Source organism: Thermoactinomyces sp. CICC 10523 (assembly GCF_016055105.1).
Taxonomy (GTDB): domain Bacteria; phylum Bacillota; class Bacilli; order Thermoactinomycetales; family Thermoactinomycetaceae; genus Thermoactinomyces_A; species Thermoactinomyces_A daqus.
Genome location: NZ_JAECVX010000002.1, coordinates 342,468 through 423,379, shown reverse-complemented (window position 1 = coordinate 423,379; position 80,912 = coordinate 342,468). Strand labels below are relative to the sequence as shown.

At 49.5% G+C, this 80,912-nt stretch carries 85 protein-coding genes, 6 tRNA genes, 1 other RNA gene, 1 pseudogene and 1 riboswitch (1 of these 94 only partly in view); of the genes and pseudogenes, 12 read left to right on the top strand and 81 right to left on the bottom strand.

From position 1 onward, the window contains the following. Positions 1–359: 359 nt before the first annotated feature. From I8U19_RS05090 to I8U19_RS05065, 6 genes are all read right to left on the bottom strand, one after another. Positions 360–434: transfer RNA gene (locus I8U19_RS05090), tRNA-Val, on the bottom strand. Between the two features lie 27 nt (positions 435–461). Continuing rightward, a tRNA-Ile gene (locus I8U19_RS05085) sits at positions 462–537 on the bottom strand. A 10-nt stretch (positions 538–547) separates the two neighbouring features. Beyond that, positions 548–624, bottom strand: a tRNA-Asp gene (locus I8U19_RS05080). Between the two features lie 4 nt (positions 625–628). Next, a tRNA-Met gene (locus I8U19_RS05075) sits at positions 629–704 on the bottom strand. A 71-nt stretch (positions 705–775) separates the two neighbouring features. Then, complete coding sequence (locus I8U19_RS05070; protein WP_198055345.1) at positions 776–955, bottom strand: hypothetical protein; 180 nt, start codon at positions 953–955, stop codon at positions 776–778. Positions 956–1,190: 235 nt separating this feature from the next. After that, positions 1,191–1,730: a phosphatidylglycerophosphatase A family protein gene (locus tag I8U19_RS05065; protein WP_033100194.1), complete on the bottom strand. Its 540-nt coding sequence runs from the start codon at positions 1,728–1,730 to the stop codon at positions 1,191–1,193. Positions 1,731–1,965: 235 nt separating this feature from the next. Between I8U19_RS05065 and I8U19_RS05060 the strand changes: the two genes are divergently transcribed. Together I8U19_RS05060 and I8U19_RS05055 are read left to right on the top strand one after the other, a co-directional pair. Next, a complete protein-coding gene (locus tag I8U19_RS05060) occupies positions 1,966–2,478 on the top strand; it encodes a 2'-5' RNA ligase family protein (protein ID WP_033101798.1) in 513 nt (170 codons plus the stop codon). Positions 2,479–2,499: 21 nt separating this feature from the next. Beyond that, positions 2,500–2,934: a GNAT family N-acetyltransferase gene (locus tag I8U19_RS05055; protein WP_198055344.1), complete on the top strand. Its 435-nt coding sequence runs from the start codon at positions 2,500–2,502 to the stop codon at positions 2,932–2,934. Here I8U19_RS05055 and I8U19_RS05050 read toward each other — a convergent pair. Both I8U19_RS05050 and I8U19_RS05045 read right to left on the bottom strand, forming a co-directional pair. Continuing rightward, positions 2,931–3,776 (bottom strand): PHP domain-containing protein, encoded by an 846-nt coding sequence (locus I8U19_RS05050; RefSeq protein ID WP_033101673.1) that lies wholly within the window; start codon positions 3,774–3,776, stop codon positions 2,931–2,933. The two genes, I8U19_RS05055 and I8U19_RS05050, sit on opposite strands and share 4 nt — an antisense overlap. A 19-nt stretch (positions 3,777–3,795) precedes the next feature. After that, on the bottom strand, positions 3,796–4,443 hold the full coding sequence (locus I8U19_RS05045; RefSeq protein WP_198055343.1) for a hypothetical protein: 648 nt from the start codon (positions 4,441–4,443) through the stop codon (positions 3,796–3,798). 162 nt (positions 4,444–4,605) lie between these two features. On the opposite strand from I8U19_RS05045, the gene I8U19_RS05040 reads away from it, so the two are divergent. Next, positions 4,606–4,938, top strand: coding sequence for a hypothetical protein (locus I8U19_RS05040; protein ID WP_033101675.1), 333 nt, complete (start codon positions 4,606–4,608; stop codon positions 4,936–4,938). A gap of 52 nt (positions 4,939–4,990) precedes the next feature. Here the strand turns inward: I8U19_RS05040 and I8U19_RS05035 are convergent, their stop codons facing one another. The 5 genes and pseudogenes from I8U19_RS05035 to I8U19_RS05020 form a co-directional block, all read right to left on the bottom strand. Next, entirely contained in the window at positions 4,991–5,212 is a 222-nt protein-coding gene (locus I8U19_RS05035) for a hypothetical protein (RefSeq protein WP_033101676.1), read from the bottom strand. 103 nt (positions 5,213–5,315) lie between these two features. Continuing rightward, entirely contained in the window at positions 5,316–6,671 is a 1,356-nt protein-coding gene (locus tag I8U19_RS05030) for a hypothetical protein (protein WP_232337217.1), read from the bottom strand. Positions 6,672–6,674: 3 nt separating this feature from the next. Beyond that, a pseudogene (locus I8U19_RS17590) lies at positions 6,675–6,740 on the bottom strand (SEC-C metal-binding domain-containing protein); the annotation flags it as partial. Between the two features lie 329 nt (positions 6,741–7,069). After that, a complete protein-coding gene (locus tag I8U19_RS05025; RefSeq protein ID WP_198055341.1) occupies positions 7,070–8,062 on the bottom strand; it encodes a 3D domain-containing protein in 993 nt (330 codons plus the stop codon). Positions 8,063–8,209: 147 nt separating this feature from the next. Then, on the bottom strand, positions 8,210–9,199 hold the full coding sequence (locus I8U19_RS05020; RefSeq protein WP_198055340.1) for a VanW family protein: 990 nt from the start codon (positions 9,197–9,199) through the stop codon (positions 8,210–8,212). A 233-nt stretch (positions 9,200–9,432) separates the two neighbouring features. On the opposite strand from I8U19_RS05020, the gene I8U19_RS05015 reads away from it, so the two are divergent. Then, positions 9,433–10,770 (top strand): cytochrome ubiquinol oxidase subunit I, encoded by a 1,338-nt coding sequence (locus I8U19_RS05015; protein WP_198055339.1) that lies wholly within the window; start codon positions 9,433–9,435, stop codon positions 10,768–10,770. After that, positions 10,767–11,780 carry a cytochrome d ubiquinol oxidase subunit II gene (locus I8U19_RS05010; protein WP_033101678.1) on the top strand — a complete coding sequence of 338 codons (1,014 nt, stop codon included), beginning with the start codon at positions 10,767–10,769 and terminating at the stop codon, positions 11,778–11,780. Before I8U19_RS05015 ends, I8U19_RS05010 begins: the two co-directional genes overlap by 4 nt. Before the next feature lie 70 nt (positions 11,781–11,850). Here I8U19_RS05010 and I8U19_RS05005 read toward each other — a convergent pair whose 3' ends face one another. From I8U19_RS05005 to I8U19_RS04940, 14 genes are all read right to left on the bottom strand, one after another. After that, positions 11,851–12,579 carry a gamma-glutamyl-gamma-aminobutyrate hydrolase family protein gene (locus I8U19_RS05005; protein WP_033101679.1) on the bottom strand — a complete coding sequence of 243 codons (729 nt, stop codon included), beginning with the start codon at positions 12,577–12,579 and terminating at the stop codon, positions 11,851–11,853. A 117-nt stretch (positions 12,580–12,696) separates the two neighbouring features. After that, on the bottom strand, positions 12,697–12,912 hold the full coding sequence (locus I8U19_RS05000; protein WP_033101680.1) for a DUF378 domain-containing protein: 216 nt from the start codon (positions 12,910–12,912) through the stop codon (positions 12,697–12,699). Between the two features lie 194 nt (positions 12,913–13,106). Next, positions 13,107–14,219, bottom strand: coding sequence for a flavodoxin-dependent (E)-4-hydroxy-3-methylbut-2-enyl-diphosphate synthase (ispG, locus tag I8U19_RS04995; protein ID WP_033101681.1), 1,113 nt, complete (start codon positions 14,217–14,219; stop codon positions 13,107–13,109). 268 nt (positions 14,220–14,487) lie between these two features. Further along, positions 14,488–14,682 (bottom strand): YqzE family protein, encoded by a 195-nt coding sequence (locus I8U19_RS04990; RefSeq protein ID WP_033101682.1) that lies wholly within the window; start codon positions 14,680–14,682, stop codon positions 14,488–14,490. A 17-nt stretch (positions 14,683–14,699) separates the two neighbouring features. Beyond that, on the bottom strand, positions 14,700–15,245 hold the full coding sequence (locus I8U19_RS04985) for a shikimate kinase (RefSeq protein ID WP_198055338.1): 546 nt from the start codon (positions 15,243–15,245) through the stop codon (positions 14,700–14,702). A 32-nt stretch (positions 15,246–15,277) separates the two neighbouring features. Beyond that, on the bottom strand, positions 15,278–15,652 hold the full coding sequence (locus I8U19_RS04980; protein WP_033101684.1) for a hypothetical protein: 375 nt from the start codon (positions 15,650–15,652) through the stop codon (positions 15,278–15,280). Next, on the bottom strand, positions 15,639–16,172 hold the full coding sequence (locus tag I8U19_RS04975; protein WP_198055337.1) for a hypothetical protein: 534 nt from the start codon (positions 16,170–16,172) through the stop codon (positions 15,639–15,641). The genes I8U19_RS04980 and I8U19_RS04975 overlap by 14 nt, the downstream gene beginning before the upstream one ends. Next, on the bottom strand, positions 16,109–16,483 hold the full coding sequence (locus I8U19_RS04970; protein WP_198055336.1) for a type II secretion system protein: 375 nt from the start codon (positions 16,481–16,483) through the stop codon (positions 16,109–16,111). The genes I8U19_RS04975 and I8U19_RS04970 overlap by 64 nt, the downstream gene beginning before the upstream one ends. Continuing rightward, on the bottom strand, positions 16,480–16,914 hold the full coding sequence (locus I8U19_RS04965) for a GspH/FimT family pseudopilin (protein WP_198055335.1): 435 nt from the start codon (positions 16,912–16,914) through the stop codon (positions 16,480–16,482). Before I8U19_RS04965 ends, I8U19_RS04970 begins: the two co-directional genes overlap by 4 nt. Beyond that, entirely contained in the window at positions 16,911–17,246 is a 336-nt protein-coding gene (locus tag I8U19_RS17545) for a competence type IV pilus major pilin ComGC (RefSeq protein WP_052154334.1), read from the bottom strand. Before I8U19_RS17545 ends, I8U19_RS04965 begins: the two co-directional genes overlap by 4 nt. A 17-nt stretch (positions 17,247–17,263) precedes the next feature. Beyond that, positions 17,264–18,310 (bottom strand): type II secretion system F family protein, encoded by a 1,047-nt coding sequence (locus tag I8U19_RS04955; RefSeq protein WP_198055334.1) that lies wholly within the window; start codon positions 18,308–18,310, stop codon positions 17,264–17,266. Then, positions 18,279–19,367 carry a GspE/PulE family protein gene (locus tag I8U19_RS04950; protein ID WP_198055333.1) on the bottom strand — a complete coding sequence of 363 codons (1,089 nt, stop codon included), beginning with the start codon at positions 19,365–19,367 and terminating at the stop codon, positions 18,279–18,281. Before I8U19_RS04950 ends, I8U19_RS04955 begins: the two co-directional genes overlap by 32 nt. 250 nt (positions 19,368–19,617) lie before the next feature. Beyond that, positions 19,618–20,325 carry a pirin family protein gene (locus tag I8U19_RS04945; protein WP_198055332.1) on the bottom strand — a complete coding sequence of 236 codons (708 nt, stop codon included), beginning with the start codon at positions 20,323–20,325 and terminating at the stop codon, positions 19,618–19,620. A 21-nt stretch (positions 20,326–20,346) separates the two neighbouring features. Further along, positions 20,347–20,748, bottom strand: coding sequence for a DoxX family protein (locus I8U19_RS04940; protein ID WP_198055360.1), 402 nt, complete (start codon positions 20,746–20,748; stop codon positions 20,347–20,349). 147 nt (positions 20,749–20,895) lie between these two features. On the opposite strand from I8U19_RS04940, the gene I8U19_RS04935 reads away from it, so the two are divergent. Beyond that, positions 20,896–20,970: transfer RNA gene (locus tag I8U19_RS04935), tRNA-Gln, on the top strand. Between the two features lie 41 nt (positions 20,971–21,011). Here I8U19_RS04935 and I8U19_RS04930 read toward each other — a convergent pair. From I8U19_RS04930 to I8U19_RS04880, 11 genes are all read right to left on the bottom strand, one after another. Then, positions 21,012–21,701, bottom strand: coding sequence for a TerC family protein (locus I8U19_RS04930; protein ID WP_232330936.1), 690 nt, complete (start codon positions 21,699–21,701; stop codon positions 21,012–21,014). Positions 21,702–21,909: 208 nt separating this feature from the next. Continuing rightward, positions 21,910–23,562, bottom strand: coding sequence for a M20/M25/M40 family metallo-hydrolase (locus tag I8U19_RS04925; RefSeq protein ID WP_232337216.1), 1,653 nt, complete (start codon positions 23,560–23,562; stop codon positions 21,910–21,912). Positions 23,563–23,678: 116 nt separating this feature from the next. Continuing rightward, positions 23,679–24,875 (bottom strand): tRNA uracil 4-sulfurtransferase ThiI, encoded by a 1,197-nt coding sequence (thiI, locus tag I8U19_RS04920; protein WP_198055331.1) that lies wholly within the window; start codon positions 24,873–24,875, stop codon positions 23,679–23,681. Continuing rightward, positions 24,872–26,035 (bottom strand): cysteine desulfurase family protein, encoded by a 1,164-nt coding sequence (locus tag I8U19_RS04915; RefSeq protein ID WP_033101693.1) that lies wholly within the window; start codon positions 26,033–26,035, stop codon positions 24,872–24,874. Before I8U19_RS04915 ends, thiI begins: the two co-directional genes overlap by 4 nt. Positions 26,036–26,105: 70 nt before the next feature. After that, the gene (locus I8U19_RS04910) at positions 26,106–27,143 is read right to left on the bottom strand and encodes a LacI family DNA-binding transcriptional regulator (protein WP_033101694.1); all 1,038 of its coding nucleotides are present in this window, start codon (positions 27,141–27,143) and stop codon (positions 26,106–26,108) included. Between the two features lie 35 nt (positions 27,144–27,178). Further along, entirely contained in the window at positions 27,179–28,927 is a 1,749-nt protein-coding gene (locus I8U19_RS04905) for an alpha-glycosidase (protein WP_198055330.1), read from the bottom strand. Positions 28,928–28,949: 22 nt separating this feature from the next. Beyond that, positions 28,950–29,795, bottom strand: coding sequence for a sugar ABC transporter permease (locus tag I8U19_RS04900; RefSeq protein WP_033101696.1), 846 nt, complete (start codon positions 29,793–29,795; stop codon positions 28,950–28,952). Further along, on the bottom strand, positions 29,792–31,081 hold the full coding sequence (locus I8U19_RS04895) for a sugar ABC transporter permease (RefSeq protein ID WP_198055329.1): 1,290 nt from the start codon (positions 31,079–31,081) through the stop codon (positions 29,792–29,794). Before I8U19_RS04895 ends, I8U19_RS04900 begins: the two co-directional genes overlap by 4 nt. A gap of 105 nt (positions 31,082–31,186) precedes the next feature. Then, complete coding sequence (locus I8U19_RS04890) at positions 31,187–32,440, bottom strand: maltodextrin ABC transporter substrate-binding protein (protein WP_198055328.1); 1,254 nt, start codon at positions 32,438–32,440, stop codon at positions 31,187–31,189. A 173-nt stretch (positions 32,441–32,613) separates the two neighbouring features. Then, entirely contained in the window at positions 32,614–33,084 is a 471-nt protein-coding gene (gene msrA / locus I8U19_RS04885; protein ID WP_033101697.1) for a peptide-methionine (S)-S-oxide reductase MsrA, read from the bottom strand. Between the two features lie 67 nt (positions 33,085–33,151). Then, a complete protein-coding gene (locus I8U19_RS04880) occupies positions 33,152–33,712 on the bottom strand; it encodes a beta-class carbonic anhydrase (protein WP_033101698.1) in 561 nt (186 codons plus the stop codon). Positions 33,713–33,834: 122 nt separating this feature from the next. On the opposite strand from I8U19_RS04880, the gene I8U19_RS04875 reads away from it, so the two are divergent. Next, on the top strand, positions 33,835–34,101 hold the full coding sequence (locus tag I8U19_RS04875) for a PGPGW domain-containing protein (protein ID WP_033101699.1): 267 nt from the start codon (positions 33,835–33,837) through the stop codon (positions 34,099–34,101). A gap of 58 nt (positions 34,102–34,159) precedes the next feature. Here the strand turns inward: I8U19_RS04875 and I8U19_RS04870 are convergent, their stop codons facing one another. The 9 genes from I8U19_RS04870 to rodA form a co-directional block, all read right to left on the bottom strand. Continuing rightward, positions 34,160–34,795 (bottom strand): O-methyltransferase, encoded by a 636-nt coding sequence (locus tag I8U19_RS04870; protein WP_033101700.1) that lies wholly within the window; start codon positions 34,793–34,795, stop codon positions 34,160–34,162. A gap of 94 nt (positions 34,796–34,889) precedes the next feature. Next, positions 34,890–34,963, bottom strand: a tRNA-Gly gene (locus I8U19_RS04865). An 80-nt stretch (positions 34,964–35,043) separates the two neighbouring features. After that, positions 35,044–35,412: a DUF308 domain-containing protein gene (locus I8U19_RS04860; RefSeq protein WP_033101701.1), complete on the bottom strand. Its 369-nt coding sequence runs from the start codon at positions 35,410–35,412 to the stop codon at positions 35,044–35,046. 175 nt (positions 35,413–35,587) lie between these two features. Continuing rightward, the gene (locus tag I8U19_RS04855; RefSeq protein ID WP_198055327.1) at positions 35,588–37,183 is read right to left on the bottom strand and encodes a peptide ABC transporter substrate-binding protein; all 1,596 of its coding nucleotides are present in this window, start codon (positions 37,181–37,183) and stop codon (positions 35,588–35,590) included. A 382-nt stretch (positions 37,184–37,565) separates the two neighbouring features. After that, positions 37,566–37,946: a hypothetical protein gene (locus I8U19_RS04850; RefSeq protein ID WP_198055326.1), complete on the bottom strand. Its 381-nt coding sequence runs from the start codon at positions 37,944–37,946 to the stop codon at positions 37,566–37,568. 11 nt (positions 37,947–37,957) lie between these two features. Beyond that, the gene (locus I8U19_RS04845) at positions 37,958–38,224 is read right to left on the bottom strand and encodes a DivIVA domain-containing protein (RefSeq protein ID WP_198055325.1); all 267 of its coding nucleotides are present in this window, start codon (positions 38,222–38,224) and stop codon (positions 37,958–37,960) included. Positions 38,225–38,373: 149 nt separating this feature from the next. Then, positions 38,374–38,937, bottom strand: a complete 564-nt coding sequence (locus I8U19_RS04840) for a YhcN/YlaJ family sporulation lipoprotein (RefSeq protein WP_033101704.1) — start codon at positions 38,935–38,937, stop codon at positions 38,374–38,376. Between the two features lie 221 nt (positions 38,938–39,158). Then, complete coding sequence (locus I8U19_RS04835; protein WP_220185029.1) at positions 39,159–39,869, bottom strand: zinc metallopeptidase; 711 nt, start codon at positions 39,867–39,869, stop codon at positions 39,159–39,161. Between the two features lie 254 nt (positions 39,870–40,123). Continuing rightward, positions 40,124–41,284, bottom strand: a complete 1,161-nt coding sequence (gene rodA, locus I8U19_RS04830) for a rod shape-determining protein RodA (RefSeq protein WP_052154342.1) — start codon at positions 41,282–41,284, stop codon at positions 40,124–40,126. 85 nt (positions 41,285–41,369) lie between these two features. On the opposite strand from rodA, the gene ftsW reads away from it, so the two are divergent. Then, positions 41,370–42,512: a putative lipid II flippase FtsW gene (ftsW, locus tag I8U19_RS04825; RefSeq protein ID WP_198055324.1), complete on the top strand. Its 1,143-nt coding sequence runs from the start codon at positions 41,370–41,372 to the stop codon at positions 42,510–42,512. A 47-nt stretch (positions 42,513–42,559) separates the two neighbouring features. On the opposite strand, the gene I8U19_RS04820 is transcribed toward ftsW, so the two are convergent. From I8U19_RS04820 to I8U19_RS04785, 8 genes are all read right to left on the bottom strand, one after another. Further along, positions 42,560–43,324 (bottom strand): thiazole synthase, encoded by a 765-nt coding sequence (locus I8U19_RS04820; protein WP_198055323.1) that lies wholly within the window; start codon positions 43,322–43,324, stop codon positions 42,560–42,562. Positions 43,325–43,328: 4 nt separating this feature from the next. Further along, positions 43,329–43,535, bottom strand: a complete 207-nt coding sequence (thiS, locus tag I8U19_RS04815; protein ID WP_033101706.1) for a sulfur carrier protein ThiS — start codon at positions 43,533–43,535, stop codon at positions 43,329–43,331. After that, the gene (gene thiO / locus I8U19_RS04810; protein WP_198055322.1) at positions 43,532–44,659 is read right to left on the bottom strand and encodes a glycine oxidase ThiO; all 1,128 of its coding nucleotides are present in this window, start codon (positions 44,657–44,659) and stop codon (positions 43,532–43,534) included. The genes thiS and thiO overlap by 4 nt, the downstream gene beginning before the upstream one ends. Beyond that, positions 44,649–45,257: a thiamine phosphate synthase gene (locus tag I8U19_RS04805; RefSeq protein WP_052154344.1), complete on the bottom strand. Its 609-nt coding sequence runs from the start codon at positions 45,255–45,257 to the stop codon at positions 44,649–44,651. Before I8U19_RS04805 ends, thiO begins: the two co-directional genes overlap by 11 nt. Positions 45,258–45,331: 74 nt before the next feature. Next, positions 45,332–45,436: riboswitch (TPP riboswitch) on the bottom strand. A 43-nt stretch (positions 45,437–45,479) separates the two neighbouring features. After that, the gene (locus I8U19_RS04800; protein WP_232330937.1) at positions 45,480–45,956 is read right to left on the bottom strand and encodes a GNAT family N-acetyltransferase; all 477 of its coding nucleotides are present in this window, start codon (positions 45,954–45,956) and stop codon (positions 45,480–45,482) included. After that, positions 45,953–46,369, bottom strand: coding sequence for a 2Fe-2S iron-sulfur cluster-binding protein (locus I8U19_RS17215; RefSeq protein ID WP_198055321.1), 417 nt, complete (start codon positions 46,367–46,369; stop codon positions 45,953–45,955). The genes I8U19_RS04800 and I8U19_RS17215 overlap by 4 nt, the downstream gene beginning before the upstream one ends. Next, a complete protein-coding gene (locus tag I8U19_RS04790; protein WP_198055320.1) occupies positions 46,327–46,944 on the bottom strand; it encodes a DedA family protein in 618 nt (205 codons plus the stop codon). Before I8U19_RS04790 ends, I8U19_RS17215 begins: the two co-directional genes overlap by 43 nt. Before the next feature lie 157 nt (positions 46,945–47,101). Next, positions 47,102–48,166, bottom strand: a complete 1,065-nt coding sequence (locus I8U19_RS04785; RefSeq protein ID WP_033101711.1) for a M42 family metallopeptidase — start codon at positions 48,164–48,166, stop codon at positions 47,102–47,104. Between the two features lie 143 nt (positions 48,167–48,309). Between I8U19_RS04785 and I8U19_RS04780 the strand changes: the two genes are divergently transcribed. Next, the gene (locus I8U19_RS04780) at positions 48,310–50,238 is read left to right on the top strand and encodes a hypothetical protein (RefSeq protein ID WP_198055319.1); all 1,929 of its coding nucleotides are present in this window, start codon (positions 48,310–48,312) and stop codon (positions 50,236–50,238) included. Here the strand turns inward: I8U19_RS04780 and I8U19_RS04775 are convergent. From I8U19_RS04775 to I8U19_RS04760, 4 genes are all read right to left on the bottom strand, one after another. Further along, entirely contained in the window at positions 50,156–50,443 is a 288-nt protein-coding gene (locus I8U19_RS04775) for a hypothetical protein (protein ID WP_152568590.1), read from the bottom strand. The genes I8U19_RS04780 and I8U19_RS04775 overlap by 83 nt on opposite strands. Positions 50,444–50,597: 154 nt before the next feature. Next, positions 50,598–51,015: RNase P RNA component class A (gene rnpB / locus I8U19_RS04770), an RNA gene on the bottom strand. 66 nt (positions 51,016–51,081) lie between these two features. Then, positions 51,082–52,194 (bottom strand): Nif3-like dinuclear metal center hexameric protein, encoded by a 1,113-nt coding sequence (locus I8U19_RS04765; RefSeq protein WP_198055318.1) that lies wholly within the window; start codon positions 52,192–52,194, stop codon positions 51,082–51,084. Next, on the bottom strand, positions 52,170–52,922 hold the full coding sequence (locus I8U19_RS04760; RefSeq protein ID WP_052154345.1) for a tRNA (adenine(22)-N(1))-methyltransferase: 753 nt from the start codon (positions 52,920–52,922) through the stop codon (positions 52,170–52,172). The genes I8U19_RS04765 and I8U19_RS04760 overlap by 25 nt, the downstream gene beginning before the upstream one ends. 90 nt (positions 52,923–53,012) lie before the next feature. On the opposite strand from I8U19_RS04760, the gene I8U19_RS04755 reads away from it, so the two are divergent. Then, entirely contained in the window at positions 53,013–53,225 is a 213-nt protein-coding gene (locus tag I8U19_RS04755) for a spore germination protein (protein WP_033101715.1), read from the top strand. A 95-nt stretch (positions 53,226–53,320) separates the two neighbouring features. On the opposite strand, the gene I8U19_RS04750 is transcribed toward I8U19_RS04755, so the two are convergent. The 10 genes from I8U19_RS04750 to ccpN all read right to left on the bottom strand — a co-directional run bounded on the left by I8U19_RS04750 (position 53,321) and on the right by ccpN (position 67,313). Then, positions 53,321–54,745, bottom strand: coding sequence for a M1 family metallopeptidase (locus tag I8U19_RS04750; protein WP_198055317.1), 1,425 nt, complete (start codon positions 54,743–54,745; stop codon positions 53,321–53,323). Between the two features lie 100 nt (positions 54,746–54,845). Beyond that, complete coding sequence (gene hppD, locus I8U19_RS04745) at positions 54,846–55,964, bottom strand: 4-hydroxyphenylpyruvate dioxygenase (RefSeq protein WP_198055316.1); 1,119 nt, start codon at positions 55,962–55,964, stop codon at positions 54,846–54,848. A gap of 74 nt (positions 55,965–56,038) precedes the next feature. Beyond that, positions 56,039–56,644 (bottom strand): GNAT family N-acetyltransferase, encoded by a 606-nt coding sequence (locus I8U19_RS04740; protein WP_198055358.1) that lies wholly within the window; start codon positions 56,642–56,644, stop codon positions 56,039–56,041. Between the two features lie 138 nt (positions 56,645–56,782). Further along, positions 56,783–58,414 carry an AMP-binding protein gene (locus I8U19_RS04735; RefSeq protein ID WP_198055357.1) on the bottom strand — a complete coding sequence of 544 codons (1,632 nt, stop codon included), beginning with the start codon at positions 58,412–58,414 and terminating at the stop codon, positions 56,783–56,785. Between the two features lie 55 nt (positions 58,415–58,469). Next, positions 58,470–59,609, bottom strand: coding sequence for an acyl-CoA dehydrogenase (locus tag I8U19_RS04730; RefSeq protein ID WP_033101717.1), 1,140 nt, complete (start codon positions 59,607–59,609; stop codon positions 58,470–58,472). A 222-nt stretch (positions 59,610–59,831) separates the two neighbouring features. Then, entirely contained in the window at positions 59,832–60,953 is a 1,122-nt protein-coding gene (gene rpoD, locus I8U19_RS04725; protein ID WP_033101718.1) for an RNA polymerase sigma factor RpoD, read from the bottom strand. A gap of 30 nt (positions 60,954–60,983) precedes the next feature. After that, complete coding sequence (gene dnaG, locus I8U19_RS04720; protein WP_198055315.1) at positions 60,984–62,822, bottom strand: DNA primase; 1,839 nt, start codon at positions 62,820–62,822, stop codon at positions 60,984–60,986. Between the two features lie 345 nt (positions 62,823–63,167). Next, positions 63,168–65,831, bottom strand: a complete 2,664-nt coding sequence (gene ppdK / locus I8U19_RS04715; RefSeq protein ID WP_198055314.1) for a pyruvate, phosphate dikinase — start codon at positions 65,829–65,831, stop codon at positions 63,168–63,170. After that, positions 65,824–66,645 carry a pyruvate, water dikinase regulatory protein gene (locus I8U19_RS04710; RefSeq protein WP_033101720.1) on the bottom strand — a complete coding sequence of 274 codons (822 nt, stop codon included), beginning with the start codon at positions 66,643–66,645 and terminating at the stop codon, positions 65,824–65,826. Before I8U19_RS04710 ends, ppdK begins: the two co-directional genes overlap by 8 nt. A gap of 32 nt (positions 66,646–66,677) precedes the next feature. Then, positions 66,678–67,313 carry a transcriptional regulator CcpN gene (ccpN, locus tag I8U19_RS04705; protein ID WP_033101721.1) on the bottom strand — a complete coding sequence of 212 codons (636 nt, stop codon included), beginning with the start codon at positions 67,311–67,313 and terminating at the stop codon, positions 66,678–66,680. Between the two features lie 305 nt (positions 67,314–67,618). On the opposite strand from ccpN, the gene I8U19_RS04700 reads away from it, so the two are divergent. After that, positions 67,619–67,915, top strand: coding sequence for a hypothetical protein (locus I8U19_RS04700; RefSeq protein ID WP_033101722.1), 297 nt, complete (start codon positions 67,619–67,621; stop codon positions 67,913–67,915). After that, positions 67,899–69,332, top strand: a complete 1,434-nt coding sequence (locus I8U19_RS04695) for an FMN-binding glutamate synthase family protein (RefSeq protein ID WP_198055313.1) — start codon at positions 67,899–67,901, stop codon at positions 69,330–69,332. Before I8U19_RS04700 ends, I8U19_RS04695 begins: the two co-directional genes overlap by 17 nt. Positions 69,333–69,407: 75 nt before the next feature. On the opposite strand, the gene I8U19_RS04690 is transcribed toward I8U19_RS04695, so the two are convergent. The 12 genes from I8U19_RS04690 to yqfD form a co-directional block, all read right to left on the bottom strand. Further along, positions 69,408–70,139, bottom strand: a complete 732-nt coding sequence (locus I8U19_RS04690) for an Imm26 family immunity protein (protein WP_198055312.1) — start codon at positions 70,137–70,139, stop codon at positions 69,408–69,410. 192 nt (positions 70,140–70,331) lie between these two features. After that, positions 70,332–72,413, bottom strand: a complete 2,082-nt coding sequence (gene glyS / locus I8U19_RS04685; protein WP_198055311.1) for a glycine--tRNA ligase subunit beta — start codon at positions 72,411–72,413, stop codon at positions 70,332–70,334. Continuing rightward, positions 72,406–73,296 carry a glycine--tRNA ligase subunit alpha gene (gene glyQ / locus I8U19_RS04680; protein ID WP_033101725.1) on the bottom strand — a complete coding sequence of 297 codons (891 nt, stop codon included), beginning with the start codon at positions 73,294–73,296 and terminating at the stop codon, positions 72,406–72,408. The genes glyS and glyQ overlap by 8 nt, the downstream gene beginning before the upstream one ends. Positions 73,297–73,618: 322 nt before the next feature. Continuing rightward, positions 73,619–74,371 carry a DNA repair protein RecO gene (gene recO, locus I8U19_RS04675; protein ID WP_198055310.1) on the bottom strand — a complete coding sequence of 251 codons (753 nt, stop codon included), beginning with the start codon at positions 74,369–74,371 and terminating at the stop codon, positions 73,619–73,621. 18 nt (positions 74,372–74,389) lie between these two features. Next, positions 74,390–74,527: a YqzL family protein gene (locus I8U19_RS04670; protein WP_081943948.1), complete on the bottom strand. Its 138-nt coding sequence runs from the start codon at positions 74,525–74,527 to the stop codon at positions 74,390–74,392. A gap of 219 nt (positions 74,528–74,746) precedes the next feature. Continuing rightward, complete coding sequence (gene era, locus I8U19_RS04665) at positions 74,747–75,652, bottom strand: GTPase Era (protein WP_033101727.1); 906 nt, start codon at positions 75,650–75,652, stop codon at positions 74,747–74,749. Next, on the bottom strand, positions 75,639–76,073 hold the full coding sequence (locus tag I8U19_RS04660; protein WP_268745629.1) for a cytidine deaminase: 435 nt from the start codon (positions 76,071–76,073) through the stop codon (positions 75,639–75,641). Before I8U19_RS04660 ends, era begins: the two co-directional genes overlap by 14 nt. 22 nt (positions 76,074–76,095) lie before the next feature. Continuing rightward, positions 76,096–76,785, bottom strand: a complete 690-nt coding sequence (locus tag I8U19_RS04655) for a diacylglycerol kinase family protein (RefSeq protein WP_198055309.1) — start codon at positions 76,783–76,785, stop codon at positions 76,096–76,098. Between the two features lie 16 nt (positions 76,786–76,801). Continuing rightward, on the bottom strand, positions 76,802–77,266 hold the full coding sequence (ybeY, locus tag I8U19_RS04650; protein ID WP_370589761.1) for an rRNA maturation RNase YbeY: 465 nt from the start codon (positions 77,264–77,266) through the stop codon (positions 76,802–76,804). 2 nt (positions 77,267–77,268) lie between these two features. Then, positions 77,269–79,434: an HD family phosphohydrolase gene (locus I8U19_RS04645; protein ID WP_198055307.1), complete on the bottom strand. Its 2,166-nt coding sequence runs from the start codon at positions 79,432–79,434 to the stop codon at positions 77,269–77,271. 22 nt (positions 79,435–79,456) lie between these two features. Continuing rightward, positions 79,457–80,425: a PhoH family protein gene (locus I8U19_RS04640; protein ID WP_033101731.1), complete on the bottom strand. Its 969-nt coding sequence runs from the start codon at positions 80,423–80,425 to the stop codon at positions 79,457–79,459. 4 nt (positions 80,426–80,429) lie between these two features. Continuing rightward, a protein-coding gene (gene yqfD / locus I8U19_RS04635) for a sporulation protein YqfD (protein WP_232337227.1) crosses the window boundary here: on the bottom strand, positions 80,430–80,912 show its end. It continues 720 nt past the right edge of the window; 483 of the gene's 1,203 nt are visible here — the last part of the coding sequence; the start codon falls outside the window, past its right edge — the gene reads right to left on this strand; the stop codon is at positions 80,430–80,432.

The window sequence follows — 80,912 nt, the reverse complement described above, 5'->3', positions numbered from 1 at the left end:
CCATTGTGAAACCCTCCTTGTTTGGGAATGTTTGCCAACTACTATTCTAACCGAGGAATTTCACCATGGCTCAATTATTTTTCGCAGCTGCCATTTTTACACAATTATACGGACTTAACTGAAAGATATTTAAGCCTCATTTGAAATGAAAACACAAACGGTTTTCTTTTTTAAACTCCGGACCCGTTCCGTACAACATCAGCTTCTGGATCGTTATAAATTGTATGTTCATGTGGAACAGGTTATCAAAACCTAGCTCTAAATGTAGTAGCCTTGCCTTAACAAAAAGGATTTGAGCAAGCACACCTAAAAATATCAAAAAGCCGCTCCCCATACGGGAAACGGCTTTTCTTACAATTTGGTGGGCAGTATAGGAATCGAACCTACGACCTCTTCCGTGTCAAGGAAGCGCTCTCCCTCTGAGCTAACTGCCCATGTTTGATATGTATGGATGGGAAAATTGGTGGGCCCAACAGGACTCGAACCTGTGACCGATCGGTTATGAGCCGACTGCTCTACCAACTGAGCTATAGGCCCAACCAGAAAGTGGCGGAGCTGACGGGATTCGAACCCGCGATCTCCTGCGTGACAGGCAGGCATGTTAGGCCTCTACACCACAGCTCCAAGTTGGTTGCGGGGGCAGGACTTGAACCTGCGACCTTCGGGTTATGAGCCCGACGAGCTACCGACTGCTCCACCCCGCGGCAATTTGTCATTTCATCATCAGCGACATTTAATACTATACAATAATTTTTTTTCAGGCGCAAGGGTTTTTTTAAGATTTTTTTCTCCAGATATAACGAACCCCGTATCGACCTCGTTTGGAACGGAAAACTTCCACAGTCTCCGGACTGTCGTACCCGTAGAGCCACCAATCCTCTTCCATGCGTGCAGCCAGGCAGCGCGCCTGAAAGCGGCTATCATACAATTTAGCCCAATAAACCCATTTTCCCATGATTGCATCCTCCTCTTTTTCTCTATTTTTTCACTCCTCTTTGGATTTCATGCCTTTTTGGGGATGCGCACATTTTGCGTCAGAGCGAAAGCCTCCCGTTCCCGGATGCATATGATGTACGGAAACAAGCGATTCGCTTGTGAAGGCATCCAGCCTGACATGTTCCCTCCTCAAGCCCGGTTTTTTCGGGCTGATGAGAAAGACCCCGGACTCAGCGGGGTCTTTTTTTCTTGCTTTAATTCGCCGCACGTCTGTGTTCTTCCGCTGCTTCCTCTTCATCCCTCAGCCGATGGGCCAGACGGCTCGCAGCAGAAGCGGCAATGCTGGCAACAAGATCATCCATAAAGGTATGCACGGGACCATCCGGACCGTATTTTTTCGTGTCCAACTGGCGAATGATTCCGATTTTATGTTTGTCCAAATGGCCGAAGGTGGTAACCGCGATGCTCCCATACCCGAACACCGATCCCAGAGCCAGGGTCTCATCACAGCCGAACAATCCTTCATCACTGCGGACAAGGCTCAGTAAAGGTTCAGACAGCAGGTTTTCCTCGGCAAGCCTGTCCAGTTCAGCCCCCACGAGAATGGCATGTTGAACTTCTCTTTTTTGCAAAACGGCCAATACGCTTTCCATACAGATCTCCAGGGTGAGATCAGGCTTATAGGGAAGCTGCATTTCCCGAACGATTTCCGCAATCGCTTCAATGGTGATCCCGCGTTGTTGCAGACGGTCGAGTGCGGCCATTTTTACTTCTTTGCTGTGTACTCTCCGCATCGGTTTCCCTCCGTTTTATTCGGCGATCAAAATTTTTATATCCTCTTTTTTCCTTGTTGAAACCTGAAATCGAAATAATAGGGATTTTAGTCAGGCGAAACCTTGCTAAGTCTTTTCAACATCGAGAACCCGGATGATTTACCAGCAAACCAGCAATTAGATGCTTTCTTTGCTGAGAAAAGTTATAATAATAATATGTGGCTATTTTTACCCATCAACTAAAGGAGGTATGTTGATGTACTACGGAATTGCAATATTTCCACAAAAACGTGTCCAAGACCTGGTCAATTCTTACCGCAAACGGTATGATCCCCACTACGCCTTGATTCCTCCGCACATCACGCTGAAAGAAAAGTTTGAGCTGTCCGATGATAAATTGGAGAAAACAGTGGCCGACCTGGAGAAAATAGCCAAACAAATGAAAGCGTTTAAAGTCCGTTTTCACAAGGTCAGCCATTTTCATCCTACAAGCAATACCATTTACCTTGCCATTGATCATGAAGAGCCGATAGTCGAGTTGCACAATCAGATCGAGCAGCTGTTTGAACCAGTCGAAGCCCCTTACGATTATATCCCCCATCTGACGATTGGCCAAAAGATGTCCGAAGACGAATTGCACGACGTTTACGGAAGCTTGCGCATGCGCAAATTTGAGCTGGAAACGCTGATTGATCGCTTCCATCTTCTCTACCAATTGGAAAACGGCTCCTGGAGTATTTATCAAACATTTTTATTAGCCAAACAATAAAAAACAGAAAGGAGTTCCAACTTGTCCATTGAGATAAAAACAGTTGAATCAGAAACAGAATTGCAGCAAGCTTTCTCCATCCGCCGCACCGTCTTCATTCACGAGCAAAAGGTGCCCGAGGATTTGGAAATGGATGAGTGGGAACAGTCGGCCACCCATTTTCTCGCTCTGGAAGACGGGAAACCCATCGGTACCTGCCGTCTGCGCTGGATCAGCAGCCAGGAGGCGAAAGTGGAGAGAGTGGCCGTTCTCGCCCATAAACGGAACACAGGGGCAGGCCGAAAGTTGATGCTGGCCGTGGAAGAAACGGCCCGGCTGAAGGAGGCCCGCGCCATTCGTCTGAACGCCCAAATCCAGGTGGTTCCCTTTTATGAGAAATTAGGGTACCGGACAAATGGCGCTCCCTTCTTCGAAGCCGGGATTGAACATATTCCCATGATCAAAGAGCTGACTTAACGCTGCTTTTGCGCCGCTTGTCTCAGCAGTTCCACCACGGATACATCCGTCGTGCAAGTACCGAGCGGTGCATGATACATGGAACCATTTCTCTCGCCATGAAAATCTGATCCCGCAGTTGCGATCAGCCCGAAAGCTTTCGCCATCTCCCGGTATTTTTCTTTTGCATCCTCAGGATGGTCGGGATGATTTACTTCGATTCCGTCCAATCCTTTTGAAACAAGCAGCGGGATAAGGTCGTCTTGCTCATATAATCCTGGGTGGGCAAGAACGGCCGCACCTCCGCTGGCATGAATCAGCTCGATTGCGGCAAACGGGGAAATCCGTTCCGGTGTCGCGTATGCTTTGCCGTCTTTGCCGAGATATTGGTCAAATGCTTCATCCATGGTATGTACAATCCCTTTGTCGATCAGAACTTCGGCGATATGCGGACGACCCACATTCAGATCCTTGCCCTTTCCTTTTTTCTTTTCCATCACCTCTTCCATCGTGATGGAGATCCCAAGCTGGTTCAAATTGTTGATGATCATGCGATTCCGTTCTTTCCGCTTATTGCGCTGTTCCTCCAATTTATTCAGCAGATGAGGATGATCCGGAATCACAAACAATCCGAGCATATGAATTTCTTTCCCCTGCCACAAAGTGCTGATCTCCACTCCCGGCACAACCGTTATTCCCCGTTTCTCCCCTTCAGCCAACGCTTCTTCCACACCGGCCACCGTATCGTGATCCGTGATCCCGACCGCTGCCAGTCCGGCACTTTCTGCCAATCGCACCACATCCCTGGGTGAGAAAAGTCCGTCAGAAGCAGTACTGTGCGAATGAAAATCTACCTTTGCCATTGATTCTCCCTCCTCGATGTTAAAACAGATCGCGAAACAGCGCCATACCTTCCCTCTGCATAAAAATCCGGCACGAAAACGCACTTTGGGCAAGGCGGGATCTTAACCAGGCAATCTTCTCTTCCGCCTGCCTGATCGACAGCGGAACGACCGGCCCGAGCAACAAAAACTTCACTCCTACCTTGACAGGACGCACGAATGCATAATCGACGTCCCGTGCCTGATGCGGCCAGTCCTCGCGGGAAACGGAAAAACGCGGAATCTCCTCCCTCCACTCTGTCAAATGGCAATACTTCTGATCGCGTTTGATTCTAAAAATGGAAAAGTAAGAAGCAATCAGGGTGGAAACATACTCCCATTCTTCCTCTTCAATTTCCGATTCCCGAACGGCCCTTTCGACCACGCGCTCTCTTTGCACATTTACATAATCAAATAAAAACCAGGATTGAAAAACCCTCTCCGGCAAAGAAACCAGGGATGTCTCCTTCCCCCTGCGGTATCCCGTCAAAGTGCCGAATACGTACAGCGCCCGCATTTTCTCGCGAAACGAAATTGTCTTCTCCGCATAAACTTCGATTTGGCCCAGCAGTTTAAAAAACGATTCTTCCTTTTTCTTCTGCCACTCATCTCTCCAAGATAAAAAAGGAATCGGTTGATCTCCGGCCATGGGCAAAACGATCTCTCCCTTTCCCCTTTTTCTACTTCAATTTATCATAAAATCATATAATCTCGCATAAAATTAACTGCTTCCTTCCACTTTGAAAAATGGGGATTGTTCATCCCGAATAAGGGGTATGCAATTGGTAACCACTTGTAAGGAGGGTTTTTCGTGAAGTTAAGAATGAAAGCGCTTGCGGGAATTTCTTGTCCTGACCACAAAATGGATCGGATTTTAAAAGCCCAAGGTTTTCGTTCGTCACACAATCAGCCGCCCGTCTACAATATGGAAATCAGAGATGCCGCTTCGGGAGGCACTTACCGCCTTACCCTCCCTACTTCATTCAAGAAAAAAGAACACAGGACAAAATATTTGGGATTGGACACCCCGACCATTAAGCTGCAATCCCCGATGAACAGCAAATTTGAATCATTCGTACCTGAGCCGGTCGTAACCGCTGTATGGGGGAAAATAGAAGAAATCGCTTCTTATTTGAAATCTTAACGCGCGAGAAAAGAGCACCCGTTGCAGGCGGGTGCTCTTGTACACTCAACAATCAAGTACGTTCCTTGATCTCCTGTTTGATCTGTTCCGCCAGTTCATTCGGGTTTCCTGCGAACGAACGGGATTGTTTGTCCACACCTAACTCTTTGCTGATCTCGTTCATCATCTCTTCTACTTTTTCACCTTGTCCGCCGGGATTTTGTCCGGCTTTTGCCTGACCAGTCCGTTTCTCTTCATTTCCCTTACCGCGAAACAAGTTCAAAAAGCGGAACATAAGAAGATCCTCCTTTTGTCGAGTGTGAAATTAGTATGTGATCTCCCATTTCGTTCCATACCCAAAACAAAAGGAAGCCAAAGATTACCTGTTTTGGCTCCCTTCATTTATTTCCGGACACTTGAACTTGGTTGGCCTGTGACATTGCCGGATATACACCTTCAACACGGGCAAAACAATAACCGGAAGGCGTTTTTTTCACGACTCCTCTGACCCAGTATCTCCTTTCCACCCCTGTGGAAGGCAAGCCGGAAAGGGGGACGGGTTCCCATCTTCCATCCACCAAAACGACCGGTCCGGAGGAGGATACCGCAAACTGCATCATCACGGATTCTTGCTCCTGTGAGTCGCCGGGATCATTTTCACTCAATTCCATCAGCGATTTTCTCATTTCCACTGCTTCCGGCAGGGCGCGGATCAAGGAAATGTAGATTTGCTTATAAATGCGGTAAACGCTTGAAATCTCCTCCTGCTCCAACCAACGGAACAGGTGTTTGAGCGTATTGAGAAAAATGCGCGCCCCGTTCGGGGAGATCTTGGCATTATCCAGATACCAGACGCTCAGGAAATGAACGAGCGCTTCTTCGTTGAGCAAATTCCAGTCAAATGCTTGTCCATATCGAATCGACAGGTATTTGTACAACCATTCGAGGGTGCGGCTGTAAAATTGCTGCGTCCCTTTTTGCAATGGAGCAACAAAGGAAAGAAAAAATTGCTCCAGCTGAAGCATGGTTCGGGGGGGCAGGTCTTCCTCCTTTTCTTTCGCCATCGGCCAGAAGAAGCCGTTGATCGGTTCAGGCGTTGCTGACGGAATAGCTTTTACCTGCTCCAATTCCTCAGCCCGACTGATCGACCATCCGAACACTTTCCATCCTTTTTCCCAAGTGGTCAACTCTTGGCGTTTTTCATCTACTTGGCTGTATTTTTCTAGTTGCACGAGTATCTCCCCTCTCATCTCCTGCACAAAAGAGGTATAAGGGCCGAAAATCTGATAGCGATTGCCGATCCTGAGCAATCTTGTAAACAAAAGGGATTTCTCCGCAATGGCTCCCGCCGGCAAAACGGTAAACTCTTGTCCGGTTTCCAGTTCTTTCAATATGATGTATTCTTCTTCTTTTTTCGTTACTTCAAAGCAGGTAAACTTCGACTCGGAGAAATATCGGGCCAAGCGCTCTTTTTGCGGTGCCTTGCGCAAGGTGGCACTCCACACTTCGACAGGCCGTTTGCGGTTTAAACAGGGGGCATCAAATAAAATCCACAAGCGAAAGGATGTGGAAAATTCTTTTGGTATCGGCTGATCCATCGGAAACTGAAGCAATTTCTTGAAACGATTCGCCCATTCGAGCTGTTTCCCCTCCGATACCCGCTGATTAAACCAGCGGTTAAGCTCTGACAACAGTTCGTTTTTCAATTGGCTTTCACGCGCTTCACGGGCTTTTTCAGCCGCGTCCAGCGCCACAACCCTTTCACAACATTTTTTGAACTTTTTTCCACTGCCGCATGGGCAAGGTTCATTCCGACCTACCATCATGACACCTCGGATGCAGTATTCCTTGCCTTCAGTATAGCTGAAACAGCATCAAAAACAAATATTTACCAATTCATCCTGATTTTCTGATTGCAGGTTCTCGGTCGCTTTTTCATATATCAATAATATATATACCTTTATATAAAGGGTTGTAAACCATTTAATTAAAAATAAAAAAAGGCCGGATTGAAAAGGAAGGAAAGAAAAAATTTTGCAAAGACGCTTGGCATTGGCATTTCAGGTGGATAAACGGAGTCCCTGTTAAATAATTCCCTATCAAACAAAAAAATACCTGCAACGAATAAACATTGCAGGCAATTTTTTGTTTATTATTTTAAAATCTTGATCGTAACCGTCCGTCGACCCCAGTTGATCGCTTCTTGTTCGGAATCGAAAAATAAATCGATAATCTTTCCATTGATCGCTCCACCGGTATCTTCGGCCACACCGTAACCGTAACCCGGTATGTACAATTTTGTTCCCAGCGGAATGACGTCAGGGTCAACCGCAATCGTTCCGCGATGGGGGTATGTGCCCGTAGCCGTTCGGGAACCGGTAGCAGTATATCCTGTTGCCTCAACCGTCAAAGTTCCCGCCTCTTTGGCTGAAGTCAGATTGACGCTTTCCTTTTGGGCCATTTCTTTGTTGGTTCCGACTTTCACGATTTTCTCGACAGGCTCGACAGAATCGATCAGTTTTTGCGTAACGACGGGTTCTCCATCTTCCACGACCGGTTGACCATTTTTGTACAACATGGTCACCTGATAAACCTTTTTCCCTTCTTTCCCATCCTGTTTCACTTCCGTTTTGCCATCAGCCATCTGGTTGTCTTCAATTTTCTTCGTTTTGTACGGAACCTCTTCGACCTTCTTCTTCACTCGCTGCTCCAATCGATCTACTACGATTTTAGTTCCTTCCTTAATCTTCTGATTAAGCGGAACATTGATTTCATCCCAAGCAGTTAGTTGGACCTTTTTCGACTTTAAAACATCTTCCACGGTCTCTTGCGTGGTTTGGAAAGTTCCCAGATCCTTTCCGGCAACACTTAACGAAACGCGGCATTTACAGGTAAGCTGAACCGTTTTTTGCCCGCCCAACTTCTGATCCCAGGGAATGCTCGGTTCATAGTTCTGTTTAAGCTCTGCGACAGAATAGCCTTGCTTTGTCAAAGAGCTCGCCAATGTATCGTCATTATTTTCCAGATTAATTATTTTCGGTTGGTCGCTAAAGGTTACTTTTACCTGCTGCGGTTCTGAACAACCCGTGAGCAGACTGGGCAGGATGAGGATCATCGCAAGGCTGTTTAGAAGGATCCTTTTCATCAAATACCTCCTTCTGAATAAAAGCCTGAACAATGATTGATTATAGCAGAACTTTACCTACCAATCTATTATTTTGATTGATTGTCATATATTCCTCTATTTTAATACAAATTATGTTTATGCTCACGGGTCGTCAATTGTTCCTTGCTATTCTTCCAAAAAAGTCCCCTGGTGCGGTGCAGGGGGGATGGCTCGCGGATAATAGTGCACATTTTTCGGTCCGTAAATGGAGATGGTCAACCTGCCTCTTTGTATCTCCGCCTCAATTAAAATCGGTTCATTCAACTGATTTTGGAAACGAAAATCCGGCCCGCCCCACGAAACGGTTGCATCGCGATATTTCGGCACATAAGTAACCATTTTACTGTGACTGACCCGTTGGATCACTCTCAGCCCCGCCCGGTCAACTGAGTTGAACAAGGTTGAAGAGGTTTGGCAGATCCCTCCTCCAATCCCCTCGCTGTATTCCCCTTTGACAATGATCCGTGCCGGACGGTATCCTCTTGCCAGCGACCGTTCTCCGACGATGCGATTGAAGGAAAAAATTTGTCCGGGCAGTAAAACCGTATGATCAATCGCTTGGACGGACAGTCGAATATTATGGGTGCGATTCAAATTTCGCGCATTAAAATAAGTTGAATAGGAGGACAGCTTTTTTTGTTTCAGTTGTTGCAATTTTTTTGTGGTAAGCTGCGGCTGAATCCAGATAACCGGGACTTCGAGAGGCCTGCCCAAATATTCATGGATCGAATCGAGCCACTCGTATACTTTCTGCCGGTCCACTTTTCGCCCCAACTGATGAGGAATAATCCGGCGCTGACGGTCAAAACGGGCAGATCGTGCCGGTCGGTTGATCTCATGTTCAACCACAAGTGAAAACCAATTCATAAAGGCTTGGCGGTTTAATGTGGTGGGATCCACTCCGTCAAAACCGATTTCACTGAGCGGAAAGATCCACTCCTTATGCTGGAAGCGAAAAATCATCACAGATGTGTAAAGACGGGGAGATTCTGCCGGATGGAGCGATGCCGGAGGTCGGGTATACGCGTCCGACTTCAAGCTCCCTCCGGGCAAAACAGGACAAATCAGGCACACGGCCAGCAGCAGGGGAAAAAATCGAGTTCTCAACCAGCACATAAACGTCCCCCCTTTTTGTTCCCTAGTCTTTGTCAAAAAAAGGAGAGCTATAATTTCACATCACTTCCATCAATTCTGACTTTCGATACCTATTTGTTCATTATTGAACAAAATTGATTTATTTCCTTTTAAAATTGTTGATTTTTATTGTCAAAGTTCGTGAATAAATGTACAAAGTGATGGCGAATGCGTATGATTAAGATAAAATTAGCTCTGAGCAGGAGGAATTAAACATGGACTCAGTTTTGTGGAGCCGTATTTTGACTGCTGAAACGCTGGCATTCCACATTGTTTGGGCTACCATCGGTGTAGGTGTCCCCATTTTTATCTGCTTGGCCGAAGGATGGGGAATCTGGCGCAAGGATCCCCATTTCATCCTGTTAGCCCGCCGCTGGACGCGCGGTTTTGTCATCACCGTAGCCATTGGCGTGGTAACCGGAACCTGTATCGGCCTGATGCTCTCGCTTCTGTGGCCGAAATTTATGCAACTGGCAGGCAATGTCATCAGTTTGCCCTTGTTTATGGAAACCTTTGCCTTCTTCTTTGAAGCAATTTTTTTGGGCATTTATCTCTACACCTGGGATCGTTTCCAAAAACCGGTCTATCATTGGCTGACGTCAATCCCGATTATCATCGGTTCCTCGATGTCCGCCGTCTTCATCACGACTGTCAACTCTTTTATGAATACCCCGGCAGGTTTCAAGCTTTCTGCTTCCGGACGGGTGAGCCATATCGATCCGATCGCCGCCATGCTTAATCCGTCCACTCCGTCAGAAGTGGGCCATGTGCTCTCTTCCGCATATGCCACGTGCGGTTTTTTGCTGGCCGCCATCGCCGCCTGGCACTTATTAAAGGGAAAGACGCACGTCTATTACAAAAAAGCGCTTCATTTAACGATGGCAATCAGCTTTATCCTGTCCTTGCTCACCTTTGTCGCCGGCGATCTTTCCGGCAAGTTTCTGGCCACTTGGCAACCGGCCAAACTTGCGGCCGGAGAATGGCATTTTGACACACGAACCAATGCGCCTCTGGTGATTGGCGGCATACTCGATGAAAAGAATCTGGAAGTGAAATACGGACTGGAAATCCCTTCGGCGTTGAGCTTTCTCGCCACCGGATCCATCGACGGCAAAGTGACCGGGCTGAAGGAGATTCCGCGCTCGGAATGGCCGCCGCTCTTCATCCACTACCTGTTTGACGCGATGGTGGGAATCGGCTTTTATCTCATTTTCATTTCCGCGGCTTATCTCGCGTATTGGTTGTCGAAAAAGGAGATCATCCAAAGCCGCTGGTTGCTCCGGGGAATTGTTTTGGCCGCTCCGCTCGCGTTTCTGGCCATTGAGTTTGGATGGATTTACGCCGAAGTGGGAAGGCAGCCCTGGATCATCACCGGGTTGATGCGGGTGGATCAGGCTGCAACTACGGCGGATAATGTGGGAATGGTTACCCTGATGTTCAGTCTCCTCTATCTCTTGCTCGCCATTGTTGCCATCAGTGTCCTCTCCCGCTTGTTCAGAGGACGGCCGGCGGAAACGGAACTTCATGCAGTTGAAGGGAGGAGCCGGACATGAACTTGGCAATGGTCGGAATCACGGTTTTGTGGACGTTCTTGTACGGTTATCTCCTGATCGCCTCGATTGATTTCGGGGCTGGATTCTTTTCCTGCTACAGCATGCTGACCGGAAAAGACCATATCATCAACCGGATTATTGACCGCTATCTGTCTCCCGTCTGGGAAGTAACCAACGTTTTTCTGATCTTTTTCATCGTCGGCCTTGTCGGCTTTTTCCCGGAAACCGCTTATTATTACGGGACGGCATTGCTGATTCCCGGGTCAGTGGCATTGATTCTGCTGACGATTCGCGGTTCTTTCTATGCCTTTGCCAATTACGGGGCGCGCAAGAGCAAGTTTTATTTGCTCCTCTACGGGTTGACTGGTCTGTTCATTCCCGCTTCCCTGTCAACGGTTTTGACGATTTCAGAAGGGGGTTTTATTGAAAAAACGGGGGATCGCCTCTTATTTCGGGCAGATCTTCTTTTCACCAGCCACTATTCCTGGAGCGTTGTCTTCCTGGCTTTAGTCAGCATTTTATATATCAGCGCCAGTTTTCTCACCTTTTATGCTGATCGGGCAAATGATCTCCAGGCCAGGGAGCTTTTGCGAAAATATGCCCTGTTTTGGAGCGGGCCTACAATTTTGGCCAGCTTGTGGGTCTTTTGGGAGCTTTCCCGGCACAATCCGGAACATTTCTCCCGTGCCCTCTCTGTCGGCTGGATGTTCGTCACTTCCTTTTTCTGCTTTTGTATTGGCGTCTGCTTAATGTGGAAACGGAAAAATCTGGGCATCGCGTTTATCTTCGTCATGTTCCAGTTCGCCTGCGCTTTTTTTGGTTACGGCATTTCCCATCTTCCTTATCTGTTGTATCCCTTTATCACCATTCATACCGCTTTGACGAATACCACGATGGGTATGGCATTGGTGATCGCTTTTATCGCCGGTCTCTTGCTCCTGATTCCATCCATCGGGCTTTTGCTCTGGCTGTTCCTTTTCAACGCCGGCTATGTTCGCGGAAAAAAATAAAGGAAAACGACGAGGAAAGCATGAAGAGGGCGAAACTCCTTTCCGGAGAACCGCCCTCTCTTATTCGCTTTTACCGGAAAACCGCCGATTTTTCTTTTCTCTTTTCACAAGCCGCTACAAAGGCCCGAAACAATCGTTTCGCATGATCATCTTTTGCCACCATCGACTCAGGATGCCACTGCACCCCCACCACAAACTCATGCGCAATGCTTTCAAATGCTTCAATCACCCCGTCACTGGCGACCGCCGTCACTTTGAGCGGAGACACCACTTTGCGGACAGCCTGATGGTGAAAACTGTTTACTTTAATCAGCGACTTCGCAAAAATCGAGTAAAGAAGGGAATCCTCGGCAATTTGAATCGTATGGGAAGCATGGCTGCGCGGGGCCTTTTGCTGGTGTTGCAATACCGCCTTCTTCTGGCCGGGTAAATCCTGATACATGTCTCCGCCCATCGCAATATTCAAAATTTGGCATCCGCGGCAGATGCCGAGGATCGGCTTGCGTTGCGCATTAAACTGCTCAATGAGGGCAATTTCCATTTCGTCCCGGTCCGGCACGATCTCACCCAACCCGGGATGAGGTTCTTCGTCAAATAAAGTCGGGTCAATATCGCCTCCGCCGGTGAGGAGCAAACCGTCAACCAGTCTGCTCATTTCCGCGATCAGTTCATCATCGACCGTATAGGGAAGCAAAAACGGAATCCCCCCGGCAGCGATGATCACATCGCTGTATTCCTGCGATAAAAATTGTTTTTTGCTTTGCTCAAGGGACATGGTAATCCCGATCACCGGTTTCATCTGAATCTCCCTCTCCTGTTGTTGTTCCTCCTTTTTCGATCTTATCTTATGTTTACAATTGACGAAAGTATCAAAAAACAACGCACACAAAAAACTCCAGACCAAAATGGCTGGAGTTTATTTGGCTGATGCAGGTTCGCGATTACTGAACAGGAAGCTGATCGCATAAAGGCCGGCAATCCCGACAATTGCATAGATCACGCGACTCAGAAATGAGGATGCACGGAGCGATTCACCGCCAAAAATCGCGGAAACCAAATCCCATTGGAACAATCCAACCAACAACCAGTTCAAAGCCCCAATGATAACCAAAATTAAAGCCAATTTTTTCAACGCTGCTCCTCCTTTCCCCACTGTTTACGTTTATTATCCCGCACCGCAGGAAAAACATGCAGGGAAACTAAAGGTCCATCCCGGGCAGCATCTCTGACCGGGGCATGAGAATACAGGATAGGTGCGACCATGCCCCCCGGGCTGTGATGCATATTTACAAAAAAAGCAACCCGATGGTTGCGGGTTGCCGGGAACTAGACTCCCAGTATATCCTTTTCTCGGTTTTCTTCTTTTTGCTTTTGATAATATTCTTCCGCCAGTTTGTCGATTTCTTTTTTCAATTCGGCGACCATATCTTTTTCCGGGATTTTGCGAATGATTTTCCCATGTCGGAACAAGAGGCCTTCCCCGCGGGCACCGGCAATCCCGATATCCGCTTCCTTCGCTTCACCGGGACCGTTAACTGCACATCCCAAAACAGAAACCTTGATCGGAGCGCGAATTTTGGAGATATAATCTTCGATCTCATTGGCAATGCTGATGAGGTCGATTTCGATTCGCCCACAAGTCGGGCAGGAAATCAGCGTCGCCGCGTTTGCAGCCAACCCAAACGCTTTTAAGAGCTCCCTTGCCACTTTTACTTCTTCAACAGGGTCAGCACTCAGGCTGATCCGCACCGTATTTCCGATTCCCATCGCCAAAAGCGCTCCCAGTCCGGCAGAACTTTTCACTGTGCCGGAAAAAAGGGTTCCCGACTCGGTAATCCCGAGATGTAACGGGTAATTGAATGTTTCCGCCGCTTTCTTGTAGGCGTCAATCGCCAAACGGACATCCGAGGCTTTCAGCGAAACGATGATATCATGAAAATCGAGCTCTTCCAAAATGCCGATATGGTAAAGGGCGCTTTCGATCATTCCTTCTGCTGTTGGATACCCGTATTTTTCCAAAATCCGCTTTTCCAACGAACCGGCATTGACTCCGATGCGGATCGGGATCCCCCGTTCTTTGGCCGCTTTCACGACCGCCTCCACTTTTTCTCTTTTACCGATATTCCCCGGATTGATGCGAATTTTATCAATTCCGCCTTCGATCGCTTTTAAGGCCAGTTTGTAATCAAAATGGATATCTGCAACCAAGGGGATGTTTACTTGCTTTTTAATCTCCGGAATCGCTTCGGCTGCGCGCATGTCCGGACAAGCGACCCGGACAATTTGACAGCCGGCTTCTTCCAGCCGTTTAATCTCTGCAACCGTCGCTTTAACATCATGCGTTTTCGTTGTCGTCATGCTTTGGATAACCACTTGGTTATTCCCGCCAATTTGAATGTTTCCAACTTTGACGGGCCTTGTTTCCGTACGATGATACATAAAGGATTCGCTCCTTTTGCCGTAACGTGAAGTCGATGTTCGGCATGTTGACCTTCCTTTATGCCGCCAACAACCGAATGAAGAATCATGAGTCCCTGAACTCCATTTACCAAGTATAACATATCACACCGGCAAAGAGAAAAGGAGCACAAACGCTCCTTGTCAATCTTTTTTTGCTTTCTGTTCAATTTTTATTCCACATTGAAACCACCGGTGCTCAAGCGAAAACCATTTTCCACGTGGCAACGGCCACCTGTCGCCCCTGTTGCTATTCATTTTCCCGTCTCAGCCTGGAACGCTGTTTGTCCATGTACATTCTCATGGAAAAGGGGATCATGCCAAACCATTTGACAGACCAGGGTTCTTTTCTCATCTGTTTCAGTTCTTTCCGCTCAGAGCGAGGCGTCTCCATATACCAAATCATCCGCTGAAGCAGAAACTGAATCCATTCTCTAAACGACATTGATTCCACCTCATCCCTTAGCTTAGCCGGTGAAATCGCCGTTTAAACGCTTTTTCCCAAAAGGAAACAATCTCTTGCACGACCCCGTCTACACTTCGCCCGGTGGTATCGACGGTGAGATCGGCAAAGTCGTACAAACCTTCTCTCTCCTTCATAATGGTGTATACCTTGGTATGTAACTCTCCCTGCAATAACGGACGCTCATCAGCGGCACGACCGAGACGCCGGATAATCTCTTCCGGTTCGGCGAACAGCTGCACGACAACCCCCTTTTCCCGCATCATCTCCCTGTTCTCTTCCTTTAACACAATTCCTCCCCCGGTGGTGAGGAGCAAAGGGGAACCGTTCAGCAGCATCTTCAGCAATCTGGTCTCCTCTTGCCGAAAAGCAGCCTCGCCGGCACGGGCAAAATACTCTGCGATTGTGCAGCCAAACCGCGCTTCCAGTTCCTGGTCGGTATCCTTCCATTCCAGTTTCAGCTTTTTCGACAATTCCCGACCGACAGTAGTTTTACCTGTCCCCATCATGCCAATGAGAATCAAATGGCTCTTTTCCTGGTTCATTTCTACCTCCACCTGGATTTTTATTCTCTATCTTAGCGGATCCAGCGGTGGATGGCTAGCGTGTGCGGGTCAAGCTCCACTTCGCTCGTCTGCATGACGCCATTTTTTCCATAGGCTGTTGCCTGTACGCGGGTCATCTTCTCCCCTTGTTGAAGAATCCATGTCTCCACATAAATTCCATTGATTTGCAAAAGGCCTTTTTTCCCGGCACTTCCCATCTTCAGCTGCTTCCGAAGCACGGCGATTCCACTCTCCGACGCATATTTGCAGCGAATCTGTTCTTCATAGAGAGCCTGTGCCTGCTTCGTGTCAGCTGAACCGATGATCAGAAACGTGAGCAGCGTAAACAAAACCGTCAGGGAGGCGATCACCACCGGGAGGGCGAAGCCCCGTTCATTCCGCCTCATCAGATGTTCTCACCCTTCCTGCGACATATGTGCTCCAATCCAGGCTCGCATTCCAGTTCTGCATGCCGATTTTCATTCCCACACCGACAGGATCCGGGACAAAAGCGATATAATAAACATCCTGCAACAAAATGGTATTGCCCTTGAATGCTGTTTCTCCCTGTGCGCGGACGCTGCGGATCACCCGGCGTTTTTGATGCCGATAGCAAACGGTGTCTCCGTTCGGCAATTGAAAATACAGGGAGCCGTTATCCATTCGAAAATGGCTGCCCTGCTTCAATTCCTGATGAATATAACCGGAAAAAGCCATCGATTCCATTACCAACCGCTCTTTGCCATCCAACCCTTTGATTTCCGACATAAAGGTGCGTGTGATAAAAAACAGGGCCGGAAGCAGTATCAACAAGACGCTCATGGCAATGACCAATTCGAGATAGGTAAAACCGGCTTCACCTTTTAATCCTGAAAGCGATGCGTCATCCACCTGGCGCTTTTCGTTTTTCCATCTTTCCCTTTCCATTGAACCTCCACTTCCATCTGGTACAAGAACGGCTCAACCGCGCGGCATTTGGTCTGCAAAAGATACACTTGCTTCGGGAACTCTTCGCTTTTTACTGTTTTGCTTTCACCGGCGCAACGATCCGGAAAAGCCGACAGCTGCTTTTCCATTTCATTTTCCATCCAATGATCGATTTCCAGCCGGATGATTTCCTCTGTTTCCTTCATTTTTATTTCGTGCAGGACAGGAACGGCAAACACCATAAACACGCCGATCAGCACAAGCGACATCGTCACCTCGGCCAAGGTAAACCCTTCTTCTCCCCGCTTCATGGCATCAACTCCGCTTTGGGCCGGCCGGACGCCACCTGAATCACCAATTTTCCGACCAGTTTTTCCGCAGACAAGATGCGGATCGTTCCTCCCTGAACCTGCCCGGTCTCCCGGAAAATCACCTGATTTCCCTTATAATTGCTGGCAAGACGATATTTGTCGGGAACCGGGATGGTCCGAATCTCCTCCTCTCTCTGATACACTTCGATTTCACGGGGATTCAGAAAAAGAGAAACTTCGCTTTCACGGGAGACAGCCTCCAACTGGGCCAATTGGATCTGTGTGGCCAGAGAATCCAAAAACATCTCCCTTTCCGCCCGCTCACCCAAAACCGACAATGCCGGCAGCGCAATCGCAGCCATCAGTCCGAGCACGAACAAAATCAACAACACTTCGACCAGCGTCCACCCTTGTTCCCCGACATGCTTCATTTTTGGCATTTCACTCTTTTTTCGGAGGAGATTTGCGGATTACGGTCAATCACATAATGCCCCCCGCCCGGACACGCCGGCACCGATCGCAGATAACCCCGTTTCACCAATTCCGCCACGCTGCCCGGGTACTCTCCGTATTCCAGATAGTAGTTATCCGCTTGTGCGCTGATCATCTGTCTGTTCGCGCGATCCGCCCGATCCTTGGCTTTCTCCCCAGCCGCCTTCAAATTAGGAATCGCAATCGCCAAAATGAGACCGATAATAAACAAAACCACCAACATTTCCACCAAAGTAAATCCTTTTTCACCATTCCCCGTCATGGTTGACATCTGCCACTCTCCTTTCATTAAAGCGCCCGCACCAGCTGCAATACCGGCAGGAACATGCCGATGACCGTCAGTGCGACAAACAACCCGATGGCAAATATAAACGCGGGTTCCAAACTCCTCGTCAGCCGTTCGATCTTGTATTTCATCATCTTCTCCGTCCCCTCGGACAGATGGAGGAGAATTTCATCCAATTTTCCTGATTCCTCGGCCAACGTGACCATCTGCACGAATAAAGGCAAAAACAGTGGTTCCGCTTTTTTCTTCACCGCTCCGGCAAAAGAATCACCCTGCATCAAGCACTTTTTCACCTTATGTATTCTGCGGGTTAAAAGAACCCACGGAGTCAGCGTCGTCATTACATCAAGCGCCGTCAGCAATGGAACGCCCGCGGCCAGCAGCGAACCCAACTGAGTCGCAACATAATGAGTGAAACGGTACCGGTAATACTGCCCAATGCCCGGAAGCCACAACAACATCCTGGTAAAAAAAGCTTGTAGCCTGTCAGAGCTCATCCGGATCAATCCACTGCCCACCGACAACAGACATATGGATCCCCCTGCAAACAGCAAAACGGAATGAAAGGAATGAGACAAGAGAAACATCCATTGGGTGATGGCCGGCAACGGAATCCCAAGCGTCTGATACAGTTCGGAAAATCGGGGCAAAACAATCGAAACCAGAAAAAAGACCGCACCGATTGCAATGCAAAAGACCAGCAGCGGATAAAAACATGCTTGCCCGAATTCCCGGCTCCATTTGGCCCTTGCGGCATAGTAGGATGCGCACTGCTTAAACCCGAAGACGTAATCGCCGTGTTCTTCGGCAGCGCGAATAAACGAGATGAACAGATTGGGAAAAGCGCACTTTTGCAAGGCGGAAGACAGATTCCCGCCATTTTCCAATTCTTTTTTTAATTTTTCGTATAAAGAAGATGTAATCAATTGTTGTGTCACCAGCAAATCCAAACAGGTCAGCAGAGAAATTCCGCTTTCCAGCAAATGCCCCATCTGCTGGCTGAACACCATCAACTTTTCAGTTTTCCACCGGCATTTCATCCGCACCATCAATCACCCGCATCCATTCCTCAATCGTGGTTTCATCTTTCCTTACCTTGTCCATCACAGCGTCGCTGATCCGCTTCATGCCGCTGTCGATCAAGAACGCGCGCAACTCGCGCAAAGAGGCCCGCCCCACGATCAGACGTCCCAGATCTTCACCGGACTCCATCACCTCAAAAACACCGGTGCGCCCATAGTATCCCGTATTCCCGCAATCGGCGCATTTGCTTCCGCGGCAATGTGCACACGGCAAACGCACCAGACGCTGTGCAACGACACCGGCCAGGGCAGCTGCAACCCGAAACGGCTCGATCCCCATGTCAATGAGGCGCATCACGGCACTGGCTGTATCATCGGTGTGAAGCGAGGTGAGGACGAGATGGCCGGTCAGGGCAGCGCTGATGGCAATGGCGGCCGTTTCAAGATCCCGGATTTCCCCGATCATGATCACGTTGGGATCCTGCCGCAGCACCGCCCGCAATCCTCTGGCAAATGTCAAACCGGACTTGGGCAGGATCTGCACCTGATTGATCCCCGGCAACTGCAGTTCGATCGGATCTTCCAATGTCACAATATTGGTTTCGGCCCGGTTTAATTGTTCCAGCATCGCATAAAGCGTCGTCGTTTTCCCTGATCCCGTCGGTCCGGTAACAATAATCAGGCCGCTCGCTTTTTTCAGCAGGCGCTCAACCTTGGCCCGTTCCTCCGCTTCCATGCCCAGATTTTCCAGCTTCCGCGGTTGACCGCGGGTTTTGAACAAACGCAGGACAATTTTTTCTCCGTAAAGTGTCGGAAGCGTCGAAACGCGCAGGTCGAGCTGACCCCGGGCGATTTTCCCGTCTTGCGGAATTCTTTTCTCGCTGATATCCAAATGGCTCAGTAATTTGACTCTGGCCGTGATGGCCGCAGCATGCTCCGCCGGAAGCAAATCATGCTCTTGGAGAAAACCATCGACGCGAAGCCGCACCCTGAGTCCGTGCTGCATGGGCTCCAGATGAATATCGCTCGCCCGCAGTTCCTGTGCTTTTAAAAAGAGATCATCAATGTAATCGACAACATTCAAGCCAGCCTCATTCCTCCCTCCCGGAAAAATCCATAAAAATAAATTATTTTACAATTTCTACCTTTCTTTCTGATATCCTTCCCCGATTTCGACAAATTCGGAATTATTTGTACAACTTTCCCTATTTTCTGCACGCACAAAAAAAGGGGAGGATCATCAGATCTCCCGGCTTTTTTCAAAAACATGCAACCAGTTTGCCAACAGACTCAAAACATTATGAGCTCCCCGAAGTTATTCATGATGATCGGACTCAAGGCAAATCAATCAGCATGAATCGCGCATCGGATTCAGCATCCAACTGAAGTACGGGGGTTTGCGTGATGCGGGCAGAATCGCGTCTGTTTAAGATCGCTTCACCTTTATTAACAACCAATCGTCCCTCAATCGCAAACAGGAAAATTCTCCGTCCCGGCTTTTGCGAAAAGACGATTTCTTTTCCTTTTTCCAGATCAGCCAAGTAAATGGTCAAATCCTGATGAATATGGGCAATTTCTTTGGAAGCAGGATTTTTCGCGACAATCGGCAAAAGACGATTTTTCATCTTCTCAACCGGAAATTCCGTTTTTTCATAAGAGGGCGTCAGCCCTTTTTGCTCAGGCAGAAACCATAATTGCAAAAAATTTACTTTTTCTTCACTGGAAGGATTCACTTCCGAATGGACGATCCCCGTGCCTGCGGTCATTCTCTGAACACCGCCGAATGTGGTGGTTTCCGTCGCTCCCGAGCTGTCCTCATGCCTTAATTGCCCTTGCAGAACAATCGAGACAATTTCCATCTCCCGGTGGGGATGGGGGCCAAAGCCGGTGAGCGGGGCAACAATATCATCATTCAACACCCGCAGGGGACCGAATTGAAGATTGTTTGGATCATAGTAGTCGGCAAATGAAAAACTGTGCGCTGTCTTTAACCAACCGTGATCGGAGGTGTATCGTGATTCAGCCGGATATACTTTCAACATTTTTGACTCCTCTTTCTGTCATCATCTGAATAGAACGGCATCAAGCGAATATGTTCCCGAACCGGTGCAGGCGACACCGACGGCAACGGCAATCAAGATCAAATTGTATTCATATCCCCCTTGTGTCACCCAGTAACCATTCTTTCCATGAACTTTAAAAACAGCCACCAGCATTGTCAACACAATCAAAACGGCTCCGACAGGTCCCCCAAGACCGGCGGCAAACAAAAAACCGCCCGCCAGTTCACCCAAGCCGGCCAAAAAAGCCATAAATAAACCCGGCTTGATCCCGATCGATTCAAACCATTGTCCTGTCCCTTTCAGACCAGGCCCGCCAAACCAGCCGAACAGTTTTTGCGATCCATGCCCCATAAACGTCAAACCGACTGCAAGCCGAATCAGCAAAAGACCGATATTCATCAGACTCCCTCCATTTCTGATAATTTCTGTAATGCCATCTTAACCTCATTCACTTACTTTTGTCAAGTAACTATTAATAAATAATTGACTAAAGGTGATTGCATGGAAATGTTTTCGCGTGATCGTGAATAATTTTTTCCGCAGCGGCGATGGGGAATAGCCAAGCGGTAAGGCAACGGACTTTGACTCCGTGATGCGCAGGTTCGAATCCTGCTTCCCCAGCCAAAAAACAGCATGAGCAAAGGAAACATTTCTCCTCCTTATGCTCATGCTGTTTTTTGTTTGCTGTTCACCTTCTTCATCACATGACCCCCGACCATGACAAGAATGGCCAAAACAATCGGAACCGCCGTATCCAAATAATCCTGTCCCCCGGACAGATAACTGCGCACCAAAGGATCTCCGATCATTAATTCACCGGCAGTATACCCGAGGATGGCGGTTCCTGCATAGATAAGCCAGGGGAGCCGTTTTAACAGGGAAGCCACCAGCCCGCTCCCCCACATGATAATGGGAATGCTTAAAGCCAGACCAAACAGGACCAGTACAACACTGCCGTGCGCCGCTCCGGCTACCGCCAGCACATTGTCCAGGCTCATCACCACATCCGCCACAATGATCGTCTTGATCGCGCTTTTCAGGGTACGGCCAAGGGACACCTCCGTGCCTTCTTCTTCATCAGCCAGCAAATTGACGGCAATCCATAACAACAAAATCCCCCCAATTGTCATGAGGAGCGGAATCTTCAACAGATACGCGGCGATCGCAGTGAGAGAAGCGCGCAAAATGACCGCCATTCCAGCACCGATCATGACCGCTTTTTTTCTCTGATGCTCAGGCAGGTTTCGCGCCGCCATCCCGATTACCACCGCATTGTCCCCGCTCAAAAGGAGATCCAGGATAATGATGTTAAAAAAGCCAATCCAAAAAGCCATATCCGTTAGCCAACTTGCCATGTTTTTTTTACTCCTTTAAACAGGCATGCTGATACCGGCTTTGCCTTTTTGGCGGACCAACATGCCTGCCCTCTTAACCTTTCACAACTGGCTGAAGAAGCAGAGAAAGCGAACCCTCAATTTGAGATTCGCATACCGCAAAGTGACGCTCCGCCAGACCGGAAAGAACTTTCATGTCCAGTCAGTTGGACACCCTCGTTAACTAAAATTATGAGGAAAACAAGTGCCTGATTACCGCAACCGTCAAATTCGGAACAATTTTCATCGAGTAAGAGATTTCAACCCGTTCCCATTGTTTATGGGCATCTTTGCCATAAGGACCGATATTGATCACGGGGACATCCAGCTGACGGATCGCTTCCAGATCCATCTGGTGCTTCACTCCCCAGACGGGCATGTTCATTTCAAAGGCCTGAATCTCTTTTTCATCATCACTCAGCGCCACAAAGCTCATGTCCGAAATATACGGAAAAAATTTACGAACTTGTATTTTTTCCGCACAGTAAGGTTCGATTTGCTCCACCGCGCGGTAAACCGCTTCAATCAGGCGGAAGTCGCGCGGATCATCTTCGTTCAGGACAACACGGGGGATATACGGAGATGCGAAAAACAGGATGACCGCCGGTTCCGCATCCCCGCCCCAGCGCCATAATTCCTCTACCATCTGCTTGGCGTACTGGCGTATATCCACTGATTCCTTGTTCAGCATATTGTGGGAAAAAGCCAGGATCTGCTGTTCAAACTCCGCCCCGTGTTTTTCCCGGCAAAGGTGGTAAAATTCCTCATATGTGAAAACGCGCGGTTCAATCTCCGGAGGAACATACGAATTTCCGCTTAATCGGCTGTAAAGGCGACCCCGCTGGTGATACTTTGCAATGGCCGCTTCAAACGCTTCACGGGCAATCCCCTTCAACCGGCACAAAACATCGCGCGGCGACCAACTGTGAACAAAAAAGTTGTAGTAAACAAAGGCGGTTTGTGGAGTTTGCACATCATACTGCTTTTTTAGATCAGTCTGTTTCAACGAAACCGGAGGCATCGTCACCTCGCCGAACATTTCATCGCACAGATCAGGATTGTAATCAATGCGGGAGGTAAGTTCAGCCGCAATCAGGTTTGGGTCGAATCCTTCAAACGCCTGACCGACATGCGTCTCTTTGCCGACAATATAAAAGGCGGGGAGCAGTTTGCCAACCGTACCCAAATAAATATAGCGGTTCGGGTCCCCGTCAAAACGCGGGGCCGTATAATCGGAATTCACCGCGGCAATGAACCGGAGTTCTTCTTCCCGGGCCAGCTGATGGATGTCGGCCAGAGCAGATAAAATTCCCCGCGAATTATTCTCTTCATCACATGTGACCAGAAAGAGAAGGTTCCCTTGAAAACGGTGCCTGTTTTCGGCAAAGTAGCGCAAAATCGCCATATTGCCGGCAACCCCGCTTTTCATGTCCAAAACTCCCCTGCCGCCCATGTAATTCCCGCCGGCCAAGTCCCTGGCAACGGCAGCGGGAATTTTTCCTTTGCTCCATTCCCTGAGCAGCTCATCCGGTGAAAAGGCCAGTCCCATCCATTTGCCGTAATCCTCGACACCCACGGTATCCAAATGCCCCATCAAGATCACCGTTTCGGAACAATTTTCATCCCTTCCTCTGACCAGCGCCAGCACATTGTACCGTTCCCGGTCATCATGCCGGGTCGGCGTAATGCGCAAATGATGCGGATGATCAAGGAAATAAGGGAGCTGACGCAATTTTTCATAAATAAAAGCCGCCATGTCCCGCTCCCCGATCGTGCCGACAATGCTGGGATGCTCGACGAGCTCTTTGGTTAAAGCACAGATTTCATCCTGGAAGTTAATCATCGCTGATCCCCTCCATTTCAAAATATCAAAAAATATATCCAGGGAGGAAGATTCTGATTTCATCAAGTTTGAAAGCGATTTTTGAGGAGGCAAACTCAAAAATCGCTTTCTTCAGCTCAGAAGAAAGAAAACTCTTCTTCCGGTTCACCCGGATTTAATTCGATCACTTCCGTCCCTTCAACCGCTTCACGCACCAGGCGTTCCAGATCCAGTTTGGCTTCTTCCCGGGCCGCCACCTGTTTATCCGGCCGGGTTTTGGGCGCTTTTGGCAAAAAGACCGTACAGCAGTCCTCATAGGGCAAAATCGAAGTTTCATACGTTCCGATCCGTTTGGCAATCGTCATGATTTCCTGTTTGTCCATCCCGATCACCGGCCTTAAGATCGGCATATTTGTCACTTCATTGATGGTATTCATACTTTCGAGCGTTTGGCTGGCAACCTGCCCCAGGCTTTCCCCCGTCACCAGGGCAAGCGCACCATGTTTTTTGGCGACGGCCTCGGAGATGCGCAGCATGAACCGGCGCATGATCGTAATGGAATAAGAGTCATAGCAATGTTTGTTTATTTCCGTTTGAATTTCCGTAAACGGAACGATGTGCAGATGGATTTTCCCGCCATAACGCGTCAGGATCTGTGCCAGGTCGATCACTTTCTGCTTGGCCCTCTCGCTGGTGAACGGGTAGCTGTGGAAATGGATCGCATGCAGTTCCACCCCGCGCTTTAAAGCGAGATAGCCGGCCACAGGACTGTCAATCCCTCCCGACAAGAGCAGCAGGACGCGGCCGCTGGCTCCCACCGGCAATCCGCCCGGTCCCGGAATATCATTTCCGTAGATATAGGCGTATTTGCTGCGCACTTCCACATGAAGCGTCAATTCGGGATTGTGCACATCCACTTTGAGTTCGGGGACATTTCCCAAAATGAATCCGCCGAGGCGGTGATTCATCTCCTGCGACCGTATCGGAAACTTTTTGTCCGCCCGCTTGCTGTTCACTTTGAATGTCCGGACACCTTCCTGCTTTCGCACCAATTCCAGGGCCGCTTCCTTAATCTTTTCCCAATCGTTTTCCACCCGGATCGCCGGGCAAATCCCGACCAGACCAAATACGGTCTTCAGTTCGTCAATGAGCGCTTCCGGTGCTTCATCTTCCAGTTCCACAAAAATGCGGCCCGGTGTTTTCACCACGCTCACACCGGCAAAACGCGCCGTTTTTTCGCGGATATTGTTTACCAGACGGTCTTCAAAATCCGCCTTATTCTTTCCTTTTAATGCCAATTCTCCGTAGCGGAGCAAAACACAGTTTCTTTTCATCTGTTATGCACCTTCATCACCTGTTGTAACATGGGGATCACTTTGCCCAGCGCATCGGCACACCGCATGAGATCCTCTTCGGTGTTCATCCGTCCCAAACTGATGCGAATCGAGCCGAGCGCTTCTTCATCCGACCGTCCAATCGCTTTCAGGACGCGGCTGGGCAACTCTTTTTTGGAGGAACAGGCCGACTTGCTGGAAACATAGACTCCCTCTTTCTCCAACGCATGAACGATCACTTCCGATTTCAGGAAGGGAAATGAAAGATTGATAATATACGGCGCACCGCCTTCCCTGCTCACATCGCCGTTGATGATCACGGAAGACAACCGCTCCTGGATCTGTCTGAGAAAAGCTTCTTTCCAGTTGGCAGAATCGCGTATAAAAGCATCCCCCTTCTGCCGGGCCAACACGACCGCTTTTGCCATTCCGACAATTCCCGGTACGTTCTCGGTTCCGGAACGGATTCCCTGCTCTTGTCCGCCGCCGATCAAAAGAGGCGGGAGGTGAAGATTTTTGCGTATATATAAACAACCGACTCCTTTCGGTCCATGCAGTTTGTGGCCGGACGCGGAGAGGAAGTCGATTTTCGCCTGGCGGGGCAATAAGGGAATCTTGCCGAAAGACTGTACGGCATCCACATGGAACAGCACTTTGGGATAGCGCTCCAGCCGCCGCCCGATTTCCTCAATCGGCTGAATGGTGCCGATTTCATTATTGACATGCATGATGGAGACAAGCACCGTTTCCTCTGTGATCGCCCGTTCCACATCATCAGGATTCACCCGTCCCTGTGAGTCTACAGGGAGATAGGTAACGTTCCACCCTTTGCGTTCCAAGTATTGAAACACCTCATATACCGACGGGTGTTCAATCTCGGTTGTAATCAGGTGTTTTCCGCGGCCGGCATATTCTTCGGTTACCCCGCGAATCGCCAGGTTATTGGCTTCCGTACCGCCCGAGGTGAAAAAAATTTCCTCAGGGGAAACGTTCAAGGCTTGCGCGATCACCTTGCGCGCCCCGGTGACCAACCGCTCGGCTTTTACCCCCAGTCCATGCAAAGATGAAGGGTTGCCGAACACATCGACCATCACATCAGCCATTACTTTGGCCACTTCGGGATCTGTTTGCGTTGTGGCGCTATTATCCAAATAGATCACCGACTTGCCCTCCTTTCCTCTCTTCATAACTTCACCATTCTATCATAAAACAAAACACCTGACATGAGATTCAGGTGCAATCCATTTCCCTGTTCTTTTTCAAACTCGATTGGCGGATGATGAGTTGTGACGGAATCACATGCTCAGCAGGCAAGCTGCAATGTTCCGGATCGCTCAAAGCGTTCAAAAGCAGTTTCACCGCCTCCATGCCGAGTTCGTACGATAAGATTTTGACACTGGTCAAAGGAGGATTCGTAAAGGACAACAACGGCGAATCGTTAAAACCGACAATCCCGAGTTCTTCGGGGACGCGCAGTCGGTTATGTCCGGCAAATTGCAAGGCTCCCAAGGCGAACAAGTCATCGGCCGCCAGCACCGCGTCAAAGTCGACACCGCGGGATTTCAGTTCCTGCAGGGCATTAAATCCGCTTTCGATGGAAAACTCCGCCGTCACTGCTCTTTCCGCCGCGAAGCTTATTCCCTTCTCGCTCAATGCTTGTTTATACCCGCTGATCCGGTCCTGACTTACGATCAGATTGGGATCGCCGCTGATAAAAACCACTTTCTCATATCCTTGCTCCAATAAATGCAATGTTGCTTTTTTGGCCGCTTGTATATTGTCATTATTCACCGATAAAACCGGGTGTTCACAGCTTCTCCCGATCAAGGCGAAGGGAACGTTTTCGGCAATCAGCAGGTCGATCAGCGGATCCTGCTTGCGTGAAGTGGAGACAATCAACCCGTCGACCCTGCGCTCGCGAAAGAGTTGCATGCATTTTTGCCGTTCCTCTTCCGGTGTCCGGCTGATAGACAAAAGGATGTTGTAATCCCTTGCTTGGGCGATAGTCGACATCCCCCGCATCACTTCTGAAAAAAAAGGATTGGAAAAAGCCTGATCCGCCTCCCGGGCGATGGTAAAACCGATGGTTCGCGAGCGGCTCCGCGCCAGACTTCTGGCGATCGCGTTCGGAACGTAGTTCAGTTCTTCCATCGCCCGTTTAACGCGGAGCTTGGTTTCAAGGCTGATCCGGTTGCTTCCGGCAATCACCCTCGACACTGTCGATGGCGACACATCCGCCAGTTTCGCCACATCTTTAATCGTTGCCATAAAAATACCCCTTTAACAAATGATCAGACTGTTTTTCAAACCAGCACCATTCCCTGATAAGGGGAAAGAATCAACTCCATCCGGTTTCCTGATGCCTGGCCTTTTTCCCCCGTCAACAAATCGGTCCAATTCCTTTTTGCCCATGTATCCAGCGGCAAGGAAACATTTTGCCAGCTGTCGCTGTTATTCAGGACAATTCCTGCATTTTCCCCTTGCCATGAGCGCACAAAGGCATAGACAGGGGAACCTGGATCAGCCAACCATGTCCGGAAACTCCCCCTCCGCAACGGAGCACAACTCCGGCGAATCCGGATGAGCCGTTGATAATAGGAGAAAAGCGCCTGATTTTGCTCCTCTTTATCCCACAACATCGGCCGGCGGCAATCAGGATCTGTCTCTCCGGTCATGCCTATTTCATCCCCGTAATAAATCAACGGCGTCCCCACATAGGTCATCTGAAACAAGACGGCCAGGCGGAACCGTTCTTCCTTTTCACCGCAAGAGGTCAAAAAGCGCTCGGTATCATGGGAATCAAGCAGATTCCATGCCACTTGCAGCGCCTGATCCGGATAAGAGATGCGTGCTGTGGTCAATTCGGCATCAAACTCGCTGGCATCTGATGTTTGCTCTGCAAAAAAACGATAAACGCAGTCGCGAAACAAATAATTCATGACCGAATCAAACTGATCCCCTTCCAGCCATTTTACCGCATTATGCCATACTTCGCCGATGATAAGGGCTTCCGGATTCAGCATCTTCACAAAAGATCGGAAATCACGCCAAAAGGCATGATCCACCTCATTGGCCACATCCAGCCGCCACCCGTCGATCCCCATTTCTGTCCAGTAGCGGACGACCTGGAACAAATATTCTTTTACCTCCCTGTTTTCCGTGCGCAGCTTCGGCATGACAGGAACATTGACAGCAAACGTCTCATAGTTGGGCTGTGGCGTTTGCACAACCGGAAACTGCTCGATGAAAAACCAGTCTCTGTATTGCGAGTCCGCTCCCTTTTCCAGTACATCGCGAAAAGCAAAAAACCGGTCACCCGAATGGTTGAACACCGCATCAAGAATGATTCGCATCCCGTGCCGGTGAGCCTCCCTGATCAGGCGCTTAAACGTGTCCAGATTGCCAAACTGGGGATCAATTCTCAGATAATCCGCTGTATCGTACTTGTGATTGGATGGGGAGGCAAAAATGGGAGTGAAATAGAGCGCATTAACCCCCAGTTTGCGCAAATAGGTGAGGGAATGGATCACCCCCTCCAAGTCACCGCCGTAAAAACTGTCCCTTCCGGGCCGTGCATCCTTGCTCCAATCTTCCGTCCGGGGCGGGTCGTTCTCCTTGTCACCATTGGCAAACCTGTCCGGAAAAATCTGATAAACCACCGCATCCCTGGCCCACTCCGGGGTCACAAACAAGGCTGATTCATGGATATAGGCATACTGGAAAACTCCTGCCCGGTTCCGTTCCTTTGACACTCCCGATTCTCCGAAATAAACCCGCTCTCCTTTTTTTCCTTCCAGGAGAAATACATATTGCAGGCGTTTTGCAGTGCACTCCAGCAAAGCTTCAAAATAATCAAACCGCTGGTCCGAGGCCATCCATTCCGCTTCCGTCTGCTGAAAACAGGAATCCAGTAATTCATAGCGATCCGCGTGGAGCACGAGACAGCGGGCGATTTCTCCTTTCCCGGCACGCAGTCGCACCCTGAGGGAATGCAAATTTTCCGGACAGGCATAGGGAACCCTCGTTTCGTGAAAAAGTGCTTCAATAAGCATGAAAGCTCATCTCCTCCCTGAATCAGCCTTTATTCGCTCCTGCAGTCAATCCGGAGATAAAGTAGCGCTGTAAAGACAGGAAAATCACCGTGATCGGAACGGCAATCAACACGGAACCGGCAGCAAACAACGTATATTGCTTGCCCACATCTTTGTTGATAAAGCTGAACAGCCCGACCGCCAGCGTCTGATTATCCGGGCTGGTCAATATGATTTGCGGCAACAGAAAATCAGTCATCGGTGTCATAAAATTAAACAAAAACATCACCGCCAGAATCGGTTTGGCCAGCGGCATGATCACTTTCCAGAAGATGGTGACATGGCCGGCCCCGTCGATCCGCGCTGCTTCATCAAGGCTGTAGGGTATCGTGTCAAAATACCCTTTCACCAACCAGGTGTTGAACGGAATTTGCGTTCCCGCGTAAAAAATCAGCAACCCCAGGTGCGTATCCAACAGACCGATCCAATTCAGCAACAGATAAATGGCAACCATTGTCATCATCGACGGGAACATCTGCAAAGTCAGAAATAAAACTAATCCGTATTTGCGTCCGAAAAAACGGTAACGGGAAAACACATAGGCCGTACCAGTGGTGATGATCACGGACACAAACGCATTGATCAGGGCGATTTTCAGGGTGTTCCAATACCAGGTCGGATACTGGCTGTTAGGATTGAAGAAAAGCCAGCGATAATGAGCCAAGGTCGCATGTTTCGGAACCAGCGAAGTGGAAAAGATGCCGTCCCCCGGGCTGAATGAAGCCCCGATCACCCACAGCAACGGGTAAATACAAATCACAGCCATGATGATCAGAATCAGGTAACTCAGGAGAAGCCGGAGATACGTTTGCCGTTTGCTGCTGTTCATCGGATCATCCCTTCCTCTTTGAACGAACGGGTTCCCCTGAATTGCAAAACGGCCAGCACGGTTACGATCAAGCCGATGATGACGGAAATCGCCGCGGCATAGTTGTATTTGGAGGTTTCAAAGGTTAATTTGTAAACCCAGGAAATAAGAATGTCCGTCCCCCCGGCCGTTTGTCCCGGGATGGCCGGAAGCCCTTTATTAAAGAGATAAATGACATTGAAATTATTAAAATTGCCCACATATTGAACGATCAGCAACGGAGCCGTTGCATAAAGCGCCATCGGCAAAGTGATATGGCGAAATTTCTGCCAGATCGTCGCCCCGTCCACCTCAGCCGCCTCATACAGATCCGCAGAGATCGCTTGTAACACACCGGTATATAAAGCCATGCTGAAGGGAAAGCCAAGCCAAAATTGGATCAGCAAAATGGCGATTTTGGCCCAAAAGGGATCCGTCATCCACGGCAGTGCCCCCAGCCCGATTCCCTGCAAAAAAAGGTTAACCGTTCCGAAGTTGTTATCAAACAGGCCGGAAAAAACAATGATCGAGACAAACGAGGGAACTGCCCACGGCAAGATCAAAATGGTGCGGAAAAACTTTTTAAACTTCAGTTTTTTCTGATTGAGGATCACGGCTAAAAACAGGCCCAAAATCACCTGAACCGTTGTCGAAACCAACGTCCAAACCACCGTCCAGCAGAGAACGCTGAAAAAAGATGTTTTCCAAAAGCTGAGTTGAAACAGGTGCACGAAGTTATCCAGCCCGACATAGTCGACCAATTTGGCCGGAGGTTGATGATAAAGGTCATAGTTCGTGAAAGCGAGCACTATCATGAACAAAATGGGAAAGAGCACCACAAACACAAGCAATATCATGGCCGGTCCGATCACAAGATACGGAAAACCCTGATCGGTAACATGCCGGAAGGTCTGCATCACTCCGGGAGGTTTGACTCCCCGTTCCCGCAATTTTCCCACTTTGTAGGCATCGCGAATATTGAAACCGTAACAGCCCAGGCCAAACAGGATAAGCAAAATGGAAATAATCCCCTCCGCCATCAAATCGAGCGAATTATCCACTTGCGGAATTGTGCCCAAGGTGGCAATGCCCCAGAGTCCGATGTTAAAAAAAGGATAGAAAACAACGATATAGGCGATCTGCAACCCCAATAACAATCCGCCTTTCACCCACTGTCGATTGTACATTTGCCCGAGGCCCATCGACAAAGCGGATAGCACGGCGGCAACCCTGCTTCTTCTTATTAACGGACATTTTGCTGAATTCATCCAACCTCGCATCCTTTACCCTGTATTCCGTCTGAAAAAGCATGTTGCAGGACGGGTCGTCGGGGCCCGGCAGTCGGAGGCCCCTGTCTTCCCTTCTGATTTTGCTTATTGTTTCATCGTTTTGATGTTTTCTTTGATCAATCTGACTGCGTCATCCAGTGCTTGTTTGGGAGTCTGTTTCCCTTCCGCGACAAAGGTGTGGGCATTGTTAACCGGTTCCCAGACAACCCCCATCTCCGGAATGCTCGGCATGGGCACCCCTGTTTTCGCCTGCTCGGCAAAGCCATGAATCAACGGATTGTTTTTAATCATCGGATCATTCAGAAGATCCTTGCGCGGAGGAATTTCACCCGTTTCCAGAAATCGTGATTTCAATGCTTCTCTGCTTGTCAAAAATTTCATCAGATCAGTCGCGTATCGGGGATGCTTGCTGTAAGCGGATAAATACCATCCTTTCACACCGACAAACGTCCGTGCCGGTTTTCCGTCAACCTTGGGAAGCGGTGCGACACCCAGATCAATGCCGGCAGCCTGATAGTCCTTGACTGCCCAGGGACCGTTCAGGACGGCCGACACATTCCCTTCTTTAAAGAGCCCGCTCACGGTATCCCCTTTCAGCCCTTTCGGCAACAACCCCTGACTGAACCATTTTTCCACTTCTTTCATCCCGGCAATCGAGCCCGGGCTGTTTAATTCAATTTTATCCGGATCGGTTTTGCCACCGGTCTCCCCAAAAACGGAACCGCCTTTGGCCGCAAACAGGAAATACGTAAAATAAAGATTATTCGCCTCAAACATGATTCCATATTTATTTTCCGCCGGTTTATTGTTCTCTTTTGCGTACTTCATCAGATCTTCATACGTTGCCGGTACGTTGTTCATTAATTTTTTGTTATATATTAAAGCGATACTCTCCGTCACTTTCGGCAGACCATAAACCTGACCGTTATAAGTCATGGCCCGCATGGCGTTATCATCAAATTGCTCTTTGACGGAATCATCTACCTGAATCGGTTGCAAAAGACCTTTGACAATCGCTTCCCCCAGCCGGTCATGCGGCCAGGTAACCAGGTCAGGCCCTTTTCCGGCCGGGCCATCCAGCGTCAGTTTATCTTCCTGTTTCAAGAGAGGAACGGCAACGACATCGACTTTGATCCCCGTTCGTTTGGTAAACTGGGCGGCCAATTTTTTGGTGTTGTTGATTTGCACCCCGTCATCCGCGTTTTCCCAGACTACCAGCTTGTCCGGCTTCCGCTCGATTCCACCGGCCTGAACATGGGGATCGCGCTTCGGCCCGCATCCGCTCAACAGTGCGGTCACTATCGCGAAAACCGCGACAAGACCGATCCATTTTTTCATCTCCGAAGCCTCCTTTGTGCAAACGGTTGCATAAACAAAAATACGTCGATTCCATCTCTATTTTATCGCCTCATCATTTATCTTACAAGAAATTATATTATTTATTTTCGCAATAATATTTTTGTAAAAAAAGATGCCGCCTCTTCAAGAAGCAGCATCGGTCGATTTCAGGATCAGATATGGCACGAGTCAAGGCCGCGCTTTTGCAGGTAGCGTTGATGATATTCTTCTGCCCGCCAGAATGTTGAAGCCGGTGTGATCTCCGTGACGATCGGATTTTTCCAGCGGCCGCTTTTGTCCATCTTTTCTTTGGATGCTTCGGCTAATTTCTTTTGCTCTTCATTATGGTAGAAGATCACGGAACGGTACTGCGTTCCCACATCGGGACCCTGACGGTTTAACGTCGTCGGATTATGGTTGTTCCAAAAGATATCGAGCAGATCCAGATAGGAGACCTGCTCCGGATTATATTCGATTTGCACCACTTCCGCATGTCCGGTGCGGTCAGTGCATACATCTTCATAGGTTGGGTTCTCCAACGTCCCGCCCATATAGCCCACTGTGGTGTTGATTACACCCGGAACCTGGCGAAACGTTTCTTCTACTCCCCAAAAACAGCCTGCACCAAATGTTGCGAGCGCCATTTTTATTCCCCCTTTTCTTCATCAATTTTATCAGAATAAGATTCCACTTGAAAGCCGGAGACCAAACTTATTTCCGCCCGTCATGAATCAGCTCCAGCTCCCCGGTTTCGGGATCAATGATCAAACCGTGAACCTGAATTTCCTGGGGAAGCAGGGGATGATTTTGGATCAGACGGATGCTGTTCATGACCCCTTCTTCCACGTTTGCGCATCCGGCTAACCATTTATGCAGATCCACCCCTTGCTCACGAACGGCTTCAATTTCGTTCTGCGTGACCCCGTGCTCCTCTAGGTGTTCCAGAACCGATCCGGCTCTCAGCCCTTCCATGCCGCATCCTTTGTGCCCAATCACAAAGATTTCTTTCGCTTTCAGCAGCGACACTCCCACCAAAATGCTTCTCATCACGCTGCCATATGGCTCTGTCACCATGGCACCGGCCGTTTTTACCACTTTGGCATCTCCGTTTTTAAGATTGAGCGCCTTTGGCAAAAGCTCAACCAACCGGGTATCCATACAGGTTACGACCAGCAGCTCTTTTTTCGGATATTTTTCCGCCAGATATGGTTCATATTCCTTATTATTCACAAATTCCCGATTATAGGCCAGAATCTCTTCCAGACGGCTCATCTGATCTACTCCTTTGATGTCGTTTTTTAATTGTCCAAAAAGCTGACCATTTTTTATCCCAGGTTGGTCGGGTATACTAATTACGATGACACCCCAAAGCAAAAGGTGGTTTATTGTTCCCCATGAATGACAGAGTAAAACACGTGATCAAAGTCGTACTTGGCTGGACATTTCTCGTCCTCGGGATTATTGGCTTTTTTGTCCCGATTCTGCAAGGGTTTCTCTTTACGCTGATCGGGTTGATCCTGTTGTCGCAAACCACGCCCTGGGCGAAACGCCTGCTTGATCGCCTGCGCCGGCGGTACCCCGAAATAGCAGTAAAATCGGAGAAATGGATTGAAAAATGGGGAAATAAATTCCGCTTTGGCTCAAAATCAAATCCGGAATGAGAAAAACCCATGTGAATAACTGCCGAAGTGAAACATTTTCCTCCGGCAGTTTTTATATTTATTTGACGCGGCAAATTCCCAGACCGTCACCGATGGTAAGCAGAATGGATTCCAACCGGGGATCGGTGGCAATGCGGCGGTTAAATTCCCGTACGGCCACAGGGGACGGACCTTGATAAGACTCATCCAGGATTTTCCCGCCCATAAAGAGATTGTCCGCGGCAATGATCGCTCCCGGTTCAGCCAGTTCAATCGCTTTTTCCAAGTAATGCAAATAATTCATTTTATCTGCATCAATAAAAATAAATTGAAACCGCTCATTTCTTTGGGTCAATTGGGACAAACTATCTGCCGCATCCCCCACCATAAAGGAAACGCGTGTATCCAGCCCTGCTTTTGTCAAGTTTTCCATGGCAAAGTCGGCATGCTTCTGTTTCAGTTCAAGCGATACCACTTTCCCGTCTTCCGGCAAGGCTCGGGCCAACCAGATCGTACTGTATCCACCCAGTGTCCCGATTTCCAACACCTTTTTGGCTCCGGAAATCTTGGTGAGCAGGTAAAGCGTTTTTCCCACTTCCGGCGGTACGGAAATCTGCGGCATGTCGCGTTCGGCCAATCCGGCGGCAATCCCTTTCAAGACCTCGTCTTCCTGGACAAAGAGAGAACGGACATATTCTTTTTCCTGCACAAGCATCCTCCCCGATATTTTTTTAAAAAACACTCTCTTATTTTATCCCAATTTAATGAAAAAAGAAAAGGTACCACCTGACGGTGGTACCTTTTCATGTTGGAGCGGACGACGGGAATCGAACCCGCACTACTAGCTTGGGAAGCTAGTGTTCTGCCATTAAACTACATCCGCGTATCGACATGGTCATTATACCATAAACCAATACACAAAAACAAGCCCCCTTTTTTGGGGACTTGTTTCCACCCGGAAGGTTAAAATATCAAACGAAACGGAAAGAGTACAAACGCTAAAATCAAAGCAACGATTCCCACAGCAATGGCCCACCAGCCCAACGTGCTTTTCCTTCTGACGGCGAACGCACCGACGACGATGCCGGCAATCGACAAAACGAAAGGCCAGAAGAAAAAGGCGAGGACGGACAGAACCAAAGCGGCGATGCCAAGTCCCATACCACCATTTTCGGTACGCGCGCCTCTCTGGTCGTCACGGTCGTTGTCTTCACTGGCAAAGGTGGGATTGGGTGAAAGTTCCGCCGCTGTTTCCTCATCATCCGGTCTATTTGCGACATTCGGTTCGTTCTGGTTTTCTTCTTCCTTATTCAGCTTCTTGTCCTTAGCCATGCCGATCCCTCCATTTGGTTTCCGGGTTTAGGCTTAGTATGTGTTTCTTCCTGTAAAAAAACGTTTGTTAAATGGAGGAAATAAAAATGGAGCAGAAACCGACTCCGCTCCCAAGCCAACAAAGAGGTTTTGCAACAAGTTGTTCCCATTTTCCGTTTTTCCCCAAGCAAATTCCTTATTTTTTATCTGCTTCCGAATAATCATTCGGCCCGACCGGATGGCGGATAATTCCCGTCACGTCCGGCTGCTGCGCATAAGCGATATTGTAGAAATACAGCGGAGTGATCGGCGCTTCATCAAACAAGATCTGTTCAGCATGATGAAGCAACTGGTCACGTTTGTTGATATCGCTCGTTTCCGAAGATTGTTCCAGCAAAGCGTCATATTCTTTGTTGCTCCAATGCGTATGATTCATTGAATGATCGGTTTGCCAGCTCTCCAGATAATTATAGGTGTCGTTGTAGTCAGCTAGGAAACTTGCCAGCTGCATGACGAAGTTCGAACTGCGTTGATCGGCGAAAAACACCTTCTTCTCCTCGGCCTGCAACTGTATCTCCACATTCAGGTGCTGATGGATCATCTCTTGTACTGCTTCGGCGATCTTTTTATATTTCTCATTGGAATTGCTGTACAGCAGCGTGACTGTCGGCAGTTGGCTCCAGCCTTCTTCTTTCATGCCTTCCTGAAGCAATTTTTTGGCTTCATCATACTGTCCGTCCTTAATCAAGTCGCCGCCTTGTTTGCGAAATTGATTCGGGGCGGAAGGGGCCACATAGCCATACGCCGGTTTTACTCCTCCGCCGACGATCTTCTCTGCGATGGTCCGGCGATCAATGGCCAGTGCAAATGCCTTGCGCACCTTGGCATTGGTAAACGGCGGTTTCTTCGTGTTAAAGCGGAAAAAGGCAAGCCCGTTGCCGTCCATCGTCTTGATCGTCCCGTTTTTCAGCATGGAGGGAAGCAGATCCGCCGGCATTTGCGCTCCGGCTGCGACATCCAACTTTTTCGTTTGATACAGTTGGTAAATCGTTTTGTTATCACTAACAATCGAATAATGTAGTCCATCGAGTTTCACTTTCTCTTTTTTGTAATATTGGTCATTTTTCTCAAGGGTAAGATGATCATTGTGCTTCCACTCCGTCAGGTTAAACGCCCCGTTGCTCACATACGTTTTTGCATCGGCAAATGCATTCGGATTTTTCTCGACTACTTTTCGGTCGACAGGGAAGTAGACGGGATAAGCCGTCAACTGTAAAAAGGAAGGGGTGGGCTTTGCCAGCCGGACTTCCAGCGTGTCATCATCCAAAGCTTTGACCCCGACCTGATCCACGCTCCCTTTCCCCGTGTTATATGCTTCCGCTCCTTCAATAAAATAGAGCAAGAACGCTGGTTCCGCGGCCGTTTTCGGATCGAGCACCCGCTTCCATTCGTATTCAAAATCATGCGCGGTCAAAGGATCCCCATTGGACCATTTGGTCTTTTTCAGGTGAAACCGGTAAGTCAGCCCGTCGGAACTGACATCGACCTTATCGGCGAGCGCCGGTTGCGGCTGATCGTTTTTGTCCAGACGCATCAAACCTTCAAACAGGTTGTTGGTGATTTCCAGCGTATCCTCATCAAATGCCTTGGCCGGATCGAGACTGGTCGGTTCGCCGGTGGTATTCAAATTCAGGATCTTTTGCTCTGGACCATTGGCTTTTGAGGCGCATCCCGATAAACCGGCAGCCAAAACAAGCAATAAAAGCAGAGAAAAAAGGCCGAACTTTTTCAAATCTCTCCCTCCTTCAATACACAAACAAAAAACGGAATGAAAATTACTTCGTCATATCCGTATTAAAAACCTTCCGATAAATGAAATTATACTAATATTAAATAAAAAATATGACTCTCACGATGACAGGCTTGATTTGCAAGGCGGCAACACCAGAAGGACGGATGAGGGGTCTCCAAAGAACAAAATCTCTCCGGGTATCCTGTCTCTTTTTTTTGCACAAAAAAAGCGATGGGTATCCACCGCTTCAGATATACATTTGCCCTGACTGCGAATTCTCTTGTCTCATACGTACCGTTGAATAAATCAATCCTGCCGATGATATAATCAGAAAAATCTGTCAAATAAATCTTCCTTAAACAGCCGGCTTTCGTCCAGAAATTCACCCGTTACTCAAATCTTTGCTCAATCGTCGGTCCAAATATTGATAGATGCTTCGGATAATTTTTCCGTTCCATCCGAAGTCAACAAACTTTGCCCTCAGTGCGGCATGAATATCAACCGCCGTCCGGATCGGGGTGATATCGATCACGGTGACGACCAAATCATGTTTCAACCCTATACCATTGCGACATTCCAACATAACCTCCCCGCGAGATTCATCCACATGAATCAACCGAAAGGAAGGAAACTGCCCGGGCAACCCTTTTAACGCTTCGATTGCCTCCCATTTTTGATTTCGGTAATATCTTGTCCTCAAATTGGGCTCCTGCTGATCCCCAGTTTCTGTCACTCCGCTGAAAAAACGCTGAATCGCTGACAATCGTCTCCTCCTTATCTGAGTACGATTTGTTCCAATCTCTCCAGGCGCATGAGAATCTGATCCATCAGGTCATCATTCTGATTGGGTGCCGCACCCGAACCCCCTTGATTTTTCTTTAATTTTTTGATCTGATCCTTTAAATATTCATTTTCTTGCAGCACTTCTTCATAATTTTTTATAACTAAATCCAAAAATTCGTTAACCTCTTCAATATCATAACCACGGATGGCATGCTTAAAATCCTTATTAAAAATATCCATTGGGGTTAGTCTGCTCATGGATCACACTCCTCGGCCAACATTTCTTTCACAACCATTATATAAAAAAACAAAGACGAATAAATCCCTATAGAGAAACTTAATTAATTACAAATAAGAAAACCCATTCCCCGTAGAAAATGGGTTTCTAAGGAAAATGGGTTTTCTGCTTATTTTGCTTCCGGGAACGTTCTTCTGATCATATCGCCCAAGTTTTTGATAAACCCGCTGATCGGTCTCCCGTTTCGCAAATCATTGGCATAATTATTCATTTGTTTGACAAAGTTCGGATTGGAGGAGACATAGACGTTGCGCAAGCTTGGATCAACTGCTTTGGCCCTCCTGGCAATCTGTTTTTTTATCCTCTCTGTCAATTTCCCGTCGCCGGTGTTATGTTTCAAAGTGACCGCAACATAAGCGTTACGACCCATCACAATGGCGGCAGCAGTATTCACCTGTTTCAAACCCGCTACCCCCCTGGCAACGTCATCCGCCACCCGCACGTTGCGCGACAAATTATTATCATTGGTATCGGTACGATTCAAGTAGGTATTCCCATTGCGTACATCATTGCGCACATTGCGGTTGCGCAGCGACTCATTGGCCACTTTTTGCGTACGATACCCCGGTTCGTTCGGATTGGGCAATCCTTGCTTGCTTGTGGCACAGCCCACGGACATGGTGATCATCGAAAGCACGACCAAGCCGCTGATGAACAGCCGACGAGTCAGCATTCACAGTTCCCTCCTTCAACTTTTTATTTGCCTTTAGTATGTGAATGCCAACCGTTTCTATTACCCCTGAGCCGCTTCCGTTTTTTTACAACAAAAAACTCAAGCCTTTTCAGCGCAATCCGGGTGAGAAGTCCGAAAAATCGGGAGGAAAGTGGTTCCCGACGGTCCGGCCACCGAAATGCCGGCAAAGAAAAAACCCCTGTAAAAGGGGCTTTGGCTTGTTAATCCCGGTCATTCTGGAAAAAGAGAATAAAGACATATTGCAACAATTCAAGCAAGGCGACCAACGCACCGGCAACGTAGGTGAGCGCGGCAGCACCCAAGACGCGGCGAACGCCTCTTTCCTCTTCAGGACCGTGCACAAACCCTTCAATCGCCATGATTTTCTTGGCCCGGCTGCTCGCATTGTATTCCACCGGCAGCGTGACGAGATGGAACAGCACCACAACCGAGAAAAAGATCAAACCGAGCATCAACAGGCCGGTAAACTTAAAAAAGATCCCCGCCATCAACAAGAAAGGCGCCAGACCGGAGGCAATGTTCAGAACGGGAACCATGCGGTGGCGAAACACCAACGCTCCATAAGCTTCTTTATGCTGAATGGCATGTCCGCATTCATGGGCCGCCACGGAAATGGCCGCGATTGAATCAGATGTGTATACGTGTTCTGACAGGCGAACCGCCCGCGCAGTCGGATCATAGTGGTCAGTCAGACTCCCCGGAACCATTTGCACCGGCACGTGATACAAACCGTTTCGATCGAGAATCCTGCGTGCAACTTCCGCCCCGGTCAATCCCGATCTCGCACGAACCCGCGACCAGATTTGGTAATTTCCCCGCACTTTCCACTGGGCCCATAGCGTGATCACGAGACCGATAATGGAAACTAGCACAAAGATGGGGTTCACACCATACCAAATGGGAAAAAACAATCTGATCCACTCCTCTCATCATCTATTTTAACATTACCCGCTTTTGTTTCATTTCATGACATGTACTTCCCTTCAAAATCAACGCTTCTGTGAAGAGATGATCGAATTTGGTCAAAAAATTTTTGACTTCTTTTCCTATTATTAATGATAATTATGACATTCTCCTCAATCAATGGTTTTATTTACCACCCTTTTTTTTATAAAAAAACCCCCCTTGGCCGGATGCCGCATTCCGGCAAGGGGGTTGCACCACTTTAAGCAACAAACGTGTCAAACATCAGTTCATTGCGCGAACGCATGCCGACATTGAGCGCAAAGCCGATGGCCATCATCTGGGTGACGAGCGAGGTTCCTCCGTAACTGATAAATGGCAGCGGAATGCCAGTAATCGGCATTAACCCCAGCGTCATCCCGATGTTTTGGTATATCTGGAAGACAAACATGCCGACAATCCCGGAGGTGAGGTAAACGCCAAACGGATGCGAGGCCCTCATCGCAATTTGGATCAGGCGGTAAAGCAAAAAGAGATAGGCACACATAAGCACACTGGCTCCGATAAAGCCAAACTCTTCCCCGATCACAGCAAAAATGAAGTCATTGTACGGTTCGGGAATCCAATTTCCCTGCGCCTGCGTCCCGTGATGAAATCCTTTCCCTTTCAGCATTCCCGATCCGATCGCGATTTTGGCCTGTGTCGACTGATAGCCGGCCCCGGTGGGATCGGACGCCGGATCGAGGAAAATTTGAATCCGTTGAATTTGGTGCGGCTGCAAAATGAGATGGAGCAGGGGCGAATGCGTGGTATAGAGAATTATAACAGTGCCGGCCGCTATGGCCACAACGGCGATTCCCCCGGCAAACCATTTCCAGTTGAGTCCCCCGACAAGCAACATGCTCGCCGTAATCGCCATCAGAATCATGGCTGTTCCCAAATCCGGCTGTAAAACGATAATCAGGAATGGGATGGCAAAAAAAGCGATTATTTTTCCCAATGTCTTGAGATCGGACCAAGGTGCTCCTTTTTTCACGGAAAGGATTTTTGCTAAGATCAGAATAAAGATCAGCTTCATCAACTCAGACGGTTGAAAGGTTAAACTTCCGATTCCGATCCACTGCTGTGCACCGTTTACTTTTATTCCGACACCGGGAATCATGACGATGAGCAACAACAATATGCCAAACCCATAAAGAATGTACAAAAACCGACCCTGAAGCAAAATTTTATAATCAAAGAGGAGAACCCCGATCATACATAGAAAGCCGATTGAATACCAGAGCATCTGTTTTTGCACAAATGAAGGATCGCTCGTGTAAGTCGCACTGGATATGGCAACAATGCTGATAGCAGCAAGTACGAACAGCGTCAGAATAATAAATGGATCGATTTGCTTAATTCGTTGCATTTTCTTTAACATACAATTGATTCTCCTTTTCGCTTCGGTTTCCATCCTGCCATCATGAACGGAATTGAAAAACATTTCGCAGAAGGAGATTTTCACGATGAAACGTGGCAAACCTGATTTTTGGTTAATTTTGGTTACCTTTATCTTGCTCGGTTTTGGTCTGGTTATGGTATTTAGCGCCAGTTATTTTAAAGGTTATACCGACCCGCATATCCATGATTCCTATTATTTTTTTAAAAAGCAACTTGCCAACGGCTTGGTGGGTCTGATCCTTTTTTTCGTCGTTTCCAATATACCATATGAAACTTATCGGAAACATGTAGGCTGGATATTGGCCGTGAGCGTCATCCTGTTGCTCTTGGTTCCCCTGCTCGGACAAGTGCACAACGGCGCCAAACGCTGGCTTGGATTCGGTTTTCTTTCCTTTCAACCTTCGGAATTGGTCAAGCTGGGAATGATCATTTACACAGCTTCGATCATGGTGAAAAAACAGCCCCATCTCGATAAATTCCGTCGCGGGTTGCTGCCGCCCCTGATCATCATCGGCTTTGTTTCCGCTCTGCTTGTCATCGAACCTCATTTCAGTGCGACGATGATCATTATCCTGACCAGTCTGATCATCATTTTTTGCGCCGGTGCCAGGTTCAAGCATCTCATGTATCTCTTTTTGTCCGGTGTTCCCGTTTTGATCCTGGTGATGCTCTCGGGAAGTTACCGGGTAGACCGGATCAAAACCATGCTGAACCCTTTAAGCGATCCCACCGGGGACGGATATCAAATCATCCAGTCCCTTATCGCGATCGGACCGGGAGGGCTGACCGGCGTCGGCCTGGGGAAAAGCATTCAAAAACTGGCCTACCTGCCCGAGGCGCATACAGATTTTATCTTCTCCATCATATCAGAAGAACTGGGCTTTGTTGGTGGCGCTTTTTTGATCACTTTGTTTATTTTTCTCATTGTGCGGGGAGTATTGATCTCATTGCAGGCTCCCAACTCATTCGGGACGCTGCTGGGAATCGGAATCGTCAGTTCGATTGCCATTGAAGCGATCTTCAACCTGGGAGTGGTGACGGCGCTGCTTCCGGTGACCGGTGTTCCCCTGCCGCTGATCAGTTACGGAGGAACCGCCCTGATCCTCAAACTGACCTCGCTGGGAATTCTGCTCAATATTTCCCGCTATCGCACCAAAAAAACAAAAGCGGCCAAGCCCGATCCGGTCTCCCGACAATTCCGCATCTGAATAAAAAATCCCCTTAAGGATGTCCTTTACCCTTAAGGGGATTTTTGTTATTTTACCAAGCCGGTTTGCGGACTGCTGGCACTGGCTGTCGTCCGTTTGGGAATCCGCCCAGCTTCAAAGCCCAATCTTCCTGCTTTTACCGCCCATTTCATCGCTTCGGCCATTTTCACCGGGTCATCCGCTTGCGAGACGGCGGTATTCAGCAGCACACCATCCGCCCCCAATTCCATCGCCTGCACAACATCAGCCGGAGAACCGATCCCCGCATCGATAATCACCGGAACCGGCGATTCTTCAATAATATAACGGAGGTACATCGGGTTGAGCAAACCTTGTCCCGAACCGATGGGCGCACCTCCCGGCATAATGGCATGGGCACCCGCTTCCCACAATTTGCGGGCGATCACCGGGTCATCGGAAGTATACGGCAAAACGGTGAACCCCTCTTCGACCAGGATGCGGGTAGCTTCCAGTGTGGCGATCGGGTCGGGAAGCAACGTTTTCGGATCAGCAATCACCTCGACCTTAATCATGTCACACAGGTTGGAAGCTTTGGCGAGACGGGCGATCCGCACAGCCTCTGCCGCTGTCGTCGCCCCGGCCGTGTTGGGTAAAAGGGTATAACGCTTCAGATCGAGTTTCTCCAAAAAGTTGGGCTGATCCGGATTAAAAACATCCAGGCGGCGGATGGCAAACGTCAATACATCTGCTTCAGAGGCTTCCACCGCCTCTCGTTGTACTTCGAGTGAAGAAAATTTTCCGGTTCCCAAAAACAAACGGGATTGAAATTGATATCTCCCGATTTTCAGCATGCTATTAACCTCCTCCGACAAAATGAACGATCTCGACTACGTCGCCTGCCCTGAGCGGAGTTGCCTTGTGATCCTCTTTGGACAAGACCCGACGGTTATGTTCCACAATCACAATCCGCTCTCCCAGATGAAAGTGCTCTAGCAGGTCGCCAATTGTATCGATATGTTTTTCCACTTCATAGGGCTGACCATTTAATTGAATGGTTTTCATCTTCTCCCCCCTTCGTCCGTCTTCAACAGACGCATCGGTGAAAACGGCAACCACTCTTCCGCTGTTTCACCGAAAACCATCCGCGCCATCCATTCTCCGGTGAGCGGGCTGAGCAAAATTCCATTGCGGTAGTGACCACTGGCGATATACAGGTTATCGTATTCCTCCCATCGCCCGATATAGGGCAGACCGTCGTAACTTCCCGGACGAATGCCGGACCAGAACCGCGTGAGATTGGCATGTTCCAAAGCAGGAACGGCCTTGAGGGCCCATTCGAGGAGTGAACGGATCGCTTCCGCCTGCACCTGGCAATCGAATCTCCCCTTTTTTTCCGTCGCCCCGACAATGATTTCCCCGTTGGCTTTCGGCACCAGATAACCTTCTTCGCCAAACAGGGTGTGTTTCAAAACCGGGTGCGGAGATTGCAGTGCAAGGGACTCACCTTTCACCGGAACCATGGGTAGGGAAATATCCATCCCTTTGGCCACCCATTCGGTCCATGCCCCTGTCGCCAGAATCACCACATCGGCACTTTGGAGTCCGAGACTGGTCGAAACGCCGATCACACGCCTTCCTTCCCTCTGAAATGAATCGACACGGCACCCTTCGGCAAACTTGACGCCAAGACGGCCAGCCGCTCTGGCAAACGCCTGTGTCAGCCTCGGGGCCGATACCTGGTAATCATCGGGAAGATGCAGCGCGCCGACAATCCGATCACTCAGACCGGACTCCAATTCAAAACATTCTGTTACAGAGAGCCATCTGGCTGTCTGCCCGGCTTGCCGCTGCCACTCGCCCCGTTTCTTCAACCTTTCGGCTTCCGCTTCATCAAAGGCTAATTTCAATAAACCGGTCCTGTTTAATTCGATATCCAATCCGGTTTCAACCAGCAAGGCTTCAGCCAACCGTGGAAACATCGCCCGGCTCTTCAATCCGGCATCAACCATCGGTCCGGGGCGATCCATTTCCGCCTGGGCCCCAAGCATCCCGGCAGCCGCAGACGATGCCTGTGCACCAATCCTGTCGCGCTCCAGCACGGTTACCGTACATCCTTTTTTAGCCAGATGGTAAGCGATTGAACAACCGATCACCCCACCGCCGATTACCAAAACGTCACGATGCAAAATTCCACCTTCTTTTCATCTCTTCTGCCACTTTCTCCGGGGCTGGTGCTTGCGAAACTGCGGTAATGACAGCAACCCCGGCACAACCGGCCTTTCTGATCCGGGAAAGGTTGTCCATCCCGATCCCGCCAACCGCGATCACCGGAATGTTCACCCGGCTGACGATCTCCTCAAGGTGCTCTGTGCCAAGCGGAGGAAGTCCAGGCTTGGAGTTGCTCGTAAAGATATGCCCGACGAAGATATAATCCAATCCCTCTGTTTCAGCCCGTTTCGCCCCTTCCAGGGAGTGAACGGAACGCCCCACCCGCATCACCCGTTGCAACCTGCATAAAGTACGCGGAGAAATCTCTTCCTTTTCAGGCAGGTGAACACCGCCACAGTTTAACTGAAGGGCAACATCAATATGGGTGTTGATTACAATGGAAGAGGGCGGGAGATCCGTTTGCTGCAACAAATGATTCGCTATCGCCCGAACGCTGTCGGCGGACCGGTCCTTCAGCCGCAGATGAAAAGCATCCACCCACGGACAAAGAGACGGCCATATCCTGACCAGATCAGCCGGCGATTGCGTCCGATCCGAAATCACGTGCAATTCCATCATCCATCTCCTCTTTTAACAAAAAAACCGGCATCCGCATGGGGATACCGGTATTTATCCAAAAAACAACGAATACACGAATTTCCCCACTTCCTTTCGCTGGTATTAACCAGTTCAAGTTCAAAGGGTTGGAACCCCTTCCGTTCCTCTCAGCACAATGTGCACCCCTAGTGGCCATATGAATATGAAATTAACCAAAATACTAAATGTATCGTTTTTATTCTATCCCTTTTTTTCACTTTTCGTCAATTGTTTTCTAAGATATATCAATACAATCCCCTCCGGGGTCAATCGTTCGGCCACCCGGACAAACCCGTGTTTCTCATAACAGCGGATCGCCGGCAGATTGGCTTTCCCTGTCGTCACTCCCCACTCCTTCACCCCGTCTTCCTGCAATACTTTTTTTAACAACGCAGACGCCACCCCGCGGCGAAAATGGGAGGGGGAAACGGCGAGACGGCAAATGCGGATAAAATCACCCGTCCGCTTAAAAGCCAAAAAACCGGCCAATTCCTCTCCTGCAAAAAACCCGAGGAACGTTTCCCCTGATTGCTTGATTGAATCTTTTGTATCCTTTAACGGCGGTAACTCTTCACAGCCGATCATTTTGGCCTCCACCCGGTATGCCGCCTGCTGCACCTGTAAAATTTGTCTGACCTGCTCTTCGCTGCCCAAATGAATTCGCTTAATCAAACTCATTCACTCTTTTCCGAATTGACTGAGATTCGAACGTCCCCGTAAACAAACAATTGACAGGCTAACCGGCCTCCTTGAACCAGCTCTTCATCCCCCAGCCGATAAAGCTCTGAATCGGTATAATCGCTTAGATTCTCCATTCCCTCCTGCACATGGACCCTGCAGGTTCCACAGCGTCCCGTCGTGCATTGGAACGGCAGAGGAATCGACCTGGAGGCCGCCTCCAACAATAAATTGGCCCCGTCATAAACCTCGAATTCATAAGATTGATCTGACAGTTCAATCTTCACTCTCGGCAATTCTTCCAGCTCCTCTTCCCATGATAAAAAACCATCACCTCTTGTGCGATGATGGCAAACTGCGATCGCCCGGTCTATTTGGTATCCAATCCGTTGCTGTTCTGGCTCTGGTTCCACAGAAACCACCCCAGAAAAATCAGGATGACGGGCAACGCTACAAGAAGAATACGGGCACCATATTTGTGCATCACCTCAAAGCCTGTCTCCCAATTGGAGCCAAGGACATGTCCCAATCCGATAAAAGTGGCGCACCAGATGACTGCTCCCGCGTAGGCAAACAGCGAAAAACGGGAAAATGAAAGGCGCGATATCCCGGCAAGATAGGCAGTTACATGACGAACCCCGGGAATGAAATACCCGGCAAACAAAAGCCAGTTTCCGTACTTGCGAAAAAGAACCTGAGTAATGCGCAGACGGCGACGGGTAATAAAGATTTTGCGTCCGTACTTTTTCAAGAACGGGTAACCCAATTGCCGGCCCAGCAGGTAGCTGATCGTGATCCCGGACGCCGAACCGATCAAAGCGCTCAAATAAGTCATATACAGATTTAATTTTCCGATCGATGTCAAATACCCGAGAAAGGTCATTAAGATCTCATCCGGTAAAGGGATTCCCACAATTCCCAGTACCAGGAAAAGAAAGATGGCTATATACCCATACTCCTGCAGCATTATGAATAGCGTTTGTTCCATTGTATAACCCCGTTTTTCCCTTTACGTGCAAACACTTTAAGAATATCATACTTTAACCTTGAGCAAAAGATGCACGAATCCTGCGAGAATATGAGAACGTTGTTTCCGGAACTCCCCTGTCCTGACAAAGGAATCAGGACGGTTATAAGAAACCGCCCTACAGATACTGCGTGATTTCTGCCACTTTCTGCTCGTCAAGTCCTTTCACCGCTTCATGCAGGAGGCGGGCTGCATTTTCCAGATCGGTTTTGCTTACCATGGAGACATGGCTGTGAATATACCTTGCCGCAACTCCAATCACCAGCGAAGGCGTTCCTTTTCCATACAGGTGGAACTGGCCGGCATCGGTTCCGCCTCCTGTCATGATCTCAATCTGATAAGGAATATTGTTTTTCTCGGCCACTTCGACGACATAATTGCGCAGACGAATATTGGGAACCATTGTCGCATCCAAAAAGGTGATCAGCGGGCCTTTCCCCATTTTCGGTTTATTTTCTGTTTCCACTCCCGGTTGGTCTTCGGCAATTCCCACATCAACGGCAAAAGCCAGATCCGGTTTCACCAGGCGCGGAGCCGTCGTCGCTCCTCTGAGTCCCACTTCCTCCTGAACGGTTGCCCCGGCAATCACAGTATTGGGATGCGACTCCATTTTCAGCCGTTCCACCATTTGCAGAGCCAGCCAGCAGCCGGTCCGGTTATCCAGCGCTTTGGCCAAAATCGTATCATTGTCAGGCATGATCTCAAACGGGCAGAGCGGCACAACGGGATCACCGACCCGGATGCCCCACTCCTTTACCTGCTCATCGCTGTGGGCACCGACGTCAATAAACATTTCTTTCATCGGATACACCCTATTGCGCTCTTCCGCTGTTAAAACGTGCGGTGGTTTGGAGCCGATCACGCCTGTAAACACGCGATTTTCAGTCATGATTTGCACGCGTTGCGAAAGCAGCACCTGGCTCCACCAGCCTCCCAACGGCGTAAAGCGAAGGTAGCCCGATTTGGTAATTTCAGAAACCATAAAGCCAACCTCATCCAGATGGGCTGCCACCATGATGCGGGGTTTGCTGCTGGTTCCCTGAATCTCGGCAAATATCCCGCCAAGGCCGTCTGTCATGATATGAACATGATGCTTTTTCATTTCGCGTTCCATGATGGCACGAACTTCGTGCTCGTACCCGGAAACGGCTCTCGCTTCGGTTAATTCTTTCAATAAGTGCATTTTCATCCCCCTTATGGTCTGGCCTTTTTATAAGTTCTGCTCTTTTCATCCTTTTTATAACCCTCTTTTTAACCAGTCCCTTTACATATTTCTGCGGATCGTTTTTCAAACTATCCTTAAAAGCATTTGAGGAGCCCGATGCGATGAAAGCATTTTTTGCTTCACTGATGCTGTTTGTGCTGTTGGGGCAATCCTTGCTTCCGGACTCCACAGGCAACCCGGCCGCCGGGACGCTATGGCAAAAACCGTTATACGGCGATTACGGGGCTGAAATCAGGGAGAAAAAACCGCGGGCGGACGGGCTCTTCCACGTGGACACCCCGCAAATGATCCATCATCTCAAAGATTTAAAGGTGAACACGTATTTTTACTTAGTTTGGCATCAACCTTCCGACTGGGACGATTTGCGCAATGAATTTCTTCCTGCAGCGCAAAAAGCGGGAATCCGTGTCTGGGTCTATCTTGTCCCTCCTTCCGAAACGGCCATTCACTCACCGGAACCGTACGGGAAAGATTACGTGGCCTGGGCGCGTGCAGTCGCCCGTTTATCGCTGCGTTATCCCAATTTGCAGGGAATTGTGATGGACGATTTCAGCGAAAATCTTTCTTTTTTCACACCGGCCGTCCTCAAAGCGATCAAAGATGCGGGAAAAAAGGAAAATCCCTCTTTTCAGTTTCTGCCGCAAATCTACTATCCGTATATCACCGATGGCTTGCTGAAAGCCTACCGCCCTTACTTTGACGGTGTGGTAATGAGCTTTCGCGACGACCAGTTTCGCAACACGCAAAAAATCGACCGCCTGGTTGACCAGATTGACACGATGCAGGCACGAACCCGGAAGGTTGGATTGCCGTTTATTCTCATGCTCTATACAAGCAAGTTGTCAGCCACCCCTGCTAGTCCGTCCGTTTCTTATGTGGAGGGGGCTTTAAAACTGGCGCTTCACCGCCTGAAACTGAGACAAATTCAAGGTGTGGTCACGTATCTGTTGCAAAAGGAATTTACGGCAGAAGACAATGAGAATATTGCTCCCTCAGGAATGGGATATGCCAATCTCTTCGTTCCCGCCGGCATGAAAAACCGGAACGAGAACAATGTACAGTGGGTTCAGCGGATCTATCTTCCACCTTCGCCTTCATATGAACTCACCTTTTGGCATATGAGCACTTATCCGGCCTCCGGCAAGCCGATCTCCATCCAAAAACAGCTGTGGATTGATGACTGCCTCGTTTGGAAAAAACCGCTGAATGCCACCCCGTCTGAAAAATGGGTCAAAGAGACGGTTCATCTTACTCCCTACCTGAAAGGAAAGCGAACCGCCCTTCTCTCCCTGCGCCTGTCCGTAAAGGAAAAAGATCAGGCAGACTGGGCCTACGCCGGTTTTGACCACTTGCAGACAAAAGGATTCGTGGTTCAAAATGCCGATTTTGAAGAACGGGATAAGCATTGGACGGTGATGTCCACATCCCGGGGGTTAATCGGCGAAATCTTGATCTATGATCCCGGTCGCCGGTACCGGGTTTACCAAGCGATCAAAACTCATTTGACCGCATTTGATCTTTATCAAACAATGGTCGAATCGACAGACCAACCATTGCTCGCCCGCCAGGCCGACCACCTGTTAAACTGTGTCCTGCTAAAACAGGACCAATCCGCTTTGCAAACACTGGAACAGATGACGCAAAACCTCATTTTTGACAAATCGGTCTCCTTGATGGCAAAGAAACGGCTGATTCAGGAAATTTATCAACTCTATCGCATATTGGATGCGCAATCTCTGGGAAACAAGGCTGTTGACCTTTCTTCGTCAACGGCCTTTTTTGATATCCCATGCACGCCAGAAATCCCCATCAACTCCGACACACACTCCCGAGCCGACCGCCATATCGCGGGTTTTACCAATCATCAAAAATCTTTCGGCGAACATGATCGCACCTCTCATTCCCATCCGGGCCATAAAAAACAGACCATGGCAAATCGCGCATGGTCTACATTTCTTCCCGATCGATCACCTGCCTGCGAAAATTGTCGGAGGCATCGGCAATGGCCAGGCGGTTTTCAAGAGTGTTGATCACATTGGCATAATAGGTAGCAGCCTGATCCATATGTCCCATCTCAATCAAGTTTTGGTAAGTATCATAGCTTTCCGCGAGCAAACGAAAGGTTTTGTTGAATTCAGGCTCGTCCATGATCGGCGGGCGATTGTCCCCTTCTTCGTTATAAAACATTTTATATCTCTCAATATACGCATCATACGAAGTAAAATCCGGATTCATCTCACTTCAACCTTTTTTAACATATTTAGGGTTAGTTTTGCTTCTTTCGCCCCAATCTATGCGAAATCCGGACATAAAAAAAGACTGCCGACATTCAGCCAATGCCAGCAGTCACGGATGACGCACAAGCGTCTTTTTGCTCCGAACAAGCGATGAGAAAAGCAAACAATAAGCCGAGTTCTGTTCTCCGGGTGGTCCGGTCGACGGCTTGCTCGTCTTCCACCCATTGGAGTGGCAATCATCTGTCTAGGTCGTACATTGCTGCACGACTCATGCGACCAACCCGAGATCACTGCGGGCCACAGTTGCACATCATGTGCTGATCTCCTATCAGGTCTTGCTCCGGGTGGGGTTTACCTAGCCAGCATGTCTCCATGCTGCTGGTGCGCTCTTACCGCACCGTTGCATCCTTGCCTGTGAGGCAAACAGCCTCCATCGGCGGTCTACATTTCTGTGGCACTAGCCTTAGGGTCGCCCCCACCGGCCGTTAGCCGGCACCCTGCCCTGTGGAGCTCGGACTTTCCTCCCGTGGGACCTTGCGGTACACCACCGGCGATTGCCTTGTTTACTTTTCTCCTGTGCATCTACATATTTTAACAAAGCGAGAAATCAAGCGCAACTGGTAATCAGCGGAAATGCTATCCCCCGATAAAGCGGAAGGGATTGGTGTTGACGCGGGAAGCAAAAACCGAAACGGCCTCGCCCAGTTGCCGTTGCAGGATATGGCGGACCCGGTCGACAACATGATGCTCAACATGATGGCCGACATCCAGCAGATTCAGCCCGATGGCCTCTGCCTCCTGCGCTGTGTGATAATCGATGTCTCCCGTGATGTACACATCGGCGCCCGCCTGTTTCGCTTCGTGAATATACCGTCCCCCTGAACCGCCGAGAATCGCCACCCGACGGACAGGATTGGACCACTCACCCACCGCTTTTAAACCGTCCAGTTGATAGGACTGTTTCACCGTCCGCGCAAAATCAAGCAGTGTTGTTTGTTCCGGCAGTTGGCCGATTCGCCCGAATCCCAGCTTTTTCCCTTTCAGTTCCAATGGATAGAGATCGTAGGCAACCTCCTCATAGGGATGGGCAGCCAGCATGGCCTGAATCACTTGTTCCTGCAGATGATCCGGCAAAATCGTCTCCAGGCGAATTTCTTGCACTTTTTCCAACTCACCCTGTTGCCCGATAAAGGGGGAAGTTCCTTCGCGGGGCATGAATGTACCGGTTCCTTCCACATTAAACGTGCAATGGCTGTATTTGCCGATCCATCCGGCGCCGGCCGCACACACGGCGTCGAGCACCTGTTCATGATGGGAAACCGGAACGGTGACAACCAGCTTTTTCAGTTTTTCCTCACGGTAGGAAATGAGCACGCGAAGATGCTGAAGGCCCAACTTTTCTGCCAAAACAACATTTACCCCTTCGTCGGCGGCATCCAGATTCGTATGGGCCACATAAACATTGATGTCATGTTTAAGCAATTTGGCAATCATTCGTCCGGCGGGTTGATCCGTGCGTACGGCTTTAAGGGGATGGAAGATGACGGCATGATGGGCGATGATCCAATTCGCATTTCTCTGAATCGCTTCATCGACAACCTCTTCATTTACATCGAGCGTAACCAGCACTCCTTTGACCTCTGCTTCCGGATCACCCACCTGCAGCCCGATCCGGTCGTTATCCACGGCCAGGCGCGGTGGTGCATAATGATTCATCGCTTTGATCAATTCGACTCCCCGGATAGACATGTGAACACCTTCCTCCATTGTTCCAGTTCGTCCGCGAGTTTTTTCCTGCGGATGACTGCTTCCTCCGACTTTCCTTTTGCCAACTGCTGATACACCTTTTCTTTGGCTGCAAGCTCTTCTGCAACCTTCCGCTGCAACAACGGATGCTTTTCTCTCCACAATACCGGTCCGATCTCCAGCAGCAGGGAAGAAGGCAGACCGCTCCTGCCATAAGCATCCTCTTCCCCCGGTTCGGCGACGATGATCTCATACAAAATTCCGGCCTCTTCCACAATCGTCTCGGCGACAATGCGGAAGTGGTTTTGCCGCAGCCACTCCCGAACCCGGTACGCCCCGATATTCGGTTGCAAGATCAAACGACGGACACGGGTCAGCTTTTCTTTTCCCTCTTCGAGAATGTTCGCGATGAGTGAACCGCCCATGCCGGCAATCACGACCGCATCCACTTCCCCTTCCTCCAGGACCGACAGGCCGTCTCCGAGACGAACCTCGATCACTTCCTCATACCCCATAAGCCGAACACGATTTTTGGCATTTTCAAAGGGTCCCCGGTTGATTTCCCCGACGATGCCCTTTTTCAGCCGCTTTTGTTTCGCCAGATGGAGCAACAGAAAAGCGTGGTCGCCGCCAATGTCCGCCACGCGGATCCGGTCGGGAACAAACTCGGCCAGGGTCTGAAGTCGTTTGGATATTTGCCATCCTGGTATGTAAGATGATGATTCCACCATGGCTAAAGCTCTCTCCTCCTGTTCTCGGCCCTCTTATTATAACATCTTCGCCCGCCGCTGAATAAAATGGCATCCGAAGGAGGGATGAAGATGTCCGTCAACAATATTTTCAACTGCAAAATCAGCAATATGTTTACCACCGCCCGGATTCAGGTGGGCAACTCCCTTCAACTCGCTCCTGAGAACAGATCAAAAACCCTTGGCGGTGCGTCAACGATCGGAGACGGAGGCGTCAATGTAAGCGGAGCCGGCAACGTATCGATCGATCCGGATCTGATCGACCAAGTTTACGCCTGGATTTAAAAAAAGCCGGAAATGATTCCGGCCCGAAAAACAAGAGTCCGACGGGTCTGTCGCAAAGGTCGCTGCGAGTTTCCCCGCGATTGAACATCGGACGCTTATTTATGCTTGAAATACAGCCATTCATCGAAAAAGGGAGTGAGATCTTTTCCGGCCACCTCGTTGGCAACACGGATAAAATCCCGGGTGGTCGCCACTTTAAAACGATATCGTTCATAATAGGTGTGCAGAATATCCATCACCTTTTTCTCGCCGATCTCGTCCATCAGCTGAAACATCATCGCCGCCGGACGAATATAAACCATCATGCCGTAGACGGCGTCAGGATAGTCATATAATCTCTCCACCGAGGTTACCCCGACGACGCGGTGAATTTCATCCGTCCGTTTGGCAGCTTTTTTTAACAGTCCCCGCTCATCCTCTTTCATTTTCTTTTGCATGTAGAGGAATTCCGAAAAAGTGGTCAATCCTTCGTCCAGCCAGGGTTCTTTTACCTGGTTGTTGCCGACAACACCATACCACCATTGGTGGGCCAACTCATGCACGACCACATTGACAGCCGGCACCTGTCCCGACTCTGCCGGCACTGTCGGAATCGATGTCACCAGACCGGGATACTCCATGCCGGCAATGCCAAACCCCGTCTCCCCGAGAACGATGTCGACCTCATCATAGGGATAGGGGCCAAACCGCTCTCCGTAAAATTTCATCCCCGAAACAGCCGCCTCATGCAGCGGTTTCACCACATTTTCCATCCCTTTGAGGTACCATAAATTCACCTGGATGTTTCCCATTTTCCCGCGCGTCACCCGGTAATCTTTGGTCAAAACCGCCGCAAAATCGCGTACGCGCTCCTGTTTTACCGTAATGGGGGAACGAACCTTCCCATCTGCATTATTCCCGGTGGAGATCACCTGATATCCTTGCGGTAAACGAAACGTGACTTCAAAGTCGGACATTTGCGTGTAAAAAGGATCGCCGACGGTTGTATACGGCTCTGTATGCCAACCGTCCTGATCCCTGACCGACAGCATCGGATACCACTGCGCCAGAAAAGCAGTCTGTTTAAAGGTATTTAACCTTGTTCCTCCGCGGGGCAGATTCAAAAGAAAATCCATTTCGATCCGCGCACTCTTTCCCTTCGTCAGCGGTGTCGGCAAAGGAATCCGCATGATAATCCCGCTGATTTTTTCCTTTACCGGTTTGCCGTCGACGCGCACATTGGAAATATCGATGTAACCCGGTTTTTGCGGTTTTGCTTCCCGACCGTATTTCCAGTCGCGAAACACATTGGGATAAAGGTGAAAAAAGGCTTCCGTCTGTGCTCTTGTTCCCTGTGCGGGCAGGATCAGCTCCATATGCGCCTTTACTTCATCCTTTTGCGGTACATACGTCGCATCAATCCGGTATTGCGGCCGTTGTCCTTCCGCCGCAGGGGCAGCAAACATCTTCCCTCTCATGCCAAACAGGAGTGGGAATATCAACACCAAACAAACGCCGATAGAAAAAAAGCGGCTTTTCATCTGTCCGTCACCTCGAATCCAAAGTCAATTCCCGTTTAGGATGACCGATTCTCCCAAAAAATATGACAGACGAAAAAACCGCTTCGCTGATTCACCTGTCTTACAAGTTTCCCCGGCGAGCCTGTTCGCGTTCGATCGCTTCAAACAAAGCCTTAAAGTTTCCATCACCGAAGCCACGCGCGCCTTTGCGCTGGATAATCTCGAAGAACAGCGTCGGCCGATCCACGATCGGTTTGGTGAAGATCTGGAGCAAGTAACCTTCATCATCCCGGTCCACCAAAATGTGCAGACGTTTTAAATCTTCGATGCTTTCATCAATTTCGCCCACCCGGTCAAGCAGTGTTTCATAATACGTATCCGGTGTGTAAAGGAATTCGACCCCATTTTCTTTCAGCGATTCCACGGTGGCGACAATATCCTCGGTGATGAGAGCAATATGCTGAACTCCTGCACCGTGATAAAAGTCCAGAAACTCCTGGATCTGAGATTTTCGTTTCCCCTCTGCCGGCTCGTTGATCGGAAACTTGATCCGGCCTGTGCCATTTTGCATGACTTTTGACATGAGCGCCGAATATTCAGTGCTGATATCTTCATCATCAAAATGGATCAATTGTTTAAAGCCCATCACCTTTTCATAATACGAAACCCATTCTTCCATCTTCTCCACGTTGCCGACCACATGATCGACGCCGATAATGCCGACGGAACGAACGGGCAGGTTGAGTTCTCCCGGCACGAATCCCGGTGCGAACAGCCCGTTGTAGTTTTTTCGCTCAACCAGGGTATGCACCGTGTCCCCATATGTTCCGATCACCGCTTTCTTCACGATTCCATGTTCATCTTGTTCGGCATAAGGCTTCCTGATGGCGATCGCTCCCCGTTTGATCGCCTCGGAGAAAGCGGTTTCAGCATCCTCGACGCGAAGGGCAATATCCTTTACTCCATCCCCGTGTTTTTGCACAAACCGCGCAATCTCATGATCCGGCTGATATGATCCGCTGACCAGGATGCGCACGTTCCCCTGTTCAAGCAGATACGAAACTTTTTCCCGATTGCCGGTTTCCAGGCCACTGTACGCCACCGGGCGAAAGCCATAAGTTTGGCAGAAAAAGTAAGCAGCCTGCTTGGCATTTCCGGTGTAATATTCCAAATAGTCAATGTCATAGATCGGGAAAAAATCAGTTTGCAACTCTTCGGGAAGTTGGAATGATTTGCTCACGACAGAATATTCCCCCTTTTACGAAAGAGTTTCCTAACTCAAGAATATCGTGCAGCCCAAAACGACGCAAGCATCTACAGTGCTGCGCCGTCGCTTTTACGTAATGAAAGGCTGTGAAAATCTTCAGGAATCATGGAATAAATGCAGGTGTTTCGCAAACGAAGATCAGCCGACAACTGGTCATTGCGAAGCACGCCTTCCAATGTATAACCCAGCCGTTCAGCCACTTTGCGACTCCTCACATTTCGCTGGTCGCAACGAATTTCAATCCGGTTCGCCTTCAATATTTCAAAGGCAAACACGGTTAAACCCCGGACCGCTTCCGTGATATACCCTTTTCCCATCATTTTTTTCCGGCACCAATATCCAATCTCGAACTTGCGGATTCTCCAATCGATTCTGTGCAATCCGCTGCTGCCGACAAAGAGATTGCTTCCTTTTTCAAACAGATGGAAACGAAGATCGCTCCGCTCGAGAAACTGGCAGTAAGCCTGGCGGATATTCGCTTCCATCTCCACCTGATCCAGCGGTTTCTGTGCCCAATCCATCCATGGTTTCAGCAACTCCAACGTCTCGGTGGCAGCTTCATATACCAACGCTCCGTCACCAGGCAAGGGGCATCGGATCACAAGCCTTTCCGTTTCAAAGGAGTGCGGAAAATTCATCAAAATGGGCGGCAATGGTTTCATGACTGAAAGATCTCCATTTCCTTAAGATTTTTCTATCCAAATTTTACAGGACTCTTCCAAAAAAACAAACCGATTCCGTTTAAGGAAATCGGTTTGTAACCGTCATGCTTCCGTTTCGCCTGCGCCAGCCTAACTTTCCTGACGGTTGATCATAAACTGCTCCCGTAATTTGTATTTTTGAATTTTCCCGCTTGCCGTCATCGGATAGGAATCGACAAAAATCACATGCTCGGGAATTTTGTATTTGGCGATCTTGCCGGTACAAAATTGCCGGATCTCCTCTTCCGAACAATCGGTCCCTTCTTTTTTGCGAACAAAAGCGACGGGAATCTCTCCGTATTTTTCATCGGGGACGCCAACGATCTGGACATCCAGCACTTTGGGGTGCGTGTACAAAAATTCCTCAATTTCCCGAGGGTAGATATTTTCCCCGCCGCGGATGATCATATCCTTGAGCCGTCCGGTAATCCGATAGTAGCCCTCTTCCGTCCGTATCGCCAGATCCCCCGTATGCAGCCAGCCCTCTTCATCAATCACCTCTTCTGTCTCGCGCGGCATTTTGTAATACCCTTTCATCACGTGATAGCCCCTTGTGCATAATTCCCCCTGCTGTCCGTCTCCGAGCAGCTCGCCCGTTTGGGGATCAACGATTTTCACTTCAACATGGGGCAGCGGCTTCCCAACAGTTGTCACCCGCATCTCCAGCGCATCATCGGTTCTCGTCTGCGTGATCACCGGAGAAGATTCTGTCTGCCCGTAGGCGATGGTCAATTCCCGGATTCCCATCTCTTCGGTCACTTTCCGCATCACTTCAATCGGACAGTTGGACCCGGCCATGATTCCCGTCCGAAGCGTACTGAAATCGGTCCGGGAAAAGCGCGGGTGATTCAATTCGGAGATAAACATGGTCGGAACACCGTGAAGAGCAGTGCATCGCTCTTTTTCCACCGTTTCCAGCACCTTGCCGGCATCAAAGGTAACGAGGGGAATCATGGTTGCGCCAACACTGACACAGGCAAGGGTACCCAACACACAGCCGAAACAATGGAAAAAGGGGACAGGGATGCACATGCGGTCCGCCTGCGTCAGCCTCATGCATTCAGCGATATTGCGGGCGTTGTTCACGATATTCCGGTGGGTCAGCATCACCCCTTTGGGAAAGCCGGTTGTGCCTGAGGTATATTGCATATTGATCACATCGTCGGGGGACAGCGATGCTTCTCTTCGCATCAGTTCTTCATCATCCAGCTCCGCACCCATCTCGATCAGGTCCCGCCAGATGAAAGTACCCGGATAACGTTTGTCACCCAGCAGGATGACATTTTTCAGATGCGGCAGCCGCTTCGCTTTCAATCTTCCCGGTTGCGAGTGGATCAGCTCGGGGCAAATCTGGTAGAGCATGTCGATAAAGCGCGTCCCGTGCACCTGTTCTTCCAAAATTAATGTTTCCGTATCTGATTGCCTTAACAAATACTCCAGTTCACGTACCCGGTAATGCGTATTGACCGTAATCATCACCGTGCCGATTTTCGCTGTTGCAAATTGTGTGATCAGCCATTCCGGTTGATTGGTCGCCCAAATGGAAAGATGATGCCCTTTTTTCAGGCCGAGTTTCATCAGCCCTTTGGCTGTTCGGTTTACCTGATTTTGGAACTTGCGGTAGGTCCAGCGAAGATTTTTTTCCGGATATACCACGGCCTCCTCTTCTCCGAATTTGTGGACCTGCTCAGCCAACAGCCCGCCAACTGTGAGATCCAACAATTCCGCCACTCGCCGCCGCCCCCTTTTTTCTGTGAAAATTTTTTGCTATTCCCTGTTAACAGCCGATCTCCCGCGCGATGATGTTGCGCTGTATCTCCGATGTCCCTTCCCCGATTTCCGTCAATTTGGCATCACGGAAGAAGCGCTCCACTTTATAATCGCGCATATAGCCCCAACCGCCGAGAATCTGCACCGCCTGTGTCGTCACCCACATCGCCGTCTCGGAAGCAAACAGTTTGCACATCGAGGCTTCTTTGGTAAATTTGCGCCCCTGATCCTTCAGCCAGGCGGCTTTATACACATAAGTCCTCGCCAATTCGATTTTCATATGCATATCGGCCAATTTATGGGCAACTGCCTGAAATTTGGAGATGGATTGGCCAAATTGAGTCCGTTCTTTGGCATATTGAAGAGCCAGTTCATAGGCTCCCTGGGCGATTCCCACAGCCATCGCCCCGATTCCGATTCGCCCTCCGTCGAGCGTGATCAAAAACTGTTTAAACCCTCTGCCGATTTCGCCCAGGCGATTTTCATCGGGAACCCGTACGTTTTCCAGAACCAGCTCCGTGGTATTGGAACTGTGAAGCCCTAATTTTTCATAATTATCAATCACCCGGAATCCCGGTTGGTCCGTTGAAACGATAAAAGAAGTGATTTCCCTTTTGCCTTGCGAGTTTCCCGTCACTGCGGTCAGGGCCAAGAAATCAGCGTAACTCGCATTGGTGATAAAGCATTTGGAACCGTTAATAATCCATTCATTGCCTTCTTTCACCGCACGTGTTTTGGTACCGCCTGCATCCGAACCGGCATTCGGCTCCGTCAGACCAAATGCCCCCAGTGTCTTCCCCTCACACAACGGAACCAGGTATTTCTGTTTCTGCTCCTCCGTGCCAAACAGGTAGAGCGGGGCACAACCGAGAGAAATATGGGCGGAATAGGTGATCCCAGTCGAAGCGCAAACCCGGCTCAGTTCTTCCACGGCAATCGCAAAGCTGACCGTATCCGCACCGGCCCCGCCATATTCTTCCGGAAAGGGCAATCCCATCAGCTTCAATTCGCCCATTTTCTCGAATATCTCTTTTGGAAATCGCTTGGTCCGATCCCGCTCATCCGCTCCGGGAGCAACTTCTCCTTCGGCAAAATCACGCATCAAGTTGCGAATCATCTTTTGTTCGCTCGTCAGTTCATAGTTCACAGCACTCCACTCCTCCCAGATGTATGACAGCGCTTTCATTTTCATTATAGGTTGACTTGTTTTATTACTTCAAGAATTTTTAAAAGTCAGTTGGATGCCTGCCAAATTCAACAAAAATTGTCCGAAACTTATTTGCATTGGGGATTGAAAAGGGATAAAATTTAATCAACAAAAAACAAAAAAGCACCCAATCCGTGTGGGTGCCCAGTTTGCGGGAAAGAGTTATTCAAGGAAATCTTTAAGCCGTTTGCTGCGACTCGGGTGGCGCAGTTTCCGTAAAGCCTTGGCTTCAATCTGGCGAATCCGTTCCCGTGTAACACCAAAAACTTTTCCTACCTCTTCGAGAGTCCGGGTACGTCCGTCATCCAGCCCGAAACGCAGGCGCAAGACGTTTTCTTCCCGTTCCGAGAGAGTGTCCAGCACTTCTTTCAACTGCTCTTTCAGCAGTTCGTAAGCTGCGGCATCCGCAGGAGCTTGTGCATCGTCATCCGGAATGAAATCCCCCAGGTGAGAGTCGTCCTCTTCACCGATCGGCGTTTCCAGAGAAACAGGCTCTTGGGCGATTTTCATGATCTCACGCACTTTTTCCGGGCTGAGCCCCATCTCTTCCGCAATTTCTTCGGGAGACGGCTCTCGTCCCAACTCCTGAAGCAACTGCCTGGAAACACGTATCAATTTATTGATGGTTTCCACCATATGAACGGGAATCCGAATCGTCCTGGCCTGATCGGCAATGGCGCGGGTGATCGCCTGGCGAATCCACCAGGTTGCGTATGTGCTGAATTTGTATCCTTTGCGGTAATCGAACTTCTCAACGGCTTTGATCAAACCCATATTGCCCTCCTGAATCAAATCCAGGAACAACATGCCACGCCCGACATAGCGTTTGGCGATGCTGACAACCAGGCGCAGGTTTGCCTCAGCCAGCCTTCTCTTCGCTTCTTCATCCCCCTGTTCGATCCGTTTGGCCAACTCCACTTCTTCTTCCGCCGTCAACAGGGGAACACGGCCGATCTCTTTCAGGTACATCCGAACGGGGTCATTGATTTTAACCCCCGGGGGAGGGGTCAAATCCTCTTCCAGATAATCCTCGGCTTCTACGTCGACATCATCCGCATCTTCAAACTCATCGTCGTTGTCCTCGTTAATCACTTCAATTCCCTGATCGCTCAGATGTTCAAAAAACTCATCGATATGCTGGGAATCCTGCTCAAATGGAGCCATTTTTTCCATAATCAGCTTATATGTGAGAACCCCTTGTTTTTTCCCAAGTTCGACCAGTTGCTCTTTCACTTGGTCCAGAGTTAATTCCAACTCGGTATCCACATTTTGTTCCTTTGCCAAATTCGTCTTCCTCCTTTCTGATGAACTCGCTTACTTCATCCGCATTTGCAACTGCTTTCTGAGCTGCAAAATTTCCAAGGACAACTGGGCGGCTTTGACGGGTTCATCAGCACGCGATAATTGTTCAACCATTTTCTCTTTTTCTTCGATCTCTTTAAGAAGAGGAGCCATTTTCACATGCCGGACATAATCCAGAAGCGCATCCTCCGCAATCTCCTCCGGTAACTCGAGCATAGCCAGTTCGCTCGCTTTTGAAGACAGGCTCTCATCCTCGAGAGAACTTATAAAACGGCCAGGGTTTTCGGGATTTCCTTGGTCATAATAAGCATATAGATAAGCAGCCAGCGCTGCGTAAATTTCATTATAAAAGTCTGCTCCCAAATGATTTTTCACCCATTCGGTAACAGATTTGCTTCGGATCATATGGGCTATAAGAAACATCTCGGATTTTTCGGCAACCGATGCCGGACCACCACTACCGAGCAAATGTTTGCTAACCTCTCGATACCCATTATTCCACTTGGTTCCCTCTTTATCCCTTCTGGCCTCTCTCTTTTTTCGCGTTCGCGCCTTTCTTCTCTCTTCCTTCAGGGCCTCCAGCGACAGCTGAAACTCTTCGGACAAACGGCGCAGGTAGTGATCCTGTTCGATGGCCAGCGGCAGTTCGGCAATCGCATCAATAGCTTCAGCCAAATACTTCATCCGCTGGTCTTCGTCCTTAAGATCATAATTTTTCTTTAGACTTTCCAGTTTAAACGCAGTTAATGACAACGAGGCAGCCAAGATTTCCTCTTTAAAGGCTGTACCCCCAAATTGCCTGATGTAATCATCGGGATCAAGTCCGACAGGCATCTGCGCCACCTTGACGGTCACTTCACTCCCTTTCAGCACATCAAGACCGCGTACCGCGGCATTCTGTCCCGCGTTGTCCGCGTCATAGCAGATATAAACCGTATCGGTGTTTCGCTTGATCAAGCGCGCATGGGCATCGGTCAATGATGTCCCCAGGGTGGCTACGGTGTTGCAAATCCCCGCCTGCCAAGCAGTAATGACATCCATATACCCTTCAAACAAAAGGACAGACGCTTCTTTTCTCATGTGAGAACGTGAACGATGAAGATTAAATAAATGATTCCTTTTATGAAATAACGGTGACTCCGGACTGTTTAAGTATTTTGGACGTCCATCACCAAGCAGGCGACCGCCAAACGCGATCACTTTTCCCTGCGAATCGTGGATGGGAAACATGATCCGGTCACGGAAGAGATCAAAATACCTTTTCTTCGATCCTTTGTCCCGTGAGGTGATTAACCCTGCTTTTTCGAGCAGTTCTTCATGAAACCCTCTTTTTTTAAGAAATGGAAGAAGAAATTGATAAGAAGGAGGTGCATACCCGAGCTGAAACTCGGCAATTGCTTCCGGAGAGACATTTCGCCGGCGCAAATATTGTCTTGCTGCTTTTCCATACTCGGTTGCCACCAAGATGTGATGATAAAGCTTCGCTGCCAAGTCCAAGGCTTTGCGCATCTGCTGGCGTTCATCCTCTTCCGGATCACCAGGATCGGCGTCCGTATCCGGTATGTGAATGCCGGCTTGATCTGCCAAATGCCTGATCGCTTCGGCAAATGTGAGCTGTTCAATCTCCATAATAAATTTTATGCAATCCCCGCCCGCTCCACAGCCAAAACAATAAAAAATCTGCTTGTCCGGCGAAACTGAAAAGGAAGGGGATTTTTCGGAATGAAACGGACATAATCCAAAATAATTTCTTCCGCTTTTTTTGAGCTGAACATATTGTTGGACGAGATCGACAATATCAAAATGCTGCCTCACTTGGTCAATCAATTCGTCAGGGATTCTTCCTCCCATAAAAACCACTGCTTTCTACCCCAGACCATGGTATGACTCCTGATCAAACTCTTCCAGAAACGCGGAACGAATGTTATCATTCGCCACCATTCGGCAAAGTCCTTCCGATTTTTTCGCTCCCGCCACTGGTAATATATAGATATTAAAGTTCGTTCATTTCCTTATCCTCCTATTCTACAAAAAAATAGCTTCTCCTTCTGTTAACCTTTTTTTACAATAGAAGAAAACGAAAAAAATGTCGAGCCTGCCCAGTATGTTTTCTTAACAATTTATCTTACTTCGATCAAAGAATTATTTCAATAAAAAATGCCCAGGATCTGGCTGGGCATTTTAAGGGAATCTCTGTCAATTTTTTTGTTTTTGTTCCTTTTTAACGGATATTGCCGCTTGTGCTGCTGCCAACCGCGCGAGCGGCACCCGGAACGGCGAACAGCTCACATACTGAAGGCCGGCTTCATGGCAAAATTGAATGGAGTTTTTCTCCCCGCCGTGTTCCCCGCAAATGCCGACTTTCAATTCCGGTTTGACCGAACGCCCTTTTTCCACACCCAGGCGGACCAACTGGCCGACGCCTTTCCGATCCAGCGTGACAAAAGGATTATCCGCCAGAATTTTATTTTCCACATACCCGTGCAAAAATTTCCCTTCCGCATCATCACGGCTGAAGCCAAATGTCGTCTGGGTCAGATCGTTGGTGCCGAACGAGAAGAAATCGGCTTCCGTTGCGATCTCATCCGCTGTCAGCGCAGCACGCGGCACTTCGATCATCGTCCCGACGGAATAGGAAATCGCTTCTCCCTCTTTTACCGTTTCCGCCGCCACGCGTTCGACCAGCTCCCGCATCCGTTTTAATTCGTTCACATGCCCGACGAGCGGAATCATGATTTCCGGCATCACGTTAATTCCTTCCCTCCGACATTCGTCGGCGGCAAGGAATATTGCCTTTACCTGCATTTCGTAGATTTCCGGATGAGTGAGCCCCAAACGGCATCCGCGGTGACCGAGCATCGGATTAAATTCGCTGAGCGCCCGAACTTTTTTCAGCAATTTTTCCTTTTCAAGGTATTCTTCTTCCTTGTCTCTGCCTTGCATTTGCATTTTGGTCAGTTCAACGATCAATTCCTCACTGTTCGGCAAAAATTCATGCAACGGGGGATCAAGCAACCGGATTGTTACCGGCAAACCGTCCATTTCGCGAAAGATTCCTTTAAAATCTTCTTTCTGCATGGGAAGCAGTTTGGCAAGTGCCCGCTCCCTTTCGGCAAACGTCTCCGCCAAAATCATTTCCTGGACGATCGGAACCCGTTCCGCCTCCATGAACATGTGCTCCGTCCGGCACAAACCGATTCCTTCCGCACCCAGCTGCCGCGCTTTCCCTGCGTCGACAGGATTGTCCGCATTGGCTCTCACGCCCAGAACGCGCCGCTCATCAGCCCAATTTAACAACTCCCGGAATTCGGCGGACAACTCCGGATCGATCAGCGGAACTTCTCCCCGAATCACCTGTCCCGTGCTTCCATCGATGGAAATGAAATCACCTTCCTTGAGCCGAATTTCCCCGAGCACTGCTTCCTTCAGGCGCAGGTCGATTTTTAATTGTTCCAATCCGCAAACACAGGCTTTCCCCATGCCACGGGCAACCACGGCAGCATGGCTGGTCATTCCACCCCGTGTCGTCAGAATTCCCTGAGCCGCCAAAATCCCGTGAATATCTTCCGGCGTCGTTTCCGGACGAACCAGGATCACCTTTTCCCCTTTACCTGCCAACTGCTCTGCCTGATCCGCGTCAAATACGATTTTTCCGGAAGCCGCACCGGGGGAAGCGGGAAGCCCCTTCGCCAGCACCTCCTTGGGCGCATTGGGATCAATCCGGCGGTGCAACATTTGATCCAGTTGTTCCGGTGCGATGCGGAGAAGCGCTTCATCCCGGTCGATAATCCCCTCATACGCCAGATCGACGGCGATTTTCACCGCAGCCTGCGCTGTGCGCTTTCCGGCCCTGGTTTGCAGAATATACAGTTTTCCCCGCTCAATGGTAAATTCGATGTCCTGCATGTCCTGATAATATCGCTCCAGTTCCTGGCAGATCCTCTTCAGTTCTTGATCAATCTCCGGCATTTTCTCCTGCAAAACGCGGATGGGCTGGGGTGTGCGAATTCCCGCCACGACATCTTCTCCCTGGGCGTTAAGCAAAAACTCGCCGTAAAGCTCCTTGTCCCCGGAAGAAGGATTTCGTGTAAAGGCCACACCAGTTCCCGAATCCTCTCCCATATTGCCGAACACCATCATCTGAACGTTGACGGCGGTTCCCAGCGTATCCGGAATCTTGTTCATTTTGCGATAAACCTTTGCCCGGGCATTATTCCATGATTTAAATACGGCCTCGGCAGCCTGATGCAACTGCTCCATCGGATCTTCCGGAAAGCGCTTTCCCGTTTGCCGTAAAATCAGCTGTTTAAATCGAGACGTCACTTCTTTCCAGTCGGCCGCCTCCAATTCCGTATCATATTGAACTTTGGCTTTCTCTTTCCGCTCATTGATGATCTTTTCAAACAGATAATGGGGAATCTCCAGCACGACATCTCCAAACATCTGAATAAAGCGGCGGTAACAATCGTAAGCGAAGCGGGGATTACCGGTGGCACTCGACAGCCCTTCGACGGTACGGTCGTTCAGCCCCAGGTTTAAAATCGTATCCATCATCCCGGGCATGGAGAATTTTGCCCCCGAGCGAACGGAAACGAGCAACGGTGAATCAGGATCCCCAAATCTTTTTCCGCTCTCCCTCTCCAGGTGTTGCAAGGCTTCCTTCACTTGCTCCCACAAACCGTCCGGCAACATTCCCCCGTTGTTCATATAGAAGCGACAGGCGTCTGTTGTAATGGTAAACCCGGGAGGAACCGGGAGGCCGGCCCGGGTCATCTCCGCCAGATTGGCCCCTTTTCCTCCCAGTAAATCCTTCATGCCCGCATTTCCTTCATGAAAATGAACCACCCATTTCTCACGCATGCCTGTTTCCTCCTCTTTTTAAGATATCCAGGATGATATTCGCCGTTTCCTCAACCGCTTTATTGGAAACATCGATCATCGGGCAACCCAGACGGCGGATCACCTTTTCGGAATACTCCAGTTCATACAAAATCCGCTCCATGCTGGCATAATTGGCGCCGGAGGCGAGCCCGAGCGCTTTCAGCCGTTCGCGGCGAATATTATTGAGCTGGTTCGGATCGATCGTTAACCCGATCAGGCGGTGAACAGGCACACGATACAACTCCTCCGGCGGTTCAACCTCGGGAACCAAGGGCACATTGGCTACTTTGTATCGTTTATGCGCCAAATACATCGACAGCGGCGTCTTTGATGTACGTGATACCCCCACCAGCACAACATCGGCACTTAAAAGTCCCCTCGGGTCTTTTCCGTCATCATATTTCACGGCAAACTCAATCGCTTCAACCTTGCGGAAATACTCTTCGTCCAATTTATGAATCAAGCCCGGTTCCATTTTCGGGGTAAGCTGGTACAAACGGGACATTCCCTCCAGCATCGGGCCCATAATATCGACATAGATCACCTGCTTGCGCTCCGCCTCTTCAATCAGCAGCTGACGCAGCTCATGAATAACCAAGGTAAAGGCGATCATCGCATGTTCTTCTTTTGCTGCCTGTACTGTCTCGATAATCGTTTCGCGATCAGTGGCATAGGGAACACGGCGAATTTCAATGTCACCGCAACTAAACTGGCTGGAAGCAGCTTTTACAACAAGTTCAGCCGTCTCCCCGACCGAATCGGAGATGACGTAAACAATGGGTTGATTGTTCATGAAAATGGGTTTCCCCTCCTTCAGGTTTGTTTCTATGGTTGTCCGAGTTCCACAAAAACTTTGACCAGTGTTGTTTTGCTGATGCGCCCGATTACTTCCCATTCACCGGGCCTGTCGGCGAAGGGTCTGACCACGGGCAGCGAATCCACCTCGTGCCGCATCATGGACAGTGCAGCTTCAAACAGGGTGTCATCCGGCTGGCAGGTGATGATGTTGGGCATCCGGGTCATGACCACCCCCACCGGCATTGTGTGCAGATCCTGTTTTCCCATGGCCGCCTGCAACAAATCCTTTCTGGAAATGACCCCCGCCAGCTGCCCTTCTTTTTTGATTACGTAAAGGGAACCCACATCTTCCAAGAACATGCTGCAAATCGCGTCGTAAACAGAAGTATCCTCCTGCACAACAACCGGCATCGATTTGTAATCTCTGACGTAGAGATTGCGAACATGTTCACCCATCAACTGATTTGCTGTTTTTCCCGAATAAAAATAGCCAACGCGCGGACGCGCCTCCAATAAGCCGGCCATCGTCAGGATCGCCAGATCCGGTCGCAGGGTTGCACGGGTCAGATTCAGCTTTTCAGCAATCGATTCACCAGTGATGGGCCCCTCCGCTTTTACGATTTCAAGGATTTTTTCCTGACGTTTCGAAAGTTCGATTTCAATCGCACCTCCAGATCACGGGGATGTAGTTAATTGTGACATACTTTTATTTTGATATCCACATATAGTATATACTAATCGACGAGCGAATTACCACCGTAAATTTTCTTCGGGAGAAAGAGCCCGTTTCACATCCTGCTTTGAATGGAATTTTTGTTTTGCGATCATCCTAACAAAAGAAGTTCGCAGCTCTTATTCTGCCTCGGCGATATTTTATCCCGATCGCAAGGGAAGCTATCAAAACAAATCATTCCCGATCAACCCACACCCTCTAATAACCTACAATCATACAGGCAGGTGTAAAACACATGATGAAAAGCAATCAAGACTTAAAACACACTCTTTCCTATCTACACTCTGAACTGAACCGCATTGAAACGATGGCGGGAACATTGGCCACGATTGAACAAGAACACTACGGCAAACTCACCAACTATGATCATCGTGAGTTGGTCGACATTGCCGTGGAAGAGCAACATGCGGCCCGTCAGCTGGGGACCATCAGGCAAATGTGCCTGGCGATGGCACAAAAGGTGGAAAGCCTCAAAAACGGGATCGACCGCGTGGGACCCAAGGAGCATACGGATCATGCTGAAATTCATTGAACGATGGATTCGGGCCACGATCAACGAAACAATCGATCAGGCGATTCTCCGGACCATTCGGGATCAGTACATCGAAAACCTGTTTGAAATGGTTCCCGCCACGACAAAAGTGGGGGTCACCAATCTGATGGAAATCGCCATGAGGGCAAATCAGGGCACTCCGGTTTCCCGTCCGTTGGGCAGCCCGATACACTTGTCCCCGTGGGAGAAAATCCTGTTTAATCCCGTCCATCTCTTCCGCTTCCCCACCCCTGAAAATGTCGGAATCAACACTTCGGTGACCATCGGCCCCCGCGCCAAAAAACCGATGACTATCTCCATTCCAATCATGATCGCCGCCATGTCGTTTGGAGGAGCACTGAGCAAACCGGCCAAAATCGCGCTCGCCAAAGCAGCCACTATGGTCGGGACAGCGACCAACTCAGGGGAAGCGGGACTCATGAAAGAAGAACGGGAAGCGGCCAATTTGTTTATCGGTCAGTACAATCGGGGCGGTTGGATGAACCAGCCCGAAAAATACAAGCTTTTGGATGCGGTGGAGATCCAGTTGGGGCAGGGGGCTCAGGGTTCGGCCCCGCAACGTACCGCCGCGCATAATATCGGGGAAGATTACAGGGAAGTGTTTGGTTTGCGACCGGGGGAAGATGCACGAATCCACTCACGGCTACCCGGTGTCAATTCCAAAGAAGACTTCATCCGGCTGGTGAGAAGGTTGCGCGAGGAGACCGGTGTACCTGTCGGTTTGAAAATCGCCGCTACGCATCACTTGGAAAAAGAATTGCAGATTGCTGTCGAGGCAGGAGTCGACTTTATCACGATCGATGGTGCGGAGGGGGGAACGCATGGGGGAGTTCCCACGTTGCAGGATGATGTCGGTTTGCCCACTCTCTTCGCCATCACCAGAGCTTCGGATTTCCTGGCGCGAAAAGGAGCCACACGCAAGATCAGCCTGATTGCCACCGGAGGGTTGGTCACTCCGGGTCAAATGTTGAAGGCACTCGCCCTGGGCGCAGACAGCGTTTATATCGGAACGGCTGCTTTAATGGCACTGGCGAGCGAGCAAATGGTAAAAGCACTTCCCTTTGAACCGCCAACCAGCCTGCTCGTTTACACAGGCAAAAAGACGGATCAACTGGATGTCGAGCAGGCGACACGAAACTTGGTACGGTATCTGAACGCCGTGGTCCGGGAAATGGAATTGGTCATCCTATCGTTGGGCAAAACGGCTGTCGCCGACTTGTCCAAATCGGATTTATGCACGATTGATCCTTTTATCGCCAAAGCTACGGGAATCCAGTTAGGCTATGTCTCTCCCGAAGATCAATCCCGTTTCTTTGCGGAGACGGAACCGGCGTTTCATCATTTCCGCGATTTCCCTCAGCCGGAAAAGGAGCAACCTGTTATTCCCCCACACTAAACGTCATTGATCCGTTGCAGGGATATTCCTGCAACGGATCAATCAATCATAAAATTGGTTCCTGTTATTCGGGATTCACTGCTGCATCCCCAAAAAAGCTTCATACAGCCACTCTTCAATTTGTTCTGCACTCTGTGTGCCATCGGGGTTTTTCACAGCTTCCGCTTCTTCCCTGGTCACACCGTAAACTCTGGCCTCGCGATTGTTGGCTATCCCTTTGCTTATGTAATAAAGCTTGCTGTTTCCGAAAAAGGTTTCATCAAAGCCAAAAAAATCAGGCAGCTGATAGCTTTTTTCATCAAAAGCAACATGGCCGACCCTTTTCCATTCTCGTGTGGCTAAAGGCGCCCGGTCTGTGCAAAGAGTCCATAATATCGTTTTCTCTTTGTTTTTGAACTCGGTAAGCGTCCATTTCTTTTTGCTGAATAACGAGTAATATTCCAAATATAAATCCTCATCCTGTTTCCCGCCCCGAACGATCATGCCATAACCATAAACTTTTTTCCCGAGCAGTGGAATGGCCACCACATCGCCCGGTCTCCATTCAGCCTGCTTCGTCAGCTTTTTCTTCTTCAATTTTCCTTCCGTGATCTGATACCCGGTCAAATCAGCGATCACTTTTTCTTCCATCCCTTGGAAACCCAGGGCAATCATGCGCTCCCACTCTTCCAGAGAGGGAATCCTCCCGGTCAGGCTTTGGTACAGCTTTGCTGCTTCCAGAAAAGACTTTTGCAGAAATGTGCGCAATTCTCCCTCAACTGCACTGTTTAAATGTAGTTCGCTTTTGCTTTTCTTTTTCTCTCCCATCATGGTGCCTCGCTTTCCTGACTAGATCGTAAAAAAGCCCCTACGCAGAGGAAGGGGATAATTTTACCATGACATGAATCCCGACTGACTGCAAGCGGTTTTTGTGAATAACGATTTCCCTGGAAATAGTCCAGACGGGCCTCTGAAAAGAAAAGCGCATATCATCCCCGTGGACGACATGCGCTGATCGTTTTAAGCAAATACCAGATATTCAAAGGAAGCGAATCTCCTGGTCAACCGCATAATCCCGGCAAGCAGGGCCAACCGGTTAAAGCGGACTGCCGGATCATCGACCATTACCATGATCTCATCAAAAAAGCGATGAATTTCCGGAACCATATGGGCAAGCGCACTGTAGAGAGCCGCCGGATCCTTTTGCTCGGCCGCACGCTCCCATAGTGCTTCCGCTTCTTCAAACGCCCGAAGTAAAGCCTGTTCTGCCGGTTCCGTGAGCGCCTCTTTGTTCAATTCTGCGCCATCTGCTTTGGCTGCGAGATTGGCAACGCGCGTAAACCCTTCAACTTCCTGTTTGAACGATTCGCGCGAAAGCTGATCCATCAGCACTCCGGCTTTTTCCAGCACTTCTGCCGGATGGGAAATGCCGGAAGCAATGACGGCATCGATGACATCATAGCGGATTCCCTCTTCCTGAAGCACCGTTTTGATGCGCAGGGAAAAGAACTCCGTCAGATCCTTTTTCACACCAGCCCTATCCTGTTTTAGCAGGCCTGCTTGCTCCAATTGTTCCAGAGAAAGCTCCAACAGTTCATCCAACGACAACGAACGGTATGCCGGAGACAGCAAAATTTGCACAATTCCTGCCGCTTTGCGCCGCAATCCGTATGGATCCTGCGAACCGGTCGGCTGAATGCCGATGCCAAAGCTTGAACAAATCGCATCCAGTTTATCGGCAAGGGCCAGGATCCCTCCGATTTTTGTTTGCGGCAGTTTATCGCCGGCGAATCGGGGCAAGTGATGTTCAAAGATCGCTTCGGCAACCGCCTCCTCTTCCCCTGCTTTCCGCGCATACGTTCTTCCCATGAAACCTTCCAATTCGGGGAATTCTCCAACCATTTGCGTGGCCAGGTCAAATTTGGCGATTTGGGCCGCACGGCTTAATTGCTGCAACTCTTTCTGCTCAAGGTTCAAGCGCTCACCGATGGCCGATGCAAGATTTGCCATCCGCCGAATCCGGTCTCCGACACTGCCCAAATTCTCTTGGTAAACGATCTGTTCCAGTTTGGCAACCGCTTGCCCGATCGGCTGTTTCAAGTCTTCTTCATAGAAGAAACGCGCATCGGCCAAGCGGGCGCGGAGCACCTTCTCGTTCCCTTTGACCACTGTTTGCAGATAACGGTCATCGCCGTTGCGCACCGTCACAAAATAAGGGAGCAAATGCCCGTCCGCATCTTCGACGGGAAAATAGCGCTGGTGTTCCCGCATGGTGGTGATCAGCACTTCCTTGGGAAGCGTCAAAAATTCTTCGTTAAACGTTCCATACAGCGCTGTCGGGTATTCCACCAGATAAGTGACTTCCTCGAGCAGACCGGGGTCAACCGGAATAACCCAACCCCGTTGTTCCTGCAATTGGCGCAGTTGCTGCAAAATGAGCTCGCGCCGTTCGGTCGCGTCAACCAACACATATTGCTGTTTCAACGCATTCACGTATTCCGCCGCATGGGTGATCTCAATCTCATGCCCCAAAAAGCGGTGTCCACGCGTCTTGCGTCCGGCTGTCAACCCTGCCCACTCAACCGGTACAACCGCGTCATCGAAGAGGCAAACCAACCAGCGAACCGGGCGGATAAACCGGGTACGCCCCTGCCAGCGCATCGTTTTGGGGAAATGCAACGCTTGAAGCACCTCCGGCAACCCTTCCTGCAATTGGCGTACGGTGTCTGCCCCTTCATGGTGCACTTTGGCAAATACATAATTTTCTCCCTTGATCTCTTTAAACACGAGGTCGTCGACCGCCACTCCCTGTTTGCGCGCAAACCCCTCCGCTGCTTTGCTCCAGCTTCCATCCGGGGTTTTGGCAATCCGCTCGGCGGGCCCTTTTACTTCTTCATAGAGATCTGCTTGCCGTTCGGCCACTCCGTGAACGTGCACAGCCAAGCGGCGCGGTGTGGCATAGGTATGGTACGTCTCATATGAGATCCTCTGTTCATTGAGCCAATCGGCCAGCTTTTGGCCAAGTTGCCTGACTGCATCGCCGACAAAGCGGGCGGGAATTTCCTCACAACCAATCTCCACCAGCAGGTCTCGCTTATTCATTCTCTTCCCCTCCCTTTCGGTTCATCAATGGGAAGCCCAGTTTTTCTCTCTCTTCGATGTACGCCCGGGCAATTTTGCGTGCCAGATTGCGGACGCGGCCGATGTAGCCCGTTCGTTCCGTCACACTGATCGCTCCGCGCGCATCCAGCAGGTTAAAAGTGTGGGAACATTTCAAAGCGAAATCATAAGCCGGAAATACCAAGTTTTCGCTCAATGCCCGTTTGGCTTCCCGCTCAAAATCATCGAATTGCCGGAACAGCCAATCCGGATCGGAAATTTCAAATGTATATTTGGAATGCTCATATTCCGGCTGGCCGAATACATCGCCGTACAGCACTCCGGGAACCCATTCCAATTCAAACACATTTTCTTTGTCCTGGATATAGGAAGCCAACCGCTCCAGCCCGTATGTCAATTCAACCGAAACAGGATCGACATCCAGGCTCCCTACTTGCTGGAAATAGGTGAATTGCGTCACTTCCATCCCGTCGAGCCAAACTTCCCAACCGAGGCCTGCTGCGCCAAACGTGGGGTTTTCCCAGTTGTCTTCCACGAAGCGGATGTCATGTTGCAACGGGTCCACACCCAGGGCGCGCAAACTGTTCAGATAAATTTCCTGAATGTCGGCCGGTGCCGGTTTCAAAATCACCTGGAACTGATGGTGCTGATACAAGCGGTTGGGATTCTCGCCGTAACGCCCGTCAGCAGGGCGACGCGAAGGCTCCACATAGGCCGCTTTCCACGGTTCAGGGCCGAGTGAGCGCAAAAACGTCATCGGGTTTAACGTCCCTGCCCCTTTTTCCACATCATACGGCTGGCAGAGGATGCATCCCTGTTCCGACCAGAAATCTTGCAATCGCTTGATCATTTCTTGCATATTCATCGCAGCCACCTCCATTAATTCCCCAAATTAAATAAACCTCCCGCCCTTATGACACGATTCGATGCCATAGGGACGAGAGGTTGTTCTCCCGCGGTTCCACCCTATTTGGTCAACATGCAGCGTGCTGACCCGCTTTTTCTTCAAACCTTCATCCGCGCTCAAGAACTGCCATTCACCAAACACCAAGATCGGGCTTGCACCCTCCCCGACTCGCTATGCATGGCTCTTTTGGTTACTCCTTTTCTCTCATTGCGCTGTATATTGAAAAAATGTTAATTACAGATATAGCAAATCAATCAGACTTTGTCAACCATCGTTTGGCTTATTTTATCCAAGTTGCGCGAATCTGTTCCAACAAGTTGAGGGATTTGGACTGAAACGGCAAATATTCCTGCATAAAGGAACGGACAATCTGTTGCAATTGCGCTTCCGTTTCCGGTCTTACCTTTACTTCCCCCAACCGTTCCACCGGGATGCGCTCCAAAACCGGCAGAATTTTGCCCGTTGCCGCTGAAACCGGAATCGCCTCCGGATCGCGTTCCTGGCATTCTTCACACAAAAAACCGCCCTGACGGACACTGAAGCGAACAGGGCTGCGTTCCCGGCGGCAGATGACACAATGATTCAATACCGGCGTATATCCGGCCAATTTCAAGATGCGGAGTTCAAAAATCCGCGTCAAAATCTCCGGATTGGTTCCTTTTTCCAAACGTTTGAGCAGGGCGCTGAGCAATCGGTGAAGCGGCGGCAGGGGTTCTCTCTCTTCCGTGCATTTATCCAAAAGATCAAGCCAATAGGCGCCATAGGCTGTGAGCAGCAAATCGGAGCGAATCGGGTGATGGGAATCGAGCGAATCGGCCTGCGACAAGGTGGCAACCCCGCTCCCTCCCGTAAACAGGACAAATTGCGCCTCTGTAAACGGCTCCGTCACTGCACTGAAACGACTCTTTGTTTTTTTGGAACCGCGGGCCATCGCCGCCAGTTTTCCCTGCTCTTTCGTAAACAGCGTCAAAATTTGGTGGCTTTCGCCGTAATCTTTCGCTTTGAGGACAATCCCTTCCACTTTCACCAACATGAGATTCGCCCTTTCCTCTCAGCAGCAGTTTTCCTCCCCTTCTTCCTCTTGTTCCGCCCTTTCCGCAACATCCTCCAGTGTTTGGAGTTCCTTGAACAAGAGGTAAGCGTCGATACTGCCAGTCACTTGGAAACAATTCCAGACAAAATTTCGCAACTAGCATCATCCTTTCTCTATGCCTCATTACAACCATTAGGATGACCTAGAGCAGCGGGGAGTATTAGATGGAAAAATTGGCATTCTCCCTGTTATTGACTTTCACTCATGATGTTGTTCCTGCGTGCTCTCACGGGCCGGGTGGCGGTGTGCGTCCAACACTCGGCACGCAGGGAATTCCTCCGGGATCGAAAAAGTCATGATCATTTCCCGTACGGTTCACTCGTCTTCCGTATAACCAAACTGCCGCAGCATCAACACTTCATTGCGCCAGTCTTTTTTTACCTTGACCCACAAATCGAGAAAAATCCGGGTTCCGAGCAAATGCTCAATCTCCAGCCGGGCCCGTTTCCCCACTTCTTTAAGCAGTGCTCCTTTTTTGCCGATCAAGATTCCCTTTTGCGACGGACGTTCCGTGTAGATGGTGGCCCGCACATCGATGAGGTCTTTCTCCTCTCGTTTGCTCATCTCTTCCACCACAACCGCCACCGAATGGGGCACTTCCTCCCGGGTCAGTTCCAACACTTTCTCGCGAATCAACTCGCCTACGATGAAGCGTTCGGGATGGTCAGTGATCTGGTCAGCCGGGTAATATTGCGGCCCCTCCGGCAAGTAGCGAAAGATCTGCTCGACCAGTGTCGATGTATTATTGCCCTGGAGGGCGGAAATGGGAATCACTTCGGCAAACGAAAATTGGTTGCGGTACCGGTCGATGAGCGGCAGCAAATCATCCGGATGAACCTGGTCAATTTTGTTGACCACCAGAAAGACCGGCGTTTCGACTCCCTGCAAATTCTCCATGATAAAGCGGTCGCCCGGCCCCTCTCCTTCTGCCGCATCGATCAGAAACAGGATCAAATCGACTTCATCCAACGCATTCCGGGCTGTTTGTACCAGGAATTCGCCCAGCTTGGAGCGGGGTTTGTGGATGCCCGGAGTATCCAGAAAGACAATCTGCCCTTCTTCTCTGGTCAGAACTCCATGGATCTTGTTGCGCGTCGTTTGCGGTTTATCTGACATAATCGCGATTTTTTGTCCGATTAAATGATTCATCAATGTCGATTTTCCGACGTTTGGACGCCCGATCAGCGCCACAAATCCGGAACGAAAATCATCCTTGTGCATCTAAATCCCCTTTCTGAAACGCTCCTGGCAGCAAATCGGCCACCGTCGTTTCCTGAATCGCCCCTTTCAAGTTGGACAAAAATACTTTCATATCGGGAGGGCATAACTCAACCATGACCTGACGGCATGCTCCGCACGGTGAAACCGGTCCCTCGGTATCGGCGATGACCGCAATCCCCGCAAACTCGCGATAACCTTCGGAAATCGCTTTAAACAGGGCCGTGCGTTCAGCACAGTTCGTCAATCCGTAAGAAGCATTTTCCACATTGCATCCCCGGATAATCTCTCCGTCTTTGGTCAATACAGCCGCTCCCACCCGAAATTTTGAATAGGGAACATAAGCCATTTCCCTTGCTTGTTTCGCTGCTTCAATCAACTCTTTCATCTTTCCATGCTCCTTCTTTTGGCTGGGTGCCTCTATTATAGAGAAAGGATGGAATCATTTACAATAACTGCAGACCGATCGTCGCCACAAAAATGCCGAGAATACCTCCGATCACCACGGACAGTCGCCGAGGCTGGTAACGAAGGCGCATGCCCACCAGCATCATGAGCAGGAGCAGAACCAAAAACGTAATATGCAGGTTGCCCGTTACCAGAATCAGCAGAGTTGAGATGCAGAGTGAAATCGAAGAGGTCATGCTCGGCTCCCATGTATGCTTTTCGACACGGTGGCACCAACCCTTTAAAAGCAGAGTGAGGAAAAAGTCGAACACGATGATCACGGCCAGCCCGATGTTGGCAGGATAAGAAGTACCCGCGGTCAGGCGGGTAAACAGTTTATCGAGATACGGATAAAAGACACTGATTCCGACAATCACCGCAAGCCCGGCGGTCAACAGCACCGCTCCCGCAGCCACATCTTTCGCGATTTTGGCCAGCGGATGGTATTCCTCCGTCACCATGTCCACCACCGCTTCAACAGCGGTATTGATCAACTCCGCAAATAAAACCAGAATAATCGTGATAAACACGACAAGTACCTCCAACTTGCTGATCGGGAGGTACAAGGCGAAAAAAAGGACAGCGAGGGCAATGAGAAAATGGATGCGCATGTTCCGTTGCGTAATGACCGTATACTTTAGCCCTTCCAGAGCGTAAACAAAGCTGCGCAGCAATTTGGTCACCCACATGAGAAGAAGCCCCCTTCTATCGCTGAAGACCGATCCGGCTTAAAATCTCCTCCTGTCTTGAAAACATTTCTTTTTCTTCTTGCTCGGTCTCATGATCATAGCCAAGGAGATGCAAAAAACCGTGCACAGCCAAAAAACCGAGTTCACGGGCAAGCGTATGGCCGTATTCCGCAGCCTGCTCTTTTGCCTTCGGCAGGGAAATCACGATATCTCCCAGCATGACTTCCTCTTCTTCTTCATCGATTACCCACTCTTCATCGGGTTCCCACAGCGGAAATGACAAAACATCGGTCGGGCGATCGATCCCGCGGTATTCCCGGTTCAGCTGGTGAATTTTTTCATTGTCAACAATGGTTACGGCCACTTCAACCGGCGGCAGCTCTTCAAAATCCGCGGCAGCCTGCAACGCTTTTTCCAGCGAGGAGATCGCTTCTCTCTCCTCTTCCGTCACCTCTAATTCTATACCCAGTTCCAAACGCAAATTCATCCTTGCTTTACTCCTTTTACTTTAACAGGTTCTTCCGGATATTCGATCCTGGAGTGAAAAATGCCCTGCAACGTTTCACAGATCGACTTTGTGATCATGTCCAGCTCTTTGAACGTAAGATCACACTCATCAAATTGCCCGTCCTCTAGGCGATCCTGCACAATTTTCTTGACCATGTTTTCAATCCGGGACGGGGTGGGCCGGGCGAGGGAGCGAACTGCTGCTTCCACACAATCGCAAATACCCACGATCGCCGCTTCCTTGAATTGAGCTTTGGGTCCCGGATAACGGTAATCCTCCTCCAACACCTGGGTCCCGCTATTTTGTTTCAACGCTTTATAATAAAAATATTTGAGCAAGGTGGTTCCGTGGTGTTGGGCGGCAATATCCTGAATCGGTTTCGGAATGCGGTATTGTTTTAACAATTCCACTCCGTCCCGCGCGTGGGAAATGATGATCGTTTTGCTTAAATTCGGCGAAATTTTATCATGCGGATTGGAGCGGTTCAGCTGGTTCTCGACAAAAAACTGCGGCCGTTTCGTCTTGCCGATATCGTGATAATAAGCCCCCACCCGGGCCAGCAATCCGTCTGCCCCGATCGCTTCCGCGGCTGCTTCCGACAAATTTCCGACAATGATGGAATGGTGGTATGTACCCGGGGATTTGATCAGCAGCTGCCTCAGCAGAGGTTGGTTGGGATTCCCCAGTTCCACCAAACGCATGGGTGACAGGATGCCAAAAGCCGTCTCAAAAAACGGCAAAAAACCGATCGTCAGCACGGCCGAAAAGATTCCGCCCAACATGCCGAACCCGATGGATAAAAACAGTTCGTTCATCGTTCCTTCCGTAGGATACATCATATAAAGGGCCAGGATGGCCAAACTGACGGAAAGTGCGGCGACCAGTCCCGCCCGTAAAATCCCGCTCCGCCTGCGGACATCGGTCAGAGCGAAGGCACTGGCTGCACCGCTGACCAGCGCGGTAAAACCAAAGCGAAAATCAAACAAAATATGATTATCCCCGTTAAAAAAGATGCTGGCAAAAACAGCGAGCAATACGTTGCACACCATGGCCACCTGAAGATCGAGGAGCAGCGTGATCAGCATCGCCCCGAAGCCGACCGGCGCGAGAAAACCGATCATACTCCATTCCAAATTCTGCCCAATGGCCACCATCTTCATCCCGAGCACCGTCAACAGCAAAATTGAAAACAGGAGAAGCAGATTCATATTATTTTTATAAAGCCGAGGCTTATAATTGCGAATATAGGTAAAGATGGCAGCCAACACCACGAAAATAAAGAGCAGCAAGCCTAAATGCGGCCAAAAATTAGTCTCTTTGCGCAAAAGACCCAGTTCCTGCAGTTTATTGTACTGATCCGGAGTGACGACCTCACCCAGAGCGATGATAATTTGCCCTTTTCGAATCGGAATGGGCTGCACGGCATCTTTCGCTGCCTCACGCAAAGCCGTGGTTCGTTCCCGATCAAAAAAATCATTGGGAACAATGCTCTTTTTGGCCAATTCGCGCACAATCGAACGGGAACGATTGTCCAACGAGTCCTGATCCAGCAAAGTAGTAACCAGGACGCGGTCCACCGAATCCCTTTTGTTCTCCAGCTCCTCCTGGCGAACTCCCTTGTTCAGGATATCAAACACGATGTCCCTCGTCTTCAGCCGGATCGCCGTCAGATCGTCGGGAGAGATTTTCAGCAAGTTCGCATAAAAGGTATCGGAAAATGCATCGGAAAATGTTTCTTCCAAAATCAGTTTCACTTTCTGCTTTTTTTCATCATCGGACAAAGTGTGATCAGTCAGCACCTTTCTGACTTCGGCGAAAAAGCGGTCGATTTTGTCAATCTGCTGATTGGTAACCCGGTCATCCTTGGTGTAAACGCGTTCCACCTTTTCCGCCGCCTGCTCTTTTGCCATTTCGGTCGCATATTCATCGATCTTCGTGACGGGGGAAACGATCGTGGCCGGGCTGACTTGTCCCACGCGTATGACGTATTGTTCGGGCAATACATGTTTTAAGAGTAATAAATAGAACGCGATCCCTATGATCGCGTATAAGAGCAAGTGTATGCGAAAACTCGTTTTCCAGGTCTCAACCTTTTTCCCTTTTTTCTCCCGCTGGGATGACGGTTCCTTTTTCTCCTTCATCTTTGAACCGACTCCTTGCTGCTTATTCCTTTACTCGATCCTGTTCATAAGCATCAATAATTTTCTGCACCAACGTATGACGAACAACGTCTTCCTGTCCGAGATAGATAAACTGAATCTCCGGTACTGCCTTTAAAATCCGTTCAGCCTCTTTCAATCCCGAATTTTTGCCTCTGGGCAAATCCACCTGGGTCACGTCGCCGGTAATCACCATTTTAGACCCAAAGCCGAGGCGGGTCAAAAACATCTTCATCTGCTCGGGGGTCGTATTTTGCGCTTCATCGAGAATGACAAAGGAATCTTCCAATGTCCGCCCCCGCATGTAGGCCAGAGGAGCCACCTCAATCAATCCGCGCTCCATCATCTTCGCCACTTGTTCCGTTCCCAGCATGGTGTAGAGACTGTCATATAACGGGCGAAGATACGGATCCACTTTTTCCTGCAAATCCCCGGGCAAAAAGCCCAAATTTTCCCCGGCTTCCACAGCAGGACGTGTAAGGACGATCTTTTTCACGCTGTGCGCTTTCAGGGCAGATACGGCCAACACGACTGCGAGAAAGGTTTTTCCAGTACCGGCCGGCCCGATTCCGAAGACGATATCCGACTTCTTGATGGCGGACACATAATGGCGTTGTCCGAGCGTTTTAACGCGAATCGCCTTCCCTTTTTGCGTCGTGCCGATCTCTTCCTGATAAAGTTCGAGCAGTTCGTCTGCTTGTCCCTGTCTGGCCAGACGGTGGGCATAGACAATATCGCGATCTGATATCGTTTTTCCCTGCCTGATCAAGGACAGCAGCACACGAAACAGATGATCCAATATCTCCAGTTCTTCCTCGCTTCCGGTGATGATCACCACTTCGCCGCGCGAAAAGATCCTGGCGGAAGTATTGGCTTCAATCTGCTTCAGATAGGCGTCATGAGGCCCGAATAGACTAAGTGCTTCTGCGGCATCCCGCAAGCGAATTTTCAGCGAATGATCTTGATTTTGCAATGGCTCATTCTCCTTGCAGAATCGGTTGTATACTTGCAATATTTTCAATGGCATCAAAGTGCACTTTCAAATTCACTTTACCATTCTCCACGCGCTGGTGCAAAATTTTTTCTTCCAAAATTCGTCCGTTGCGCCCCAATCTCTGTTGAAGTTCCTCCCTCGCGCGCATTTTTCCCAACATCACGGCATCCTCGGGAGTCAGATCCTTCTTCACCCACTTCATCTCCAAAATCTCATCTTCGACCAATCCGAACGGGAGCCGCCATTTCCCCAAGTAACAGGAGTGGATTTTGCGAATCGTTTCCACCTTTTTGAATGGGACTTTTTCGGCAAAAGGGTTGGGAATGATCATGGAAAACAGATATGGCGACAGCTTTTTCACCCGCTCTCCCGTATACACCTTCCGCTTCTGCACAAGCGGAACCGATACATTGGATTCATACCAGACTTCCCCGATCACTTTTCCTTTTGCACCGACGATTTTTCC

Excerpts from the sequence above, each read along its gene's own strand:
- I8U19_RS05070 (WP_198055345.1), bottom strand. The coding sequence starts at position 955 with ATGGGAAAATGGGTTTATTGGGCTAAATTGTATGATAGCCGCTTTCAG.
- I8U19_RS05065 (WP_033100194.1), bottom strand. The coding sequence starts at position 1,730 with ATGCGGAGAGTACACAGCAAAGAAGTAAAAATGGCCGCACTCGACCGT.
- I8U19_RS05060 (WP_033101798.1), top strand. The coding sequence starts at position 1,966 with ATGTACTACGGAATTGCAATATTTCCACAAAAACGTGTCCAAGACCTG.
- I8U19_RS05050 (WP_033101673.1), bottom strand. The coding sequence starts at position 3,776 with ATGGCAAAGGTAGATTTTCATTCGCACAGTACTGCTTCTGACGGACTT.
- I8U19_RS05045 (WP_198055343.1), bottom strand. The coding sequence starts at position 4,443 with ATGGCCGGAGATCAACCGATTCCTTTTTTATCTTGGAGAGATGAGTGG.
- I8U19_RS05035 (WP_033101676.1), bottom strand. The coding sequence starts at position 5,212 with ATGTTCCGCTTTTTGAACTTGTTTCGCGGTAAGGGAAATGAAGAGAAA.
- I8U19_RS05025 (WP_198055341.1), bottom strand. The coding sequence starts at position 8,062 with ATGAAAAGGATCCTTCTAAACAGCCTTGCGATGATCCTCATCCTGCCC.
- I8U19_RS05020 (WP_198055340.1), bottom strand. The coding sequence starts at position 9,199 with ATGTGCTGGTTGAGAACTCGATTTTTTCCCCTGCTGCTGGCCGTGTGC.
- I8U19_RS05015 (WP_198055339.1), top strand. The coding sequence starts at position 9,433 with ATGGACTCAGTTTTGTGGAGCCGTATTTTGACTGCTGAAACGCTGGCA.
- I8U19_RS05010 (WP_033101678.1), top strand. The coding sequence starts at position 10,767 with ATGAACTTGGCAATGGTCGGAATCACGGTTTTGTGGACGTTCTTGTAC.
- I8U19_RS05005 (WP_033101679.1), bottom strand. The coding sequence starts at position 12,579 with ATGAAACCGGTGATCGGGATTACCATGTCCCTTGAGCAAAGCAAAAAA.
- ispG (WP_033101681.1), bottom strand. The coding sequence starts at position 14,219 with ATGTATCATCGTACGGAAACAAGGCCCGTCAAAGTTGGAAACATTCAA.
- I8U19_RS04990 (WP_033101682.1), bottom strand. The coding sequence starts at position 14,682 with ATGTCGTTTAGAGAATGGATTCAGTTTCTGCTTCAGCGGATGATTTGG.
- I8U19_RS04985 (WP_198055338.1), bottom strand. The coding sequence starts at position 15,245 with ATGAACCAGGAAAAGAGCCATTTGATTCTCATTGGCATGATGGGGACA.
- I8U19_RS04980 (WP_033101684.1), bottom strand. The coding sequence starts at position 15,652 with ATGAGGCGGAATGAACGGGGCTTCGCCCTCCCGGTGGTGATCGCCTCC.
- I8U19_RS04975 (WP_198055337.1), bottom strand. The coding sequence starts at position 16,172 with ATGGAAAGGGAAAGATGGAAAAACGAAAAGCGCCAGGTGGATGACGCA.
- I8U19_RS04970 (WP_198055336.1), bottom strand. The coding sequence starts at position 16,483 with ATGAAGCGGGGAGAAGAAGGGTTTACCTTGGCCGAGGTGACGATGTCG.
- I8U19_RS04965 (WP_198055335.1), bottom strand. The coding sequence starts at position 16,914 with ATGAAGCATGTCGGGGAACAAGGGTGGACGCTGGTCGAAGTGTTGTTG.
- I8U19_RS17545 (WP_052154334.1), bottom strand. The coding sequence starts at position 17,246 with ATGTCAACCATGACGGGGAATGGTGAAAAAGGATTTACTTTGGTGGAA.
- I8U19_RS04955 (WP_198055334.1), bottom strand. The coding sequence starts at position 18,310 with ATGGTGCGGATGAAATGCCGGTGGAAAACTGAAAAGTTGATGGTGTTC.
- I8U19_RS04945 (WP_198055332.1), bottom strand. The coding sequence starts at position 20,325 with ATGTTGAAAGTATATCCGGCTGAATCACGATACACCTCCGATCACGGT.
- I8U19_RS04930 (WP_232330936.1), bottom strand. The coding sequence starts at position 21,701 with ATGGCAAGTTGGCTAACGGATATGGCTTTTTGGATTGGCTTTTTTAAC.
- I8U19_RS04925 (WP_232337216.1), bottom strand. The coding sequence starts at position 23,562 with ATGATTAACTTCCAGGATGAAATCTGTGCTTTAACCAAAGAGCTCGTC.
- thiI (WP_198055331.1), bottom strand. The coding sequence starts at position 24,875 with ATGAAAAGAAACTGTGTTTTGCTCCGCTACGGAGAATTGGCATTAAAA.
- I8U19_RS04910 (WP_033101694.1), bottom strand. The coding sequence starts at position 27,143 with ATGGCAACGATTAAAGATGTGGCGAAACTGGCGGATGTGTCGCCATCG.
- I8U19_RS04905 (WP_198055330.1), bottom strand. The coding sequence starts at position 28,927 with ATGCTTATTGAAGCACTTTTTCACGAAACGAGGGTTCCCTATGCCTGT.
- I8U19_RS04900 (WP_033101696.1), bottom strand. The coding sequence starts at position 29,795 with ATGAACAGCAGCAAACGGCAAACGTATCTCCGGCTTCTCCTGAGTTAC.
- I8U19_RS04895 (WP_198055329.1), bottom strand. The coding sequence starts at position 31,081 with ATGAATTCAGCAAAATGTCCGTTAATAAGAAGAAGCAGGGTTGCCGCC.
- I8U19_RS04890 (WP_198055328.1), bottom strand. The coding sequence starts at position 32,440 with ATGAAAAAATGGATCGGTCTTGTCGCGGTTTTCGCGATAGTGACCGCA.
- msrA (WP_033101697.1), bottom strand. The coding sequence starts at position 33,084 with ATGGCGCTCGCAACATTTGGTGCAGGCTGTTTTTGGGGAGTAGAAGAA.
- I8U19_RS04880 (WP_033101698.1), bottom strand. The coding sequence starts at position 33,712 with ATGAGCCGTCTGGAAGAGATTCTGGCCTATAATCGGGAATTTGTGAAT.
- I8U19_RS04875 (WP_033101699.1), top strand. The coding sequence starts at position 33,835 with ATGAATGACAGAGTAAAACACGTGATCAAAGTCGTACTTGGCTGGACA.
- I8U19_RS04870 (WP_033101700.1), bottom strand. The coding sequence starts at position 34,795 with ATGCTTGTGCAGGAAAAAGAATATGTCCGTTCTCTCTTTGTCCAGGAA.
- I8U19_RS04860 (WP_033101701.1), bottom strand. The coding sequence starts at position 35,412 with ATGGCTAAGGACAAGAAGCTGAATAAGGAAGAAGAAAACCAGAACGAA.
- I8U19_RS04845 (WP_198055325.1), bottom strand. The coding sequence starts at position 38,224 with ATGAGCAGACTAACCCCAATGGATATTTTTAATAAGGATTTTAAGCAT.
- I8U19_RS04840 (WP_033101704.1), bottom strand. The coding sequence starts at position 38,937 with ATGCTGACTCGTCGGCTGTTCATCAGCGGCTTGGTCGTGCTTTCGATG.
- rodA (WP_052154342.1), bottom strand. The coding sequence starts at position 41,284 with ATGTTAAAGAAAATGCAACGAATTAAGCAAATCGATCCATTTATTATT.
- ftsW (WP_198055324.1), top strand. The coding sequence starts at position 41,370 with ATGAAACGTGGCAAACCTGATTTTTGGTTAATTTTGGTTACCTTTATC.
- I8U19_RS04820 (WP_198055323.1), bottom strand. The coding sequence starts at position 43,324 with ATGCTGAAAATCGGGAGATATCAATTTCAATCCCGTTTGTTTTTGGGA.
- thiS (WP_033101706.1), bottom strand. The coding sequence starts at position 43,535 with ATGAAAACCATTCAATTAAATGGTCAGCCCTATGAAGTGGAAAAACAT.
- I8U19_RS04805 (WP_052154344.1), bottom strand. The coding sequence starts at position 45,257 with ATGGAATTGCACGTGATTTCGGATCGGACGCAATCGCCGGCTGATCTG.
- I8U19_RS04800 (WP_232330937.1), bottom strand. The coding sequence starts at position 45,956 with ATGAGTTTGATTAAGCGAATTCATTTGGGCAGCGAAGAGCAGGTCAGA.
- I8U19_RS04790 (WP_198055320.1), bottom strand. The coding sequence starts at position 46,944 with ATGGAACAAACGCTATTCATAATGCTGCAGGAGTATGGGTATATAGCC.
- I8U19_RS04785 (WP_033101711.1), bottom strand. The coding sequence starts at position 48,166 with ATGCACTTATTGAAAGAATTAACCGAAGCGAGAGCCGTTTCCGGGTAC.
- I8U19_RS04780 (WP_198055319.1), top strand. The coding sequence starts at position 48,310 with ATGAAAGCATTTTTTGCTTCACTGATGCTGTTTGTGCTGTTGGGGCAA.
- I8U19_RS04775 (WP_152568590.1), bottom strand. The coding sequence starts at position 50,443 with ATGAATCCGGATTTTACTTCGTATGATGCGTATATTGAGAGATATAAA.
- I8U19_RS04765 (WP_198055318.1), bottom strand. The coding sequence starts at position 52,194 with ATGTCTATCCGGGGAGTCGAATTGATCAAAGCGATGAATCATTATGCA.
- I8U19_RS04760 (WP_052154345.1), bottom strand. The coding sequence starts at position 52,922 with ATGGTGGAATCATCATCTTACATACCAGGATGGCAAATATCCAAACGA.
- I8U19_RS04755 (WP_033101715.1), top strand. The coding sequence starts at position 53,013 with ATGTCCGTCAACAATATTTTCAACTGCAAAATCAGCAATATGTTTACC.
- I8U19_RS04750 (WP_198055317.1), bottom strand. The coding sequence starts at position 54,745 with ATGAAAAGCCGCTTTTTTTCTATCGGCGTTTGTTTGGTGTTGATATTC.
- dnaG (WP_198055315.1), bottom strand. The coding sequence starts at position 62,822 with ATGGGAGGAAGAATCCCTGACGAATTGATTGACCAAGTGAGGCAGCAT.
- ppdK (WP_198055314.1), bottom strand. The coding sequence starts at position 65,831 with ATGCGTGAGAAATGGGTGGTTCATTTTCATGAAGGAAATGCGGGCATG.
- I8U19_RS04710 (WP_033101720.1), bottom strand. The coding sequence starts at position 66,645 with ATGAACAATCAACCCATTGTTTACGTCATCTCCGATTCGGTCGGGGAG.
- I8U19_RS04700 (WP_033101722.1), top strand. The coding sequence starts at position 67,619 with ATGATGAAAAGCAATCAAGACTTAAAACACACTCTTTCCTATCTACAC.
- I8U19_RS04695 (WP_198055313.1), top strand. The coding sequence starts at position 67,899 with ATGCTGAAATTCATTGAACGATGGATTCGGGCCACGATCAACGAAACA.
- I8U19_RS04690 (WP_198055312.1), bottom strand. The coding sequence starts at position 70,139 with ATGGGAGAGAAAAAGAAAAGCAAAAGCGAACTACATTTAAACAGTGCA.
- glyS (WP_198055311.1), bottom strand. The coding sequence starts at position 72,413 with ATGAATAAGCGAGACCTGCTGGTGGAGATTGGTTGTGAGGAAATTCCC.
- glyQ (WP_033101725.1), bottom strand. The coding sequence starts at position 73,296 with ATGAATATGCAAGAAATGATCAAGCGATTGCAAGATTTCTGGTCGGAA.
- recO (WP_198055310.1), bottom strand. The coding sequence starts at position 74,371 with ATGTTGGTGAAAGTGGAAGGGATTGTCCTCAAAGCGAAAGATTACGGC.
- era (WP_033101727.1), bottom strand. The coding sequence starts at position 75,652 with ATGCACAAGGATGATTTTCGTTCCGGATTTGTGGCGCTGATCGGGCGT.
- I8U19_RS04655 (WP_198055309.1), bottom strand. The coding sequence starts at position 76,785 with ATGTGGGTGACCAAATTGCTGCGCAGCTTTGTTTACGCTCTGGAAGGG.
- I8U19_RS04645 (WP_198055307.1), bottom strand. The coding sequence starts at position 79,434 with ATGAAGGAGAAAAAGGAACCGTCATCCCAGCGGGAGAAAAAAGGGAAA.